The sequence below is a fragment of the Pantoea sp. SGAir0175 genome, from assembly GCF_043547855.1.
Genome location: NZ_CP028081.1, coordinates 2,749,952 through 2,863,793, shown reverse-complemented (window position 1 = coordinate 2,863,793; position 113,842 = coordinate 2,749,952). Strand labels below are relative to the sequence as shown.

Annotated in this window: 105 protein-coding genes and 1 riboswitch (2 of these 106 cut by a window edge); of the genes, 69 read left to right on the top strand and 36 right to left on the bottom strand. The window is 59.9% G+C overall.

What is annotated here, in order from left to right:
• The 4 genes from C1N56_RS13360 to modC all read left to right on the top strand — a co-directional run.
• Positions 1-95 carry the 3' portion of an AcrZ family multidrug efflux pump-associated protein gene (locus C1N56_RS13360; RefSeq protein ID WP_021508511.1) on the top strand. It extends 64 nt beyond the left edge of the window, so the window shows 95 of its 159 coding nt (coding positions 65-159); its start codon lies off the left edge, out of view; its stop codon occupies positions 93-95.
• A gap of 127 nt (positions 96-222) precedes the next feature.
• Positions 223-996 (top strand): molybdate ABC transporter substrate-binding protein, encoded by a 774-nt coding sequence (modA, locus tag C1N56_RS13355; RefSeq protein WP_150058429.1) that lies wholly within the window; start codon positions 223-225, stop codon positions 994-996.
• Positions 993-1,685, top strand: coding sequence for a molybdate ABC transporter permease subunit (modB, locus tag C1N56_RS13350; protein WP_021508509.1), 693 nt, complete (start codon positions 993-995; stop codon positions 1,683-1,685). The genes modA and modB overlap by 4 nt, the downstream gene beginning before the upstream one ends.
• Positions 1,685-2,743 (top strand): molybdenum ABC transporter ATP-binding protein ModC, encoded by a 1,059-nt coding sequence (modC, locus tag C1N56_RS13345; protein WP_021508508.1) that lies wholly within the window; start codon positions 1,685-1,687, stop codon positions 2,741-2,743. Before modB ends, modC begins: the two co-directional genes overlap by 1 nt.
• Positions 2,744-2,850: 107 nt before the next feature.
• Here modC and C1N56_RS13340 read toward each other — a convergent pair whose 3' ends face one another.
• On the bottom strand, positions 2,851-3,669 hold the full coding sequence (locus C1N56_RS13340; protein ID WP_088516308.1) for a pyridoxal phosphatase: 819 nt from the start codon (positions 3,667-3,669) through the stop codon (positions 2,851-2,853).
• 148 nt (positions 3,670-3,817) lie between these two features.
• On the opposite strand from C1N56_RS13340, the gene pgl reads away from it, so the two are divergent.
• A complete protein-coding gene (gene pgl, locus C1N56_RS13335) occupies positions 3,818-4,813 on the top strand; it encodes a 6-phosphogluconolactonase (protein ID WP_104187098.1) in 996 nt (331 codons plus the stop codon).
• A 78-nt stretch (positions 4,814-4,891) separates the two neighbouring features.
• Here the strand turns inward: pgl and C1N56_RS13330 are convergent, their stop codons facing one another.
• Positions 4,892-5,368 carry a kinase inhibitor gene (locus C1N56_RS13330; RefSeq protein WP_288444288.1) on the bottom strand — a complete coding sequence of 159 codons (477 nt, stop codon included), beginning with the start codon at positions 5,366-5,368 and terminating at the stop codon, positions 4,892-4,894.
• Positions 5,369-5,435: 67 nt separating this feature from the next.
• Positions 5,436-6,728 (bottom strand): adenosylmethionine--8-amino-7-oxononanoate transaminase, encoded by a 1,293-nt coding sequence (gene bioA / locus C1N56_RS13325; RefSeq protein ID WP_394516752.1) that lies wholly within the window; start codon positions 6,726-6,728, stop codon positions 5,436-5,438.
• 86 nt (positions 6,729-6,814) lie between these two features.
• Between bioA and bioB the strand changes: the two genes are divergently transcribed.
• Genes bioB through bioD form a run of 4 tightly spaced genes read left to right on the top strand, consistent with a single transcriptional unit; the run spans position 6,815 to position 10,402 of the window.
• Positions 6,815-7,846: a biotin synthase BioB gene (bioB, locus tag C1N56_RS13320; protein WP_058757850.1), complete on the top strand. Its 1,032-nt coding sequence runs from the start codon at positions 6,815-6,817 to the stop codon at positions 7,844-7,846.
• A complete protein-coding gene (gene bioF, locus C1N56_RS13315) occupies positions 7,847-8,998 on the top strand; it encodes an 8-amino-7-oxononanoate synthase (RefSeq protein ID WP_275025690.1) in 1,152 nt (383 codons plus the stop codon). It begins immediately after the preceding gene.
• Positions 8,979-9,734 carry a malonyl-ACP O-methyltransferase BioC gene (gene bioC, locus C1N56_RS13310; RefSeq protein ID WP_021508501.1) on the top strand — a complete coding sequence of 252 codons (756 nt, stop codon included), beginning with the start codon at positions 8,979-8,981 and terminating at the stop codon, positions 9,732-9,734. The genes bioF and bioC overlap by 20 nt, the downstream gene beginning before the upstream one ends.
• Positions 9,731-10,402 (top strand): dethiobiotin synthase, encoded by a 672-nt coding sequence (gene bioD, locus C1N56_RS13305; RefSeq protein WP_021508500.1) that lies wholly within the window; start codon positions 9,731-9,733, stop codon positions 10,400-10,402. Before bioC ends, bioD begins: the two co-directional genes overlap by 4 nt.
• A 42-nt stretch (positions 10,403-10,444) precedes the next feature.
• Here the strand turns inward: bioD and C1N56_RS13300 are convergent, their stop codons facing one another.
• A complete protein-coding gene (locus C1N56_RS13300; RefSeq protein ID WP_021508499.1) occupies positions 10,445-11,161 on the bottom strand; it encodes an ABC transporter ATP-binding protein in 717 nt (238 codons plus the stop codon).
• A gap of 918 nt (positions 11,162-12,079) precedes the next feature.
• Between C1N56_RS13300 and uvrB the strand changes: the two genes are divergently transcribed.
• Entirely contained in the window at positions 12,080-14,101 is a 2,022-nt protein-coding gene (gene uvrB, locus C1N56_RS13295) for an excinuclease ABC subunit UvrB (protein ID WP_021508497.1), read from the top strand.
• Between the two features lie 30 nt (positions 14,102-14,131).
• Here the strand turns inward: uvrB and yvcK are convergent, their stop codons facing one another.
• Positions 14,132-15,034: a gluconeogenesis factor YvcK family protein gene (gene yvcK / locus C1N56_RS13290; protein WP_348878662.1), complete on the bottom strand. Its 903-nt coding sequence runs from the start codon at positions 15,032-15,034 to the stop codon at positions 14,132-14,134.
• 194 nt (positions 15,035-15,228) lie between these two features.
• A riboswitch (molybdenum cofactor riboswitch) is annotated at positions 15,229-15,365 on the top strand.
• Here yvcK and moaA point away from each other — a divergent pair.
• From moaA to C1N56_RS13255, 7 genes are all read left to right on the top strand, one after another.
• Entirely contained in the window at positions 15,354-16,340 is a 987-nt protein-coding gene (moaA, locus tag C1N56_RS13285; protein ID WP_021508495.1) for a GTP 3',8-cyclase MoaA, read from the top strand. (Overlaps the previous riboswitch by 12 nt.)
• Before the next feature lie 17 nt (positions 16,341-16,357).
• The gene (gene moaB / locus C1N56_RS13280; protein WP_394516751.1) at positions 16,358-16,873 is read left to right on the top strand and encodes a molybdenum cofactor biosynthesis protein B; all 516 of its coding nucleotides are present in this window, start codon (positions 16,358-16,360) and stop codon (positions 16,871-16,873) included.
• A 2-nt stretch (positions 16,874-16,875) separates the two neighbouring features.
• The gene (gene moaC, locus C1N56_RS13275; protein ID WP_058757847.1) at positions 16,876-17,361 is read left to right on the top strand and encodes a cyclic pyranopterin monophosphate synthase MoaC; all 486 of its coding nucleotides are present in this window, start codon (positions 16,876-16,878) and stop codon (positions 17,359-17,361) included.
• The gene (gene moaD / locus C1N56_RS13270; protein ID WP_058757846.1) at positions 17,354-17,599 is read left to right on the top strand and encodes a molybdopterin synthase sulfur carrier subunit; all 246 of its coding nucleotides are present in this window, start codon (positions 17,354-17,356) and stop codon (positions 17,597-17,599) included. Before moaC ends, moaD begins: the two co-directional genes overlap by 8 nt.
• Positions 17,600-17,601: 2 nt before the next feature.
• Complete coding sequence (moaE, locus tag C1N56_RS13265) at positions 17,602-18,054, top strand: molybdopterin synthase catalytic subunit MoaE (RefSeq protein ID WP_021508491.1); 453 nt, start codon at positions 17,602-17,604, stop codon at positions 18,052-18,054.
• An 82-nt stretch (positions 18,055-18,136) separates the two neighbouring features.
• Positions 18,137-19,231, top strand: coding sequence for a DUF1615 domain-containing protein (locus C1N56_RS13260; RefSeq protein WP_104092716.1), 1,095 nt, complete (start codon positions 18,137-18,139; stop codon positions 19,229-19,231).
• Positions 19,232-19,288: 57 nt separating this feature from the next.
• Positions 19,289-19,996 carry a Bax inhibitor-1/YccA family protein gene (locus tag C1N56_RS13255; protein ID WP_021508489.1) on the top strand — a complete coding sequence of 236 codons (708 nt, stop codon included), beginning with the start codon at positions 19,289-19,291 and terminating at the stop codon, positions 19,994-19,996.
• Between the two features lie 136 nt (positions 19,997-20,132).
• On the opposite strand, the gene C1N56_RS13250 is transcribed toward C1N56_RS13255, so the two are convergent.
• The 3 genes from C1N56_RS13250 to C1N56_RS13240 are packed head-to-tail and all read right to left on the bottom strand — an operon-like array spanning position 20,133 to position 23,100.
• Complete coding sequence (locus C1N56_RS13250) at positions 20,133-21,098, bottom strand: lysylphosphatidylglycerol synthase domain-containing protein (protein WP_021508488.1); 966 nt, start codon at positions 21,096-21,098, stop codon at positions 20,133-20,135.
• On the bottom strand, positions 21,098-22,342 hold the full coding sequence (gene clsB / locus C1N56_RS13245) for a cardiolipin synthase ClsB (RefSeq protein ID WP_058757843.1): 1,245 nt from the start codon (positions 22,340-22,342) through the stop codon (positions 21,098-21,100). The genes C1N56_RS13250 and clsB overlap by 1 nt, the downstream gene beginning before the upstream one ends.
• Positions 22,339-23,100, bottom strand: coding sequence for an endonuclease/exonuclease/phosphatase family protein (locus C1N56_RS13240; protein ID WP_021508486.1), 762 nt, complete (start codon positions 23,098-23,100; stop codon positions 22,339-22,341). Before C1N56_RS13240 ends, clsB begins: the two co-directional genes overlap by 4 nt.
• Before the next feature lie 176 nt (positions 23,101-23,276).
• Here C1N56_RS13240 and C1N56_RS13235 point away from each other — a divergent pair, with 176 nt between their 5' ends.
• The 4 genes from C1N56_RS13235 to C1N56_RS13220 all read left to right on the top strand — a co-directional run bounded on the left by C1N56_RS13235 (position 23,277) and on the right by C1N56_RS13220 (position 27,656).
• On the top strand, positions 23,277-23,669 hold the full coding sequence (locus tag C1N56_RS13235) for a YbhQ family protein (RefSeq protein ID WP_021508485.1): 393 nt from the start codon (positions 23,277-23,279) through the stop codon (positions 23,667-23,669).
• 239 nt (positions 23,670-23,908) lie between these two features.
• Positions 23,909-25,315, top strand: a complete 1,407-nt coding sequence (rhlE, locus tag C1N56_RS13230; protein WP_021508484.1) for an ATP-dependent RNA helicase RhlE — start codon at positions 23,909-23,911, stop codon at positions 25,313-25,315.
• A 4-nt stretch (positions 25,316-25,319) separates the two neighbouring features.
• Positions 25,320-26,282, top strand: a complete 963-nt coding sequence (gene dusC, locus C1N56_RS13225; RefSeq protein WP_136547056.1) for a tRNA dihydrouridine(16) synthase DusC — start codon at positions 25,320-25,322, stop codon at positions 26,280-26,282.
• A gap of 174 nt (positions 26,283-26,456) precedes the next feature.
• Positions 26,457-27,656 (top strand): MFS transporter, encoded by a 1,200-nt coding sequence (locus tag C1N56_RS13220; protein ID WP_021508482.1) that lies wholly within the window; start codon positions 26,457-26,459, stop codon positions 27,654-27,656.
• Here the strand turns inward: C1N56_RS13220 and C1N56_RS13215 are convergent.
• The gene (locus C1N56_RS13215; RefSeq protein ID WP_394516750.1) at positions 27,640-29,247 is read right to left on the bottom strand and encodes an inorganic phosphate transporter; all 1,608 of its coding nucleotides are present in this window, start codon (positions 29,245-29,247) and stop codon (positions 27,640-27,642) included. The genes C1N56_RS13220 and C1N56_RS13215 overlap by 17 nt on opposite strands.
• 166 nt (positions 29,248-29,413) lie before the next feature.
• Between C1N56_RS13215 and C1N56_RS13210 the strand changes: the two genes are divergently transcribed.
• On the top strand, positions 29,414-30,439 hold the full coding sequence (locus C1N56_RS13210; protein WP_021508480.1) for a transporter: 1,026 nt from the start codon (positions 29,414-29,416) through the stop codon (positions 30,437-30,439).
• Positions 30,440-30,537: 98 nt separating this feature from the next.
• On the opposite strand, the gene C1N56_RS13205 is transcribed toward C1N56_RS13210, so the two are convergent.
• Both C1N56_RS13205 and C1N56_RS13200 read right to left on the bottom strand, forming a co-directional pair.
• The gene (locus tag C1N56_RS13205) at positions 30,538-31,650 is read right to left on the bottom strand and encodes a L,D-transpeptidase family protein (RefSeq protein WP_058775308.1); all 1,113 of its coding nucleotides are present in this window, start codon (positions 31,648-31,650) and stop codon (positions 30,538-30,540) included.
• A 199-nt stretch (positions 31,651-31,849) separates the two neighbouring features.
• The gene (locus tag C1N56_RS13200) at positions 31,850-33,664 is read right to left on the bottom strand and encodes a glycoside hydrolase family 15 protein (RefSeq protein ID WP_021508478.1); all 1,815 of its coding nucleotides are present in this window, start codon (positions 33,662-33,664) and stop codon (positions 31,850-31,852) included.
• Between the two features lie 118 nt (positions 33,665-33,782).
• On the opposite strand from C1N56_RS13200, the gene C1N56_RS13195 reads away from it, so the two are divergent.
• On the top strand, positions 33,783-34,562 hold the full coding sequence (locus tag C1N56_RS13195) for an SDR family oxidoreductase (protein WP_264248964.1): 780 nt from the start codon (positions 33,783-33,785) through the stop codon (positions 34,560-34,562).
• Here the strand turns inward: C1N56_RS13195 and C1N56_RS13190 are convergent.
• Positions 34,559-35,134, bottom strand: a complete 576-nt coding sequence (locus tag C1N56_RS13190; RefSeq protein ID WP_021508476.1) for a DedA family protein — start codon at positions 35,132-35,134, stop codon at positions 34,559-34,561. The two genes, C1N56_RS13195 and C1N56_RS13190, sit on opposite strands and share 4 nt — an antisense overlap.
• Positions 35,135-35,298: 164 nt before the next feature.
• Between C1N56_RS13190 and C1N56_RS13185 the strand changes: the two genes are divergently transcribed.
• The 3 genes from C1N56_RS13185 to C1N56_RS13175 all read left to right on the top strand — a co-directional run bounded on the left by C1N56_RS13185 (position 35,299) and on the right by C1N56_RS13175 (position 39,717).
• Positions 35,299-35,886: a Yip1 family protein gene (locus C1N56_RS13185; protein WP_021508475.1), complete on the top strand. Its 588-nt coding sequence runs from the start codon at positions 35,299-35,301 to the stop codon at positions 35,884-35,886.
• A 226-nt stretch (positions 35,887-36,112) separates the two neighbouring features.
• Positions 36,113-37,051: a D-alanyl-D-alanine endopeptidase gene (gene pbpG / locus C1N56_RS13180; RefSeq protein WP_211726282.1), complete on the top strand. Its 939-nt coding sequence runs from the start codon at positions 36,113-36,115 to the stop codon at positions 37,049-37,051.
• A gap of 224 nt (positions 37,052-37,275) precedes the next feature.
• Positions 37,276-39,717, top strand: a complete 2,442-nt coding sequence (locus C1N56_RS13175; protein WP_150361788.1) for a DUF3772 domain-containing protein — start codon at positions 37,276-37,278, stop codon at positions 39,715-39,717.
• 102 nt (positions 39,718-39,819) lie between these two features.
• Here C1N56_RS13175 and dld read toward each other — a convergent pair whose 3' ends face one another.
• Positions 39,820-41,529 (bottom strand): D-lactate dehydrogenase, encoded by a 1,710-nt coding sequence (dld, locus tag C1N56_RS13170; protein WP_058781288.1) that lies wholly within the window; start codon positions 41,527-41,529, stop codon positions 39,820-39,822.
• Between the two features lie 155 nt (positions 41,530-41,684).
• On the opposite strand from dld, the gene bglX reads away from it, so the two are divergent.
• On the top strand, positions 41,685-43,982 hold the full coding sequence (gene bglX, locus C1N56_RS13165) for a beta-glucosidase BglX (RefSeq protein WP_166719994.1): 2,298 nt from the start codon (positions 41,685-41,687) through the stop codon (positions 43,980-43,982).
• Between the two features lie 145 nt (positions 43,983-44,127).
• Complete coding sequence (locus tag C1N56_RS13160; protein WP_394516749.1) at positions 44,128-45,009, top strand: oxygenase MpaB family protein; 882 nt, start codon at positions 44,128-44,130, stop codon at positions 45,007-45,009.
• On the opposite strand, the gene C1N56_RS13155 is transcribed toward C1N56_RS13160, so the two are convergent.
• The gene (locus C1N56_RS13155) at positions 45,000-45,293 is read right to left on the bottom strand and encodes a hypothetical protein (protein ID WP_058757834.1); all 294 of its coding nucleotides are present in this window, start codon (positions 45,291-45,293) and stop codon (positions 45,000-45,002) included. The two genes, C1N56_RS13160 and C1N56_RS13155, sit on opposite strands and share 10 nt — an antisense overlap.
• A gap of 226 nt (positions 45,294-45,519) precedes the next feature.
• On the opposite strand from C1N56_RS13155, the gene C1N56_RS13150 reads away from it, so the two are divergent.
• Positions 45,520-46,629 (top strand): suppressor of fused domain protein, encoded by a 1,110-nt coding sequence (locus C1N56_RS13150; RefSeq protein ID WP_058769485.1) that lies wholly within the window; start codon positions 45,520-45,522, stop codon positions 46,627-46,629.
• Between the two features lie 51 nt (positions 46,630-46,680).
• On the opposite strand, the gene C1N56_RS13145 is transcribed toward C1N56_RS13150, so the two are convergent.
• A complete protein-coding gene (locus C1N56_RS13145; RefSeq protein WP_394516748.1) occupies positions 46,681-47,574 on the bottom strand; it encodes a LysR substrate-binding domain-containing protein in 894 nt (297 codons plus the stop codon).
• Positions 47,575-47,674: 100 nt separating this feature from the next.
• Here C1N56_RS13145 and C1N56_RS13140 point away from each other — a divergent pair, with 100 nt between their 5' ends.
• Positions 47,675-48,409: a sulfite exporter TauE/SafE family protein gene (locus C1N56_RS13140; protein WP_394516747.1), complete on the top strand. Its 735-nt coding sequence runs from the start codon at positions 47,675-47,677 to the stop codon at positions 48,407-48,409.
• 158 nt (positions 48,410-48,567) lie between these two features.
• Here C1N56_RS13140 and C1N56_RS13135 read toward each other — a convergent pair whose 3' ends face one another.
• On the bottom strand, positions 48,568-49,452 hold the full coding sequence (locus tag C1N56_RS13135) for a LysR family transcriptional regulator (protein ID WP_394516746.1): 885 nt from the start codon (positions 49,450-49,452) through the stop codon (positions 48,568-48,570).
• A 144-nt stretch (positions 49,453-49,596) separates the two neighbouring features.
• Here C1N56_RS13135 and C1N56_RS13130 point away from each other — a divergent pair, with 144 nt between their 5' ends.
• From C1N56_RS13130 to idi, 3 genes are all read left to right on the top strand, one after another.
• Positions 49,597-50,994, top strand: coding sequence for an amidohydrolase family protein (locus C1N56_RS13130; RefSeq protein ID WP_127833831.1), 1,398 nt, complete (start codon positions 49,597-49,599; stop codon positions 50,992-50,994).
• 358 nt (positions 50,995-51,352) lie between these two features.
• On the top strand, positions 51,353-53,248 hold the full coding sequence (locus tag C1N56_RS13125) for a methyl-accepting chemotaxis protein (protein WP_058769488.1): 1,896 nt from the start codon (positions 51,353-51,355) through the stop codon (positions 53,246-53,248).
• Between the two features lie 193 nt (positions 53,249-53,441).
• Entirely contained in the window at positions 53,442-53,975 is a 534-nt protein-coding gene (gene idi / locus C1N56_RS13120) for an isopentenyl-diphosphate Delta-isomerase (protein WP_058757829.1), read from the top strand.
• Between the two features lie 31 nt (positions 53,976-54,006).
• Here idi and C1N56_RS13115 read toward each other — a convergent pair whose 3' ends face one another.
• Positions 54,007-55,473: an MFS transporter gene (locus C1N56_RS13115; protein ID WP_021508460.1), complete on the bottom strand. Its 1,467-nt coding sequence runs from the start codon at positions 55,471-55,473 to the stop codon at positions 54,007-54,009.
• 217 nt (positions 55,474-55,690) lie between these two features.
• Between C1N56_RS13115 and C1N56_RS13110 the strand changes: the two genes are divergently transcribed.
• Genes C1N56_RS13110 through C1N56_RS13095 form a run of 4 tightly spaced genes read left to right on the top strand, consistent with a single transcriptional unit; the run spans position 55,691 to position 59,428 of the window.
• A complete protein-coding gene (locus C1N56_RS13110; RefSeq protein ID WP_058780854.1) occupies positions 55,691-56,599 on the top strand; it encodes a glycine betaine ABC transporter substrate-binding protein OsmF in 909 nt (302 codons plus the stop codon).
• Positions 56,600-56,602: 3 nt separating this feature from the next.
• A complete protein-coding gene (locus C1N56_RS13105) occupies positions 56,603-57,769 on the top strand; it encodes an ABC transporter permease (protein WP_182688961.1) in 1,167 nt (388 codons plus the stop codon).
• A complete protein-coding gene (locus C1N56_RS13100) occupies positions 57,762-58,697 on the top strand; it encodes an ABC transporter ATP-binding protein (RefSeq protein WP_021508457.1) in 936 nt (311 codons plus the stop codon). Before C1N56_RS13105 ends, C1N56_RS13100 begins: the two co-directional genes overlap by 8 nt.
• On the top strand, positions 58,697-59,428 hold the full coding sequence (locus tag C1N56_RS13095) for an ABC transporter permease (RefSeq protein WP_394516745.1): 732 nt from the start codon (positions 58,697-58,699) through the stop codon (positions 59,426-59,428). Before C1N56_RS13100 ends, C1N56_RS13095 begins: the two co-directional genes overlap by 1 nt.
• 167 nt (positions 59,429-59,595) lie before the next feature.
• Here C1N56_RS13095 and C1N56_RS13090 read toward each other — a convergent pair whose 3' ends face one another.
• On the bottom strand, positions 59,596-60,330 hold the full coding sequence (locus C1N56_RS13090) for a MerR family transcriptional regulator (protein ID WP_031279872.1): 735 nt from the start codon (positions 60,328-60,330) through the stop codon (positions 59,596-59,598).
• A 152-nt stretch (positions 60,331-60,482) separates the two neighbouring features.
• Between C1N56_RS13090 and C1N56_RS13085 the strand changes: the two genes are divergently transcribed.
• Positions 60,483-61,046, top strand: coding sequence for a helix-turn-helix domain-containing protein (locus C1N56_RS13085; RefSeq protein WP_058757823.1), 564 nt, complete (start codon positions 60,483-60,485; stop codon positions 61,044-61,046).
• A complete protein-coding gene (locus C1N56_RS13080) occupies positions 61,043-61,561 on the top strand; it encodes a GNAT family N-acetyltransferase (RefSeq protein WP_394516744.1) in 519 nt (172 codons plus the stop codon). The genes C1N56_RS13085 and C1N56_RS13080 overlap by 4 nt, the downstream gene beginning before the upstream one ends.
• Before the next feature lie 149 nt (positions 61,562-61,710).
• Here the strand turns inward: C1N56_RS13080 and C1N56_RS13075 are convergent, their stop codons facing one another.
• A complete protein-coding gene (locus C1N56_RS13075; RefSeq protein ID WP_021508451.1) occupies positions 61,711-62,682 on the bottom strand; it encodes a LysR family transcriptional regulator in 972 nt (323 codons plus the stop codon).
• Positions 62,683-62,838: 156 nt separating this feature from the next.
• Here C1N56_RS13075 and argH point away from each other — a divergent pair, with 156 nt between their 5' ends.
• The 7 genes from argH to C1N56_RS13040 are packed head-to-tail and all read left to right on the top strand — an operon-like array spanning position 62,839 to position 69,854.
• Positions 62,839-64,266 carry an argininosuccinate lyase gene (gene argH, locus C1N56_RS13070; protein WP_394516743.1) on the top strand — a complete coding sequence of 476 codons (1,428 nt, stop codon included), beginning with the start codon at positions 62,839-62,841 and terminating at the stop codon, positions 64,264-64,266.
• Positions 64,267-64,275: 9 nt separating this feature from the next.
• Positions 64,276-65,154, top strand: coding sequence for an amino acid ABC transporter permease (locus C1N56_RS13065; RefSeq protein ID WP_021508449.1), 879 nt, complete (start codon positions 64,276-64,278; stop codon positions 65,152-65,154).
• 13 nt (positions 65,155-65,167) lie between these two features.
• Complete coding sequence (locus tag C1N56_RS13060; RefSeq protein ID WP_021508448.1) at positions 65,168-65,932, top strand: amino acid ABC transporter ATP-binding protein; 765 nt, start codon at positions 65,168-65,170, stop codon at positions 65,930-65,932.
• Positions 65,933-65,950: 18 nt separating this feature from the next.
• The gene (locus C1N56_RS13055) at positions 65,951-66,772 is read left to right on the top strand and encodes an ABC transporter substrate-binding protein (RefSeq protein ID WP_021508447.1); all 822 of its coding nucleotides are present in this window, start codon (positions 65,951-65,953) and stop codon (positions 66,770-66,772) included.
• An 11-nt stretch (positions 66,773-66,783) separates the two neighbouring features.
• A complete protein-coding gene (locus tag C1N56_RS13050; protein ID WP_394516742.1) occupies positions 66,784-67,629 on the top strand; it encodes a polysaccharide deacetylase family protein in 846 nt (281 codons plus the stop codon).
• Complete coding sequence (locus C1N56_RS13045) at positions 67,622-68,509, top strand: polysaccharide deacetylase family protein (protein WP_132465439.1); 888 nt, start codon at positions 67,622-67,624, stop codon at positions 68,507-68,509. The genes C1N56_RS13050 and C1N56_RS13045 overlap by 8 nt, the downstream gene beginning before the upstream one ends.
• The gene (locus C1N56_RS13040; RefSeq protein ID WP_394516741.1) at positions 68,493-69,854 is read left to right on the top strand and encodes an MmgE/PrpD family protein; all 1,362 of its coding nucleotides are present in this window, start codon (positions 68,493-68,495) and stop codon (positions 69,852-69,854) included. The genes C1N56_RS13045 and C1N56_RS13040 overlap by 17 nt, the downstream gene beginning before the upstream one ends.
• A gap of 205 nt (positions 69,855-70,059) precedes the next feature.
• On the opposite strand, the gene C1N56_RS13035 is transcribed toward C1N56_RS13040, so the two are convergent.
• Positions 70,060-71,145 carry an iron-containing alcohol dehydrogenase family protein gene (locus C1N56_RS13035; RefSeq protein ID WP_394516740.1) on the bottom strand — a complete coding sequence of 362 codons (1,086 nt, stop codon included), beginning with the start codon at positions 71,143-71,145 and terminating at the stop codon, positions 70,060-70,062.
• A gap of 128 nt (positions 71,146-71,273) precedes the next feature.
• On the opposite strand from C1N56_RS13035, the gene C1N56_RS13030 reads away from it, so the two are divergent.
• The 3 genes from C1N56_RS13030 (at position 71,274) to ybiB (ending at position 75,401) form a co-directional block, all read left to right on the top strand.
• A complete protein-coding gene (locus C1N56_RS13030; protein ID WP_394516739.1) occupies positions 71,274-72,170 on the top strand; it encodes a LysR family transcriptional regulator in 897 nt (298 codons plus the stop codon).
• Between the two features lie 54 nt (positions 72,171-72,224).
• The gene (dinG, locus tag C1N56_RS13025) at positions 72,225-74,360 is read left to right on the top strand and encodes an ATP-dependent DNA helicase DinG (protein ID WP_021508441.1); all 2,136 of its coding nucleotides are present in this window, start codon (positions 72,225-72,227) and stop codon (positions 74,358-74,360) included.
• Positions 74,361-74,432: 72 nt separating this feature from the next.
• Positions 74,433-75,401: a DNA-binding protein YbiB gene (gene ybiB / locus C1N56_RS13020; RefSeq protein WP_021508440.1), complete on the top strand. Its 969-nt coding sequence runs from the start codon at positions 74,433-74,435 to the stop codon at positions 75,399-75,401.
• Positions 75,402-75,515: 114 nt separating this feature from the next.
• Here the strand turns inward: ybiB and C1N56_RS13015 are convergent, their stop codons facing one another.
• From C1N56_RS13015 to hutH (C1N56_RS13005), 3 genes are all read right to left on the bottom strand, one after another.
• Entirely contained in the window at positions 75,516-76,673 is a 1,158-nt protein-coding gene (locus C1N56_RS13015; RefSeq protein WP_132465426.1) for a M20 aminoacylase family protein, read from the bottom strand.
• 528 nt (positions 76,674-77,201) lie between these two features.
• A complete protein-coding gene (gene hutU, locus C1N56_RS13010) occupies positions 77,202-78,887 on the bottom strand; it encodes a urocanate hydratase (RefSeq protein WP_394517475.1) in 1,686 nt (561 codons plus the stop codon).
• Between the two features lie 10 nt (positions 78,888-78,897).
• Positions 78,898-80,451, bottom strand: coding sequence for a histidine ammonia-lyase (gene hutH, locus C1N56_RS13005; protein ID WP_394516738.1), 1,554 nt, complete (start codon positions 80,449-80,451; stop codon positions 78,898-78,900).
• Positions 80,452-80,770: 319 nt separating this feature from the next.
• Here hutH (C1N56_RS13005) and hutC point away from each other — a divergent pair, with 319 nt between their 5' ends.
• The gene (hutC, locus tag C1N56_RS13000; protein WP_021508436.1) at positions 80,771-81,526 is read left to right on the top strand and encodes a histidine utilization repressor; all 756 of its coding nucleotides are present in this window, start codon (positions 80,771-80,773) and stop codon (positions 81,524-81,526) included.
• On the opposite strand, the gene C1N56_RS12995 is transcribed toward hutC, so the two are convergent.
• Positions 81,510-82,049: a HutD/Ves family protein gene (locus C1N56_RS12995; protein WP_394516737.1), complete on the bottom strand. Its 540-nt coding sequence runs from the start codon at positions 82,047-82,049 to the stop codon at positions 81,510-81,512. The genes hutC and C1N56_RS12995 overlap by 17 nt on opposite strands.
• Complete coding sequence (locus tag C1N56_RS12990; protein WP_394516736.1) at positions 82,046-83,401, bottom strand: formimidoylglutamate deiminase; 1,356 nt, start codon at positions 83,399-83,401, stop codon at positions 82,046-82,048. The genes C1N56_RS12995 and C1N56_RS12990 overlap by 4 nt, the downstream gene beginning before the upstream one ends.
• Before the next feature lie 84 nt (positions 83,402-83,485).
• Here C1N56_RS12990 and hutI point away from each other — a divergent pair, with 84 nt between their 5' ends.
• The 7 genes from hutI (at position 83,486) to hutH (C1N56_RS12955) (ending at position 90,443) form a co-directional block, all read left to right on the top strand.
• Entirely contained in the window at positions 83,486-84,700 is a 1,215-nt protein-coding gene (hutI, locus tag C1N56_RS12985) for an imidazolonepropionase (protein WP_058769503.1), read from the top strand.
• Positions 84,697-85,488, top strand: coding sequence for an N-formylglutamate deformylase (gene hutG, locus C1N56_RS12980; RefSeq protein ID WP_059009038.1), 792 nt, complete (start codon positions 84,697-84,699; stop codon positions 85,486-85,488). Before hutI ends, hutG begins: the two co-directional genes overlap by 4 nt.
• A 348-nt stretch (positions 85,489-85,836) precedes the next feature.
• Positions 85,837-86,688, top strand: coding sequence for a transporter substrate-binding domain-containing protein (locus C1N56_RS12975; RefSeq protein ID WP_058769505.1), 852 nt, complete (start codon positions 85,837-85,839; stop codon positions 86,686-86,688).
• A 12-nt stretch (positions 86,689-86,700) separates the two neighbouring features.
• The gene (locus C1N56_RS12970; RefSeq protein ID WP_031279871.1) at positions 86,701-87,420 is read left to right on the top strand and encodes an ABC transporter permease; all 720 of its coding nucleotides are present in this window, start codon (positions 86,701-86,703) and stop codon (positions 87,418-87,420) included.
• A gap of 11 nt (positions 87,421-87,431) precedes the next feature.
• The gene (locus C1N56_RS12965) at positions 87,432-88,160 is read left to right on the top strand and encodes an ABC transporter permease (protein WP_058780838.1); all 729 of its coding nucleotides are present in this window, start codon (positions 87,432-87,434) and stop codon (positions 88,158-88,160) included.
• Position 88,161: 1 nt separating this feature from the next.
• Positions 88,162-88,962, top strand: a complete 801-nt coding sequence (locus C1N56_RS12960) for an ABC transporter ATP-binding protein (RefSeq protein ID WP_127833847.1) — start codon at positions 88,162-88,164, stop codon at positions 88,960-88,962.
• Positions 88,959-90,443, top strand: a complete 1,485-nt coding sequence (hutH, locus tag C1N56_RS12955) for an HAL/PAL/TAL family ammonia-lyase (protein WP_159378332.1) — start codon at positions 88,959-88,961, stop codon at positions 90,441-90,443. Before C1N56_RS12960 ends, hutH (C1N56_RS12955) begins: the two co-directional genes overlap by 4 nt.
• Positions 90,444-90,476: 33 nt before the next feature.
• Here the strand turns inward: hutH (C1N56_RS12955) and C1N56_RS12950 are convergent, their stop codons facing one another.
• Positions 90,477-91,106 carry a flavin reductase family protein gene (locus C1N56_RS12950; protein ID WP_021508426.1) on the bottom strand — a complete coding sequence of 210 codons (630 nt, stop codon included), beginning with the start codon at positions 91,104-91,106 and terminating at the stop codon, positions 90,477-90,479.
• A 179-nt stretch (positions 91,107-91,285) separates the two neighbouring features.
• On the opposite strand from C1N56_RS12950, the gene rlmF reads away from it, so the two are divergent.
• On the top strand, positions 91,286-92,212 hold the full coding sequence (gene rlmF / locus C1N56_RS12945; protein WP_127833848.1) for a 23S rRNA (adenine(1618)-N(6))-methyltransferase RlmF: 927 nt from the start codon (positions 91,286-91,288) through the stop codon (positions 92,210-92,212).
• A 66-nt stretch (positions 92,213-92,278) separates the two neighbouring features.
• Here the strand turns inward: rlmF and glnQ are convergent, their stop codons facing one another.
• From glnQ to rhtA, 5 genes are all read right to left on the bottom strand, one after another.
• A complete protein-coding gene (gene glnQ / locus C1N56_RS12940) occupies positions 92,279-93,001 on the bottom strand; it encodes a glutamine ABC transporter ATP-binding protein GlnQ (protein WP_021508424.1) in 723 nt (240 codons plus the stop codon).
• Positions 92,998-93,657, bottom strand: a complete 660-nt coding sequence (gene glnP, locus C1N56_RS12935; protein ID WP_021508423.1) for a glutamine ABC transporter permease GlnP — start codon at positions 93,655-93,657, stop codon at positions 92,998-93,000. Before glnP ends, glnQ begins: the two co-directional genes overlap by 4 nt.
• 86 nt (positions 93,658-93,743) lie before the next feature.
• Entirely contained in the window at positions 93,744-94,490 is a 747-nt protein-coding gene (gene glnH / locus C1N56_RS12930; RefSeq protein WP_021508422.1) for a glutamine ABC transporter substrate-binding protein GlnH, read from the bottom strand.
• Between the two features lie 311 nt (positions 94,491-94,801).
• Positions 94,802-95,305: a DNA starvation/stationary phase protection protein Dps gene (dps, locus tag C1N56_RS12925; protein ID WP_021508421.1), complete on the bottom strand. Its 504-nt coding sequence runs from the start codon at positions 95,303-95,305 to the stop codon at positions 94,802-94,804.
• Positions 95,306-95,600: 295 nt separating this feature from the next.
• Positions 95,601-96,509, bottom strand: a complete 909-nt coding sequence (rhtA, locus tag C1N56_RS12920) for a threonine/homoserine exporter RhtA (protein WP_166709838.1) — start codon at positions 96,507-96,509, stop codon at positions 95,601-95,603.
• A gap of 504 nt (positions 96,510-97,013) precedes the next feature.
• Between rhtA and ompX the strand changes: the two genes are divergently transcribed.
• Positions 97,014-97,526 carry an outer membrane protein OmpX gene (gene ompX, locus C1N56_RS12915; RefSeq protein WP_031279869.1) on the top strand — a complete coding sequence of 171 codons (513 nt, stop codon included), beginning with the start codon at positions 97,014-97,016 and terminating at the stop codon, positions 97,524-97,526.
• A gap of 146 nt (positions 97,527-97,672) precedes the next feature.
• Here the strand turns inward: ompX and C1N56_RS12910 are convergent, their stop codons facing one another.
• Positions 97,673-97,867, bottom strand: coding sequence for a hypothetical protein (locus C1N56_RS12910; protein WP_021508417.1), 195 nt, complete (start codon positions 97,865-97,867; stop codon positions 97,673-97,675).
• 264 nt (positions 97,868-98,131) lie between these two features.
• On the opposite strand from C1N56_RS12910, the gene mntR reads away from it, so the two are divergent.
• From mntR to C1N56_RS12870, 8 genes are all read left to right on the top strand, one after another.
• Entirely contained in the window at positions 98,132-98,590 is a 459-nt protein-coding gene (mntR, locus tag C1N56_RS12905; RefSeq protein ID WP_021508415.1) for a manganese-binding transcriptional regulator MntR, read from the top strand.
• 21 nt (positions 98,591-98,611) lie between these two features.
• Complete coding sequence (locus C1N56_RS12900; protein WP_394516735.1) at positions 98,612-99,721, top strand: SLC13 family permease; 1,110 nt, start codon at positions 98,612-98,614, stop codon at positions 99,719-99,721.
• A gap of 182 nt (positions 99,722-99,903) precedes the next feature.
• Positions 99,904-101,031: an HlyD family secretion protein gene (locus C1N56_RS12895; RefSeq protein ID WP_021508413.1), complete on the top strand. Its 1,128-nt coding sequence runs from the start codon at positions 99,904-99,906 to the stop codon at positions 101,029-101,031.
• On the top strand, positions 101,028-102,596 hold the full coding sequence (locus tag C1N56_RS12890) for a DHA2 family efflux MFS transporter permease subunit (RefSeq protein ID WP_058757803.1): 1,569 nt from the start codon (positions 101,028-101,030) through the stop codon (positions 102,594-102,596). Before C1N56_RS12895 ends, C1N56_RS12890 begins: the two co-directional genes overlap by 4 nt.
• A gap of 1 nt (position 102,597) precedes the next feature.
• Positions 102,598-104,127 (top strand): efflux transporter outer membrane subunit, encoded by a 1,530-nt coding sequence (locus tag C1N56_RS12885; protein ID WP_222951123.1) that lies wholly within the window; start codon positions 102,598-102,600, stop codon positions 104,125-104,127.
• Positions 104,128-104,370: 243 nt separating this feature from the next.
• Positions 104,371-105,849: a sugar porter family MFS transporter gene (locus C1N56_RS12880; RefSeq protein ID WP_394516734.1), complete on the top strand. Its 1,479-nt coding sequence runs from the start codon at positions 104,371-104,373 to the stop codon at positions 105,847-105,849.
• A gap of 429 nt (positions 105,850-106,278) precedes the next feature.
• Complete coding sequence (locus tag C1N56_RS12875; protein ID WP_021508409.1) at positions 106,279-106,680, top strand: H-NS family histone-like protein; 402 nt, start codon at positions 106,279-106,281, stop codon at positions 106,678-106,680.
• A gap of 258 nt (positions 106,681-106,938) precedes the next feature.
• Positions 106,939-108,531: an ABC-F family ATPase gene (locus tag C1N56_RS12870; RefSeq protein WP_031279866.1), complete on the top strand. Its 1,593-nt coding sequence runs from the start codon at positions 106,939-106,941 to the stop codon at positions 108,529-108,531.
• 100 nt (positions 108,532-108,631) lie between these two features.
• On the opposite strand, the gene moeB is transcribed toward C1N56_RS12870, so the two are convergent.
• From moeB to C1N56_RS12850, 4 genes are all read right to left on the bottom strand, one after another.
• On the bottom strand, positions 108,632-109,393 hold the full coding sequence (gene moeB, locus C1N56_RS12865) for a molybdopterin-synthase adenylyltransferase MoeB (protein ID WP_238561041.1): 762 nt from the start codon (positions 109,391-109,393) through the stop codon (positions 108,632-108,634).
• Entirely contained in the window at positions 109,393-110,628 is a 1,236-nt protein-coding gene (moeA, locus tag C1N56_RS12860) for a molybdopterin molybdotransferase MoeA (RefSeq protein ID WP_031279865.1), read from the bottom strand. Before moeA ends, moeB begins: the two co-directional genes overlap by 1 nt.
• A gap of 169 nt (positions 110,629-110,797) precedes the next feature.
• Positions 110,798-111,103 carry a contact-dependent growth inhibition system immunity protein gene (locus C1N56_RS12855; protein WP_021508405.1) on the bottom strand — a complete coding sequence of 102 codons (306 nt, stop codon included), beginning with the start codon at positions 111,101-111,103 and terminating at the stop codon, positions 110,798-110,800.
• The gene (locus tag C1N56_RS12850) at positions 111,103-111,936 is read right to left on the bottom strand and encodes an RNase A-like domain-containing protein (RefSeq protein WP_021508404.1); all 834 of its coding nucleotides are present in this window, start codon (positions 111,934-111,936) and stop codon (positions 111,103-111,105) included. The genes C1N56_RS12855 and C1N56_RS12850 overlap by 1 nt, the downstream gene beginning before the upstream one ends.
• 321 nt (positions 111,937-112,257) lie before the next feature.
• On the opposite strand from C1N56_RS12850, the gene C1N56_RS12845 reads away from it, so the two are divergent.
• Both C1N56_RS12845 and gsiA read left to right on the top strand, forming a co-directional pair.
• Positions 112,258-113,217: an isoaspartyl peptidase/L-asparaginase family protein gene (locus C1N56_RS12845; RefSeq protein ID WP_058769516.1), complete on the top strand. Its 960-nt coding sequence runs from the start codon at positions 112,258-112,260 to the stop codon at positions 113,215-113,217.
• A 9-nt stretch (positions 113,218-113,226) separates the two neighbouring features.
• Positions 113,227-113,842, top strand: partial view of a glutathione ABC transporter ATP-binding protein GsiA gene (gene gsiA, locus C1N56_RS12840; RefSeq protein ID WP_215480153.1) — the beginning only. The gene runs 1,241 nt beyond the window's last position; the window shows 616 of its 1,857 coding nt (coding positions 1-616); the start codon lies at positions 113,227-113,229; its stop codon lies beyond the right edge, outside the window.

The following is a 113,842-nucleotide window of genomic DNA, read 5'->3' as shown; positions in this document are numbered from 1 at the left end:
TGCTGGGTCTGATTTACGGCCTGGGTGAAGTCTTTAACGTCATCTCTAAATTTGGCCGCCGCGACGACCGTCCCGCCAATAGCTCACACCACTGATTTTTAACGCCCGCACGCTGCGGGCGTTTTGCCCTTAACTTCCCGCCGTTTTTGCCGATATAAAGCTCATGACAGCTTTCAGGCTCGCGTTGTATTATCAACTATATAACGTAACCTGGAGTTCTCTATGCAAAATACGCTTTATCACTGGGCGGCCGCGGCCGTGGTCACCGTGTCGCTGTCGGGTCAGGCGCTGGCGGCGGAGAAAATTACTGTGTTCGCTGCGGCCTCGCTGACCAATGCGATGCAGCAGATTGCCACGCAATATCAGCAAAAAAGCGGCGTTGAAGTGGTATCCTCATTCGCTTCCTCGTCGACGCTGGCGCGGCAAATCGAGCAGGGCGCCCCGGCGGATCTGTTTATCTCTGCCGATCAGCAGTGGATGGACGATGCGGTGGCGAAAAACAGCGTGATCGGCAGTACGCGTCACACGCTGCTGGGCAATGATCTGGTGCTGGTGGCGGCAAAAAGCGCTAACGCGCAGCCGGTGACCATCAATGCGCAGACCCAATGGCAGAACCTGCTTAAGGGCGAGCGCCTGGCGGTGGGCGATCCGGATCACGTGCCGGCAGGTATTTATGCCAAAGAAGCGCTGCAAAAGCTGGGCGCGTGGGACACGCTGGCTTCACGGCTCGCACCGGCTAACAACGTGCGTGCCGCGCTGGCGCTGGTGGAACGCCGCGAAACGCCGTATGGCATCGTGTACGGTTCCGACGCGGTAGCCAGTGATAAGGTGCAGGTGGTCGGACGCTTCCCCGAAGCGAGTCACAAACCCGTAGAGTACCCGATGGCGGTGGTCAGCGATCACCAGAACGCAGCGGTGCAGGCCTTCTATGACTATCTGCAGGGGCCGGATGCCGCTGCCGTGTTTAAACAGTATGGATTTACGCCGAAGAGATGATACTGAGCGATCCCGAATGGCAGGCCGTGTTCCTCAGCCTGAAAGTTTCCTGCGTGGCGGTGCTGTGCAGCCTGCCGTTTGGCATCCTGATGGCCTGGATTCTGGCGCGCTGTCGCTTTCCCGGCAAAACCCTGCTCGATAGCCTGATTCACCTGCCGCTGGTGCTGCCGCCGGTGGTGGTGGGCTATTTGCTGCTGCTGACGCTGGGACGGCGCGGTCTGATTGGCAGCTGGCTATATGACTGGTTCGGTATCACCTTCGCCTTCAGCTGGCGCGGTGCGGTGCTGGCCTCCGCGGTGATGGCGTTTCCGCTGATGGTGCGCGCCATTCGTCTGGCACTGGAAGCGGTAGACAGCCGGCTGGAGCAGGCGGCGCGGACCTTAGGCGCGGGCCGCTGGCGGGTGTTTTTCACCATCACGCTGCCGCTGACTTTTCCGGGCATCATCGTGGGCACCGTGCTGGCGTTTGCCCGCTCGCTCGGCGAGTTTGGTGCCACCATTACTTTTGTCTCCAACATTCCCGGCGAAACCCGCACCATCCCGTCAGCCATGTTTACCCTGATTGAAACGCCCGGCGCGGAAGGCACTGCGGCGCGGCTGTGCGCGGTGGCGATTGCGCTGGCGCTGCTGTCGCTGGTGGCCTCAGAGCTGCTGGCGCGCTGGGGCCGCAAGCGGCTGGGAGCGGCCTGATGCTGAAAATCAACATTGCGCAACAGCTCGGTGAGCATCAGCTCAACGTCGATGTGGAAATTCCGGCCAGCGGCATCACCGCGATCTTTGGCGTGTCCGGGGCAGGAAAAACCTCATTAATCAATGCTATCAGCGGCCTGACGCAGCCGCAGAGCGGCCAGATTGCGCTTAACGATCGTCTGTTGTTTGACCGCGACAGCGGCATCAATCTGCCGCCGGAAAAACGCCGCATCGGCTACGTGTTTCAGGATGCGCGCCTGTTTCCCCATTATCGCGTGCGCGGCAATCTGCAGTATGGCATGGCGCCCAAAATGAAAGCGCAGTTCGGGGCGCTGGTGACGCTGCTGGGACTGGACGCGCTGCTGGATCGCTATCCGGCCTCGCTGTCGGGTGGCGAAAAGCAGCGCGTGGCGATGGGCCGGGCGCTGCTGAGCGCGCCGGATATCCTGCTGATGGACGAACCGCTGGCGTCGCTCGATCTGCCACGCAAGCGCGAGCTGATGCCCTATTTGCAGAAGCTGGCGAAGCAGGTGGAGATTCCGCTGCTGTACGTGAGCCACAGCCTGGAGGAGATTGTCCAGCTGGCGAATCAGGTACTGGTGCTGGATAACGGTAACGTCAAAGCCTTCGGCGCGCTGGAAAAAGTGTGGGGCAGCAGCGCGATGCGGCCCTGGCTGCCGGCGGCCGAGCGCAGCAGCGTACTGCGCGTGCAGGTGCTGGAGCAGCATCCGGATTACCCGATGACCGCGCTGTCGCTTGGCGATCAGCACATCTGGGTCAGCCGGGTGAATCAGCCGGTGAAAAGCGTACTGCGCATCCGTATCGCCTCGGCGGACGTGTCGCTGGCGCTGCAGCCGCCGCAAAATACCTCGATCCGCAATATTTTACCGGCGCAGGTGGTGGAGCTGCTGGAGCTGGACGACCAGGTCGAAGTGAAGCTACGCATCGGCGTCAGCGAGCTGTGGGCGCGCATTTCACCGTGGGCGCGCGACGAGCTGAATATCCGGCCCGATCAGTGGCTGTATGCGCAGATCAAGAGCGTGTCGATTACCGCGTAACACAAACCGGACGACAGCGCGGTACGTCCGGTCTGCGGATCAGCGCGTTTTTTCGCGCTTTTTTCCGGTCAACCCTACAGATACCTTTTGCCGCGATCAGCCTGGCGTTACAGCACTTCCTGGTAGATCACCTGCGCAATGCCCGGCTCAAGGTTGGTGCCGATCACTTTGCGCGCGCGTGCTTTGATGGCGTCATCGGCATTGCCCATCGCCACGCCCAGCCCGGCCTGCTCCAGCATGCTGAGATCGTTGTAATTGTCGCCAAACGCCAGCACGTCCTGCATGCTCAGACCCTGGCTCGCCACCCACTGCGCCAGGCGTTTGCCTTTGCTGTTGCCGGCCTGAGCGATATCGACCTGATCGTGCCACGACCATTCACACGCCAGACCCAGCTCGCGTTCGGTGCGTTCGGCAAACTGCTGCAGCGCGCGGGTATCCGGATGCGACAGGGCAAATTTCCAGATCGACTGCGCGTCGTGCGCCGCCTGCGCCAGACTCGGCACCTGCACAAACAGCGGGCGCTGCGCTTCCGGCAGCGACTGCGCCCAGTTGAGGGTGCGCGTCACATGGCCGGTCGCTTCCTGGTACAGCATCGCATCATCGACATACAGCAGACCGTGAATATTCTCCTGATCGAGCATCTCAATCACCCGCGCCGCCTGACGTTTCTCCAGCGGATCGGCAGCCAGCACCCGTTGCGCCTGGTAATCGTACAGGTACGTGCCGTTACAGCAGATGGCGGGCGTTGTCAGCTGCAGCGCCTGATAAAACGGGTGAATCGCGCAGTGATGGCGACCGGTGACGATCAGCACCTGAACGCCAGCCTGTTGCGCGCGGGCTAAGGCTTCAAGGGATTCTGGCAGGATGGTTTTGTTTGGGGTCAGCAGGGTGCCGTCAAGGTCAAGGGCGATTACGCGGTAGCTCATTACACTTTCCGTCCGGAGTTAGCAAAGCGTTAAGTCTACACCCGCCAGCGGCCCTGAGACAAAAAGCAGGGCACAAATCAGCCCAGCGCGCGGCGGTGAAACGCGCTACAGTTACTGTTTTTCATCAGGCAGCGAATAAGGAAAACGCATGAAACAAGTCGTGTATACCGCCAGTCCCGAGAGCCAGCAGATCCACGCCTGGCAGATGCAGGAAGATGGCGCACTGACGTTATTGCAGGTCACGGATGTGGCCGGCCAGGTGCAGCCGATGGTGGTGAGCCCGAAGAAAGATTTTCTCTATGTCGGCGTGCGTCCGAATTTTCGCGTACTGGCGTACCGCATTGCGGCCGACGGTACGTTGAGCCTGGCCGGTGAAGCGCCGCTGCCGGGCAGCCCGACTCACATTTCTACCGACCGCCAGGGCAACTATCTGTTCTGCGGCTCCTATAACGATGCCTGCGTCAGCATCAGTCCGATTGGCAGCGACGGCCTGCCGCAGGCACCGCTGCAGGTGATTAACGGGCTGGAGGGCTGCCATTCGGCGAATATCGACCTCAGCAACCAGACGCTGTTTGTACCAGCGCTGAAACAGGATCGCATCTGCCTGTATCAGCTGCAGGCGGACGGCACGCTGGCACCGCGCACGCAGCCGCAGGTGACCACCGTAGAGGGCGCCGGCCCGCGTCATATGGCGTTCCACCCGAACGGCGCCTATGGCTATGTGGTTAACGAACTGGACAGCACCGTCGACATCTGGGCGCTGAACAATGTTAACGGCCAGGTCGAGCGCGTGCAGAGTCTTGATATCATGCCACCGGGCTTCAGCGATACGCGCTGGGCAGCGGATATCCATATCACCCCGGACGGTCGCTTCCTGTATGCCTGTGACCGCACCAGCAGCACGCTGACCGTGTTCAGTATCAGTGAGGACGGCTCGGTACTGACGATTGAAGGTTATCAGCCGACCGAAACTCAGCCGCGTGGCTTTAACATTGATGGCAGCGGTCAGTATCTGGTGGCGGCGGGGCAGAAATCGCATCACATTGAAGTCTATCGCATCGGCGATCGTGGCCTGCTGCAACCGCTGGCGCGTTACGCCGTGGGTCAGGGCCCGATGTGGGTAGTGATTCACGCGCTGGACTGAGGAACGCGCTTCGGTCATGCAGGGTCGCCATCCACGGCGACCTCTGCCAGGGTGCGCAGCGATGCGCACCTTATGCAATCAGGCGTATGTCACCGTGATCGATGCGCTGGCCAGCGCGTGGAAGTGCACGTTGAAGCCGACCATCGCGCCGCTGGCACCTTCGTCCACCTCAATTTTCTCCACGTCCAGCGCATGCACCGTAAAGATGTAGCGATGCGATTCGCCCTGCGGCGGCGCTGCGCCACCGTAACCGTTCTGGCCGAAATCGGTGCGTGTCTGAATGGCACCCTCCGGCAGCTCCGCCACGCCGGAACCGGCGCCCTGTGACAGCACGGTCACCTCAGCCGGAATATTGGCGACCACCCAGTGCCACCAGCCGGAGCCGGTCGGGGCATCCGGATCGTAGCAGGTCACCACAAAGCTTTTGGTGCCGGCCGGCACTTCATCCCATGCCAGGTGCGGCGACAGATTATCGCCTTGGTAACCCATGCCGTTAAACACGTGGCGCTCGGGCATTTTATCGCCATCGTTAAAATCCTGGCTTACTACGCGCATGATCTCTCCTTTCCTGTTGTGTACTGCTCTCCATGATGGTGGAAAATGGCGGCGAGTGCCAGCGGTGTCAGGGCTGAAAGTGGCCGTCCACCGCCAGTGCAGCGCTTAGCGCCGCCGTCAGCTGCGTCAGCTGTGTGGCAGAAATCAGATAAGGTGGCATCAGGTAAATCAGCTTACCGAACGGGCGAATCCATACGCCGCGTTCCACGAAGAACTGCTGCAGCGCCGCCATGTTCACCGGCTGATGGGTTTCAATCACGCCAATCGCCCCCAGCACGCGCGCATCCGCCACCATCGGATGGTCGCGCAGCGGCAGCAGTTCCGCACGCAGCTGCTGTTCAATCGCCGCTACCTGCGCCGGCCAGTGCCCTTCGTTGATCAGCTTCAGGCTTTCAACCGCCACCGCACAGGCCAGCGGATTGCCCATAAACGTCGGACCATGCATAAAGCAGCCCGCCGCGCTGCGGCTGATGGTATCGGCGACGTCGCGCGTGGTCAGGGTGGCGGAGAGCGTCAGGGTGCCGCCGGTCAGCGCCTTGCCGAGACACAAAATGTCCGGTGTGATGCCGGCGTGTTCGCAGGCAAACAGCTTGCCGCTGCGGCCGAAGCCGGTGGCGATCTCATCGGCGATCAGCAATAAACCGTAGCGATCGCACAGCGCTCGCACCTGTTGCAGATAGCGTGGATGGTAAAAGCGCATGCCGCCGGCACCCTGCACGATAGATTCGAGGATCACCGCGGCGATACTGCGATGGTGCTGCTCGATTAGCCGGGCGAAATCGGCAATATCGTTGTCATCCCAGTCATCGTCAAAGCCACACTGCGGCGCGCGGGCGAACAGATGCTCGGGCAGGTAGCCGCGCCACAGGCTGTGCATGGAGTTTTCCGGATCGCAGACCGACATGGCGGCAAACGTATCGCCGTGATAACCGCGCTGCAGCGTGAGGAATTTCTGCCGCGTTTCTCCGCGACCCAGCCAGTACTGCAGCGCCATTTTCATCGACACTTCGACGGCGATCGAGCCGGAATCGGCGAGGAACACGCACTCCAGCGCCTCGGGCGTCATGGCGATCAGCTGGCGGCTCAGCTCCACGGCTGGCGGATGGGTGATGCCGCCGAACATCACGTGTGACATCTGCGCCATCTGCTGCTGCAACGCCTGATTGAGGCGCGGATGGTTATAGCCGTGGATCGCTGCCCACCACGACGACATGCCGTCGACCAGCTCACGTCCATCGGCCAGCTGCAGCGTGCAGCCGTGCGCGGCCACCACCGGGTAGCACGGCAGCGGATCGCGCATTGAGGTGTAAGGATGCCAGATATGCTGGCGGTCAAAGCGGAGGTCGTCCTGTGTGAACATCTGTCTTGTAAACCATTTTTAAAAGATTTAGTTTACAAGTATAACCACGTTAATCGTCAGGATGAACCCCCTTTTTGGAGTAAGCAATGGCTAATCGCTGGACACTGGCTCAGGCTCAGGCGCTATTTGATAAACCTTTTCTCGAGCTGATGTTTGAAGCACAGCAGGTGCACCGCCAGCACTTCGACCCGCGTCAGGTGCAGGTCAGCACGCTGCTGTCGATCAAAACCGGCGCCTGTCCGGAAGACTGTAAATACTGTCCGCAGAGCGCGCGTTACAAAACCGGGCTGGAAACCGAGCGCCTGATGGAGGTGGAAGCGGTGCTGGAATCGGCGCGCAAGGCCAAAGCAGCCGGCTCCAGCCGCTTCTGCATGGGCGCGGCGTGGAAAAACCCGCACGAGCGCGACATGCCGTACCTTGAGCAGATGGTGCAGGGCGTGAAAGCCATGGGCATGGAAACCTGCATGACGCTGGGAACGCTTGACCACGATCAGGCGCAGCGGCTGGCCAGCGCCGGGCTCGATTTTTACAACCATAACCTCGACACCTCGCCGGAGTTTTACGGCAGCATCATCACCACCCGTACCTATCAGGAGCGTCTTGATACGCTGGATAAAGTGCGCAACGCCGGCATCAAAGTGTGCTCGGGCGGCATTGTCGGGCTGGGCGAAACGGTCAACGACCGCGCCGGTTTGCTGGTGCAGCTGGCCAACCTGCCCACGCCGCCGGAGAGCGTGCCGATTAACATGCTGGTGAAAGTCAAAGGCACGCCGCTGGCGGATAACGATGACGTCGAGCCGTTCGACTTTATCCGCACCATTGCCGTGGCGCGCATCATGATGCCAACCTCGCACGTGCGCCTGTCGGCCGGTCGCGAGCAGATGAGCGAACAGACCCAGGCGATGTGCTTCATGGCGGGTGCCAACTCGATTTTCTACGGCTGCAAGCTGCTGACCACGCCGAACCCGGAAGAGGACAAAGATCTGATCCTGTTCCGCAAGCTGGGCCTGAATCCGGAGCACACCGCCACGACGGCGGGCGATAACGAACAGCAGCATCAGCTCAGCGAGCAGTTGCTGCACGCCGACAGCGCGCAGTTCTATAACGCGGCCGTGTAAATGTGGTCTGAACGTATTGCGCAGGCGCTGACGGCGCAGCGTGCCGCCGACGGCTGGCGGCAGCGGCGGCGCATTGAGCACAACAGCGTGCGTGAAATTACCCTCGACGGGCAGCGCTATCGCCACTTCTCCAGCAATGATTACCTCGGCCTGAGCCAGCATCCGGCGGTGATGGCTGCCTGGCAGCAGGGCGTGCGCGAGGCGGGCGTCGGTGCCGGGGCTTCCGGCCACGTCACCGGCTACAGCCGCCACCATGCGCAGCTGGAACAGCAGCTGGCATCCTGGCTCGGCTACCCGCGCGCGCTGCTGTTTATCTCCGGCTTTGCCGCCAACCAGGCAGTAATCCATCTGCTGGCGCAAAAGTCGGATCGCATTATCGCTGACAAACTGGCGCACGCCTCGCTGCTGGATGCCGCCAGCCACAGTCCGGCAACGCTGCGCCGTTTTGCCCACAACCAGCCAGCCAGCCTGGCGAAGCTGCTGGCGACGCGCGCGGAAGGCGGCACGCTGGTGGTAACCGAGGGCGTATTCAGCATGGATGGCGACAGTGCGCCGCTGGCTGAACTTGCCGCCGAAACCCGGCGCGCGGGCGGCTGGCTGCTGGTGGACGATGCGCACGGCATTGGCGTCACCGGTGAGCAGGGGCGCGGCAGCTGCTGGCAGCAGCAGGTGAAACCGGAACTGCTGGTGGTGACTTTTGGTAAAGGCTTTGGCGTCAGCGGCGCCGCGCTGCTGTGTGATGACGCTACCGCAGATTACGTCGAGCAATTCTCGCGCCATTTAATCTATTCCACCGCCATGCCGCCGGCGCAGTGCTGTGCGCTGCTGGCGGCGCTGGCGCAGATCCAGCAGGGCGACGCGTTGCGCGCGCGGTTACAGCAAAATATTGCCCGCTTTCGCGCGGGCGCGGCGCAGTTGCCGTGGCAGCTGATGGCCTCTGACAGCGCCATTCAGCCGCTGATCGTCGGTGAAAACCACGCCGCGCTGGCGCTGGCGCAGCGGCTGGCGCAGGCCGGTTGCTGGGTGAGCGCGATCCGGCCACCGACGGTGCCGCCGGGTACCGCGCGGCTGCGCATTACGCTCACCGCGGCGCATCATCCCGAAGATATCGACGCGTTGCTGGAGGCACTGTATGACGCTGCAGGTGAATAAACAGGCGGTGGCGCAGGCGTTTGGCCGGGCGGCCGCGCACTACGAACAGCATGCTCAGCTGCAGCGCCAGAGCGGCGAGGCGCTGCTGGCGCTGGCGCCGGCCGGATTTGGCCCGCAGCTGCTGGATGCCGGCTGCGGCACCGGCTGGTTCAGCCGCTACTGGCGCGATCGCGGTCGCCAGGTCTGCGCGCTGGATCTGTCACCGGCGATGCTGCAGGCGGCACGCGAACAGCACTCGGCGCACGACTATTTACAGGGCGATATCGACCAGTTACCGCTGGCGGATAACAGCGTCGACGGCGTCTGGAGCAACCTGGCGGTGCAGTGGAGCAGCGATCTGCGCACCGCGCTGCTGCAGTTTCTGCGCGTGACGCGCCCGGGCGGCAGCGTGCTGTTCTCGACGCTGCTCGACGGCTCGCTGCAGGAGGTGCACCAGGCGTGGGCGCAGATCGATGGTCGGCGTCACGCCAATCGCTTCCTCAGCGGCGATGCCTTTGCCCTGGCGACCGCGGGCCTGCCGCTGCGCAGCCAGACGCAGATCGTCACGCTGCATTTCCCCAGCGCGCTCAGCGCCATGCGTTCGCTGAAAGGCATCGGCGCGACGCATCTGCACGATGGACGGCAGGCAGCATTGCTGACGCGCCCGCAGCTGGCGCAGCTGGAGCAGCACTGGCCGCAGGCTGCGCACGGCTATCGTCTCAGTTATCACCTGATGTATGGAGTTTTACAAAAATGACACGCTGGTTTATTACCGGAACTGACACCGAAGTGGGCAAAACAGTCGCCAGCGGCGCTCTGTTGCAGGCGGCCAGCGCTGCGGGATTACGCACTGCTGGCTACAAACCGGTGGCCTCCGGCTGCGAGATTACGCCCGACGGCGTGCGCAACAGCGACGCGCTGGCGCTGCAGCGCTACAGCAGCCTGGCGCTGAGCTATGAGCAGGTAAACCCGCTGGCGTTCATCGAACCGACGTCGCCGCATATCGTCAGCGCGGAAGAGGGCAGACCGATTGAATTTGCGCAGCTCTCCGCTGGCTTACGCGCGCTGGAACAGCAGGCTGAATGGGTGCTGGTGGAAGGCGCGGGCGGCTGGTTCACGCCGCTGTCCGCGACGCAAACTTATGCCGACTGGGTCGCCGCCGAGCAACTGCCGGTGATTCTGGTGGTCGGCGTGAAGCTCGGCTGCATCAACCACGCCATGCTGACGGCGGAAGCGGTGAAGGCGCGCGGGTTGCGCCTCGCCGGCTGGATTGCCAATGACATCCAGCCGCCGGGTAAGCGACATGCGGAATATCTGGCAACGCTGCAACAGCGCATTGCGGCCCCGTTCCTCGGTGAGATTCCGTGGCTGAGCAGCGCGGCGCAGCAGGCCGACTGTGGCCGTTACCTTACCCTGCCACAGTAAATGGCGCGGCGGCGCAGCACCCTGCGCCGCACGCTACCGACGCTAGGTGGCCGTTAACCACTTACTCACCGTTACATCATCCAGCTGCGCCACGCTGCCCTGCGCCACGTTGCGGCCGCGATGCAGCAGCAGAAAATAGTCCGCCACGCGGCGAATGAACGACACATGCTGTTCCAGCAGCAGAATCGTCAGGCCATAGTCGCGGTTCAGGCGGCGAATCAGATTCCCCATCTCCTCCTCCAGCCACGGCGACATGCCTTCGGTGGGTTCATCGAGGATCAATAGTTTCGGCTGCAGCACCAGCGCGCGCGCCAGGGCCAGCTGCTGCTGCTGATCCATCGGCAGTTCGCCACTGCGCTGATGACGCAGCGAGTAGAGCGCCGGAAACAGATCGAACACCATCTCGGGAATGGCGCGGCTGCGATCGTCCTGTGCCGCCATCAGCGCAATCAGCAGGTTATCTTCCACGCTCATCTGGGAAAAGATGTGGCGTCCCTGTGGTACGTAGCCGATGCCCATGCGCGCGCGTTGCTCAGCAGGCTGCAGCAGCAGGTTTTCCGGCGGCGCGCCGTCTTCCTGCCAGGTCATCGATCCACTATTAATGGGCAGGCGACCCATAATACAGTTCACCAGCGTGGTTTTGCCCATTCCCGGGCTGCCCAGCACGCCGGTGCAGGTGCCTGGCGGCAGATCGAGATCCACATCCCATAAAATATGGTTCTGACCGTAAAATTGATTCACCGAACGTAAACTCAGCATCTGACATTCTCCTTCCAGATTATTCGCCTGAATGCTCCCGCTCTGTGTCGTCTGGCATACAGTCATGCACAATGGCTATTGGGACACTGCTGTCGCCGGCGGCGCTTGTTCATCCTGCCGGCATGGACTCGTCACTCCACCGTTAATTCACTGCAATTCCCAGGCCAGATCCGCCAAAGCAGCCTCAATCGGGGTAAAAGGCAGCGAAACTCGCCATAATTGATGAGAAAAGCTTAACAATTGCCCACAGTAATAACTCGCCTGCACTTTGACGGTGCTGACTGCTTAACGTTTCTGGTGCATCTGTGCTGTCATAAGGCAGGGACTGAAGAAATAAGTGGCCTTAACGCTGGGCTTTTTCCCGTTACGGCACGATGGGGTACGCCAAAAGAATAGTTAAAGCCGCACGGGATGATGGAAAAATAATCGCAAAAAAAATTTTTTCGCACGGCAGGATAAGCGAGGGGAAAATTATACACAGCCGATGGACGTGGGGCTGGATTCAGTTATCCACTATTCCTGTGGATAACCTTGTGCATTAGCGACTGAAAACCGGGCGCAAGCGAGGAAATACGCGGGTTGCATACATAATGCTGCGAAACTGGGCTTTTGAGTCAAAGTCTTTTAAATCAGCAGGTTATTTAAAAGCAAGCCTGAGAATTGTCTGGCTTGTCATCAGACTGCAATTTAATGACGCTCTATTGACAATTGTTAAAAGCGTTGCTCGTCTGGGGATAACCTTGCGCAACAAACGCTTCCGGATTACCGCATAAATTACGCTGAAGCGAATCGCGGCATCTCCCCATCATCGTGCAGTATATCTGTAATTATATCCAGTATTTTTTTCTGGCAAAATCGCCATAGCAGAGTAGAATTACCAGCCTGCCCGCCGACTTCTTCAGCAGGAACCGTAATACCATGAGTAAAGCCTTTAAACTCAACTCCGCTTTCAAACCTTCAGGCGATCAGCCTGAGGCGATTCGTCGCCTTGAAGAAGGGCTGGAGGATGGACTGGCGCACCAGACGCTGCTGGGGGTTACCGGTTCAGGAAAAACTTTTACCATCGCCAACGTCATTGCCGATCTCAACCGGCCGACCATGGTAATGGCACCGAATAAAACGCTGGCGGCACAGCTGTATGGTGAGATGAAAGAGTTCTTCCCGGATAACGCGGTCGAATTCTTCGTCTCCTACTACGACTACTATCAGCCGGAAGCCTACGTGCCCAGTTCGGATACCTTCATCGAGAAAGATGCGGCGGTAAACGAGCACATCGAGCAGATGCGTCTCTCTGCCACCAAAGCGATGCTGGAGCGCCGCGACGTGATTGTGGTGGCGTCGGTTTCTGCTATCTACGGTCTGGGCGATCCCGATCTCTACCTGAAAATGATGCTGCATCTGACGCGCGGCATGATCATCGACCAGCGCAGCATCCTGCGCCGCCTCGCCGAACTGCAGTACACCCGCAACGATCAGGTTTTCCAGCGCGGCACCTTCCGCGTGCGCGGCGAAGTGATCGATATCTTCCCGGCGGAATCCGATGACATTGGTCTGCGCGTTGAACTGTTTGATGAAGAGGTTGAGCGCCTGTCGCTGTTCGACCCGCTGACCGGCCAGGTGATCTCGGTGATTCCGCGTTTCACCATCTACCCGAAGACGCACTACGTGACGCCGCGCGAGCGTATTCTGCAGGCGATGGAAGAGATCAAGGATGAGCTGGCGGTGCGGCGCAAAGTGCTGCTGGAGAACAACAAACTGCTGGAAGAGCAGCGCATCACCCAGCGTACCCAGTTCGACCTCGAAATGATGAACGAACTCGGCTACTGCTCGGGCATTGAAAACTATTCGCGCTATCTCTCCGGACGCGGACCGGGTGAGCCGCCGCCGACGCTGTTTGATTACCTGCCGGCGGATGGCCTGCTGGTGGTCGATGAATCCCACGTGACTATTCCGCAGATTGGCGGCATGTATCGCGGTGACCGCGCGCGTAAAGAGACGCTGGTGGAGTACGGTTTCCGCCTGCCGTCGGCGCTGGATAACCGTCCGCTGCGCTTTGAAGAGTTTGAAGCGCTGGCACCGCAGACCATTTACGTCTCGGCCACGCCTGGTAACTACGAGCTGGAGAAATCGGGCGGCGACGTCATCGATCAGGTGGTGCGGCCTACCGGTCTGCTCGATCCGATCCTTGAGGTGCGTCCGGTGGCGACCCAGGTCGACGATCTGCTGTCGGAGATCCGCAAGCGGGTCGAAATCAACGAGCGCGTGCTGGTCACCACGCTGACCAAGCGCATGGCCGAAGACCTCACCGAGTATCTTGAAGAGCACGGCGAGAAGGTGCGTTATCTGCACTCCGACATTGATACCGTTGAGCGTATGGAGATCATTCGCGATCTGCGTCTCGGGGAGTTTGACGTGCTGGTGGGGATCAACCTGCTGCGCGAAGGGCTGGATATGCCGGAAGTGTCGCTGGTGGCGATTCTGGACGCCGATAAAGAGGGCTTCCTGCGCTCCGAGCGCTCGCTGATTCAGACCATCGGACGCGCGGCGCGTAACGTCAACGGCAGAGCGATTCTCTACGCGGATAAGATCACGCCGTCGATGGCGCGGGCGATGGAAGAGACCGAGCGCCGCCGCGAGAAGCAGCAGCGCTATAACGAAGAGCGGGGCATTGTGCCGCAGGGCCTGAACAAGAAAATCACCGATATTCTTGAACTGGGCAAAAACGTGGTGAAAACGCGCGGCAAAGGCAAAACGGCTTCACGCACTGCCGCCGAGGCTGAGGCCAGCTATCTGGCGCTCACGCCCCAGGCCATGCAGAAGAAGATCCACGAGCTGGAAGGGCAGATGCAGCAGCACGCGCAGAACCTGGAGTTCGAAGAGGCCGCGCGGGTGCGCGACCAGCTGCACGAGCTGCGTGAACTGTTTATCGCCGCCTCTTAATGTGAAACCGGCGGTCGCGTTGCGCGCCGGCTAAACCGCCTGAATGGCATGTTCCAGCGCGCGGCGCAGCAGCTGGCGGTCGTGACGATAGCGGATATCGGCGGCTTCCAGCGGTTCGCGCACGATCAACCGCTCAATGACGCCGCGCGTGTCTGCTGACGGGCCGACCACCACGGCGTCAATCACCCGTTTGCCAATGGCTTTTTCCATCATCGCCAGCTTGTCGGCGACCGTCAGGCTGGCCGCCGCCGGACTCAGTTCGCGCCCGAGATTTCCGATGAACACCATGGTGGCGGGCGTCCGGCGCAGCGCGCGTGCCATCTCCTCCATCAGCAGAATCGGCATCAGGCTGGTGTAAAAGCTGCCGGGACCAATCAGGATCAAATCGGCCTCGGCGACGGCGTCCAGCGCTTCACGCGTCGGCACCACATTGGGGTGCAGCATCAGCTCTTCCGGCGCCTGCTTCATTTCGTCAATCGCCGTTTCGCCGTACACCATATTGCCTTCGCTATCCTGCGCGACCAGGTCCACCGGCTGCTCCGACATCGGAATCAGAAACGCATCCACCTTCAGCAGGTTGCGAATAATGTTGATGGCTTCCAGCGGACGCACGCTGAGATGATCGAGCGCTTTCAGGATCAGATTGCCCAGATTATGCCCGGCCAGTTCGCCGTTGCCGGTAAAGCGATACTCGAACATGGCAGAGGCCACGCTGGGTTCGGTGATCAGCTGATTAATGCAGTTGCGCATGTCGCCCCAGGCAATGCCGCCTTCTGAACGGCGTATGCGGCCGGTGGATCCGCCGTTGTCGGTGGTGGTGACGATGCCGGTCAGGCGTGAGCCCAGCGGCGCCAGCGCCGACATCACGCGGCCAAGGCCGTGGCCGCCGCCGAGTGCCACCACGCGATCCAAATCTGCCAGGGTACGATTCATGCTGCTCCTTAAAACGCCGCACGTGCGGTGCAGACGGCGTTCAACTGATGTGTATCAATATCTGTCGCGCATTTTACCGTATCCTGTCGCGAAAATGCGGTGAAATAACGTTATGTATCAATATATATAGCGATAAATGCCGATGGATGCGAGCGTCAAATCGCGCTACCATTTGCTTTAACCGTGTTGTCCACAATGACAACAGACTCCCAAGCCTTGCGTTCCTAAGTCGTGTGATATGGATGCCTGGCCGCAGCCGCGAGCTGCCAGGGTGCAGAAAGAAATGACTGCATCTCCCGTACTTTGGAAAGGTGTTCAGGTGCCACAATTTACAGATGCCTATGCGCGCAGCTTTTATTATCTGCGCCTGTCGGTCACGGATGTGTGTAACTTCCGTTGTACCTACTGCCTGCCCGACGGCTACCGGCCGAACGGCGTGCACAACAAAAGTTTTCTCTCGCTGGATGAGATTCGTCGCGTGACGCGTGCCTTTGCGGCGGCGGGCACCGAAAAAGTGCGCCTGACCGGCGGCGAACCCTCGATGCGGCGCGACTTCACCGATATCATTGCCGCCGTGCGCGACAACGCGGCAATCCGCCAGATCGCCATGACCACCAATGGCTACCGCATGGCGCGCGACGTCGGCGCCTGGCGTGCGGCAGGCCTCACCCATATCAATGTCAGCGTCGACAGCCTCGACGCACGGCAGTTTCACGCCATTACCGGGCAGAACAAGTTTCATGAAGTCATGGCGGGGATTGATGCGGCCTTTGATGCCGGTTTCAGCACCGTCAAAGTCAACAGCGTGCTGATGCGCGACGTCAACAGCCACAGTCTGGAGACCTTTCTGGCGTGGATCCGCACCCGACCGATTCAGCTGCGCTTTATCGAGCTGATGGAAACCGGCGAGGGCGGCGATCTGTTCCGCCGTCATCATGTGTCCGGCGAGGTGATCCGCGATCAGCTGATCATGCAGGGCTGGCAGCGCCAGCCGCGCGGCCGCAGCGATGGCCCGGCCCAGGTGTTCCGCCATCCGGATTATCAGGGTGAAGTTGGCCTGATCATGCCGTATGAAAAAGATTTCTGCGCCAGCTGTAATCGCCTGCGCGTATCGGCGATCGGTAACCTGCATCTGTGCCTGTTTGGCGACGGCGGCGTACCGCTGCGCGATCTGCTGGCCTCCGACGATCAGCAGGCCGAGCTGCAGGCGCGCATCGCTCACAGCCTCGGGCAGAAAAAGCAGACGCATTTCCTGCATCAGGGCAATACCGGCATCACGCAGAATCTCTCCTTCATTGGTGGCTAAACACAGGAGTTACGGCCATGGGTAAACCTTCCGGCGATTTTGTCGCCTTAAATGCGGCGGTGATGACCGTCTCTGAGAGCCGCGACGCCAGCAGTGACAGCTCCGGCGACTATCTGCGTGAGGCGCTGACTGAAGCCGGGCATCAGGTGGTCGATCACGCCATTGTTCCGGACAACCGTTATCGCATCCGCGCCACGGTGTCGCGCTGGATCGCCAGTGAAGATGTGCAGGTGGTGCTGATTAACGGCGGCACCGGCTTTAACAGTAAAAACAGTACGCCGGAAGCGCTGTTGCCGCTGCTGGATCGCGAAATTGACGGCTTTGGCGAACTGTTTCGCATGATCTCCTACGAGGAGATCGGCAGCGCGACGCTGCAATCACGCGCGGTGGCCGGTCTGGCCAACCAGACGCTGCTGTTTGCCGTGCCGGGCTCAACCGGTGCCTGCCGCAGCGCATGGGAGCGGATCATTGAAGCCCAGCTGGATGCGCGTACGCGTCCGTGTAATTTTGTCTCACATTTGAAGAAGTTATAAGCATGTCCTCGTTAACCCATATCAACGCGGCCGGCGAAGCCCACATGGTGGACGTCTCCGGCAAAACTGACACCGTGCGAGAAGCGCAGGCGGAAGCGCTGGTGCTGATGCAGCCGGCCACGCTGCAAATGATCCTCGACGGCAGCCATGACAAAGGCGATGTTTTCGCCACCGCACGTATTGCCGGCATCCAGGCGGCGAAGCGTACCTGGGAACTGATTCCGCTGTGCCATCCGCTGATGCTGAGCAAAGTCGAGGTGACGCTGGTGGCTGAGCCGGAGCACAGCCGCGTACGCATTACCTCGCGCTGTCGCCTGAGCGGCAAAACCGGCGTGGAAATGGAAGCGCTGACCGCCGCGTCGGTCGCGGCGCTGACCATCTACGACATGTGCAAAGCGGTGCAGAAAGATATCGTCATCGACCAGCTGCGGCTGCTGAGCAAAAGCGGTGGTAAATCCGGTGATTTCCAGGCGGTGCGCCATGATTAAGGTACTGTTTTTTGCCCAGGTGCGCGAACTGACCGGCACCGCCACGCTGGATCTGGCGGCAGAGTATGCTGACGTCGCCACGCTGCGCGCTGCGCTGGCGCAGAAAAGCGATCGCTGGGCGCTGGCGCTGGAGTCCGGCAAGCTGCTGGCGGCGGTGAATCAGACGCTGGTGCCGATGAACCATCCGCTGCGCGCCGGTGATGAAGTGGCGTTCTTCCCGCCGGTTACCGGAGGCTGAGCATGACAACCCGAATTCGCGTCGGCAGCGCGCCGTTTAACGTTGGCGACGAGTATGCGCTGCTGGCGGCGCATGACAGCGACGGCGCGGTCGTCACCTTCACCGGCAAAGTCCGCAACCACAATCTCGGCGACAGCGTGGCCGCGTTAACGCTGGAGCACTATCCGGGTATGACGGAAAAAGCGCTGGCAGAGATTGTGGCGGATGCGCGTCAGCGCTGGGCGCTGCAGCAGGTGACGGTGATTCATCGCGTAGGCGAACTGTTCCCCGGTGATGAGATCGTGTTCGTTGGCGTCAGCAGCGCCCATCGCGGCAGCGCCTTTGCCGCCAGTGAATTCATCATGGATTACCTGAAAACCCGCGCGCCGTTCTGGAAGCGCGAAGCCACCGCGCAGGGCGATCGCTGGGTCGATGCCCGCGACAGCGACCATCAGGCCGCTGAACGCTGGAACTAGCGCGCAAAATCCGCCCGCGCTGATAGCCGCCAGACCACGAAAACGGTAAGGTACGGTTTTTGCTGGCTTATCAGGGAGCAGGATGAACACCAACACGATATTACGCGGCGCAGCGCTGCTGGCTGCGCTGGTGCTGGCCGGATGCAGCACCAAAAAGGAGCCGCAGCTACCGGCCCGCCAGCCCGCTGACGTGAAAGCGCAAATTCAGCAATTGCTGCCCGCCCATGTGACGCAAAAATCGGCCTGGGCCGACGACATCTATACCGCGCTGCGCGTGCAGCACATCGACGCCAGCGCCAGCAATATTTGCGCGGTGATCGCCGTGACCGATCAGGAATCTAACTTCAGCGCCGATGCCACCGTGCCGGGTCTGCCAAAAATCGCCTGGGCTGAAATTGACCGCCGCGCCGCCAGCGTGCACGTGCCGGCGTTTCTGGTGCGCACCGCGTTACTGATCAAATCCTCCAACGGCGAGAGCTACGCGGCACGTCTCGATAAGGTGCACAGCGAGAAAGAGCTGAGCGCCATTTTCGATGACTTTATCGATATGGTGCCGATGGGGCAGAAGCTGTTCGGTAATCTCAACCCAATCCACACCGGCGGGCCGATGCAGGTCAGCATTGCCTTTGCCGAAGCGCATGCGCAGGGCTATCCATACCCGATTGACGGTTCGATCCGGCGCGAAGTGTTTAGCCGGCGCGGCGGTATCTACTTCGGCACGCTGCACCTGCTGGGTTATCCGGTGGATTACAGCCAGCCGCTGTATCGCTTTGCTGACTTCAACGCCGGCTGGTACGCCAGCCGCAACGCCGCGTTCCAGGCTGCGGTGGCGCGTGCCAGCGGCATCAAACTGGCGCTGGACGGCGACCTGATCCGCTACGGCAGCGAACAGGCGAGCGCCACCGAACTGGCGGTGCGCACGCTGGCGAAGCAGCTGGACATGAGCCCGCGGGAAATTCGCCGCGATCTGGAGAAGGGCGACAGCGAAAGCTTCAGCGACAGCACGCTGTGGAAACAGACCTTTATCCTCGCCGATAAGATGGCGGGAAAACGTCTGCCGCGCGAAGTGCTGCCGGGCATTAAGCTGGAGAGCCCGAAAATTACCCGTAATCTCACCACCGCGTGGTTTGCCCAGCGGGTTGACGGGCGATATCAGCAGTGTATGACGCGCCGTTGACGATCCGTGGTGTACACTTCACACTGACGTTATCAGTAACTTTTAAAGAGGTGCATCATGGATCGATATCCACGTAATGGTTCAATCGTGCAGCAGGCTTCGACCGGGCTGCAAACCTATATGGCGCAGGTGTATGGCTGGATGACCTGCGGCTTACTGCTGACGGCGTTTGTGTCGTGGTTTGCCGCGCGCACGCCTGCCGTCATGGAACTGGTGTTTGCCAATCGCATCACCTTCTTCGGCCTGATTATCGCGCAGCTGGCGCTGGTATTCGTGCTTTCCGGCATGGTGCAGCGCATGAGCGGCGCCGTGGCGACCGGGCTGTTTATGCTCTATTCCGCGCTGACCGGGCTGACAATGGCGAGTATTTTCCTTGTTTATACCTACTCGTCGATCGCCAGTACCTTCTTCGTTACCGCGGGCATGTTTGGTGCCATGAGCTTTTACGGCTACACCACCAAACGCGACCTGAGCCGCTTCGGCAGCCTGCTGTTTATGGCGCTGATCGGCATTCTGCTGGCGTCGCTGGTGAACTTCTGGCTGAAAAGCCCGGCGCTGATGTGGGCGATTACCTATATCGGCGTGGTGGTGTTTGTGGGCCTGACGGCTTATGACACACAGAAGCTGAAAGCCATCGGTGAGGGCATTGATGTTAACGATAAAGAGAATCTGCGCCGCTTCTCAATCATGGGCGCGCTGACGCTGTATCTCGACTTCATCAACCTGTTCCTGATGCTGCTGCGGATTTTCGGTAACCGTCGCTAAGAGTAACCAGCCATTAAGGCTGTGAAAATAATCGCGCCGCTACGGCCAGGTGAACGGTCTGTACTTATCAGCCCGTTTCACCTTGTCCGTAGCGGCGCAATGTATTACGCGTTCTCCAGCCTGCGCCTGGCACGCCTTATCGCGCCGCCATCTTGCGCTCATTCTTCTGCCGTAAATGCTTCGCGCGGCTCTCCAGCCACAGATACAGCACCAGTGCCAGCAGCAGCGGCAGAATAAAATAGAGCACGCGATAAGCCAGCAGCGCGGCGATAATCTCACCGTGCGAAGCATGCTGGCCGCTGAGCAGCGCGAGGAACACCGCTTCCAGCACGCCAATGCCCGCCGGAATATGAATAATCACCCCGGCAATACTGCTGATTAACAGCACCCCCAGCACGATGGGATAATCCACTTCACGCGCCAGCAGCAGCCAGATAATGGTGCCCATCACCATCCAGTTGGCGCAGGAAACGGCAAACTGAAACAGCGCCATGCGCAGCGAGGGCAGTTGCAGATGCTGGCCCTTCACCGTCCAGCGGCGCTTCTTCGCGAAAGCACAGGCCCACAGATAAACCGCCACCATCGCCAGCAGGACCGCACCAATCACCCGTAGCGTGCCTTCGCCGATGAACCAGCCGGGCGGAATCGGCACCATGCCGGCGACAAACACTACGCCGCCAAGCAAAATGTAGCCGAGCCAGTTGGTGGCAATACTCAGTGAAAAGATGCGCGTGATAGTGCCGCCGGGCAGGCCGAGGCGCGAATAGAGGCGATAGCGCATCGCCACACCGCCCACCCAGGTGCTCAGTGTCAGGTTAAAGGCGTAACAGATGAATGACACCAGCATCACCTGACGTTTCGCCAGCTTATGCCCGCAGTAGGCGCGGCCAATCAAATCGTACAGACCGTAGGTGAGGTAGCTCACCACCACTAACGCAGCGGCGCTCAGCACCACGTAGCGGTTATAGCCGACGATGACCTTGTACACGTCCTCCCAGTTCACCTTGCGTGCGTAAACCACCAGCAGCACGATCACCGCAATGAAGAACAGCCAGGTAAGGATTTTTTTCGCTAACTGCCAGCGCGGGTTCTTTTTGCTCATCAGGGTTTCGCTCCTTCGTTATCGGCTTCAACCCGGTCCTGGGTTTCCATTTCCGGCTGCACCGGCGGATCGACCTGAGACAAATGGGGCGTATGGGCAGGCAGCCAGCCGGCGATGGCCGGGAAATGGCGCAGGAAATGGAACACGATGACGCTCTTGGTCAGCTGCCACCAGGTGCGCGGCGGCAGCTTGTCTTCATCGACGCGCACGCAGTCCGCAGCCAGCAGCTGCTCAAGGTTATCGCGCAGCGTCTGGTTGAAGGCGTGGTCGTGAATGATCAGGTTGGCTTCGAGATTCAGCGACAGGCTGAGCGGGTCGAGGTTGCTGGAACCGACCGTTGACCACTGCTGATCCTGCACCGCCACTTTGCCATGCAGCGGGCGACGGCAGTATTCGTACACTTCAACGCCAGCATCCACCAGATAGTTGTACAGCAGCTCGGCGCCGACTTTGACAATCGGCATGTCCGGTTCACCCTGCACAATCAGCCGCACGCGCACACCGCGCTGGGCCGCGCTGCGCATTTCCCGCAACAGGCGATAGCCGGGGAAAAAGTAGGCGTTGGCGATAATCACATCCTGCTTCGCCTTGCGCAGCATATCGAGATAGTGCTGTTCGATGTCATCGCGGTGCTCATCGTTATCGCGGTAGACAAACAGCACCTGCGCATCACCGGGCAGGGCGTTCACCGCCAGGCGCTGGGAGCGCGCGCCCCACCAGCGGCGCGTTACCTGTTCGCTGCCGATCGCCTGCTGTACATAGCGTGCGATGTCCAGCACCACCGGTCCTTTCACCTCCACGGCGTAATCCTGCTTGGCTTCCGGCCCGTAATCGGTGTTGTGCTCGGCGGAGAAATTGATACCGCCGACAAACGCAATCTCCTCATCAATTACCACAATTTTGCGATGCAGACGGCGGAACACGTTGGTGCGCATGCCCATCACCAGCGGACGCGGATCGTAATAGATAAAGCGCACGCCTGCTTCGGTCAGGCTGTTGATGTACTGGGTGGAAAGATCCGGCGAGCCGTAGCCATCCACCATCACTTCCACCTTAACACCGCGCTGCGCGGCGGCCAGCAGATCGCGGTGCAGCGCCTTACCGACCTCATCTTCAAACAGGATAAACGTCTCCAGCAGCAGCGTACGCTGGGCGCGCTGAATCGCGCCGGAGACGCGCGGAAAGAATTGATCGCCATTTTCCAGCAGCCGCAGCTGGTTACCTTCGCGCCAGCTGAAATTCATAGAAAGATCTCCACGGCCAGCGGGGCATGATCGGACAGATGTGACCAGGGTTTCACCGGTAGCGCCCACGGCTGGCTCACCGACGCATTTCGGATATAGATGCGATCGAGACGCAGCAGCGGAAAGCGCGCCGGGAAGGTGCGCGCCGGGCGACCGTTTTTCATGCTAAACACCTCCTGCAGACCGGCTCCGCGCTGTAAGAATCGATTAGCGCGTACCTGCCAGTCATTAAAATCGCCGGCCACCACCAGGGGCGCATCCGGTGGCAGCGACTCAATCAGTTCACACATCATGCGCATCTGCGCCAGACGGTGCTTCTCTTTCAGGCCGAGGTGCACGCATAACGTGTGAATCGGTTCCGGCCGATCCGGCAGGCTAATCTGGCAATGCAACATGCCGCGTTTCTCACTGCCGGCGACAGAAATATCGCGGTTTTGGTATTCGGTGATCGGAAAGCGTGACAGTATCGCGTTGCCATGATGGCCCTCGGGATAGACCGCGTTGCGGCCGTAAGCGAAATCGTGCCACATGGTGTCGGCAAGGTATTCGTAGTGCGAATTTTCCGGCCAGTTTTCAATGTGTGCGGAGTGGATGGCGTGCGTGCCCATCACCTCCTGTAAAAAGACGATATCCGCCGAGGTCGCGCGCACTGCGTCGCGCAGTTCCGGCAGGATAAAGCGACGGTTAAAGCTGGTGAACCCCTTATGGGTATTGATCGTCAGGACTTTAAATGAAGATCCTTGCGTGTTTTGTGGCATACTGCGACGCGCTCCTTTTCATCATCAACAGAACAAAGTGTAGTCTTTGTCACAAATGGGTGGTGCTGGAGACAGAAAATTAGGGTGTTATCCGAAATTTGCTTTACATTGAGGAAATCCGTCTGGCTGCGGTCAGATACACTTGGGCGACCTGTTGGGTCTGCCAGGAGAAGAGAATGAAATGGTCTAATCGTGTTCAGATTGTTACCGGTCAAACCTGCCTGCATATTGCGACCCACCTGCTGGTGATCGCGGCACTGGTGTGGGGCTGGAAACATAAGGCACTGGTCGAAGTGAGCAGTACCCTGGTGGCAGCTTATGCGCTGGTGTTCATCACCATGCTGGCCCTGCAGCGTAGTGCCCGTTTGCGCCGCTTTGGTGACTCTCTGGAAGAAGTGACGACGACATACTACTTCGGCGCGGCGATGCTGACGCTGTTCCTGATTTCACGCTTCATCCACAACAATCTGCTGATTGGTTGTCTGGGCGTGGTAATGCTGGTGGGCCCGGCGCTGGTGTCGCTGCTGGCCAAAGAGCCACCGCAGCGCGTGCAGAAAAAACGCAGCTAAGCGGACGTGCCAGCAAGAAAAGAGGAGCCCACTGCGGCTCCTTTTTTATGCGCCACCGCGCAGCGGCCCATTACCCTCACGTTTTGCTGGTCGCGGTTCTTGCGGAAAGCTGCTACACTGCCGCTCTTACGCATGGTAGTTTGTGCCCTTTTCACACGCAGGCCTTGAGGCTGCGTCATATCCCCCCTGAAAACTACATCGCGCAGCGCGATCAGGGCGGTTCGGAGTAATACACCTGCATGTCTTTTGACTCTCTCGGCTTGAATGCCGATATTTTGCGTGCGGTAGCAGAACAGGGCTACCGTGAACCGACGCCAATCCAGCGTCAGGCGATTCCCGTGGTGCTGGCCGGTCGTGACCTGCTGGCGAGCGCCCAGACCGGCACGGGTAAAACCGCCGGTTTCACGCTGCCTCTGCTGCAGCGTCTGTCAGAAAAACCGGCAGCGGCGCGCGGTCGCCGTCCGGTACGTGCGCTGATCCTCACTCCAACCCGTGAACTGGCGGCGCAGGTTGGCGAAAACGTACGTGAATACAGCCAGTACCTCAACATGCGTTCGCTGGTGGTGTTCGGCGGCGTCAGCATTAATCCGCAGATGATGAAACTGCGCGGCGGCGTTGATGTACTGATCGCCACGCCGGGGCGTCTGCTCGATCTGGCGCACCAGAACGCGGTCGATCTGTCGCAGGTGGAAATCCTGGTGCTGGACGAAGCGGATCGTATGCTCGACATGGGCTTTATCCACGACATTCGCCGCGTGCTGGCAAAACTGCCGGCCAAACGGCAGAACCTGCTGTTCTCTGCCACCTTCTCGGACGAGATCAAAGCGCTGGCGGAAAAACTGCTCACCAACCCGGAACAGGTGGAAGTGGCACGCCGCAACACCGCTTCCGAGCAGGTGTCGCAGCAGGTGCATTTTGTCGATAAGAAGCGCAAACGGGAACTGCTGTCGCTGATGATTGGTCGCGACAACTGGCAGCAGGTGCTGGTGTTCACCCGCACCAAGCACGGTGCTAACCACCTCGCTGAGCAGCTCAACAAAGATGGCATCACTGCCGCCGCGATCCATGGCAATAAGAGCCAGGGCGCGCGTACCCGTGCGCTGGCCGACTTCAAAACCGGCGGCATTCGCGTGCTGGTGGCAACGGATATTGCCGCGCGCGGTCTGGATATCGAAGAGCTGCCGCACGTGGTCAACTACGAGCTGCCGAACGTGGCGGAAGATTACGTGCACCGCATCGGCCGTACCGGTCGTGCCGCGGCCACCGGTGCTGCGCTGTCGCTGGTGTGCGTGGACGAGCACAAGCTGCTGCGTGATATCGAGCGCCTGCTGAAGCGGGAAATTCCGCGCATTGCGCTGCCGGGCTTTGAGCCGGATCCGAGCATCAAGGCGGAGCCGATTCAGAATGGCCGTCAGCAGCAGCCGCGTGGACGTGGCCAGGGCCGCGCGCCGGGGCAGGGTGCTGACGCACCGCGCAGCCGCAGCGGCGGCAATGGTCAGCGTGCCAGCGCCGGTAACGGCGGCGCGCGTCCACAGGGCGAGGCGCGTGCACCGCGTCGTCCGGGCAACAACGGCCCGGCGGCAGGCAACGCGGGTAAACCGGCGCGTTCACGTCGTCCGGCAGCCAAGAGCAACGGGAACGCGTAACGGTATGCGGGTTTTACTGGCGCCCATGGAAGGCGTACTGGATTCGCTGGTACGTGAACTGCTCTCCGGCGTGAATGACTATGACCTGTGCGTCACCGAGTTTTTGCGCGTGGTCGATCAGCTGCTGCCGGTAAAATCCTTCTACCGTTTGTGTCCGGAACTGCACCATCACAGCCGGACGCCCTCCGGTACGCGCGTGCGCATGCAGCTGCTGGGCCAGTATCCTGAGTGGCTGGCAGAAAACGCCGCACGCGCGGTGGAGCTGGGTTCGTGGGGCGTTGACCTCAACTGCGGCTGCCCGTCGAAGCTGGTGAACGGCAGCGGCGGCGGTGCGACGCTGCTGAAAGATCCGGAGCTGATCTATCGCGGTGCCAGAGCAATGCGCGAGGCGGTGCCCGCTCATCTGCCGGTCACGGTGAAAGTGCGGCTCGGCTGGGACTCGGGCGCGCGGCGTTTCGAGATCGCCGATGCGGTGCAGCAGGCCGGTGCCAGCGAGCTGGTGGTGCATGGCCGGACCAAAGAGGACGGCTATCGCGCAGAGAGCATCAACTGGCAGGCGATTGGTGAGATTCGCCAGCGTCTGACGATCCCGGTGATCGCCAACGGCGAAATCTGGAACTGGCAGGATGCGCAGGATTGCCTGCACATTACCGGCTGCGACGCGGTCATGCTCGGGCGTGGCGCGCTCAATGTGCCTAACCTGGGGCGCGTGGTGAAATACAACGAAGCCCCGATGCCGTGGTCGCAGGTGGTTGAGCTGCTGCTGCGCTACACCCAGCTGGAGAAGCAGGGTGATACCGGCAACTATCACGTTGCGCGCATCAAGCAGTGGCTGGGCTATCTGCGCAAAGCCTACCATGAGGCCGACGGCCTGTTCAGCGAGATCCGCACGCTGCGTGTCTCCGCCGAGATTGCCAGCGCCATCGAACGCCATGCCGCACGCATGGCCCAGGTGTCCTGCATCTGAACCTGAGCGGTCGCACCTGAACCGCCAGGTCCGCCGCGTTAACGGGCAAGCCAGCGATCACCACGCGAGAGTGTGTGCTGCCGCCATGTTTTATAACAAAAAAAGCCGCGATCCTTAGTCTGCTAACCGGTATAGTGAACCTTCGCTTTCATCACGTTTCTGACGCCATCTTCCATGTCTGACGCCGCTGTACTGAGTAATGCTCAGTTAAATAAACGCATCCTCTCCGTCATCGTTTTCACCTTCTTTTGCTACCTGTCCGTCGGGTTGCCGCTGGCGGTGCTGCCGGGGTTTGTGCATAACCAGCTGGGCTTCAGCTCGTTTATCGCCGGGCTGATCATCAGTCTGCAATATTTCGCCACGTTGCTCAGTCGCCCGCACTCTGGCCGGCTGGCCGATCGCTACGGCCCGAAACGCGTGGTGATGATGGGGCTGGTGTGCTGCGGCATGAGCGGCGTGCTGTCGATCATTGCCGCGCTGTGCAGCGGTGCGCCGCTGCTGAGCCTGACGCTGCTGGCGCTGGGGCGGCTGTTTCTCGGCGTCGGGGAAAGTTTCAGCAGTACCGGCTCGACGCTGTGGGGCATGAACATTGTCGGCCCGCGGCAAACCGCGCGGGTCATTTCGTGGAACGGCGTGGCGACTTACTTTGCCATGGCGATTGGTGCGCCGCTGGGCGTGCTGCTGAACCAGATTTTTGGCATCAGCGGCTTTGCCGGTCTGGTCGCGCTGATGGGGGCGATCGGCTTCTGGATGGCCTCCGGCAAACCGGCGGTCAGCGTCAGCGCCGGCGTGCGCATTCCGTTTCATCGCGTGGTCAGCCGCGTCTGGCTGTTTGGCCTGGCGCTGGGATTTGGCACCATCGGCTTTGGCGTGATCTCCACCTTCATTACCCTTTATTTCGCCAGCCGCGACTGGAGCGGCGCGGCGTTCGCGCTGACACTGTTCAGCCTCGGCTTCGTGCTGGTGCGGCTGGCGTGCGGGCGCTATATCACGCGCTTCGGCGGGCTGCAGGTCTCGCTGATCTCCTTCGTGCTGGAGGGCGCCGGTCTGCTGCTGATCTGGCAGGCGGACAGCAGCTGGCTGGTGGATATTGGCGCCTTCCTCACCGGCGGCGGTTTCTCGCTGGTGTTCCCGGCGCTGGGCGTGGAAGCGGTGAAGCGGGTACAGCAGCAGGATCAGGGATCGGCGCTCGGCACCTATTCGGCGTTTCTCGATTTGGGGCTGGGGTTGACCGGACCCGTGGCGGGGCTGTTAATCGGCCACTGGGGCATGCAGTCGGTGTATCTGGCGGCAGCACTGATGGTGCTGGGCGCGTTCCTGATTACGCTGCGCCTGCACCAGCAGTCTTCAGAGCCTATCAGGCCAGATGAATAAACAGTGCATACAGCAGCCCTGACAGCAACACCGATACCGGCAGCGTCAGCACCCACGCCAGCGCCAGATTACGCAGGGTGGCGAGCTGCAGGCCGGATCGGTTGGCCGCCATGGTACCGGCCACTCCGGACGACAGCACATGGGTGGTCGACACCGGTAAACCAAAGGCATCGGCTGCGCCAATGGTGGCCATCGCCACCAGCTCCGCACTGGCACCCTGCGCATAGGTGAGATGGGTTTTGCCGATGCGCTCACCCACCGTAACCACAATCCGGCGCCAGCCGACCATAGTGCCGAGACCCAGCGCAATCGCCACCACCACTTTGACCCACATCGGGATAAAGCGCGTAGCCGCGTCCAGCTCGTGCTTCACCGCCGTCAGGTTGCGCGCCGTCTCTTCCGGCAGCGCGACGTTGGCCGATTGCAGATGCTTGATGGTTTCCGAAGCGAGATACATATCGTTGCGCGTGTTGGTGACCGCCTGCGCCGGGATATTTTCTACCGAACCGTACTGGCGAATCTGTTCGCCGATATCGCCGAGCATCATACCGAGCGCCGGCAGCACCTGCGGCCGGTTCTGGCTGGTGCGTACATATTCCGTCAGCACCTCACGCGCTGCCGGCATTGCGGCGGGCGGTGGCTGCAGCGTCAGCAACTGCTGTTCGGTCACCTGGGTTAACGCCGCCACGCGCGGAATTTGCTCCGGCGGCAGCGAGCGGTTGAGCGCATAGGCGATCGGCATGGTGCCAACCAGGATCAGCATAATCAGCCCCATGCCTTTCTGACCGTCGTTCGAGCCGTGGGCAAACGAAACGCCGGTACAGGTGAGGATCAGCAGGCCACGAATCCACGCTGGCGGCGGCTGATTGCCCTCCGGCGCCTGATACAGCTGGCGATTGCGTACCAATGCCTTCATGGCCAGCAGCAGCACGGCGGCGCAGATGAAGCCAATCACCGGCGACAGCAGCAGGGCGTAACCGACCTTGATGGCCTGATCCCAGTCGACGCCGCTGGTGCCGCTGCGGCCGTGCAGCAGCGCATTCGCCACGCCTACGCCGATAATCGAGCCGATCAGCGTGTGCGAAGAGGAAGAGGGCAGGCCGAAATACCAGGTGCCAAGGTTCCAGACAATCGCCGAGCACAGCAGCGCATACACCATGGCGAAACCGTGACCGCTGCCCGCCTGCAGAATCAGCTCCACCGGCAGCAGCGAAATAATGCCAAACGCCACCACGCCGCTGGAGAGCAGTACGCCAAGGAAATTACACAAGCCGGACCACACCACCGCCACGCCCGGCGACAGCGAGTGAGTGTAGATCACCGTGGCGACGGCGTTGGCGGTATCGTGGAAGCCGTTAACAAACTCGAAGCCGAGCGCAATCAGCAGCGCCACGCCGAGCAGCAGGAACGGCGTATAGCTGGTGACGACCGCGCCGGTCTCTTCCACGTCGTTGAACAGATTGATACCGGTGAACACCAGCCCGGCCACCAGCAGCAGCAGAAACAGCACGCGCGACGCGCGACCGCTGCGCGGGTGCAGATTGGGCCGTCCGCGGTCGGACGATGATGCAGGGAAACTGTTTTCAGCCATAACACACCCCCCGGGGTGAATTAACGATGCACGAATGGCACCCGTTAACTGCAGTGTGATACGGGTTTTGTATGACAGAATGATGATGCCAGCGCGCGCTGTCATCGTGCTGTAACAGGCCTGTCGCAGGCTGTGGATCTGACCGCTCAGGGATCTTCACGCCGCTATGCTCCAGCCTGTTCTGCCGCTTGCCTCGCTACCGGACTTCAACAACGAAGTTGCCGGACTGATTCACGGTTACCTGTTCAACCCGGATGCGCCGCCACAGCGGCTCAACGCCCGCGAGGCCGCGCAGCTGGCGCGGCACACCTTACCCGACGGCTGCTTTCTCTGGCTGCACATTAACCTGAATCATGCCCGCGCCGAGCGCTGGGTTCAGGACCACTTCAGCGTAGATGACGATTTTTTCGATGAGATTCATTCAGCCTCGCCGCGCACCCGGCTGGCACAGCAAAACGATGCGCTGCTGGCGGTGCTGAATGACGTCACCTTCAGTAAGGAGGAACGCAGCACGCAAAATGCGACGCTGTGGATCTGGTGCCGGCCGCAGGTGATGGTCAGCGCGCGCTATCGCCCGGTTGGCATGATTGAACGTATGCATCAGCAGATTGATCGGCTGTGCTTCAGCGCGCCGGATGCGATGCTGCTGTGGCTGCTCGGCGAACAGGAAGCGCAGCTGGAGCAGGTGGTGCGGCGCTCCAGCCAGGCGGTGGATGCGATAGAAGAGCGGCTGCTGAGCGCGGCGATCAAAGCCAACCGCAGCGAGCTGGGCCATCTGCGCCGCATGCTGCTGCGCGTCCAGCGGCTGCTGGCGCCGGAGCCGGCCGCGCTGTTTCGCCTGCTTAACCGGCCGCCAAACTGGCTCAACCGGGAACCGCTCAGTGAGCTGCGCATTTTCACCGAGGAGTTCAGCGTGGCGCTTAACGATCTTGCCAGCCTGATGGAGCGCATTCGCCTGCTGCAGGAGGAGATTGCTGCCCGCCTGATGGAGCAGAGCAACCGAACGCTATTTTTGCTCACCTCAATCACCGTGCTGGCGCTGCCCATCAATATCGTAGCCGGTTTTTTTGGCATGAACGTGGGCGGCATTCCGCTGGCGAACAATCCGCACGGCTTTCTGCTGTTAGTGCTGGTGGTGCTGGTGTTTACTCTGGTGGCGGGCTGGCTGGCGTTACGCCGACCGCACGATTGAGCGCGCAACTGCGCCGCGACACAACCGCACAATGATCCCGGCGATCGGGCAATAAAAAAGCCAGCCCTGCGGCTGGCTTGATCATCGACAGCAAACCCTTACAGGCTGTTGCCGTTGCTGGCAGGCTGTGCCGGCGCGGCCTGCTCAACCGGAGCGGCTTCAGCGGGCTGCTGCGCATCGGCCTGTGGCGCGACGGCGGTGGCACCCTGCGGCGTCATCGGTTCTTCTTTCGGCATCGCGTCAGAAGACTCCTGTACCATCACCGGCGCAGGCTGGGCTTCGCCCGGCTGACCGTTGATTTTGGTCGGCATACCGGTACGTGCCTGGATGGCGTTGTTCACGGCATCCTGGTTGGTGCTGGCATCGGCCACCACTTTGGTCACGGCGGACGTCAGGCTGATTGGCACCAGTTCACGTGAGTTGAACTGCTCTTCGGTGGTCGACAGCGGGTTGTGAACCTCGATGTAGCGCGAACCGTCTGGCTCAACGGTGGCTTTTACCGGCTGGTCAATGAACTGGACGCGCGTACCCACTGGCACGTTGTCGAACAGCCATTTGATGTCGTCCGCACGCAGACGCACGCAGCCGTGGCTCACGCGCAGGCCGATACCAAAGTTGGCGTTGGTGCCGTGAATCGCATACAGACGGCCAATGTACAGCGCGTACAGGCCCATCGGGTTATCCGGACCTGCCGGGAACACAGCCGGGATGCTCTCGCCGCGCGCCGCGTACTCTGCGTGCATCGCTTTGGTTGGCGTCCAGGTTGGGCCATTCTTCTTGCGCTCAACCGCGGTGGTCCAGTTAACCGGCGTATCTTTACCCAGCTCGCCGATACCGATCGGCAGCACCACGACAGTTTTGGTGCCTTTCGGGTAGTAATACAGACGCATCTCGGCGCTGTTGATCACGATGCCTTCACGCGGTGCGTCAGGCAGAATCAGCTGCTGTGGGATCACCATTTTAGTGCCTGCTTTCGGCAGGTAAACGTCCACGCCCGGATTGGCTTCCAGCATGTTGCTGAGGCCCATCTGGTACTGCGCCGCAAACGCTTCCAGCGGCAGTTTGCTGTCGTCTGGCACGGTGATTTCAATATTTTCGCCAATCAGGCGGCTATTCGCTGGAGGCAGCGGATAGACGACTGCAAAGGCCGACTGGCTGAACGCCGCCAGTACGAGGGCGAGTGAAGCGAACGCGCGAATGCTTTTTTTCATGTTTTTACAAGTCGTTATGGCCATTTTCATGGCTTGTCAGTGTGTCGAACCCATCAGGGTCAGAATAACCCGCTGCGCATTATATGTGCATAGGCGCAATGATGGGAATCAGGATTTTCGCTGGTTGAAGATACTTTACGCAAAACGCCACGTTTCACAGACTATTCTCTTTGCCACGCCGCCCAAAATGTGAATTTTCTTACGGTTGCCACAGCGTCACTTCGCCGCTCAGTTTACGGTTGAGGAAAAACGCGGCACTGATCAACGCCAGATGGGTCAGCGCCTGCGGCATGTTGCCCAGCGCGTTGCCGTGCGAGGTAAACTCCTCGGCGTACAATCCCAGCGGATTGGCGTAGCTCAGCAGCTTTTCAAACTCGAAATGCGCCTCGTGCACCCGCCCGGCGCGCGCCAGACACTCCACATACCAGAACGAACAGGCGGCAAACGCACCCTCGCCACCGGTCAGCGCATCGGCGGGCGTCTCACTGATGTTATAACGCCGCACTAAACCGTCGCTCACCAGATGGGTTTTAATGGCATCCAGCGTGGCGATCCACTCCGGATCGGTCGAGCTGACAAAGCGCACCAGCGGCATCAGCAGCATCGACGCATCCAGGTATTTACCGCCGCGCGTGGCGGTGAAGTGGCCGAGTTCATCGTTCCAGAAGTTCTGCCAGATGTCGTCGCGGATCTCGCTGCGCACCCGGTCCCAGCGATCGTATGGCATCGGCAGCGAACGCTTCATGCCCAGCCGCAGTGCGCGGTCCAGCGCCACCCAGCACATCAGGCGCGAATGCAGAAAGTGCTCCGGCTCGCCGCGCATCTCCCAGATACCGGCGTCCGGCTGGTTCCAGTTAACGCAGACGTAGTCAATCATGCTGGACACATGGCGCCAGCCGCGCTGCGAGATGGCTTCGCCGTATTTATTGGCAAGGTAGACCGCATCCATCAGCTCGCCATAAATATCCAGCTGCGTCTGACGCCAGGCATCATTGCCGATGCGCACCGGGCGCGAGTTGGCGTAACCGGAGAGGTTAAGCAGTTCGGTCTCGTGCAGCTCGGTGCCGCTGTCGAGGCGATACATCACCTGCAAATGCGGCGTATCGTCGTGGCTGTGCTCAACGCAGCGGCCGACCCAATGGGTGAAGTCACGCGCTTCCTCCACATAGCCGAGCCGCATCAGCGCGTACATGCTGAACGAGGCATCGCGGATCCACGAGGCGCGGTAATCCCAGTTACGCTCGCCGCCCAGCTCTTCCGGCAGGCCAAAGGTGGCGGCAGCCGCAATTGAGCCGTGCTGGTGTGAGGTGAGCAGCTTGAGCGCCAGCGCCGAGCGCGTCACCATCTCGCGCCAGCGGCCGCGATAAGAGCTGTGGCTGCTCCAGCGCCGCCAGTAATCCACGGTATCGCGAAAGCAGCGCTCGGTCGCGATATGCTGCACCTGCGGATCGTCATCGTTGCCAAACACAAATTCGGCGTGCTCACCGGCCTGCAGGGTAAACTGCGCCACCGCGCTGTCCGGTTCGCGCGTCATCACCACCGTGGCGCTCAGGCGCAGCGACGGCTGGCCTTCAGCGACAAAGGCGATGCCGCCGGGGCGCGTCTCCGTGCGCGTTTCCGCACGGGCATAGTCGTGACGCGGCGCGCAGCGCAGATCAAAGGTGGCGGTGCCGCGGATCATTTTTACCCGCCGCACCAGGCGCGGCACTTTGCTGCGCTCGTCGCAGATCGGCATGTAATCGGTAATTTCCGCCACGCCGGCCTCATCAAGCCAGCGGGTTTGCAGAATGTTGGTATCGGGCAGGTAGAGCTGCTGCTGGCGCGCGTTTTGCCACTGCGGTGCCAGCGAAAACAGGCCGGCTTCGTCGCTGTCGAGCAGGGCGGCAAACACGGAGGGGCTATCGAGTTCGGGCCAGCAGAGATAATCAATGGTGCCGTCGTTCGCGATCAGGGCACAGGTGCGTAAATCACCGATGACGCCGTGGTCGTCAATTCTGCGTTTAATCTTGCTCATCCTGCCTCCTGAACGCTATCCGATTGTTAACTATAGACGAAACGGCAGAATCGGCTGCGACGTGGCACAGAACGATAACTTCTATACTGTGAAGACACCCATCAGGCAGGAGAACGTTATGACACTGGGCAAACAGAAAGTCGCCGTAGTGACCGCTTCAGATTCGGGGATTGGACGCAGCTGCGCCGTAATGCTGGCTGAGGCCGGCTACACAGTCGGCATTACCTGGCGCTCGGATGAAGAGGGCGCGCAGGAGACCGCGCGGCTGGTGGAGAGTAAAGGCCAGCTGGCCCAGGTGCGGCAGCTCGATCTGTCCGATCCGCAGGCTGGCGGACAACAGCTGGCGCAGCTGATCAATTCGCTCGGTCGTATTGATGTGCTGGTGAACAATGCTGGCGTAATGAGCAAAGCGGATTTCCTCGATATGACTTTTGAGGACTGGCGCAAAGTCTTCACCGTTGACGTGGACGGCGCCTTTGTCTGCGGCCAGATTGCCGCACGGCATATGGTCGATCAGGGCGACGGCGGGCGCATCATTAACATCACCTCGGTGCATGAGCATACGCCGCTGCCGGATGCCGCCGCTTACACCGCAGCCAAACATGCGCTTGGCGGGCTGACCAAATCGATGGCGCTGAGCCTGCTGCCGCACCATATTCTGGTGAACGCCGTGGCGCCGGGCGCCATCGCCACGCCGATGAACGACATGAGCAACAGCGAGGCGCACAGCCGGCGCATGCCGGAAATCCCGATTGGCCGCCCTGGCGACACGCGCGAAATCGCCAGTCTGGTGGCGTGGCTGTGCTCGGAATGGGCCACCTACACCACCGGACAATCATTCGTGGTCGACGGCGGCTTTATGCTGGCCAACCCGCAGTTCAAGGGGTACCACAGTTAACCGGCGCGGCGGCGGTTCCAGCGGCGAATCACAAAGCGCAGCACGATGCCGAACACAATTGCCGCCGCCAGCCAGATGAAGTGCTTAAGGTGCTGATCAAGCTTGTGCAGCCACGGCGTAATAATTTCACCGGCGAAGTAGCCGAGGGTGACAAAAATCAGCGCCCACAGCGCGGCGCCAATGACATTAAGCACGAAAAAGCGCAGCGGCTTAAGACGGCTGGTGCCAATAATAATCGGTCCAATCAGGCGAAAGCCGTACATGAAGCGCACGCCAATCACAAACAGGCTGGGGTGCTTCTGAATCAGCCGGTTAGCTTTTTTAATGGTGTCCTGATGTTTGCGGAAGCGCCGCAGAATGCGTGTGCCATAGCGGCGGCCAAGCCAGAACAGCAGCTGATCGCCAATAATGCCGCCGCCCATCGCCGCCAGCACCACGCCGCTGAAATGCAGCAGGCCCTCGTGCGCCGCGACGCCGCCCAGCAGGGTAAAGGTTTCGCCTTCGGCAATGCAGCCAATCAGCAGCGCCAGGTAACCGTACTGGGTGATTAATCCATTGATATCGATGTGCAATTTTTCCTCCCTGGGTAAGCGATACAGCTAACAGTCTAGCTGGCTGCGGCTTTTTTTGTGCCGCTGGCCGCAAAAACAGCCGCGCCGATTATACTTGAACTGAAGCTGCCTGCATTGGACAGCCTGATCGCTGGGGCAGCCCGTCGCATCAGAGGAGTGATTGTATGAATCATGTCTGGGGTCTTCTGGCGCATCCCAATCAGGAGATGCGTGATATCAAGCAGGAAAACGAGAGCGTTTCGCACCACTACACCCATCACGTTCTGCTGATGGCGGCGATCCCGGTGATCTGCGCCTTTATTGGCACTACGCAGCTGGGCTGGAATCTGGGCGAAGGGCAGTTCGTGCAACTCAACATGCTGACCGGTATTGGTCTCGGCATTCTGTTTTACCTGATCATCTTAGGCGGTGTGGCGGTGATGGGCCGCGTCATTCACTGGATGGCGCGCGACTATCCGCAGCGTCCCAGCATACAGCGCTGTACCGTGTTTGCCGGCTATGTGGCAACGCCGCTGTTTATCAGCGGGCTGGTGGCGCTCTATCCGCTGGTGTGGCTGTGCGTACTGGCCGGTGCGTTAGCGCTGATGTATACCGGCTATCTGCTGTACGTCGGCATCCCGGTATTCCTCAACATTGACCGTGAAGAGAGCCTGCGCTTCTCCGGCTCGACGCTGGCGATTGGCGTGCTGGTGTTCGAGGTGCTGCTGGCGCTGACGGTGATTCTGTGGGGTTACGGGCCACGCTTGTTCTGACCGTGATAAAGGTCAGGTCGTCAGCCATGGCGACCTGACTGATCCCGCTGCGCCTGGCAGCGTTTGTCATGCCCGCCTTTTTTTTAACGCCCGGAAACAATCTCCCTAAGAAATTTCGCAGACGAGCGCGTATGATAGCGCAGCCAGCCCGCGTCGCATCAGGCCTGACGCCGGCGGCCTGTGTTTCGACACAGCGCAAACCTCCTCACCGGATTTTTTTGACACGATGTCTGTAAAAATGCGTATTTCTTTGCTGTCGCTGGCGCTGTTTGTCGCCGCGCCAGCTGCGATGACTCCGGCGCTCGCCGCCGCAGCAAAACTGGCCGATCTGGCGCCGATTGCCCAGCCGCAAATCGCCTCCGGCAGCGCGCTGATTGTCGATCTCGATAATAACAAAGTGCTGTTTTCCAGCCATCCGGATCGGGTGCGGCCTATCGCGTCGATCACCAAAGTGATGACTGCGATGGTGGTGCTGGATGCCCGGCTGCCGATGGACGAAATGCTGTCTGTGGATATCAGCCAGACGCCCGAAATGCGCGGCGTATTCTCGCGCGTGAAGCTCAACAGTGAAATCAGCCGCCGCAACATGCTGCTGCTGGCGCTGATGTCCTCGGAAAACCGCGCGGCGGCCAGCCTGGCGCATCACTATCCCGGCGGTTACGACGCCTTTATCCGCGCCATGAACGCCAAAGCGCGCGCGCTCGGCATGACGCACACCCACTACGTAGAGCCGACCGGTTTGTCGCTGCACAACGTCTCCAGTGCGGAAGATCTGGTGAAGCTGCTCAGGGCCACGCGCCAGTATCCGCTGATTGGCCAGTTGAGCACCACCAAAGAGGAGACGGCGGTGTTTAAACACCCCAGCTACGCGCTGCCGTTCCGCAACACTAACCATCTGGTGTACAAAAATGACTGGCGCATTCAGCTGACCAAAACCGGTTACACCGACGAGGCCGGTCACTGCCTGATAATGCGTACCATGATTAATAACCGCCCGGTGGCGCTGGTGGTGCTGGATGCGTTTGGCAAATATACCCACTTTGCCGATGCCAATCGCCTGCGCGACTGGCTGGAAACCGGCAAGGCGGCACCGGTGCCGGCGGCCGCGCTGGCGTACAAAAAGCAGAAAGCGTCGCAGCTTGCCAGCAGTGCGGACGTGGAGTAACGCAACCTGTTACTCAGCGTAGCGGCGCAAGGGAGTGCGCCGTGTGTCGTGGTGGCGCGTGGCTGACGGTCAACGGCGCTTAAATGAACAAAATTTCTTATCGTTAGCACCAATGTTTTACGCCACCATTCCTATAGTTTCCCTGACGGCAAAGTCCTACACTGGCGACCATTCACGGTCAACCTTGCGTTTATAGGCTGTTATTGCGCTGGAATCTCACTCATATGTTCAAGTTTCGTTCTCTGTTTACCCCGTTCCTGCTGCTACTGGTGTTATTCACGCCGGCGCTCAGCTATGCGGATGACAACGCCGCGCCCGCGCAGCAGGAAGAAGACGCGGCACCGAAGGTCAATCCGGCGGTTGAACTGCCGAAGATGCAGAAGATCCTCGACAAAATTAAGGGCCAGGTGTCTGGCGATACCAATGAAAACCAGCTCAACCAGCTCAATGAGATGGCGCTGGAGCTGTCAGGTAATGCGGAAACCCTCGGCCAGGCGCTGATTCCGCAGCGTCAGCAGCTGGATGCGCAGCTGGCGGTGCTCGGCCCGGCGCCGAAGGCGGACAGCGGCGTGAAAGAGACGCCGGAAGTGACGCGCAAACGCGCCGCGCTGGAGAATCAGAAGGGCAAGCTGGATGATCAGATCAAGCAGGCCGACGGCATCAAAAACGGGGCGCTGGTACTGTCCTCGCAGATCGTCAACCTGCGGCGCGATCAGCTGAAAAGCCAGCTGGCGCTCAACTCCGGCAGTATTTTAGGACCGCGCTTCTGGTCACCGCTGTTCAGCCGTCAGGACCTGGATGGCGAAAAAATTGGCGACTTTATCAGCGAGCTGCAGGATACCGCCGCGCTGTCGTGGGAGCCGGGCTGGCGCGTGGGCACGGTCGGCTGGCTGCTGGCGGCGCTGCTGGTGATGACGCTGGGCCGGCGTTACAGCGAAGAGTTTCTGGCGTGGGTCAGCATTCACAAACTGCCGGAAGGGCGGCTGCGGCGCAGCTTCCTCGCGGCGGCGATTGCGCTGACTACGCTGGCGGCCGTGGTGCTGACCTTTAACTTTCTCTCGCTGGCGTTTGTGCGCCGCGATGAAGTGTCCAGCGACGTGCAGGATTTCATCAGCCGTCTGGTGCAGCTCAGCGTTTACTGCGGACTGATCGCTGGTCTCGGCCGCGCATTTCTGTCAACGCGCCGCCCGAGCTGGCGTCTGCCGAGCATCTCCAGTGAAGTGGCGCTGGCGCTGAAGCCGTTCCCGCCGATTACCGCCGCGCTGGTGTTTATCTTCCAGACCGCCGAGTCGTTTAACTACACGGTCGGCACCAGCCTGAACACCACCATTTTTGCCAACGGTCTGACGGCGCTGCTGATTGGCAGCACCGGGCTGGCGATCAGCATGCGCACCAATCGCGTGCGTCGTCGCATGGCGCAGGCCGGCAATCCGCCGGAAGCGCGTCCCACAGTCGTCGGCCTGGTGCAGCTGGCGCTGACGGTCACCGCCGTGGCGATTCTGGTTTCGCTGATTGTCGGCTACGTCACGCTGGCGCGCTTCCTCAGCTATGAAGTGATCTGGTGCGGCATCCTGTTTGGCTCGTTCTACTTCCTCAGTCATCTGATCAACGACGGTTGTGAAAGCCTGTTCTCCACCAACAACGCGACCGGCAAGCGGTTGCAGACCTCACTGAATATTGACGAGCGCTATCTGCAGCAGGCGGCAACGCTGCTCAGCGCCGTGGGGAAAACCCTGCTGGTGGCGTTTGTCGCGCTGGCGCTGCTCAACGGCACGTTTGCCTCGTCCACGCCGATTGAGCTGATCCAGAAAGTCATTGAGTTCTGGGGTGGCAAAGGGCTGGAGTCGCTCAACATTGTGCCGGCGCACATGGTGAACGCCATTCTGTGTCTGGTGGTGGGTATCTACGTGCTGCGCTCGGTGCGGCGCTGGCTGGACAAAGAGTTCCTGCCGAAGACCACCATGGATATCGGCATGCGCGTGTCGCTGGTGACGCTGTTCAGCAATATCGGCTACGTGCTGATTATTTTGCTGACGCTGTCGATTATGGGGCTGCAGTGGAACAAGCTGGCGTGGATCGTCAGCGCCCTGTCGGTGGGTATCGGTTTCGGCTTACAGGAGATCGTGAAGAACTTTATCTCCGGTCTGATCCTGCTGACCGAACGTCCGGTGAAGGTCGGCGATCTGGTGAGCATCAGCGGCATCGAAGGGGATATTCGCCGTATTAACGTGCGTGCGACTGAGATTCAGCTGGGCGATAAATCCACGGTGATCGTGCCGAACTCGCAGCTGATTTCGCAGAACGTGCGTAACGCCACCATGGGCAACGCGCAGGGCGTGGTGACGATTCAGCTGACCTTCCCGCTGGATATCGATCCGGTGCAGGTGCGCGAACTGTTGCTGGACGTGTATCGCGAAAACGAGCGTATTCTCGAAACGCCGGAGCCGTCGGTTTCGTTTAAAGATTTGACGCCGGCGGGTATTGTGCTGAGCGTGACCGGCAACGTCGCCAGCCAGCGCCAGATTTCCGGTGCGAAAAGCGATCTGCTGTTTGATATCCTGACGCGCCTGCGCAAAGAGGGCATCGTGCTGTCGACGCCGCAGACCATGATTATCGAACGCCGCGCGCTGCCGGCGACGCAGAATGAAGGTGAAGCGTTGCCATAATGGCATGAGACCGTAGCGGCGCAATTCATTGCGCTAAGGTTTGCCTCTGATGCAGCAAACCCGCGCGATAAATCGCGCCGCTACGGGTCCGGCAGATCTGACTCAGGCTTTCACCGCCCAGCCTTTTTGCTTACTGGTTTTCCCGATGCCCGGGTTAAAGGTATTGGTCGGATCGAGCTGGCGGTAAAACGCCTGCAGCTGCGGTTTGGCCGCATACAGATGGCCAACGTTATGCTCTGCCGGATACTCCGCGCCGCGCGCCGCGAGGATCGCCAGCATCTTCTCCTTCAGCGCATGGGCATCTACGCCTTTCTTCACAATGTAATCCTGATGGAACACGTGGCAGAAGAAGTGGCCGTAGTAAAGGCGATGAATCAGATCGTTATCAAACTCCGGCGGCAGGCGCTCAAACCACTCCTGATCGTTGCGGCGCAGCGCAATGTCCAGTGCCAGAATATCCTCCACTTCGTCAGCGTGCACCGCGTGATAGCGCACGGCGGCACCGGCTGCGGCAAAACGATGCAAAAAGGCGTGCGCGCCCTCTTTGGCGTCGCAGGCAAAGAACTCACCGCCGCCTTCGCGGAAATACTCCTGCAGATACGCCTGCGCTTCGGCCACGCCGTCGCCGGACATCTTCAGCATCAGGTGGTGCTCGTATTTGTCACGATACTGCTTAAGGCGCTTCGGCAGGTGCGCCGGGAACCAGCGGCTGATGCGTTGCAGCAGGCGATCGGTCAGGTGCGGCTTAACGAAGCTCAGCTTGCTGAGCCAGGCATCCACCCGGCCTTTGAGGGTGAAAAACAGCGGCATTTTATCGGTGCCGAGTTTATCAATCATCACAAAGGTGTCTTTGCCGTAGACCTCGGCGATGTCGAAAATATCGCGGTGCATGTACTCACCGGCGACCGGTAAATGGGTAAACTCCGCCAGCATGTGGCGACGCAGCTCGCCGAGCGTCGCCGGGTCGTTGGTGCCAATGTAAAACACCTGCTGCTTCGGCTCGGTGGGGAAGGTGTCGAGCCGCACGGCAAACACCGCCAGTTTGCCGGCGCAGCCTGACGCCTCAAACAGGCGCCGCTGGTCGGCGTTGAAACGCGCCGGCGTATCGGCATGAATGTCCCGCACCCGCTCGGCGTATTCGTGGTCGGACGCGTGGCGCGCATCCCAGCGCACATCATCCGGCTGCCAGCGCTCGTCGTCCAGCCGGCCGAGAATCTCTTCCGGCGAATGACCGAGGTCAATGCCCAGATGGTTGACCAGCCGGAGCTTGCCGTCGGCGTCCACCTGCGCAAACAGCGCCATTTCGCTGTAGGCCGGGCCGCGTTTGATCAGCGAGCCGCCGGAGTTATTGCAGATGCCGCCCAGCACCGAGGCGCCGATGCACGAGGAGCCAATCACCGAGTGCGGCTCGCGCCCGAGCGGTTTAAGGGTTTTCTCCAGCTGATACAGCGTGCTGCCGGGAAAGGCGAGAATCTGCCTGCCGCCGTCGATCAGCTGCAGTTTGTCGAGACGCAGGGTACTGATGATCACCACCGGGCGATCGTAATCGTTGCCGTTGGGCGTTGAACCTTCGGTCAGGCCGGTATTGGCGGCCTGCATCAGCACGATGGCATCGGCCTGTACCAGCGCCTGCAGCACGCGCCATAGCTCCAGCAGCGAGCCGGGGAAAACCACCGCCAGCGCATCGCCCTCGCCGGAACGGAAACCCTTACGATAGCGCGCGGTCTGCTCCGCGTCGGTCAGCAGCTGCGATGCGCCGACCAGACGGCGCAGCTCGGACAGCAGGGCAGGGTGTGAGGTGTTGTTATTCATTAGCCTATCCTTGTCGTTAACGTGGCGTTTCTACTGTAGCACGCGTCGGCCACGGGGGCGCAGTGTGACAATGGCGGCTACCTGCTATCCTCATCTTGTGGCACACTGCCCCGGTTATTTCGATATTGCGCAGTTACTTAAGAGAACCCGACCTGATGAAATGGATTTACTCTGTTAGCCTCGCTGTTTCCCTTGCCGTGCAACCCGCGTTTGCGGACGACCTGTTCGGCCCCCATCCAATGACGGAACAGGCGCGCGACGCCTTTGTTAATCAGCTGCTGAGCAAAATGACGCTGGATGAAAAGATCGGGCAGATGCGCCTGATTAGCGTCGGTCCGGATACGCCAAAAGAGGCGATTCGCGACATGATTCAGCACGGCCAGGTCGGGGCGATTTTCAATACGGTAACGCGTCCGGATATCCGCGCCATGCAGGATCAGGTCATGCAGCTCAGCCGCCTGAAGGTGCCGCTGTTCTTTGCCTATGACGTGGTGCACGGCCAGCGCACTATTTTTCCGATTCCGCTCGGCCTCGCCGCCAGCTGGGATCTGCAAGCCGTTAGCGAAGTGGGACGCATCTCCGCCTATGAAGCGGCAGACGACGGCCTCAACATGACCTGGGCGCCGATGGTGGATGTCTCGCGTGAACCGCGCTGGGGCCGCGGCTCTGAAGGGTTTGGCGAGGATACCTATCTCACGTCGCAGATGGGCAGTGCGATGGTCAAAGCCATGCAGGGCAAGAGCGCCGCCGACCGCTACGCCATCATGACCAGCGTTAAGCACTTTGCAGCTTACGGCGCAGTAGAAGGCGGTCGCGATTACAACACCGTCGACATGAGTCCGCAGCGCCTGTTCCAGGATTATCTGCCGCCGTATAAAGCTTCGCTGGATGCCGGCAGCGGCGGCGTGATGGTGGCGCTCAACTCGCTGAACGGCACCCCGGCCACCGCCGACAGCTGGCTGCTGAAAGATATTCTGCGCAACGACTGGAAATTCAAAGGCATCACCATCAGCGATCACGGTGCCATCAAAGAGTTAATCAAACACGGCGTCGCCAGCGATCCGCAGGATGCCGTGCGCATTGCGCTGAAATCCGGCATCGACATGAGTATGAGCGACGAGTATTACAGCAAATACCTGCCGGGACTGGTGAAAAGCGGCGCGGTGAGCATGGCGGAAATCGACGATGCGGCCCGTCACGTGCTCAACGTTAAATATGACATGGGCCTGTTCAACGATCCGTACAGCCATCTCGGACCGAAAGGCAGCGATCCGCAGGACACCAATGCGGAAAGCCGCCTGCACCGGGCGGAAGCGCGCGATGTGGCGCGCCGCAGTATGGTGCTGCTGAAAAACTGGCATGAAACCCTGCCGCTGAAGAAAGAAGCGACCGTGGCGCTGGTGGGACCGCTGGCCGATAGCCAGCGCGATATCATGGGCAGCTGGTCGGCTGCGGGCGTGGCGAAGCAATCTGTCTCGCTGCTGCAGGGCATGCGCAGCGCCATGGCCGGCAAAGGCACCGTGCTGTATGCCAAAGGAGCCAATATTTCCGATAACAAAGGTATCCAGAACTTCCTCAACCTGTATGAGCAGGCGGTCAGTGTCGATGCCCGTTCGCCGCAGCAGCTGATTGACGAAGCGGTCGCGCAGGCGAAAAAAGCGGACGTGGTAGTGGCGGCAGTGGGCGAGGCGCAGGGCATGGCGCATGAAGCGTCGAGCCGCAGCGATCTGGTGATCCCGCCGAGCCAGCAGAAGCTGCTGGCGGCCCTGAAAGCCACCGGGAAACCGCTGGTGATTGTGCTGATGAATGGCCGTCCGCTGGCGCTGGTGAATGAGGACCGCATGGCGGATGCGATGCTGGAGACCTGGTTCAGCGGTACCGAGGGCGGTAACGCCATCGCCGATGTGCTGTTCGGTGATTACAACCCATCAGGCAAACTGCCGGTGTCATTCCCGCGCTCGGTCGGGCAGATTCCAATTTATTACAATCATTTGCCAACCGGCCGTCCGTACAATTTCGAGAAGCCGAACAAGTACACCTCGCACTACTACGACGCGGTCAACGGTCCGCTCTATCCGTTTGGTTACGGTTTGAGCTATACCCAGTTCAGCGTGTCACCGGTGAAGATGTCTGCACCGACCATGCCGCGTAACGGCATGGTCGAAGCCAGCGTGACGGTGACGAATACCGGCAAACGCGATGGTGCCACGGTGGTGCAGCTATACCTGAACGATCCGGTTGCCAGTATCAGCCGTCCGGTGCAGGAGCTGCGGGGCTTCCAGCGCATTATGCTGAAGGCCGGCGAGTCGCAGACTGTGCGCTTTAAGATTGATGTCGATGCGCTGAAGTTCTGGAATCAGAAGATGCAGCACGTCGCCGAGCCGGGCAAATTCAACGTGATGATCGGTCTGGATTCGGTGAGAACCCAGGATGCGCAGTTCGATTATTTGTGAGTCTCAGGGTCAGCATAAATGCTGACCCTACAGGTTATGCTGTCGTAGCATTCCGGGGGCGGCATTAACCTGTACATGTTATGCTGGCGTGACATTGTAGGGTCGGCATTCATGCCGACCAGCTTAACCAGCCTGACGCGTCAATATGATGAATCTCCGCCACCGCATCGAACAGCAGGTCTTTCGCCTTAACGGCCTGTCGCTCAACGAATTTGACATCTCTCAACCGCCGGGCGATCCCGGCCTGTTCGGCCCTGACCACATCATCTGGCAGGTGCACGGCGACTTTCCCGCGATGCTGTGCGGCGGCATCAGCGCGCTGATGCTACAGATGCTGCATCCGGCGGCGCTGGCGGGCGTGTGGGATCACTCCAGTTTCCGCCAGGATATGCTCGGCCGGCTGCGGCGCACCAGTCAGTTCATCGCGGTCACCACCTTCGGCAACACCGCCGATGCGCATACCCTGATTGAGCGGGTTAAACGCATCCATCTGCGCGTCACCGGCATCGATAACACCGGCAAACCTTATGCCGCCAGCGATCCGCATCTGCTCACCTGGGTGCACGTTGCAGAAACCAGCCGCTTCCTGGCCGCGCATCTGCGCTACAAAAATCCGCAGCTCAGCCTCGCCGATCGCGATCGTTATTACGCCGAAGCGGCGCGGGTAGCGGAAGCGCTTGGTGCGCAGCAGGTGCCGAAAAGCGTAGAGGCGGTTGAGGCCTATTTACAGGCGATGCGGGCAGAGCTGGTTTACGATGCGCGCACTCACGAAGTGATGCAGCTGCTGCTTAATGCGCCAGCACCCAGCTGGCAGGCGAAACCGGCGATGCGCGTCATGCTGCGGGCTGGCTGTGGTCTGCTGCCCGACTGGGCGCAACAGCTGATGCAACAGCCGATCGGGCCAGTGGCGCAATGGCGGATTGATAAGCAGATCGCGTTGATTGCCGCCCTGTTGCGCTGGTCAATCAAGCGTGGCGCCTGGGCGCGTGCCATGCAGCGCATGGGGCGCGATCCGCGTTACAGGTGAAATTCATCCTGCTTGCTGGTGTAGCTACGCGGCGTGCGCGCCTCGCGTTTCAGCAGGAGCTGGCGCTGCTGATAGTGATGCAGCAGCATGCCCAGGCCAACGCCCAGTAGCGCCAGCGGCACCAGCGTGTAGTAGATATCCAGCGGCAGCAGCACCAGCAGCGCGATGGCACCGACTATCAGCGTCAGGGCTGCCATCACCCACGTATAGCGGACAAACAGCCACAGCAGCAGGGCGAGAATCACGATTTCGCGCAGATTGAGATCGAGGGTTTGCAGCACCATGACGACAGCTCCGCAACAGAAGAGTGCGCTGACAATAGCATGCGAAGCGGTAAAAGAATCGCAAAAAAATCTGAAGCTTCGCCGCCGCTGCCCCTGCCATTCTTAAGCCGGGCTGAACGATGGCCTGGCGCACTTTGAGAGTTTTACCCTTGTGTCACATGGCGCGAGTGCCGATCCTGCTCTATTCTCGGGGAAAATGGATCCCTCCAGGCATTGTCGAGGCGTTATGACACACCAACCTCTGATTGCTGAGGTGCCGAATCAGCAACACACTTTAACCGCCATCGTCGAACAGGATGCGCGTACCGCCTATTTTTATATCTGGCCGAACGACCTGTTCCGCAGTCAGTACGCCGTGCGCGGCTGCTGGTTGCGCAATCTGCTGCCGGCACCGGCGCAGGAAGATCGCGAAGCGATGGAGCAGGGTATTGCGCCGCTGCTCAGCGCCAGCTATTGCCGCACGCTGGAAGCGGAGCCGATGCTCGATCCGGCCGGCCTGCAGATTCTGTGGGAGCCCAGCGACGACGGTGCCGCGCTGTGGTATTACGGCCAGCTGCTGGCGGTGATCCCCGGCTGGAGCCTGTATCAGGACAAGCAGGTCAGCTTCTCGGCGGGCTGCATCAAAGAGAACCGTCTCACCGCGCCGCTCGGCTCAGCCTCCACCAACGATTACTACGCGCGCGCCGAACAGCAGCGTCATTTCTGGCGTGACTGGCACGATGGCCAGCAGTGGGATCGCGTGCAGAGCGAGCTGCTGCAACGTTACCAGGCGCAGTTTGGTGAGTCGGTAAAATATTACGCCATCGATCAGGGCAACTGGCCGCCGATGGCGATTTCGCAGCACTGGCATAACGGCGTGTGGTATTTCTTCACGCTCGGCATGAGTATCCGGCCGATGCCGCAGGTGGATTACCTGTTTGACGAGCTGGCACCGCAGTACCGGCGTGTAGAGCTGGCGATGGCGGTGGATGGTGAAGTGATGACCGAGGCCAACGCGGTACAGATGGCCAGCGCGCTGGCGGAGTTTGCTCATCTGCCGTGGGCGCGGCTGACGTGGATTGGCGAAGGGCACACGCTGGCGTCGGAAGTTGCGCCGGTCGGCTTTGAAAGCTTCCTGCTGGCCAACGGGCTGGCGGGCGAAAGTGCACAGCTGCGGCTGCCGAAGCGCGACGGCGATCGGCCAAATCTGCTGTGGGCGACGCCGATCACCGAAGCCGAGCGGCTGTTTGCCCAGGCGGACGATCGCGGCGGCCAGCAGCTGCTGCAGCGTTTGCTGGCGCAGGGCAGCGATCATGTGTTCCGTCCGCGCCAGGAAGTGGTGGAGTCCGCACCGTAGTGCCTGCCGAAAAAGCCCCGACATACCCCTCTGGCAGCGACCAGGCGGGTATTAAGCGGATGCTTCCCCTTCCAGCCATGCGACGAAGCGGTTTAGCGAGGATGATTTGTCCACGTCAGGCGCAATTAACGCCACGTAGCGGCTCCCCTTCGCCTCAACAGCTAACGGGGTGACAAGCCGGTTGCCCTGCAGATCATGTCCCAGCATTTGTATTCCACCGATACCCACACCGACGCCATCAATAATCGCCTGCAGACTAATATAATTGTGTTCGAATCGCTGAAAACGTTCCGGACGCACCTCCCCGACGCCAGCCTGCTTCATCCACCGTTCCCACTCGCCTGACCGCGTACTGGATAACACGACAACGTGGGTCGCCAGGTCTGCAGGGGTGTTCAGCGCTTTTGTGGCTAACAGTTTCGGCGCGGCAATCAGGGTGAGCTTTTCCTCAAATAACGCTTTCTTCTCAAAGTAACGCCATTCAGGTTTGTTCAGCGCATCCCGGCGAATCAATACGTCAAAGCCAGATAGCCCTTTCACCTCCGAACTGTTTGAGGTGGATACCGAGATTTCAATGTCAGGATATTGGCGGTGGAATGCCGGCAGGCGCGGGATCAACCAGTGCATCGCAAAGGTGGTTTGCGCATTGACGCGTATCGTGCGGGTGTTGGGTGTTTTGCCAAAGCGCACCGCAGCATCGCTGATGATGTCAAAAGCGGTGCTGATCTCTGCGGCAAAAGCCCGGGCATGTTCCGCCGCCACGCTGCGCTGTCCCTGACGTTCAAATAACGGTTGTCCCAGCCACGCTTCAAGCAATTTGATCTGGCGGCTAACGGCACCGTGAGTCATCCCTAATTCCTCAGCCGCGTCACTCAGGCTGTTGGCGTGCGCGGCCGTTTCGAACAGCCGCAATGCATTCAACGGTGGCAGGTTACGTTTTTTCATCTGTGACTTTTAGTATCAGGAGTTGGCAATATTTATCGATATTATGATCGAATTGCCCTCATTAAGATGCGTGCTTTGCCGTTGAAAATGAGGAAAGTCAGTGGGTGATTATCTCTTTGTGACGCTGATCGCGATCCTCTCCGGGGCGCTGAGTGGCATCATCGGCACCGGTTCTTCGTTACTGCTGCTACCGCTGATGGTCAGCAATTTCGGCCCCAGAGTGGCGATGCCGGTCATGGCTATCGCCGCAATCCTGGGAAATCTCTCGCGCATCGCGATCTGGTGGCGTGAAATCGACTGGCGCGCCACTCTGGCCTATAGCCTGCCTGGCGTGCCAGCTGCGTCGTTAGGCGCACATGTGCTGCTCTCTTTACCTGCCTGGCTCATTGATGGCGCGCTGGGTCTGTTTTTCTGGGTGATGATTTTGGTCAGACGCAGCCTGAAAAACAGTCACTGGACGCTCTCGATAAAGCAGTTAGGGCTTTGTGGTGGTGTGGTGGGTTTTCTGACAGGACTGGTTCTCACCACCGGACCGGTGAGCGTGCTGATTTTTACCGCCTATGGATTAAGCCGTGGCGCGTTTATTGGCACGGAAGCATCGAGCGCCTTGCTGTTATATTTCAGCAAGGTCAGTACGTTCGCCTTCCAGCAGGCGCTCTCAATGCAGGTTGTGCTCACCGGTGTGTTAGTGGGCAGTGGCATTATGCTGGGCACCCTGAGCACGAAGGTGATAGTCCAGAGACTGTCAGTCACACAATTTGCCGTGCTGATAGACGTCATTCTGTTTATTTCCGGCGCAGGATTAATCGTTAATGCCTGGTCAGGAGCACCATGAAATTAATCTTTATCACCCTTGAAATAATTTAAGCGTAGCGGGTCAGCCCAATCTGCATCTCAACGTTGCGTCATCGCTCAACTAAGCAATAGATACTGTTCGCACCATGCTGTGGTGCGTCAGTAATGCAAGGCCGAAATGTGCGTGAGACAGACCTGTCAGATGATTTCCTCTATCCAATCTGCAAATGCGCGTACGGCAGGGGAAAGGAAGCGCTGATGGGGATAAAGCAGGCTGACCGGCACTGAGGGTGGCTGCCAGTCGTTAAGTACTTCAACCAGCGTTCCTTTCTGCAGGTGCTCAGAAACAATATTTCCGGCAAGCTGGGCCAGCCCAAAACCTTCAAGACACATTCTAATGTAGAGTCCTGTTTCGTTTACAGCACCCTGGCCGCTGACAGCCACGGAAAGCGGCTCTGAATTCTGCACGAAACACAATTCGCCATTACGCCGGGACTGGTCTGAAAAATAGTGGACTGCCCGATGCCGGGATAAATCTTCAGGTGACTGCGGTATGCCATATTCGCTGAGATATTTCGGTGAAGCACATGTCACCCAGCGAAACCGGCCCAGTGGACGTGCAACTAGCGTGGAATTTAGCAATTCTCCTGTTCTTATTACACAATCCACGCCTTCCTGAACGAGATCTATCTGACGATCGCTCACCCCAATCATCAGATAAATATCCGGATAACGGCGGTAAAAATCTTTCAGATTTGACATGACAATGAAATGGGCAATGCCACCTGGCATATCCACACGTAGCCGCCCCTGCGGCCGTTTACTGGAATCCGTCAGACTGGATTCCGTATGCTCGATTAACGACAGTATTTCGCGGCACTGCGCAAGATACTGGAGACCCTCAGCAGTGAGATTTACCCGCCTTGTCGTACGGTTAAACAGCCGTACCTGCAGGTATTTTTCAAGACCCTTAATCGAACTGGTGACCGTTGAGGGCGGCAGGGACAATGTCTCGGCAGCACGAACAAAACTTCCGGCTTCAGCCACCCTTATAAAGATTTGCATTGCCTGAAGTCGATCCATTCACCTGCTCCCACACCTCTGATTTCTGCCCCTATTAAATATCATTGTTCGCAAATTTTGAATTATGAAAGCGCGTTTAGCATCTTTTTCAATGTAATTGTGTGACCTATCGTCTTCCTGTCAACACGAAACGAGGCGATTTAAATGAGCGATTACAGAAGAGATATTGTTAATAACCAGACCGTAAACCCGCCGATGACGCTCATCAGTGGCGCCACTATACTGAGCATGGATGATAACGTCGGTAATCTTGAACGCGGTGATATTCTTGTCACCGGCTCAACCATCAGTGCCGTAGGTCAAAATCTGGATGCTCATGGGGCACGTGTAATTGATGCTACGAACATGATTGCCATGCCGGGGATGGTCGATTCGCACCGTCACTCATGGGAGGGGCAGCTGCGCCGCATCAATCCAAATGCCACCTGTCTGGACGACTACAGCAACGCCACGCACTTCTCGTTTGCCAGGTACTATCGGCCAGCCGATATGTATATCGGTAACCTCCTGACCGCACTGAGTGCTATCGACGCCGGCATCACAACAATCATTGATAATTCCCACAACAGCCGTACTGCTGCACATTCTGACGCTGCCGTAGAGGCTCTGCTTGATGCCGGCATACGTGCCATCCACGCTTCAGGTGCGCCGGTAGCAGGCGAATGGAATAGAGCGCACTGGCCGGGTAACTGGCAGCGTCTGCAGAAAAAATATTTCGAAAATAATCCTGAAAGCCTCGTTTCTTTGGGTGTCATGGCTCAACTGGAGCCTGATCTATGGGCTGAAGCACGCCGGCTGGGACTGCCCATCGTCACTGAATTTTTCGGTGCTGAGATGGCTTCTGAACTTGAGTCATTGCATAAGCAGGGCCTGCTGGGTCCGGACAATATATTCAATCACTGCACGGCACTGCCAGATCAGGGATGGGAAATTCTGCGCGAAGCCGGTGTCCGTGTGAATGTCTGCCCGCGCTCAGATTCGCATTATGGTATTGAGAACGGAATGTTTGCCATTGAGGCCGCACGGCGTCATGGCATCCATCCTGGCCTTAGCGTGGACAACGAAACGTCATACAGCACCGACATGTTTATGGAAATGCGCGTGGCGTTTTATCTGCAGCGTGTAATGGGCATGCATAAGCAGCATTGCTGTGATTCAGAGCATTCGCTGACAACGCTTCCGGCAGAGCAGCTTCTTAAATCTGCAACCATTGATGGTGCTGCCTGTGCGGGAATGCAGGATAAGGTGGGCAGCCTGACTCCTGGTAAACAGGCCGACCTGCTGCTGATTAATGCTACAGATCTCAACCTTTATCCTGATGGAAATGCTTTTGGTACGGTGGTGCATGCAACCGAACGCAGTAACATCGACACTGTTTTGATCGGCGGACGCATCGTCAAACAGAACGGTAAAATTTCGGGTGTTGACAGCGAGCGCCTCCGCGCAGCCATTGATGAATCGCGTGCGCACCTGTTTGCCGCTGCGGGTTATGAGCCAGATATTTTTGCGGAAAACTTTATGCCGCTGGTGCAGGCAAACTAACAGAGACGAACAGCACGAGCTTAGTTTATTACGTAATAGCTTTGCTACAGGTCTGCTATTACCCTGCAGACTACGCTGAACATTTAGCTTGTAAAAAGGCCTGGCGGCGACCCGCTCACCGCCGGTTTTTTCTTCACGACCAGGGCCTTCAGCCTCAGTATTTACGTGCTGACTGTCACCGAAGTTAACACCAGAGCGGTCAGAAAGGAGGCAGGGTAAGGCCAGTGACAATAAGCGCTCTTATGATCACACTATTCAATCAGTTAACCATTTTGTGATCTGGCGCACCTCAAGTTCCTCTGTAACAAGCCGTTAACCTCGATCAGGCAACTCGCCACACCAGGGTAAGGGCACACCGATGTTAAAAACCACACAATCCCGTTTTACCGCGACTTTAGTCGCATTCTTCGTTGTTCTTATGCTGGTCACCGTCCTGGTGATCAACCAGTTCATCGCGCCACAGCTTAGCCAGAACGAAAGCCGGCTGGTGCGCTATGAGGTGGATGGTCTCGCCGGGCGTATCGTCGAGCAGATGAACCGCGTGCAGGCGCAGCAGCGTGCCATTACCGAAGCGGCGGGCGTGATGGACAGCGCCGCCATTGATACGCTGCTGCCGGCGCTGGTTAACCAGTATCAGGACAGCAACGTGTTCGGCGGCGGTATCTGGCCGTTACCTAACCGGCGCGATCCGGCGAAAGAGAAAGACAGCTCGTTCTTTGCGCGTAACGCCAGCAACCAGCTGCAGGTCAACACCTACTGGAACTCCGATGCTGCCGACAAATACTGGGAGCAGCCGTGGTACAAAGATGGCATGGCCGCAGAAAAAGGCCAGTGCGCGTGGGCGAAGGCTTATCAGGATGCCGCCAGCCCGCAGCCGCGCACCAACTGCGCCATGGCGATTTACCGTAACGGCACTGTCTGGGGCGTCTCAACCATTGACGTCACGCTCGGCTTTTTCAACCAGCTGGCGCAGCAGATGGGTGAGGCGATTCATGGCCGCGTACTGATTGTCGAAGCGGACGGCAAAGTGGTCGGCAATGCCGCGCTGCTGGAGGGTACGCCGAAGCTGGAAAATCTGGCTGATACCCAGCTGCCAATGGCGGCGGCGCTGAAAGGGCTGCTGGCACAGGCCGGTTCTCAGCCGTCGCAAACCACCTTCAGCGGAGAAGATGGTGAGCACACGCTGTTCCTGCAGGCCATTCCCGGCAGCCCGTGGTATCTGGCCAGCGACGTACCGTCCGCGCTGCTGGATGCGCAGACGCACAGCATGCTGACCCGTCTCGGCCTGGTCCAGATCCCGCTGGCGATTCTGCTGCTGCTGGTGCTGCTTGGCTTTGTCCGCGCGATGATGAAACGCCTGAATCTGCTGCATCAAAACATCGAAGCGCTGTCGACTGGTGGTGCGGATCTGACGCAGCGTCTGCCGGCCAGCAATAGCCCGGAATTCAATGCTGTGGCGCAAAGCTTTAACCAGTTCATCGCCCATTTGCAGGGGCTGATGCGCCAGGTGGGCGACAGCGCACTGGCGATTACCGCGGCTTCACGCGAAATTGCCAGCGGCAACGCCGATCTCTCGGCGCGGACGGAATCGCAGGCGAGTTCCATTGTGCAAACCGCCGCGTCGATGGAAGAGCTGACCGGCACGGTGCGCCAGAACGCCGACAACGCCACGCACGCCAACCAACTGGCAGATGGCGCGTCCCAGGTGGCGGCGCGCGGCAGTGAAGTGGTGCGTCAGGTGGTCAGCACCATGGGCGAAATCCATCACTCCTCGCGTAAGGTGGTGGATATCATCAGCGTCATCGACAGCATCGCCTTCCAGACCAACATTCTGGCGCTCAACGCGGCGGTAGAAGCGGCGCGCGCCGGTGAACAGGGTCGCGGGTTTGCCGTGGTGGCTTCGGAGGTACGCAATCTGGCGCAGCGTTCCGCCAACTCGGCGCGCGAAATCAAGAAGCTGATTGAAGAGTCGGTGGCCAATATCGACACCGGCAGCCAGCTGGTGGAGCAGGCCGGACAAACCATGGACGAGCTGATGCAGGGCGTCAGCAGCGTCACAACGCTGATGAGCGAAATCATGTCCGCCAGCCGCGAGCAGAGCATGGGGATCGAACAGGTGAACGTGGCGATTACCCAGCTTGACGGCAGCACCCAGCAGAACGCGGCGCTGGTGGAGCAGGTCTCGGCAGCGGCGCGCGCCATGGAAGAGCAAAGCGTGCAGCTTGAGCAGGTGGTGCACGGCTTCAAACTGTAATTCATCCCGTCAGAAAGCACAGCGGCGCGTTTTTTGCGCCGCTGTCACGCTTTTTCCTGCCTTATTCTCCAGAATTATCCGCTGGCTGCTAAGCTTACTGCTTATCGCGCCAGCGCACGGAATGTGCGCGATTTTCTCCGCTGCCGCTTCCGCTATTGTGTACAATAGTGGGGATTTTTCCGAAGGAGTTGTCATGCCCGCCATTGAAGTTATCCTCGTTGACCACCTCGATCGTCCCACCGGCAAGATGGAAAAGCTGGAAGTGCATGAGAAAGGATTGCTGCATCGTGCGGTAACGGTTTACGTGTTCAATTCGCGCCATGAACTGTTGCTGCAGCGCCGGGCGCAAAGCAAGTATCACTGCGGCGGTTTGTGGAGCAATACCTGCTGCAGCCATCCTTACCCGCAGGAGCCGACGCGCGATGCGGCTGAGCGCCGCCTGCGTGAAGAGATGGGACTGGATCTGGCGTTAACGCCGGTGTTTGAACTGAGCTATAACCTGCCGCTCAGCAACGGTCTGATCGAACACGAGTACGGTCACGTGTTTTTCGCCATCAGTGACGAAGTGCCGGTGCTCAACCTTGATGAGGCTGACGACTGGTGTTACCGCTCAGTCGAACAGATTCAGCAGGAGATGCGCGACAATCCGGCAAAATTCACGCCGTGGTTCCTGCACACTTTTCCACGCATCCCCAACACGCTGGGCGATTTCCGCCTCACCGCCTGAGCCAACGCCTCATCGCTGAGGCGTTATCCGCTTACTGAAAATCTTCCGCATCGACGTCATAGCCTGACGGTTCCCAGCGAATCGCCAGCAGCGCCAGTAATCCGGCCAGCGGTGCGAGCAGGATCACCCAGAACACGCCGGTGCCGAACGCCGCCACCAGCAGCGGAAACACAAACAGGGATACCGTCGAACTGGCGCGCATCAGCGTCTGGTTAAAGCCGACGCCCACGCCACGCAGCGAAGCCGGATAGCTCAGTGAGGCAAAGGTCATGGTGTGCGAACCCGGACCAAACCCCTGACCGAACAGGAACAGCGCCAGCATGGCAATCGCCAGGGCCGCTTCCTCGCCGCCGGCCGGGCGACCAATCAGCGCCAGGCCCAGCAGCGCCGCACACTGGCAGGCGTAACCGGCCACCGACATCTTCCATGCGCCCAGCCGCGGCACCAGCCGTACCGCCAGCAGCCCCCCGACAAAGGCAAACAGCAGGTTAAGCGCCAGCGAGACCAGAATGGTGGTCAGCATCGACTGCGCGAGGAAGCTGGAGATGATCACCGGCAGGCCAAAGGCCACGGCGTTATAGGCGAACGACGAGGCAATCGAGGTTATCGTTGCCAGCAGCGTACGGCGGCGGTAAACGCCCTGCAGCAGCGCGCCGTAGTTGCGCCAGCTGGCTTTACGTACTGGCTGTGCGGCAGTGAGCTCGGCATCCTGCGCGACCTCCGCGTTAATGTTATATGACCGTCGCAGGATTGCCGCTGCGCCCTGCAGGTTGCCCTGATTTGCCGCCCAGATCGGTGATTCACTCATGTAACGACTGCGGATGGCGATGATCAACAGCGCCGGTACCGCGCCAAAGCCGAGGATCAATCGCCACAGCCAGTCAGTATGGCTCTCTGGCAGCACCGCGTACAGCAGCAGCACCAGCAGATAGGAGATGCTGATCGCCGCGTACCAGGTGGGACACCACATCGCGACGCTGGCGGCCTTATTGCCCTGACCGCGCAGTCGGGAAAACTCTGCCAGAAACGCCATCGCCACCGGCAGATCGATGCCGACGCCGAGCCCCATCACAAAGCGCGCCGCCGCCAGCACGTACTCGTTCGGCGCAAAGGCACAGGCCAGTGCCGCCACCACGAAAAAGAACATATCGGCCATAAAGACCCGATAGCGACCAATTTTATCGGTGAGATAGCCACCGATCAGCGCGCCAACGATCGCGCCAAAGGTGATAGCCGACGCCACCATGCCGGTGCCGGCGGGCGTCAGATTGAATTCGCGCGTGACATCTTTAATACCGAAGGCCAGCGCACCGAGATCGTAGGCATCGAGAAAAACCCCGCCCAGCGCAATGGCGATGACGATGCGTGCATTGCTGCGCGAGGCGTTACTGTTATTGACCAGCCGCGTCACGTCGGCCGCGCTGCGAATCCACTGCGTCTCGCCCTGCGGCGTATTCCCTGCCAGCGCCACGTGCGCCGAAGAGGTTAAGTCAGACATGATGTTGTGTGATTTATTGTAAAGAGTGGGGCTATGAGCATAAGCCGCGCCACGGATGTGAAAAATTCTATTTGGTTATAAGGGCAACCAAAGCGTTCTATAAAACCGGCAACGGATAGCAGAAAAAGAACGAATTGCGCCGCTTGACCGCACCCATCCCGTTTCGCCAGGCTACGCTTGATAATCACTGAAAGAAAATAATGCTGAGGAAAGCGCCATGATTAAGCAGGGTTTATTGGGGATGATCGCATTCGCGATGAGTGTCGGGGCCGTGCAGGCAGCGGACCCGGTCAAGGTAGGTTCCAAGATCGATACTGAAGGTTCGCTGCTCGGCAACATCATTCTGCAGGTGCTGAACCAGCATGGGGTAAAAACCGTGAATAAAATCCAGCTCGGTACCACGCAGGTGGTGCGCGGCGCAATCACCGCCGGTGAGCTGGATATCTATCCGGAATATACCGGCAACGGGGCGTTCTTCTTCAATGATGAGAAGGACGCGGCGTGGAAAAACGCGCAGCAGGGCTATGAGAAGGTGAAAAAGCTCGATGCAGAGAAAAATCATCTGGTGTGGCTGACGCCAGCACCGGCTAACAACACCTGGACCATTGCGGTGCGCGGCGATGTCGCGCAGCAGAATAACCTGCAATCCCTCGACGATCTCAGCGCTTACCTGAAAAAAGGCGGCACCTTTAAGCTGGCGGCGTCGGCGGAGTTCATCGAGCGCAGCGATGCGCTGCCAGCGTTTGAGAAAGCCTACAACTTCAAGCTGGGCCAGTCACAGCTGCTGTCGCTGGCTGGCGGGGACACCGCTGTTACCATCAAAGCGGCCGCCCAGCAAACGTCCGGCGTCAATGCGGCGATGGCTTACGGTACCGACGGCCCGGTCGCGGCGCTCGGCCTGCAAACCCTGAGCGACCCGAAGGGCGTACAGCCGATTTACGCGCCCGCGCCGGTGATCCGCGCCAGCGTGCTGCAACAGTACCCGCAGATTGCCGACTGGCTGCAGCCGGTGTTCAGCAAGCTGGATGAGAAAACCCTGCAGCAGCTCAACGCGCAAATCGCCGTTGACGGTCAGGACGCCAGCCAGGTGGCGCAGCAGTGGCTGCAGCAGAATAAGTTGCTGTAAGCGGTGCTGTCACGGATAAACCGACCGCGCCAGCAGCCGGTGCTGCTGGTGCTGACGCTGCTGATTACGCTGGCGCTGGGAGCGCTACCGCTGCTGAGCTACGCGGCTAACCGGCTGGTCTCCGGACAGCCGCTGATGCTTTGGCAGGTAACGGCGGGCTGGCTGCTGCTGCTGCCGCTGTTATGGCTATGGCTGGGATTGTGGTGGCCGCCAGGTCGCGGCGCGGCGCTGGCGCAGCTGCTGGGCGCGGAGCTACTGTTCGCCCTGCTGATTGGCATCGGCGGCCACGCCGCCAGTGAGCTGGCCCGCAGCGGCAGCCCGCTGGCGCGCACCGCGCTGGGCAGCGGCCTCTGGTGTGCGGCAGGATTAGCGCTGCTGCTGGCCGCCGAAGCGATTCGCCAGCTTAGCCAGCAGACGCCGCTGCGTATTCTGCTTAATCTGCAACTATGGCTGCCGCCGCTGATACTGCTGCTGAGTGGTCAGCTGGACGCGCTGTCGCTGCTGAAAGAGTACAGCAATCGCACCGCCGTCTTTAACGCCGCGTTCAGCCAGCATCTGCTGCTGCTGGGCGGCACGCTGCTGCCCACCTTGCTGATTGGTCTGCCGCTGGGACTTGCCATCGCGCGTCGTGCCCGCTGGCAACATGCCGCCTTCAGCGTGCTGAATCTGATCCAGACCGTGCCGTCTGTGGCGTTGTTTGGCCTGCTGATTGCACCGCTGGCCGGGCTGGCGGCGCATTTTCCGCTGCTGGCGCGCCTCGGTATCAGCGGGATTGGCGTCGCGCCGGCGCTGATTGCGCTGGTGCTGTATGCACTGCTGCCGCTGGTGCGCAGCGTGGTCGCGGGGCTGCAGCAGGTGCCGCAGGAGGTGCGTGAAACCGCGCGCGGCATGGGCATGAGTGGCTGGCAGCAGTTCTGGCACGCCGAGCTGCCGCTGGCGCTGCCGGTGTGGCTCTCCGGACTGCGCGTGGTGGTGGTGCAAACCGTCGGGCTGGCGGTAGTCGCCGCACTGATTGGGGCCGGCGGCTTCGGCGCCATTGTGTTTCAGGGACTGCTGAGCAGCGCGCTGGATCTGGTGCTGCTGGGCGTGATTCCGGTGGTGGCGCTGGCGGTGATATTCGATGCGCTGCTGCGATTGCTGTCGGCGCTGCTGGAGAGAGGACATGATTGAATTTCATCAGGTAAGCAAAGCGTTCGCCGGTAAAGAGGCGATTCGCAACCTGTCGCTGAAGATTGAGAAGGGCAGTTTTACCGTGCTGATCGGCACATCCGGCTCGGGTAAATCCACCACGCTGAAGATGATTAACCGGCTGGTTGAGCATGACAGCGGCGAAATCCGTTTTGCCGGTGAGCCGATCGAGCAGATGGATGCGCGCGCGCTGCGGCGGCGCATTGGCTATGCCATTCAGTCCATCGGCCTGTTTCCACACTGGAATGTGGCCAAAAATATCGCCACCGTGCCGTCGCTGCTCGGCTGGCCGCGGGAAAAAATTGCCGCACGGGTTGAGGAGCTGCTGGCGCTGCTCAATCTCGACAGTCAGCTGGCGTCGCGCTATCCGCACCAGCTCTCCGGCGGTCAGCAGCAGCGTGTTGGCGTGGCGCGCGCGCTGGCGGCCGACCCGGAACTGCTGCTGATGGATGAACCGTTCGGCGCGCTCGATCCGGTCAACCGGCAGGCGCTGCAGCAGGAGATGCTGCGCATTCAGCAGCTGTCGGGGCGCACTGTGGTGCTGGTGACGCACGATATCGACGAAGCGTTAACTCTCGCCGATCAGCTGGTGTTGATGGACGGCGGAGAGATTGTGCAGCAGGGACGGCCGATTGACCTGCTGACGCAGCCTGCCAGTGATTTCGCGCGCCAGTTCTTTGGCCGCAGCGAGCTGGGCGTGCGTCTGCTGGCGCTGGGGCGGGCCGGCAGTGCGGCACGACGCGGTGAGTGGCTGGAGGCGGAACCGATCGCCGCCGGGCTGACGCTGCGCGAGGCGCTGTCGCAGTTTATTGCGCGGCGCACCGACAAATTACCGGTTGTCGATCAACATCAGCAGCCGCTGGGCGTGCTGCACTTTAGCGATTTGCTGCGACAGCAGGAGGCGGGCTGATGCGAGTGCTGCGCGATCCGCTCTACTGGCTGCTGGGGATATTTCTGCTGTTGCTGTGGGGGTTACCGCACAGTGCGCCGCTGTTTGCGCACTGGTTTCCACAGCTGGAGCGTCCGCTGTACCAGCAGGAGAGTTTCTGGCAGCTGGCGCTGGCCCATCTGCTGCTGGTGATCAGCGGCAGCGCGCTGGCAATAGTGGTGGGCGTTGGCTGTGCGGTCTTCGCTACCCGTCACGGCGGCAGGGCGTTCCGCCCGCTGCTGGAGACGCTGGCGGCTGCCGGCCAGACCTTTCCACCGGTGGTGGTGCTGGCGATTGCCGTGCCGGTCATGGGCTTTGGCGCTGCGCCGGCGGTGATGGCGCTGTTTCTGTATGGGCTGTTGCCGATTCTGCAAGGCACGCTGGCGGGACTGGACAGCGTTCCGGCCAGCAGCCGTGAGATCGCCGTCGGTCTGGGAATGGGACCGTGGCGGCGTCTGTGGCAGATAGAGCTGGCGCTGGCGGCACCGATGATTATGGCGGGCGTGCGCACCTCAGTGATGATCAACATCGGCACCGCGACCATCGCCTCAACCGTCGGGGCGGAAAGTCTGGGTTCGCCGGTGATTATCGGTCTGAGCGGCTTCAATACCGCTTATGTGATTCAGGGCGCGCTGCTGGTGGCGCTGCTGGCGCTGATCTGCGACCGGCTGCTGGAGCGGTTGCAGCACGCACTCAGTGGGTATGCAGAATAAGGCTGTAGCCAACCAGCATCATGCCGCCCATGCCGCCAATCGCCATGATGGCAAACAGGGTGCCAATGAGAATTTTATTCCAGTTCATAGGTAAACCTGAGAAAAGTCATGAAGTGCGGCATGATAACGCGCACATGCGGTAAGGCAAAGGCCGCATGTGCGATTTTTCAGGTCGGTTCGTGGACGTGAATCGAGAAGCCCTGAGCCTGCCAGTGTTCGAACTGCTCCAGCTGGCGGCGCGTCGGCTTTTTACCGGTCCAGATAAACAGATGCTGGCCGGGAAACAGCTCCGGACGCGGCATATCCAGCGGTTCCGCCAGCACATCAATGCGCCAGCCCTGCTGCGCTAAGCGCCAGGCTTCCAGCCAGATGCGGGTGCGATCTTCTACGCCCCAGCCAATCATTAAGGCATCTTTGCCGGCTTTTTTACGCGCGCCTGCCAGACAGAACGCGACATAATCAATCAGTGCGCCGTCCAGCAGACTGCACATGGTGCGGGCGGTATTTTGATCCAGCCCGAGACGCTGGCGTACCGGTACAAAAACGTGGTCAATCAGCGCATCGACCGGGTGTTCACGGCCAATGGTGGCGATTTTGGTGCGCAGTTTGGATGCGCGCACGTGGCGCAGCACGCTCATCAGCTCTTCCTGCAGCGCCGTCCAGCCGTCATGCACGTTGAAGGTCTCTCCTTCAAGCAGGGCTTTGACTTTGCCAACAGGCACACCGCTCTCTATCCAGCGTTTGATCTCTTCGATCCGCTGAACATCTTCATCATCAAATTGTCGATGACCACCCTCAGTGCGCTGCGGCTTTAACAATCCATAACGACGCTGCCAGGCGCGCAGGGTTACCGGGTTAATTCCACAGCGCTCGGCAACATCACCGATACTGTATAAGGCCATGGCATCCTCTAAAATTCTGACCTGCATAACAACACCTTAACCGCCAGAGTGAGCTTGTACAATGATTATTTTATTGTACAACTTGACCCACTGCACGATTTCGGGCTTTATCTCTTATGTGAGATTTATTTCCCGAAAATGAGAGGTTGAAGATGTCTGCTCTAAATACGGAAGATCGGCTTGCGGCACGTCTGGCGGAATTACGCCTGCAGCGCGGCTGGTCGCTGGATGAACTGGCTCTGGCAACCGGCATTAGCCGGGCATCATTGTCGCGCATTGAGCGCGCCGAGACCAGCCCTACCGCCGCTTTGCTTAATCGCTTGTGCGTGGCCTACGGTTTAACCATGTCGCGACTGCTCAGCGAAGTAGAAGAAGAAGCGGCGCTGCTGCTGAAAGCGGAGCAGCAGCCGGTCTGGCAGGATACGCTCAGCGGCTTCCAGCGGCGCAACGTCTCGCCGCCGGCCAGTCAGTTTAAAGCGGAGCTGGTGGAGGGCGTGCTGCGTCCGGGCGCGCGCATTGATTATGATGCGCCGCCGGTACAGGGGCTGGAACAGCACATCTGGCTGCAGTCGGGCGAGCTGACCCTCACCATGGAGACGCAGAGCTGGACGCTACAGGCCGGCGATTGCCTGCGCTTCCACCTCAGCGGACGTTCCTCTTTTCAGGCGCATGCCGAAGGCGGCGCGCGCTACATTCTGGTGGTGTGCAAACCATGATTGAAATCGACTCTCTCAGCGCTACCCAGGCGCAGCCGCTGCTGGCGTCATTGTGTGAAGTGCTGCACGGCTGCGTGGCAGACGGTGCCAGCGTCGGCTTCATTGACGCGAACGATCGCGCAGTGATGGCGCGTTTCTGGCAGGACAAAATTTACAGCCTGGCGAGCGGCGATAACCAGCTGCTGGTGGCCTGGCAAGCGGGCGAGATAGTGGCCACGGTGATGCTGGGCTTCAGCAGTATGCCCAACGGCCGCCATCGCGCGGAGATCAGCAAGCTACTGGTGCATCCGCGTGCGCGACGTCAGGGCATTGCGCGCCGTCTGATGTTACGTGCCGAACAGCTGGCGCAGCAGCAGGGGAAAACGCTGCTGGTGCTGGATACGCGCAGCGGCGATGTTGCCAGCGCGCTCTATCTTTCGCTCGGCTGGCAGGTGGCGGGTTCGATTCCGTACTATGCCGAATCCACAGCCGGCGAGCTGGATGCTACCACGGTGATGTATAAGCGGCTGACATAAGCGTTCTGGTTGCTGTTACCGGACGCCGCGTTTCGTTTCCCTTGTCCACATGCTGCCTCTCCCTCTCCCGGTGGGAGAGGGCCGGGGTGAGGGCATCAGCGTACACTTTCCCGTCCCGTACCAGCAGAAACCCGGTCGCACGCACCAAATCAGTGCGCCGCCGCCGCATCGCTCAACCCCAGCGCCTGCATAAACAGCCGGATGATCGGATTTATTTTCCGGCCTTTCTTCATCACCAGACAAAATGCGGTTTCGCGCCGCAGCGTGTCATCGCCCAGCTCACACAGTTGTCCGCGGGCAATAAACGGAGCGGCATAATGTTCCGGTAAATACCCAATAAAGTGACCGGTTAAAATCAGCATGGCCACCGATTCCACCTGCACCGCCTGCACACCGCTCTCCTGCACCGGAATCAGGCGGCGTTCATCGCGTGGAGTAACATATAAATGATTAATAATTTTCTGCTGACGTAATACATCCACCGAAATATTTTTATCGCAAGATCCGCAATAGAGAGGATGTGACGCAGCGCAATATAATTTTGCGTATTCTTTATAAAGTTCGAAGTAATCAAACTCATTTTTCATTTCATACACGGGCGCAATGCCGCAATGAAAACGCCCTTCGCTTATGCCGCGTTCAATATCATCCAGCTGTGCGGTCTGCAGACGAATCTGCACCTTTGGCGCTTTCTGGTGCAGCTGTTGCACCGCACTGGTGACCGGCGAGTGCGGATCGCTAATGGTGTTATCCACCACGCAAATCGCGATGTCGCCCAGCAGCTCGTTGCGACTATTGTGCAGCCGCTCGCGAAACAGGTTGAGCGATACGAACAGCTCCAGCGTGGCCTGATAAACATTGATGCCGTACTGCGTCAGCTCAAAACCTTCACGGCCGCGGCTGCACAGCGTCATGCCCAGCCGAATCTCCAGGTCAGAAACCTGTTTACTGATCGCCGCCAGGCCAATATTTAATTCGTGACTGGCGGCGGTTAATCCTCCGGCTTCCACCACGCATTTAAATACCCGCAGCAATTTTAAGTCGATATTACTCAGCGCCAGAACCGCATTATCGCCGCGATTATTCGCATTGTTTCCAGACTGGGAAACTTTACTTTCCATTTTTGCTATTCAACTCCGGAATAATTGCGGTGAAAGTACAGTGAATCTGAAATACCACCTATTTGCCAGCGTGGCAATAAAATAAGTTTTTATTATCGCTGCCGGCTGAATCCAAACTTTTTCATATTGCTGCGGCTGATTTGTGAGGGAAATAGCATGTCTGAGAATGCCGAACTGTTATGGGGTGCACGTTTTAAAGCGGCTCCGGCAGCCAGTTTAACCGCGCTGTCGCGTAGCCCGGATTATTACTTTGCGCTGGCGCCGTACGACCTCGCCGGTTGCCGCGCCCATGCGCGCGAGCTGGCGCGTGCCGGGCTATTGAGTGCTGACGAGCTGGATACCATGCTGGCGGCGATTGACGCGCTGGACGCCGATTATCGCGCTGGCCAGCTGCAGCCGATTGCCGCCGATGAAGACGTGCATACTTTCATCGAACGCGCGCTGACAGAACGCCTCGGCGCGCTGGGCGGCAAGCTGCGTGCCGGCCGTTCACGCAACGATCAGACCGTCAACGATCTGCGTCTCTACCTGCGGGATAACGGCCGCAAGCTGGTGAGCGCGCTGTTGCAGCTGCAGCAGGCGCTGGTGACGCAGGCCGCACAACACACCGACAGCGTCGCGCCCGGCTTCACCCATCTGCAACAGGCGCAGCCGATTGTGTTTGGCCATCAACTGCTGGCGCATGCCCAATCCTTCGCGCGTGACATTGAGCGTATGCAGGACTGGGATCGCCGCAGCGCGCGCTGTCCGCTGGGCGCGGCGGCGATGGCCGGTTCGGCGATTGCGCGTCAGCCACAGCTGGCCGCCGCCGATCTCGCTTATCTGGCACCGTGCGAAAACTCGATCGATGCAGTCGCCAGCCGCGACTACGCCGCGGAATTCCTGTTCGTCACCAGCATGATCGGCATCAACCTGTCCCGGCTGTGTGAAGAGGTGTGCCTGTGGGCGTCACGGCAGTTCCGCTGGGTGGAGCTGCACGACAGTTATGCCACCGGCAGTTCGATCATGCCGCAGAAGAAAAATCCGGACATTGCCGAGCTGACGCGCGGCCGCAGCGGCCGGCTGGTCGGTAACCTGATGGCGCTGCTGACCACCATGAAAGCCATGCCGCTCTCTTACAACCGCGATCTCAGTGACGACAAACGTAACGTGATTGATGCGGTCGACACGCTGCTGATGGTGCTGCCTGCCATGGCCGGCATGATGGCGACGCTGAAATTCAATACTGAGGTGATGCGCGAGCAGGCGCCGGATGGCTTTACGCTGGCGACCGAAGTGGCCGACTGGCTGGCAATGCACGGCGTGCCGTTCCGCGAGGCGCACGAGATTACCGGCCAGCTGGTGCAGCTGTGTGAACGCGAAAACTGCGGCCTGGCCGATCTCAGCGATGCGCAGCTGCACGGCGTCGATACACGTCTCACGCCCGAGGTGCGTCAGGCATTAACGCTGGAAGCGGCGCTGGCAGCCCGCAGCGGCTACGGCGGCACCGCGCCGGCACGGGTGCGCGAGCAGCTGGCCCGTCTGCAAACCCTGATGCAGGACCAGCAGCGCTGGGCCGATGATTACGCCGGACCGCGCGCCTGAGGAGAGCCTATGTCACACACCACACCGGTTGAACCGTCGGTCAACAATGGCCGCGTCCAGCCCCATTACGATCTCGATCGCTATCAGGTGGTGCCGCGCCGCTATTATGGCCGCATCACCGCATCGGCAGTGATCCTCGTGCTGCTGGCGCTGCTGGTTAACGCCTTTGCGCACGGCAATATTGAGTGGTCATTCGTCGGCCAGTTCTTTACCGCGCAGGCAATCCTTAACGGCGTGGTTAACACGCTGATTATGTCGGTGCTGGCGATGGCGCTGGGCATCCTGTTTGGCGTCATCACCGCCATCATGTACATGTCGCCCAATCCGGTGCTGCACTATATCGCGGTGGGCTATGCGTGGATCTTTCGCGGCACGCCGCTGATTCTGCAACTGCTGCTGTGGTTCAACCTGGCGCTGGTGTTTCCCACCATCAGCATTCCCGGTCTGTTCAGCGTGCAAACCGTCACGGTGATGACGCCGTTTCTCGCCGCGCTGCTCGGCCTGAGCATCAATCAGGGCGCGTACACCTCAGAAGTGGTGCGCGCCGGGCTGTTATCGGTAGATACCGGACAGTATGAAGCCGCCAAAGCCATCGGCATGCCGCGTTTGCAGGCGCTGCAGCGCATCATTCTGCCGCAGGCGATGCGGGTGATTCTGCCGCCGGTCGGCAATGAGTTCATCAGCATGATCAAAACCACCAGTCTGGCCAGCATGATTCAGTACTCCGAGCTGCTGTACAACGCGCAAACCATCTACTTCGCCAACGCGCGCGTGATGGAGCTGCTGTTTGTAGCGGGTATCTGGTACCTGATTATCGTGACGCTGCTGTCGTTCGGGCAGAGCCAGCTGGAACGCTACTTCTCACGCGGCCATCGTCGTCGCCAGTAACCGGGAGTGAGAGATGAGAAACATCGTGCGCGCCGTCAAGGTGAACAAATATTTCGATCAGTTCCACGCGCTGAAGGACGTCAGCCTGGAAGTGAACTACGGCGAGGTGATGTGCATTCTCGGCCCGTCGGGTTCCGGTAAGAGCACCTTTCTGCGCTGTATCAACCAGCTGGAGAAAGTGGATCAGGGCGGCATCTGGGTCGACAACGAACTGGCGGGCTATCGCATTGCCGGCAACAAGCTGCATCCGCTGAGTGACAAACAGATTGCGCGCCAGCGGCTGCAGACCGGCATGGTATTTCAGCGCTTCAACCTGTTTCCGCACAAGACCGCGCTGGAGAACATCATCGAGGGACCGTGTCGCGTGCTGCTGCGTCCGAAACGCGAGGCCAGCGAAGAGGCGATGGCGCTGCTGGATCGCGTCGGACTGGCGCACAAAGCGCACGACTATCCGCAGTCACTCTCCGGCGGTCAGCAGCAGCGCGTGGCGATTGCCCGCGCGCTGGCGATGAAACCCAAACTGATGCTGTTTGATGAACCGACCTCGGCGCTCGATCCGGAGATGGTCGGTGAAGTGCTGGCGGTAATGCGCCAGCTGGCAAAAGAAGGCACCACCATGCTGGTGGTGACCCACGAAATGGGCTTTGCGCGTGAGGTCGCCAACCAGGTGGTGTTTATGGATGAGGGACGCATTATTGAGCAGGGCGCACCGGAAGAGATTCTGCTGAACCCGCAAAACCCACGGATGAAAAACTTTATCAACGCGATTCTTCTTTAACGTGACCGGGGTGAATAGATGAAAAAATTGTTATTGAGTGCCATCAGTGCCGCGCTGCTGCTGCAATCCTCTGCCTGGGCGGAGATTGCCGTACCGGCCAGTATCAAAGAGAAGGGGCTGACCGTCGCCATCATGCCGAACTATCCGCCGATGGATTTTAAAGATCCGGCCACCAATCAGCTGAGCGGCGTCGATTATGAGCTGGGCCAGGCAATTGGCGAGAAGCTCGGCGTGAAGGTTAACTGGCAGGAGATCGCGTTTGAACAGATGGTCAACGCGGTGGTGACCAAACGCGTCGATCTGGTGATGTCCGGCATGACCGACACCAAAGAGCGGCAGAAGGTGGTTAACTTTATCGACTACTTCAAAACCGGTCCGCAGTTTTACACCCTGGCGGCGCGCAGCGACATCAACAGCGCCACCGATCTGTGCGGCAAAAAAGTAGGCACCAGCCGCCGCACCACCTTCCCGCAGGAGATTGCTACCTGGTCAAAAGCGCACTGCGAAGCGGCCGGTAAACCCGCGATTATCGTGGTGGGCGCGGAAGGCACCGCCGATGCGCGCACGCAGCTGCGTCAGCGTCGTCTGGATGGCGCGGTACAGGGCAGCGAAACCCTGCCGTACATCATGAACCTGGAAAAAGGCACCTTTAAGCCGCTGGATAAAGCCTTCTCCTTCCAGTACACCGGCATGGCGCTGGGTAAAGATGCCGGTGAGCTGACCACGGCGATTCAGGCCGCCATCAATGCCATGATTGCCGATGGCAGCTACCAGAAAATCCTCAGTAAATGGGGCCTGAGCGACAACGGCATTGCCGAAGCCACGGTGAATCAGGGCTAAGGAGCGGGCGTATGCAACAACCGGGCGCAGTGCGCTGGCCGCAGGGCAAGCGTGGCTGTATGGCGCTGGCGTTTGATCTTGATGGTCCCACTGGCGATGCCATGCTTAATGGCAGCCTGTGGTCAACACCAGAGTATTTCACCTTTGGCGCCTACGGGCCGTTTCGCGCGCTCGGTCGGCTGCTGGATCTGCTGCGCGCCTTCCAACTGCCGGCCACGTTTTTTGTACCGGCGTGGGTGGTGGAGCAGTGGCCGCGGCAGTGCCAGGCGATTATCGAACAGGGCCACGAAGTGGCCTATCACGGTTATCGCCACGAATCGTTCTGGGCGATTACGCCAGATGAACAGCGCGCCGTGATGGCGCGCTCTGCCGCCATCTTTCAGCAACATCTTGGTATCCGCGCCTGCGGTTTTCGTACTCCTTCCGGCGACTGGCACGCCGAAACGCCGCAGATTCTGCGGGAAGCAGGGGTGATTTACTCCAGCAGCATGCGTGGTGACGATCGGCCGTACAGCATTGCCGTCGCCGGGCATACGCCGCTGGTGGAGATTCCCGGCAAATGGGAGATGGATGATTACGCCTCGCTGGCCTACACGCGCCAGCCGGATTTTCCACAGGGCGGCGACCGCATTGCCAGCTATGCGCACACCCGTGACAACTGGCAGCGCGAATTTGACGGCGCGATGGCGGAAGGACTGTGCCTGACCACGCTGTTCCACCCGAAAATTTCCGTGCAGCCCGGCCGTTTGCTGTTGCTGGAGCAGCTGTTTGCCCACATGACGGCGCGCGACGATGTGTGGTTTGCGCGCTGTGATGCGGTGGCCGCGTGGTATTTGCAGGAGCAGCAACATGACTGAACATTCACGCTGGCCGTCGGGCAAACAATCGGCGGCCATCATTACCATCGACTATCACGATATTCACGGCATCCTGACGCAGGCGCCTGCGGTTGCCGGGCGCGATAAAACCCTGTCGGTGTGGCGCTATGGCACGCTGCGCGGCGTTGATCGCCTGCTGGATCTGCTGGCGGAGAAACAGCTGCTGGCCAGCTGGTGCTTACCGGCCATCGTCGCCGAAGAGCAGCCGCAGGTGCTGCAGCGTATTGTCGCCGCCGGCCATGAGATCGCCTGCAGCGGTGAGCGACACGAAGACTTCTCGGCGCTGACGCTGGCGCAGCAGATTGCCAGCGTAACGCGCGGCTGCGAGCGGCTGGCGCAGCTGACCGGCCAGCCGATTGCCGGGTTTCGCACGCCGGCTGGCCAGTGGAAACCGGGCCTTGCTGCGGCGCTGGCAACGCACGGCATCCGCTGGTCCTCCAGCTGGCGCGGTGATGACTTACCCTATTTTCACCCCGGCACCCGGCTGGTGGAGCTGCCCATGCACTACACGCTGGAGGATGCGCCCTATTTTGCCTTCAACCTCAGCCCGGCGATTCCGCCCGGACAGTCGCGCATCGCGCCCTATGGCGAAACGCTGGCTAACCTGACGCAGGATTTCCACGGTTTTCACCGTTTCGGCCTGTGCTACCTGTTGCGGCTGCACCCGGAAATTATCGGCACCGCCGGGCGCATTGGCCTGCTGCGTCAGCTGCTGGAGACGCTGCAGCAGCATGACGTGTGGATCGCTACTGCCGGCCAGGTGGCCGCGCACTGGCAGACGCAGCCGGATAACGATGCCGATCATCCGGCAGAGGTGTTTGCCCGGGTCAGCGGAGGCGAACATGGACACCACGCTTGATCGGCTGGCGGATTTCATCGCGGCCACCCGCTTTGCCCAACTGCCGGAACCGCTGGTAGCGCAGGCGAAGCGCCATCTGCTGGATACGCTCGGCGCGGCGCTGGCGGGCTGTGACAGCCCGATCTGGCGCGAATGCCGGGCGCTGGTGGCCGAAGAGGGCGGCAGCGCCGTGGCGCAGCTGTGGGGCTGTGCGCAGCAAGCTTCCCCGCGCCAGGCGGCGTGGCTTAACGGCGTGGCAGCGCACATGTATGAGCTGGACGACACCGGCGGCTGCGATCACTCCGGTGCCGTGGTGTTACCGGCGCTGCTGGCGGCACTGCCGCTGGCGACGCAGCCGGTCGACGGCCGGGAGTTTCTCACCGCGATGGTCGTGGGTTATGACATCGGCCGTCGCGTGCTGGAAGCCTGCGGGGGGTATGCGGCGCACAACGGTGCGGGCTGGCACTCGACTGCTAGCTGTGGCGTTTTTGGCGCGGCTGCCGCCGTCAGTTGTTTGCTGCGGCTGCCGGCCGCGCAGTGTGCCTCGGCGCTGGGCATCGCTGCCAGCTTCAGTGGTGGCCTGTGGGGCTTTATTCATGATGGCTCGCACACCAAAAAGCTGCACGCGGCGCGCGCGGCGGAAGGGGGCGTACAGGCGGCGCTGCTGGCACAACGCGGCATCAGCGGACCGGCTGCGGTATTTGAGGCGCGCTGGGGCGGCTTTCTGCAAACGCTGGCCGGTGAAACGCAACAGCCCGCCGCGCTCACGGCCCAACTGGGCGAGGTGTGGAAACTGGCGCGCTGTTCCATCAAGCCGTACGCCGCCTGTCGCGGCACGCATGCGGCGATCGATGCGCTGGATCAGCTGCTGCGGCAGCATGCTGTGGCAAACGGGGATATTGCGCGCATTGTGGTTGGGCTCAATCCGTTCCTGCTGGAGATGTGCGGCACGCGTGAGCTCACCAGCCTCGCCGCCGCGCAAATGAGCCTGCCGTATGCGCTGACGGCGCGTGCGCTGTTCGGCTCTGCGGAGCTGGCGAGTTATGACGACAGCCGTCGCCTGAGTGCGGAAGCTGCCGCGCTGATGGCGCGTATTGAGCTGGAGATTGACCACCAGCAGGGGCGCGATGATGAGCCGTGGGTCCGGCTGGAAACGGTGCAGGGCATGCAGTGGCAGCAGCACGTCGCGGTGCCGTCCGGATCGCCGGCGAATCCGCTGAGCGACGCGGCGCTGCACGCCAAATACCGCAGCCTCGCCGCGCGCGTTTTGCCGGCGGCACAGGTGCAGCAGCTGGAAACGCTGTGTCTGACGCTGGATAGCGTGGCGGATGTGCGGCAAGTCGCGGCGTTGCTGGCGACCCGGTAAAAGTGGGGCGCCAGCCATGATGTAATGCCGATCGGTCAGGCCAGCGCGACCTGATGATGACGGTGCGCATAAATGCGCACCCTACAAAAGCGCGCGCTGGCCCGTAGGGTCGCCGTTTACGGTGACCTGGGGTTTGCCGTTTACGGTGACCTTGGATTTGCCGTTTACGGTGACCTGGGATTTACCACATCCATTGCGACCGCAATCAAACCCGTTCCGCCAGCCCTTCAATCCGCGCCATCGCCGCCCGCAACCGCGCTTCGTTGACCGGTTCGGCCATGTTCGCCATATCCGGCGCGTGGATAGATTCGCGTATAATCAACGCCAGCTCGCTCTCCTCCAGCGCGGCAATCTCGGCCAGCGTCAACGGTACGCCGCAGTCGCGCGCCAGGCGCATCTCATCCACCAGCTCTTCGTCGCTGCGATCCTCCAGCGCCAGCAGGCACAAATTGCCGTAACCCACCAGCAGGCCGTGACCAAACTCGCGCGTTTTGTCGCAGAAGGTAAAGCCTTCGTAAATGGCATGCGCAGCGGCGGCGTGGGCGCCATTGCTCATCAGCGAGGTCAGACCGGCCCAGGTAAAAATCGCGTCCAGCACCTGATCGAGCGAAGTGCCGCTCTCACCGCGCAGCACCGCTGCGTAAGCCGCCGGACCGTGCTCCGCGATCACCTCATAGCAGATCTGGCTGTGCGCCAGCGATGATAGCGCATTGCCGGTGCGCGCCGGATGGCGCGTGCTTACCGCGCGGAACTCATACCATTTAGCCAGCGTATCGCCGAGGCCCGCGGCCAGCCAGCGGGCAGGGGCGGCTGCCAGCAACTCACTGTCGATGATCACCGCCGCCGGCGCCTGTGGCAGCGGGAAAATATCAAAGAAGTTGCCGTTATCGTCGTAGCGAATGGTCAGCGGGGTCACCGCAGCGCAGGTGGCGGCAATTGTCGGGACGGTTATCACCGGCAGCCCGAGCTGCGCGCCCACCGCTTTAACCGTGTCCAGCGCCTTGCCGCCGCCCGCACCGATCAGCACTTCTGCCTGTTGTTCAACCGCTAACGCCGCCAGCCGTTCGATATGGTTAAGCGAGGTTTCGCCACCAAACCACACCGGTGCCAGCAGTGTGACCCCAGCGGCGTCGAGTTGCGTCTTCACCTGCGTCGCCACCGCCTGCATCGCGCGCTGGCCGCCAATCAGCAGTGCGCGCTGGCCCAGCCCGGCGCAGATGGCCCCCAGCTGGTTAATCACACCCGCACCACGCAGCACGCGCGCCGGGAACAGCAAATTTTGTTGCGACATAGCGAAAGCTCTCTTTTTCAGGGAATGGCTGCATCATCGCCAAAGCGGCTTGCAGAAAAAATCCCTGTCAGCCGATAATCACTTCAGCGATTCGTTAACTATTGTCAGCAATCCCTGAAGGAAGTGCGGTGCCAACCTTACCCAATCTGAAACTGCTGCAGGTGTTCGCCAGCGTGGTGGAAAACCAGGGCTATTCGCGTGCGCAGCAGGCGCTGAACATGACCACGCCGGCCATCAGCGCCTACATGAGTGAACTGGAAAGCCAGCTGGGCTTTATTCTGTGCCAGCGCGGGCGCGCGGGCTTTGCGCTGACCAGCAAAGGTGAACAGTTCTATGCCTATACCCGGGAAATGCTGGCGACCCTGAGCGGCTGGCAGTCGCAGGTGGAGACGCTGAAAAGCGCGCAGGGCGGCACGTTTGCGCTCGGCGTGGTCGACGCCACCGTCACCGACAGCACGCTGAATCTGCCGGCGGTTATCGCCCGTTTTAACCAGCGCTTTCCGGCGGTGTTTCTCACCCTCAGCGTGTGCGAGCCCAACGAACTGCAGCAGCAGGTGCTGGAAGATCGGCTCGACCTGGCCATCGGGCACTTTCCGCTGCGCGCCAGCAATCTGGTGACGCTGCCGCTGTACGAGGAGCAGCAGTGGCTATACTGCAGTCCGCAGCATGCGCTGGCGCAGGGCGATGCGGATGTGCGTCGCGTGCAGCAGACCGGTATGGTAACGCGGCGCTACTGGAACCAGCAGGAGCTGAACAAGCGCGGTTTCCGCCATAGCACCGCGTCGGTGGAGAGCATTGAAGCGCAGCTGACGCTAATTCTCTCCGGGCGCTATATCGGCTTTTTGCCCGAGCATTACGCGCGCAGCCGCGAGCAGCAGGGCCAGCTGCTGCGCCTGCTGCCACACCATTTTCACTTTCGCGCGCCGTTTTCGTTCGCCTTCCGGCGCGGCCGCGCGCGCGAGCCGCTGATCCGTGCGATGCGCGAAATTCTGAATCCAGCGCGAAAAACTGAGCGCGAAAGCTGACGCTGCGGCAATACTGTGTAAAAATACAGGCCGGTTTAACCAACAGTATTCACTATGGCCCTGACAGCAGCGATAAAAAGCCAGATTGCGCAATGGTATAAGGCGCTGCAGCAGCAGGTTCCTGACTTTATCCCGCGCGCGCCGCAGCGCCAGATGATCGCCGAAGTGGCGAAGAGTCTGGCCGGTGACGAGGGTCGCCATCTGGCCATTGAGGCGCCCACCGGCGTCGGCAAAACCCTGTCTTACCTGATTCCCGGCATTGCGGTCAGCCGCGCCGAAGAGAAACGTTTAGTCATCAGCACCGCCAACGTGGCGCTGCAGGATCAGATCTTCAGCAAAGATCTGCCGCTATTAAAGAAAATCATTCCTGACCTCACCTTCACCGCGGCTTTTGGTCGCGGACGCTATGTCTGTCCGCGCAACCTGACCGCGCTGGCAGCCACGGACGATCAGCAGGGCGATCTGCTGCTGTATCTCGACGAACAGGCGGTGACCGGTTCGAAAGAGGAGCAGAAATTCTGCGCGCGGCTGGAGAAAGACCTCAGCAGCTATAAGTGGGATGGCCTGCGCGATCACAGCGACGTGGCGATTGAAGACAGCCTGTGGCAGCGCCTCTCCACTGATAAAGCGAACTGCCTGGCACACCACTGCCGCTGGTACCGCGAATGCCCGTTCTTTGTGGCGCGACGCGAAATCGAGCAGGCCGATGTGGTGGTGGCGAACCATGCGCTGGTGATGGCGGCGATGGAGAATGAGTCAGTGCTGCCGCCGGCCAAACACCTGATGCTGGTGCTGGATGAAGGGCACCATCTGCCGGAAGTGGCGCGGGATGCGCTGGAGATGAGCGCGGAGATTACGCCGGGCTGGAGCAGCCTGCAGCTCGATCTGTTTGTGCGGCTGGTGGAGACCATCATGGCGCAGTTCCGGCCGAAATCCCCGCCGCCGCTGAGCAATCCCGAGCGCCTGAAAGGACACTGTGATGAGATGCGCGAACAGCTGCAGACGCTGTGCAACGCGCTCAATCCTCTGCTGCCGCGCGACAATCAGCCTGGCGAGTTTCGCTTTGTGCTCGGTGAGCTGCCGCCAGAACTGCTGACCCTGTGCGCGCGGCTGTTTAAGCTGAGTGATGCGCTGCGTGGCCTGAGCGAAGGGCTGCTCAACGAGCTGGGCGAACAGACCGGCAAGGCCGATATCATGCGGCTGCACAAAGCCATCCTGCAGCTCAATCGCCACTTCGGCTGGTTTGAATCCATCAGCAAACTGTGGCGGCTGGCGGCGATGGAAAAAGCGTCCAACGCGCCGGTGTCGAAATGGGTGACGCGTGAAATTCGTGACGGCCAGGCGCATCTGCTGTTTCACTGCGCCGGGATTCGCGTCAGCGACCAGCTGGAAAAGCTGCTGTGGCGCAAAATCCCGCACGTGGTGGTGACCTCGGCTACGCTGCGTTCGCTTAACAGCTTTAATCGCCTGCAGGAGATGTCCGGCCTGAACCAAAAGGCCGGCGACCGCTTTGTGGCACTCGACTCGCCGTTTAATCATGTCGATCAGGGCAAGCTGATCATCCCGCAAATGCGCTATGAGCCGCTGCTGGCCAATGAAGCGGAGCACATCGCTGAGATGGCGCGCTTCTTCCGCCAGCAAATGCAGGCGCAGCAGCATAAAGGCGTGCTGGTGCTGTTTGCCAGCGGACGGGCGATGCAGCAGTTTGTCAGCCTGGTGCCGGAGCTGCGTCTGTCGATGCTGGTTCAGGGCGATCAGCCGCGTTCACGGCTGGTGGAGCTTCACCGGCAACGGGTGACCGCCGGACAAAGCAGCATTCTGGTTGGCCTGCAATCTTTTGCCGAAGGGCTCGATTTGAAAGGCGATCTGTTGTCGCAGGTGCACATCCATAAAATTGCTTTTCCGCCGGTGGACAGTCCGGTAATTTTGACCGAAGGGGAGTGGCTGAAGAGCCTCAAACGCTACCCGTTTGAAGTACAAAGTTTACCCAGCGCATCGTTTACGCTGATCCAGCAGGTCGGGCGTCTGATCCGCAGCCATCAGTGTTTTGGTGAAATCGTCATTTACGATCGCCGGCTGCTGAGCAAAACCTACGGCAGCCGCCTGCTGGCCGCGCTGCCGGTGTTTCCGATTGAACAACCGCCGGTGCCGGAAGCGGACAAACCGGCGAAGCGCAGCAAGAAATCCTGAGTATGCGGCAACAGCCGGATGCACGATTGTTGGCCGCCGGGTGACGGCGCGCCCTGGAAGCGGGAAAGTGTGATGGAACTGAATAAGATCATTAAAGAGATTGGCCGCGGCAAGAATCACGCACGCGATATCGACTTTGACACTGCCGTGGCGCTTTACAGCGCGATGCTGGCGGACGAGGTGCCGGATCTCGAACTGGGTGGCGTGCTGATTGCGCTGCGCATCAAAGGCGAAGGGGAAGCAGAGATGCGCGGCTTCTACCACGCGATGCAACAGCGCATGATGCGGCTGCAGGCCCCGGCACAGCGTCCGATGCCCATCGTCATCCCCAGCTATAACGGCGCGCGTCGCCAGGGCAACCTGACGCCGCTGCTGGCGCTGCTGCTGGTGAAGCTGGGTTTTCCGGTGTTGCTGCACGGCGTCAGCGACGACCCAACCCGCGTAACCAGCGAAGCGGTGCTGGCGGCGCTGGATATTGCGCCAGTGACCAGCGCGCAACAGGCGCAGGCGAAACTCGACGCTGGCGAGCTGGCGTTCATCACCATCGATAATTTATGTGCGCCAATGGCTAAACAGCTGGCGCTGCGCTGGCGCATGGGCGTGCGCAACAGCGCGCACACGCTGGCCAAGCTGGCGACGCCGTTTGCCGAACGCGCCGCGCTGCGGCTGGCGAGCGTGTCGCATCCGGAATATGTGCCGCGCGTGGGTAAATTCTTCCAGGATATCGATGCACCGGCCATTCTGCTGAACGGCACAGAAGGTGAAGTCTATGCCAATCCGCAGCGCTGCCCGGCGATTAATTATATTCGCGGTGCCGGCGCAGAAGCGGAAGTGTGGGTCGAGCGGCAGCCAGAGGTCGCGCTGGCGTTAGCAGAGAGCAAAGGCGCCCAGGATACCGCAGCGTGGATCCGTCAGGTGCTGGCCGGTGAACGCGCGGTGCCGCAGGCGCTGCGCCTGCAGCTGGCGTGCTGTCTGGTGGCGACCGGCGAAGCCGCAACGATGGCCGATGCCGAAACGCGGTTACAGCAGGCGGGAATTTAACCGGGCTGCCCGGCCGGCCATGCACGAAAAACCTGGGCGGTGACGGCTGTCACCGCAGCGGTTGCGCAGGGGGTGCACGCCTGCGCAGCTGAAATGGCTTGCTGAGCAGCGCCATCAGCGTTTAATCAGTACGCTCTCCACCAGCTGCTGCCAGAACGTAATACCAATCGGCAGCAGCGCATCGTTAAAATCATAGTTGGCATTGTGTAGCGGGGCTGAAGGCGTGGCACCGTCAGCGCCGAGCCAGAAATAGGCGCCGGGACAGGCTTCCAGCATGCAGGCGAAATCTTCAGACGCCATCGACGGGTTAACCTGACAGTGCACCTGCTGTTCACCCAGCAGCTGGCACGCCACGTCACGCACCTGCTCCGCCGGGGCGACATGGTTGGCGGTAACCGGATAGCCGGGATACCAGTGAATCTCGCCGCTGACGCCAAACGGGCGCGGCAGCGTGGTGACAAAATCTTCAATCAGACCGCGCACGCGATTGCGCACGTCGGTCTGTAGACATCGCACCGTACCGCGCAGCGTGATCTGCTCCGGAATGACGTTGATAGCTTCGCCACCGTGAATCTGGGTGACACTGACCACCGCCGACGCCAGCGGTGACAGGCGGCGCGACGGGATGGTTTGCAGCGCCAGAATCAGCTCGGCGGCGACCACCATCGGGTCGGCACCGCTTTCCGGCATCGCCGCGTGGCAGCTTTTGCCGTGCAGCGTAATCTCAAACGAATCCAGCGATGCCATCATCGCGCCCGGATTTACCGCCAGCGATCCCACCGGCAATCCCGGCCAGTTGTGCATCGCGTACACGGCATCCATCGGGAAGCGCTGAAACAGACCTTCTTCCACCATTTTGCGCGCACCACCGAGATTCTCTTCGGCTGGCTGAAACAGGAAATGTACCGTACCTTTGAAATTGCGCGTGGCGGCCAGCTGACAGGCTGCGGCCAGCAGTATCGCGGTGTGGCCATCGTGACCACAGGCGTGCATCACGCCAGGCCGGCTCGATTTCCACTGCGGCTCGCCTTTTTCGGTGATCGGCAGGGCATCCATATCGGCGCGCAGCCCGATGACCGGACCGGGACCATTTTCCAGCGTGCCGATCACGCCGGTGCCGGCGAGACCGCGAAACACCTGCAGTCCGGCATCGGTCAGCACCTGAGCTACCAGTTCGCTGGTCTGCTGCTCCTGGTAACCCAGTTCAGGGTGTTGATGTAACTGACGACGCCAGGTGAGGGCGTTTTCCAGCAGGACAGCAGGCAGGCTCATAAGGTAAGGCTCCATCAGCAGCGTCAGCTGCGCAATCTCCGACGCGGGAAGTTAAGTGTCCACTGTAGTGGTAAGCGTGGGGGGCGTCTATCGTGGAAAGGAATAATTTGGCTATAGGCTATAGCGGATTGGCATAAGCGGATGGGGGCAAGGTCGGCACAAATGCCGACCCTACAGGGCGCGATAGGATACCGCCGTGCTGGTGCTGCACGCGGTCGGCATGAATGCCGACCCTACAGAGCGCGATAGGATACCGCCATGCTGGTGCTGCACGCGGTCGGCATGAATGCCGACCCTACAGGGCGTGATGGGATACCGCGGTGCTGGTGGTGCATGTGGTCGGCATGAATGCCGACCCTACAGGGCGCGATGGGATGCTGCCGTGCTGGCGCTGCACGCGGTCGGCATAAATGCCGACCTTATACAGTGCAACCTTTGGGAACAGTGTTAAGTCTTAACAGACCCACATTGCGGCACTGCCCAGCCGGGGTAACCTACCGTAGGGTGCGCATTGATGCGCACCTGGAACTACTTCAGCATCGGCAAATTGAGACCATGCTGCTCTGCGCAGGTCTGCGCCAGCTCGTAGCCCGCATCGGCATGACGCATCACGCCGGTGGCCGGGTCGTTCCACAGCACGCGACCAAGGCGCGCATCCGCTTCAGCCGTACCGTCACAGACGATCACCACCCCGGAATGCTGCGAGAAGCCCATTCCGACGCCGCCGCCGTGGTGCAGGCTCACCCAGGTGGCCCCGCCGGCGGTGTTCAGCAGCGCGTTCAGCAGCGGCCAGTCCGACACTGCATCCGAGCCATCCTTCATCGCCTCGGTTTCACGGTTAGGTGACGCCACCGAGCCGCAGTCGAGGTGGTCACGACCGATCACGATCGGCGCTTTCAGCTCGCCGTTGCGCACCATCTCATTGAATGCCAGCGCGGCTTTATGCCGCTCGCCCAGCCCCAGCCAGCAAATACGCGCCGGCAGGCCCTGGAAGGCGATGCGCTCCTGCGCCATATCCAGCCAGCGGTGCAGGTTTTTGTGATCCGGGAACAGCTCTTTCAGTTTGGCGTCGGTTTTATAGATATCTTCTGCATCGCCCGAGAGCGCCACCCAGCGGAACGGGCCTTTGCCCTCGCAGAACAGCGGACGGATATACGCCGGCACGAAGCCCGGGAAGTCAAAGGCATTTTTCACCCCTTCATCCAGCGCCACCTGACGAATATTGTTGCCGTAATCCACGGTCGGCACACCCATGTGGTGGAAGTCGAGCATCGCCTGCACGTGCTGCGCCATGGAAGCGCGTGCCGCTTTCTCTACCGCTTTCGGATTGCTGACGCGCTCGGCTTCCCAGCGTGCCACGTCCCAGCCCACCGGCAGATAGCCGTTGATCGGGTCGTGCGCGGAGGTCTGATCGGTCACGATGTCAGGCTTCATGCCGCCCGCTTTCGCGCGCTGCACCAGTTCCGGGACCAGCTCGGCCGCGTTGCCCAACAGGCCCACGGAGATCGCCTGGCCGGCTTCGGTGGCGTCTTTGATCAGCACCAGCGCCTCATCCAGGCTGTAGGCTTTATGGTCGAGGTAGCGGGTGCGCAGACGGAAATCGATGCGCGACTCCTGGCACTCAATCGCCAGCACGCAGGCACCGGCCAGCACGCCCGCCAGCGGCTGCGCGCCGCCCATGCCGCCCAGACCGGCGGTGAGGATCCAGCGGCCCGTCAGGTCACTGTTGTAGTGCTGGCGACCGGCTTCAGCGAAGGTTTCAAAGGTACCCTGCACGATGCCCTGCGCGCCGATATAGATCCATGAACCAGCGGTCATCTGGCCATACATCATCAGCCCGGCCTTATCCAGTTCGTGGAAGTGATCCCATGTCGCCCAGTGTGGCACCAGGTTGGAGTTGGCCAGCAGTACGCGCGGCGCATCGGCATGGGTGCGGAACACACCGACCGGCTTGCCGGACTGAATCAGCAGCGTCTCTTCCGGCTGCAGCGCGCGCAGCGAGCGCAGAATCTGCTCAAAGCACGCCCAGTTGCGCGCGGCTTTGCCGATTCCGCCATACACCACCAGATCCTCCGGGCGTTCGGCCACGTCAGGATCGAGGTTGTTCTGAATCATGCGGTATGCCGCTTCAATCAGCCAGTTGGCGCAGTGCAGTTCATTACCGCGCGGCGCACGGATTTCACGGGCAACAGCCTGAGTCAAAGTTTCGCTCATCATCGGTTCCTTAATTAGCAGTAGAACGCTGGCTTGGCAGCAGCGCAGTAAGGGTTTCAGGCCAGACATAACTGCTGGCCCACAGGCGCATGGCATCAATGTCCGGCGCCAGTAAACGGTCCTGATCGAGGAAGGCGACCTGCGCACGAATGCGGCTCATCTCCTGTTCGATCGCGGCAGAGCTTTGCAGCGGGCGGTGGAAGTCGATGCCCTGCGCCGCTGCCATCGCTTCAATGCCGACCACGGCAGCAGTGTTGAAGCACATCTCGCCCAGGCGGCGTGCCGCGTAGGTGGCCATCGATACGTGATCTTCCTGATTGGCTGAGGTCGGCAGGCTGTCGATGCTGCCCGGGTGCGCCAGCGACTTGTTCTCCGAGGCCAGCGCGGCAGCGGTAACCTGCGCAATCATGAAGCCCGAGTTCACACCGCCGTCGCGCACCAGGAAGGGCGGCAGGCCGGAGAGACCGGTGTCGAGCAGCAGCGCCAGGCGGCGTTCGGAGATAGCACCGACTTCAGCAATCGCCAGCGCGATGATGTCGGCGGCAAAGGCCACCGGCTCGGCGTGGAAGTTACCGCCGGAGATCACGTCGCCGCTGTCGCTGAAGACCAGCGGGTTGTCAGAAGCGGCGTTGGCTTCAATCTGCAGCACGCGCGCGGCGTGGCTGAGGTTATCGAGACAGGCGCCCATCACCTGCGGTACGCAGCGGATCGAGTAGGGATCCTGCACGCGTCCGCAGTTGCTGTGCGAACTGAGAATTTCGCTGCCTTCGAGCAGCGTCGCCACTGCAGCGGCGACGGCAATCTGCCCGTGCTGGCCGCGCGCCTGATGGATGCGTGCATCAAACGGTTTAACCGAGCCTTTAATTGCTTCCAGCGACAGCGCGCCAGCCATCAGCCCGGCGGCAAACAGATTTTCGGCTTCAAACAGCCCACGCAGCGCCAGCGCGGTAGAGACCTGGGTGCCGTTGAGTAACGCCAGACCCTCTTTTGGCCCCAGCACAATCGGCTGCAGGCCGACGCGGGCCAGGCCTTCGCTGGCGGGCACCAGCTGGCCGTCAATGCGTACCTGGCCTTCACCGAGCAGCATCAGGGAGAGATGCGCCAGCGGCGCCAGATCGCCGGACGCGCCAACCGATCCCTTCGCCGGGATGCACGGCATCACGCCAGCGTTGAACAGCGCCAGCAGCGCGTCAATCAGTTCCATGCGGATGCCCGAGTGGCCGCGTGCCAGGCTGATGATTTTGCTGGCGACTACCAGGCGGGTGACGTTGTCCGGCAGCAGATCGCCGAGGCCGACGCTGTGTGACAGCACCAGATTACGCTGCAGTTCCGCCAGGCGTTCGGCGGGGATCTGCGTTTGCGCCAGCTTGCCGAAGCCGGTGTTGATGCCGTACACCACCTTGCCCGAGGCGACAATGGCCTCGACGGTTTCACGTGCGCGGTCAATATCCGCCCGCGCTTCCTCTGCCAGCTGCAGGGTCACCTTATCCTGATAAATGCGGCGTAAGGTGGCGAGGTCCACTTCACCGGGAACGAGGCGAATTGCCTGAACCGAACCTGACATAGTCTACTCCTGTCTATACAAGTGATCTGCCACGTTGTGGCGGAGCGCAAGTTGCGATGGCATCCGCCAGAGGCGCTATAAGTGTTGTGAGTGAAGCATAAGTGTCTAATCTTGTCTATACAAGTAGCAAGCGCTGTGCCAGATTAATCGTATTCTGTGAAACGTGCCGCAATGCGGGCGCGGCAACCTCCAGCCTGCTACGCTGCACCAAAAGCGGGCGGCAGCTGCACCACGCGGGCAGGCTTTGCACTATTGGATGTATATACATTTAGGCGGCGAGACAGTAAACTTCACATATCATTTGGAAAAGGAACAGGAAATGGCGGAGCAAACGGCAATCGCACAGCTGGCGGCAGCGATGGGGGATGAACCCGCGCCCATTTACCAGCGCGTTAAGCAGGCAATCGTCAGCCAGATCCGCGAAGGTCACTGGAAAGCCAATCAGCGGGTGCCGTCGGAGAGCGAGCTGGTCAATGAACTGGGCGTCAGCCGCATGACTATCAACCGCGCGCTGCGCGAACTCACCAGTGAAGGATTTCTGGTGCGCATGCAGGGCGTCGGGACCTTTGTCGCGGAGATGAAGGGCTACACCGCAATGCTGGAAGTGCATAACATCGCCGATGAAATTGCCCAGCGCGGCCATACGCACAGCTGCAAAATTCTCTCGATAGGTCAGATGAAGGCCGATCCGGAACAGGCGGCGGTGCTGGGACTCTCCACCGGCCAGACGCTATATCATTCGCTGATCGTGCATTACGAAAATGAGCTGCCGGTGCAGCTGGAAGATCGTCTGGTCAATCCGCTGGTCGCGCCTGACTACCTCAGCCAGGATTACCACAGCCTGACGCCGTACACCTATCTGATGCGCGTCGCCCCGCTGACCGCCGGTGAGCATATCGTTGAAGCGGTACTGCCGGATTTGCGCCAGCGTAAGCATCTGGCGCTGGACGAGCACGAGCCGTGCCTGCTTATCCGCCGCCAGACGTGGAGCGACAACAAAATTGTCACCTATGCGCGCCTGCTCTATCCAGGCTCACGCTACAAATTGCTGGGCCGCTTCAGGGGACACGGCTAAGCGCGATAAACAGCAGGCTGGCCTCTGTCGTTTGCGGCACCAGCTGCTGCTGCTCCTGCAGCCACCACATTCCCTGCTGCGCCTGCAGCGTCTCGCCCGCACTGCTGCGCCATGTACCGGCCAGCACATACGCCACGCCATGCAGGCTGCTGACCGTCTGCTGCTCCACGCTTACCGCCGCGCGCCAGCTGTCGCGCCGCGTCATGATATTGAAGTCCTGACAGCTGCCGCTAACCTGCGCCTCTATCGCCCATTCGCCGGGAAAGGCCCACGGCTGATGGGGCAGCAACGGCTGTTCGGCCTGTTCACAGCGCAGCAGCACGCTATCACCCTGAAGCAGGGTAATTACCCGATCGACGCCGGGGAAGGGCGAGAACGGCCCGTCGGCGTCGATGGTGGCGATGCTGGCGCGCCACTGGAACTCTGCTGCGCCCGGCGGATAGCTGATAATTTCGCGCGTTTCCCCACCGCCGTTGCGCCAGCGGCTGACCGGCAGCTGCGCGTAGTCAAAGCGCGCGATCATTGCAGTGCCCGCATTGCCCGGGCGAAGCCAGCGGCGGCCGCTTCTTCCGCCGCGTGGTGGCCTTGCTGAATCACCGGCTGTCCGGCAACAAACACGTCTCGAATTTGCTGGCTGCTGCCGGCAAACAGCCAGCGATTGATCAGCGCGGCGGAGCTGACGCTGGCCAGCAGCGCATCCTCCTCCAGCACCAGCCAGTCGGCGCGTTTGCCCACCGCCAGCTCACCGCTGGCAATGCCACAGGCCTGCGCGCCGCCCTGCGCCGCCTGCTGCCACAGCAGATCGCCGACCGAGGGTTGATCGGTTAGCGTGATGCGGTTGCGGCGACGATCGCGCAGCCGCTGGCCATACTCCAGCCAGCGCAGCTCCTCCAGCGCACTGAGCGAAACGTGGCTGTCAGAGCCAATGCCCCAGCGCCCGCCGCGCCCGATGTACTCTACCGCCGGGAAGATGCCATCGCCGAGATTGGCTTCGGTGGTGGGACACAGCCCGGCAATCGCGCCGCTGTCTGCCATGCGCGCCATCTCCTGCTGATCGAGATGGGTGGCGTGAATCAGGCACCAGCGCGCATCAACGGCAAAGCGGTTATACAGCCACGCCACCGGCCGTTCGCCGCTCCATGCCAGACTGTCATTAACCTCTTTTTCCTGCTCGGCAACGTGAATGTGCACCGGCAGATGCGTAGCGCTGGCGGCCAGCACCTCATGCATCTGGGCTTCGCTTACCGCCCGCAGCGAGTGGAAACACAGGCCGTGGTTGATCAGCGGCTGCTGCGCGCTCCACTGCGCGACGCGCTGCTGCTGTTGCAGATAGGCATCGGTGTGCTGAATGAAGCGTCGCTGACCGTCGCTGGCCGGCTGCGCACCGAAGCCGCTGTAGCTGTACAGCACCGGCAGCAGCGTCTGGCCGATACCGGCAGTGCGTGCCGCCTGCATCAGCTGGTGCAGCATCGCATCGTCGGCATAGGGCTGGCCGTGCGGATCGTGATGCAGATAGTGAAATTCCGCCACCTGGCTGTAGCCGCCCTTGAGCATATCAATGTAGAGATGGGTGGCGATGGCACCGACCTGCTCAGGCGACAGGCGCTGCACCATGCGGTACATCAGATCGCGCCACGTCCAGAAGCTGTCCTGCGGATCGCCTGCCACTTCCGCCAGCCCGGCCATGGCGCGCTGGAAGGCATGGGAATGCAGGTTGGCCATCGCCGGAATCACCGGTCCGGCCAGGCGCACGGCGTCACCGGGCGAACTGTCGGCGGTAAGGGCGCGAATAAATCCCTGATCGTCGGTTGCGATCAGCACGTTTTCCTGCCAGCCGTCGGCCAGCCGTGCGCGTGGGGCAAAATAAACTGCCATGGTTGATCCTCAATGGCGGAAAGTTGTATATACATATACATACTTTGAGGCGCAGTGTAAATCGCCAGACAAAAGGGGAGTGGGATGGCAAGTAAACAGATCGACAGCCTGTGGCTGGGGGCCGATGTGGTCACCATGCGTGACGGTCGCTATAACCTGATTGAGGATGGCGCCGTGGCGGTGGATAACGGCGAGCTGGTGTGGGTCGGCCCGCGCAGCGCGTTACCGGACTTTGCCCCGCGCCGGCAGCAGCAGTTTGACGGCGGCATCATTACGCCCGGTCTGGTGGATTGCCACACGCATCTGGTGTTTGGCGGCGATCGCAGCCAGGAGTTCGAACAGCGGCTCAACGGCGTGAGCTACGCGGAGATCGCCGCGCAGGGCGGCGGCATCCTGTCGACGGTGCGCGCCACGCGCGCGGCCAGCCAGCAGCAGCTGGTGGATTCGGCGCGCTGGCGGCTCGATCGCCTGCTGGCCGAAGGCGTTACCACGGTGGAGATCAAATCCGGCTACGGGCTGGACGAGGAGAGCGAGCTCACTCTGCTGCGCGCTATCCGCGAGCTGGCGCAGTCGGTGCCTGCCGATGTGCAGGCCACCTGCCTGGCGGCGCACGGCTTCCCGCCAGAGTTCAGGGATAACCCGCAGGGCTGGATTGATATCATCTGCCAGCGCCTGCTGCCGCGGGTGAAAGCGGAAGGGCTGGCGGATGCGGTCGACGCGTTTTGCGAACACCTGGCGCTGTCACCGCAGCAGGTGAGCGCGGTATTTGATGCCGCCAAAGCGCTCGGCCTGCCGGTGAAGCTGCACGCTGAACAGCTGTCGGCACTCGGCGGTGCCGCACTGGCGGCGCGCTATGGTGCGCTCTCAGCCGATCACCTCGAATACGCCACGGAGGACGATGCCCGCGCGATGGCGGAGCATGGCACGGTGGCGGTACTGCTGCCCGGAGCGTTCTATCTGCTGCGCGAGACGCAGCGTCCGCCGGTCGAACTGTTCCGCCAGCACGGCGTGCCAATGGCGCTGGCCAGCGATGCCAATCCGGGCACGTCACCGGCGCTGTCGCTGCGGCTGATGCTGAACATGGGCTGTACGCTGTTTGGCCTGACGCCGGAAGAAGCGCTGGCCGGCGTCACGCTGTGGGGCGCGAAGGCGCTTGGCCTGCAGGCCACGCACGGCTCGCTGGAGCCAGGCAAAGTAGCCAATTTTGTCCACTGGCCGCTGGCTCGGCCGGCTGAGCTGGTTTACTGGCTGGGCGGCGAACTGCCGTGCCAGGTTATCTATCGTGGAGAAGCGCAATGACCCCTTTTCATTTCACCGCCGGTAAGCTGCCGCTGCTGGTCAGTATTCCGCATGCCGGTACCCAACTGACGCCGGAGGTTGACGCCGGGCTGAGCGAGGCCGCGCGCGGCCTGCCGGATACCGACTGGCATATTCCGCTGCTGTACGACTTTGTGCGCGACCTCGGTGCCAGCGTACTGATCGGGCACTACTCGCGCTTCGTGATCGATCTCAACCGTCCGCCGGACAACCAGCCGCTGTACAGCACGGCCACCACCGGGCTCTATCCTGAAACGCTGTTTGATGGCACGCCGACCTTCAAACCCGGCATGACGCCGGACAGCGCGGCGCGTCAGCGCTATCTGGAGACTATCTGGCAGCCCTATCATCAGCAGATTCAGCAGGAGCTGGCGCGGCTGAAAGCCGAACATGGCTATGCGCTGCTGTTTGATGCGCACTCCATCGCTTCGGTGATTCCGCGCCTGTTCGACGGCCAGCTGCCGGACCTGAACATCGGCACCAACGATGGCGCCAGCTGTTCGGCGGCCAGCATCGCGGCGATTGAGCAGGTGTGCGCCGCGCAAAGCGACTACAGCTGGGTGGTGAACGGACGCTTTAAAGGCGGCTACATCACGCGCGCTTACGGCCAGCCAGCGCAGGGCGTGCAGGCGGTGCAGCTGGAGCTGGCGCAGCTGAATTACATGGATGAGGCGCCGCCGTTTGCCTGGCAGCAGAATCGCGCCACGCGGTTGCAGCACGTGCTGAAGCCGCTGCTGCAGGCGTTTCTGCAGGCGGGGAAAGCCGTTTAATTGATGCGGGTCGCCATCACGGTGACCCCGTTTCTCATTTGGCGGATGTACATCCGCTGCCTCACTCCCCAATGCTGTGCAACCCCTGCCCTGAAAGGGTGCGCGACGCGTTCCGCCTGACGCCGATCCCCTCCGTTTACCGTCTTTGCCGATCTGGCACAGCCCTTGCTAGCTTGTATGTACAAGTAAAGACCGCGCGGCAATGATGACTATTTATTCTGGCTGGCTCACAAAAAGCTTATGCCGACAATGATCTGCCGCAAGCTAACTTGTATATACATGAAATGTCATTTGCGCTGTATCAGCCAACAGAGACAGCCAGATTTGTTAACCACCAGGAGAAGACGTATGACACACCGTGCCCCGTTTCGCCGTTTTTGCCTTACCACGCTGTTTGCCAGCCTGATGCTGGCCGGCGTGGCTGCCGAGGCTAAAGAGTGGAAATCCATCACCATCGCCACTGAAGGCAGCTATGAGCCGTGGAACCTGACGCTGCCGGGCGGCAAGCTGGGCGGCTTCGAACCTGAACTGATGGAAGATCTGTGCAAGCGCATGAGCATTCAGTGCAAGCTGGTGGTGCAGAACTGGGACGGGATGATTGCCGGACTGAACGCCGGGAAATATGACGTCATCATGGATGCGATTGTGATTACGCCGGACCGGAAAAAAGTGGTCAACTTCACCACGCCGTACGCGTCAACGCCGGCGACCTTCATCACCAGCAAAGATAACCCGCTGCTGCCGGCCGATAAGAACATCATCAAACTGCACGACGACGAGGCGGCCATCAATGCGGCCATCGCCCCGCTGAAGGCGGCGCTCAAGGGCAAAACCATCGGCATTGCCTCCGGCACCGTGTATACGCCGTTTATCGATAAATACTTCAAAGACGTGGCCGACGTGCGCGAATACACCGCTTCGGCGGATGCGATTCTCGATCTGCAGGCGGGCCGCATTGATGCGGTGTTTGATGACGTGACCTTCGCGCAGTCGATGCTGGCGCGTAAAGAGAACAGCAACCTGACGTTCAGCGGCCCGCAGCTGGGCGGTCCGATCTGGGGGGAAGGCGAAGCGATGGGCGTGCGCATGGCTGATAACGACCTGAAGGCCAAACTCGATGCCGCCATTCACGCTGCGCTGGCGGACGGCACGGTGAAAAAGCTGAGCGAGAAGTGGTTTAAAACTGACGTAACGCCGTAAGTGAGGTGAAAGATGATGAGCCTGCTGAGTTTTGGTGCAGATGGCTGGGGTCGCCTGATTCTGAGCGCCGCCGGTACCACGCTGCTGCTGTCGCTGGCGGCGCTGATGATTGGCGCCGTGGTCGGTTCCGGCGTGGCGGCGGCGAAACTCTCGCACCAGCGCTGGCTGCGCTGGCTGGGTGAAAGCTATTCGGTGGTGTTTCGCGGCATCCCGGAGCTGCTGGTGATCTACCTGTTCTACTTCGGTGGATCGGGGTTGATCACGCTGGTCGGCCAGCTGTTTGGTGCTGACGGCTTTATTGAAGCACCGCCGTTCCTGATTGGCGCGCTGGCTATCGGGCTCATCTCCGGATCCTATCAGGGTGAAGTGTATCGCGCTGCGCGCCTGGCGCTGGCGAAGGGCGAAGTCGAAGCGGCGGTAGCCATCGGGATGCCGCGCTGGCGTATCGCCCAGCGCATCCTCGTCCCGCAGATTGTGCGCTACGCGCTGCCGGGGATGTCCAACGTCTGGCAGATGAGTCTGAAAGATTCGGCGCTGGTGTCAGTGACCGGCATCGTCGAGCTGATGCGCGCCAGCCAGGTGGCGGCCGGGTCAACGCGCGATTACTTCACCTTTTACCTGATTGGCGGTGGCTGCTATCTGCTGCTGACACTGCTGTCGAACCATGCGTTTCGCCGCGCGGAATCGCGCCTCGGCCGCGCATGGCAAAGTCGCACTGCGGCACAGCACTAAGGAGCAGCAGCATGATCGACTTCGCTTTTCTTGCCGACACTTTTCTTAAGCTGAGCGCGGCGCTGCCGGTGACGCTCGGGCTGTTTATCAGCGCCTTTGTCTGCGGCGGGCTGCTGGCGCTGGGCATTCTGGCGCTGCGCATGAGCCACTGGCGGCTGCTGAGCGGTTTTGCGCGCGGCTATATTCTGGTGTTTCGCGGCTCGCCGCTGCTGATTCAGCTGTTTCTCATCTACTACGGGCTCGGCCAGTTTGGCGTGATTCGCCACAGCTTCGTCTGGCCGTTTCTGCGCGAGCCGTTTATCTGCGCGGTGCTGGCGCTGTCGCTGTGTACCGCCGCTTACACCGCTGAGATCCTGCGCGGTGCGCTGCTGGCGGTGCCGGCAGGTCAGGTCGAAGCCGGTCTGGCCTGCGGCATGTCACGCTGGCTGCTGCTGCGCCGCATCATCGCGCCGATCATGCTGCGCTATGCGCTGCCGGCGTACTCCACCGAGGCGATTCTGCTGGTGAAATCCACCGCGCTCGCCAGCCTGGTCACGGTATGGGATGTCACTGGCGTAGCGCAGCAGATCATCCAGCGTACCTATCGCACCATGGAGGTGTTTGTCTGCGCTGCGGCGATCTACCTGATTCTTAACTTTATTATCGTCCAGCTGTACGCGCTGTTAGAGCGCCGTCTGACCCCGGTGCACCGCGCTGAAAAAAAGCCGCTGCCTGCCGTTAAACCGCTTGCCGGAGACTAATATGCATTCCACTTCACCAGTCACCTTGTCCGCCACTGATATCCATAAATCCTTTGGCGCTATGGAGGTGCTCAAAGGCATCTCGCTGCAGGCGCATCAGGGCGATGTTATTTCAATTCTTGGTGCCAGCGGCTCGGGCAAAAGTACCTTGCTGCGCTGCATCAATCTGCTGGAAACGCCGGATGCCGGCGTGGTGAGCGTCGGCGGCGAAACCATTGAAATGAAGCGCCACGCGCGCGGCCATCAGCTGGCGGCGAATCCTAAGCAGATTGAACGCCTGCGATCGCGGCTGGGCATGGTGTTTCAAAGCTTCAATCTGTGGTCGCACATGACGGTGCTGCAGAACGTGATTGAAGGTCCGCACTATGTGCTGAAGCGCGATAAAAAGAGTTGTATCGCCCAGGCAGAACAGTTGCTGGATCGCGTCGGGCTGCTTAACCGCAGGGATTTTTATCCGGCGCAGCTCTCCGGCGGCCAGCAGCAGCGCGTGGCGATTGCCCGTGCGCTGGCGATGGATCCGGAGGTGATGCTGTTTGATGAGCCAACCTCGGCGCTCGACCCGGAACTGGTCGGCGAGGTGCTCAAGGTGATGCGTAGCCTGGCGGAAGAGGGGCGCACCATGCTGGTGGTGACGCACGAGATGGGCTTTGCGCGCAACGTCTCTAATCGCGTGGTGTTTATGCATCAGGGCAACATCGATTGCGAGGGCACGCCGGAAGCGATGTTTGGCGCCAGCGGTTCATCGCGCTTTAAGCAGTTTATCTCCAGCCATCAGAGCCATCACGCGGAGCAGCCAGTATGACCGTCGTCTGGGGCGATGCGCCGCTGACCTGGCAGGCGCTGGTACAGGTAGCGCGACATAACGCCGAACTGACGCTGAGCGCCGCTGCCTGGCAGCGCATTGCGCGCGGTCGCGAGATCGTCGAACAGATCGTTGCCAGCGGCCAGATTGCCTATGGCATCAACACCGGGCTGGGGGCGCTGTGTAACATCACGCTGCCGGAAGACCAGCTCAGCCAGCTGTCACGCAATACGTTGCTGAGCCACGCCTGCGGCGTCGGTCCGCTGCTGACGCGCGAGCAGACGCGCGCCATTCTGTGTGCGGCCATCGCCAACTACAGCCACGGCAAATCCGGCGTTTCGGTGGCGCTGGTGCAGCATCTGCTGGCGCTGCTCAATCAGCAGATCACGCCGCAGGTGCCGTCGCAGGGTTCAGTCGGTTATCTCACCCACATGGCGCATATCGGGCTGGCGCTGATTGGCGTGGGCGACGTTGAGTACCAGCAACAGGTGATGCCGGCGGAGCAGGCGCTGCGGCTGGCCGGTTTACAGCCGTATCGTCCCGGTGCCAAAGAGGGCCTGAGCCTGGTCAACGGTACGCCGTGCATGACCGGGCTGAGCTGTCTGGCGCTGGACGATGCGGCGCGGCTGCTGGATTGCGCGGATGTCACCGGCGCGATGAGCTTTGAAGCGCTGCGCGGTCAGCTGGCGGCGTTTGATGCCGAGGTGATTGCGCTGAAAGCCAGCCCCGGCATGCAGCACAGCGGCCAGCGTCTGCGTGCGCTGCTGAGCGACAGCCCGCTGCTGGCGGCGAGCTGCGGCATACGCACCCAGGATGCGCTCAGCCTGCGTTCGATGCCGCAGGTGCACGGCGCCAGCCGCGACCAGTTCGCCCACGCAGCGCGTCAGGTTGAGATCGAACTGAATGCCTGCACCGATAATCCGCTGGTACTGGGCACGCCGGATAACTGGCGCGTGGTGTCGCAGGCCAATCCGCACGGCGAATCGGTTGCCATGGCGGCCGATCTGCTGGCGATTGCCATGGCGGAGATCGGCAGTATTGCCGAGCGCCGGCTGGATCGGCTGGTCAATCCGCTGGTCAGCGGGCTGCCGCCGTTTCTGGTGGCGCAGCCGGGCGTCAACTCCGGCATGATGATCGCGCAATACGTGGCGGCTTCCCTGTGCGCGGAGAATCGTCAGCTGGCGCAGCCGGCGGTGCTGGACAATTACGTCACCTCGGGACTGCAGGAGGATCACCTCAGCCTCGGTACCGGCGCGGCGCTCAAGCTGCTCAGGCTGCTGAATAACCTCTGGCAGGTGCTGGCGATTGAGTACCTGCTGGCGGCGCAGGCGCTGGATTTTCACGGTGAGGCGCAGCTGGCCAGCGGCACGGGCCGGGCGCTACGCGCGCTGCGTGCTGAGGTTGCCACCTGGCAGGAGGATCGCTGGCTGGCACCGGAGATAGCCCGGACGGTGAAGGTATTACAGACGCTGGCCTGCTAGCGGCGCGAGGGGGCGCGCCGCCAGTGGCCTGATTTAACCGCGGCGCGCGTCCGGGCGCACCAGATCAAAACGCTGATCTTCGCTGATGGCGTAATAGGCGGAAGGTCCGCCAGCGCGCAGAATCGGCTGCGCTTTGGCGGTCTGATAGATGCCGTTCTCAAGCAGCGCTTCATCGATGTGAATCGCCACCGCTTCGCCCAGTACCAGCCAGCTCTCCAGCTCGCCTCCCTGTGCATCCTGCAGGCGAATCAGCTGCGTCAGGCGACACTCAAAGTTGACCGGGCTCTCCGCTACCATGCTGACGTTAACGTGGGAAGCGGCCAGCGGCGTCAGGCCGGCGAGGGCAAACTCGTCGTGATCGGGCGGTACTGAGGCGGAGCTCTCATTCATGGCTTCTGCCAGCGGACGCGTCGCCAGGTTCCAGACGAACTCGCCGGTTTCACTGATATTCTGCACGCTGTCTTTCCAGCCGCTGCTGGCAAAACCAATGATTGGCGGATGGTAGTTAAAACAGTTAAAGAAACTATAGGGCGCCAGATTGCGCTGGCCGCTGGCGCTTTGCGAGCTGACCCAGCCAATCGGGCGCGGGCCGACGATGGCGTTGAGCGGATCGTGAGGCAGACCGTGTCCACTGCGCGGCTGATAAGTGTAACGTTGACGCATTTGCGCTCCTGATTCGTCCTGGATACTGCGTGTTCCGGCGGCGCTGGCGGCTGGACGCAGTATTGCGGATGCAGTTTTAGGGAGAATAGATTTAAATTCGTTGCACTAAATTTTCCTGGCGGATTGTGCGCTGCCGTCATCCAGCGTATCTTACGCGCGCATTAATGTCCGGAGAATCTATGAACAAGCCTGCCGCTACCGCGCTCTTTCATCCGCGTAACCGCCATCAGGGCCGTTATGATTTTGCTGCCCTGACTGCCGCGCATCCGCCGCTGGCGGACAAAGTGCGCCCCAACGGTTACGGTGAGCTGTCGGTTGATTTCGCCGATCCGCACGCGGTGCTGCTGCTGAACCAGGCGCTGCTGAAACTGTTTTATAACCTGAACTGGCAGCTGCCGGAAGGCTATCTGACGCCGCCGGTACCAGGCCGCGCTGACTATATCCATGCGCTGGCGGATCTGCTGGCCAGCGATAACGGTGGCGTGCTGCCGCGCGATCTCGACGTGATGGATATTGGCTGCGGTGCCAACTGCATCTATCCGCTGATCGGTCACGCGGAGTATGGCTGGCGCTTTACCGGCACCGACATCAGCGCGGACGCCGTTAACGCCGCCAGTCAGATTGTGGCCAGCAATCCCGGCCTGCAGCGCGCCATTCGCCTGCGCCGTCAGAAGCAGGAGAGTGCGATTTTTGCTGGCGTGGTGCACAAGAACGAACGCTATCACGCGGTACTGTGTAATCCGCCGTTCCACGCCTCGGCGGCCGATGCGGCGGCCGGCAGCCAGCGTAAAGTGCGCAATCTCGGCCTGAGCAGGCAGGCGCCGCTTAATTTCGGCGGTCAGCATAACGAGCTGTGGTGCGACGGCGGTGAGCGCGCGTTTATCGGCCGGATGATCGATGAAAGCGTCGCGTTAGGCGATCGCATCGTCTGGTTTACCTCGCTGGTGTCGCGCAAAGAGCATCTGCCCGAGCTGCGCGATCGGCTGAAGGCGCACGACGCTTATCAGGTACGCATCGTCGACATGGCGCAGGGCCAGAAGCAGAGCCGCTTTATCGCCTGGACATTTTTACCGCCCGCCACGCGCGCGCAGCGGCTGGCACGCTAAGCGCTGCTCAGGTAAAAAAAAAGCCGCTACGGGGATCCGCAGCGGCTTTGTTGTTTTTACGCCGTATTAAGAAACGTGCTGCAGGAACTCACGCAGACGGTCGCTCGGCGGGTTAGTGATCAGATCGTCCGGATTGCCATCTTCCGCGATGGTACCTTTGTCGATAAAGATCAGGCGCGACGCCACTTTCTGTGCGAAGCCCACTTCATGGGTCACGATCACCATGGTCATGCCTTCTTCCGCCAGATCCTGCATCACTTTCAGCACTTCGTGACGCAGCTCGGGATCGAGTGCCGAGGTAGGCTCATCGAATAGCATCATCTTCGGCTTCACCGCCAGCGCACGGGCAATCGCCACGCGCTGCTGCTGGCCGCCGGACAGCTCAGAAGGGAAGTGGTGCGCGCGCTCGGCGAGGCCGACCTTGCCCAGCAGCTCACGCGCCAGTTTGTGTGCGGCGTCTTTCTTCGCCCCGCGCACGCGGATCGGTCCAAAGGCTACGTTGTCCAGCGCGCTCATCTGCGGGAACAGATGGAACTGCTGGAACACCATACCGGCTTCCTGACGGATCAGGCGTTCATCCACTTTCGGATCGTTAACTTTCATGCCATCGACAATCAGTTCGCCGCTGCTGATCTCTTCCAGCTTGTTGATGCAGCGCAGCAGGGTCGATTTACCGGAGCCGGACGGCCCGATGATTACCACCACTTCACCCTGATTAATTTTCAGGTTGATGTCGTGCAGTACCTGAGTCTGGCCGAAGTTTTTCGAGACGTTTTTAAATTCAATCACAGGATTTTCACCCTTTTCTCAATACGGCGCAGCACAAAGCTCAACACCAGCGTAATAACCAGGTAAATGATGGCAACGGCACTCCAGATCTCCAGCGCGCGGAAGTTACCGGCGATGATCTCCTGGCCCTGACGGGTCAGTTCCGCCACGCCAATCACGATGAACAGCGAGGTGTCTTTGATGCTGACGATCCACTGGTTACCCAGCGGCGGCAGCATGCGGCGCAGCGCCAGCGGCATGATCACGTATCGCAGCGTTTCGCGGCGCGACAGGCCAAGCGCCAGGCCGGCTTCACGGAAACCTTTGTTGATCGACAGCACCGCACCGCGGGTAATCTCCGCAATATAAGCACCGGAGTTGATCATGATGGTCACGACGGCGGCGGTGAACGGGTCGATGCGCAGGTCCGGGAAGGCCATCGGCAGGGCGAAGTAGATGAACATCACCTGCACCACGATCGGCGTGCCGCGAATCAGTTCAATGAACACTAACGCGATGTTGTTGGTGATCCAGCCGCCATAGGCGCGGGCGAAACCGGCTACGAGGCCGATAACCAGGCCGCCAATCAGGCCGAGGATCGAGATAAGCAGGGTCATTTTGGCGCCTTCGATCAGGATCGGTAAGGCGGGCCAGATGACGCTCCAGTCAAACTCCATGGTGTGACTCCAGAATCTGTTGCAGTGGAAATGTAAAAAGCAGGGAGAACAAAGCTCCCTGCTGATAAAAAGGCGTCAGGCCTGAATTATTTAGGTTCGCTGCCGAACCATTTTTTATAGATAGTGTTGTAGGTACCGTTGTCGTGCAGGGTTTTCAGCGCGCCATTCACTTTCTCACGCAGGTCGTCGCTGCCTTTCGGGAAAGCGATGCCATACTGTTGCGCTTCGATGGAGTCACCGACGGCTTTGAAACGGCCTTTGCCAGCGGTGTGGATGAAGTACAGGATGTTTGGCGTGTCGTGCAGCACGGCGTCAGCACGGTTAGTACCTAACTCCATGTACGCGTTATCGATGTTCGGGAACTGGCGCAGGTCTTTAGTTTTGATATGCGCTTTGGCGTAATCCACCGAACCGGTGCCGCTTTTCACTGCGACCACTTTACCGTTCAGATCGTCGATGCCTTTGATGTCATTTTCGTTGTTACGCACCATTACCAGCAGGCCGCTTTTGTAGTAGCCGTCAGAGAATTCGATGGCTTTTTTACGTTCTTCGGTAATGGTGATGCCGGCCAGCGCCAGGTCAACGTTTTTGGTTTGCAGCGCCGGAATGATGCCGCTGAAATCCATCGGCTTCAGGGTGTAATCCAGCTTCAGCTGTTTAGCGATAGCGTCCCACAGGTCGATATCAAAGCCGACGTATTTGTCGCCCTGTTTAAATTCAAACGGAACGAAGGCGGTGTCGGTAGCGACCACCAGTTTTTTGTCTGCTGCAGTGGAGGAAAGCGAGAAGGCCAGCGCCAGCGCGGCCACGGAGACTTTAATCAACGACTTCATCATTTTTTTCCTTATTACCCGTCAGGCCTGGTGGCCTGATGTACGGCTCATCATATGAAAAAATTATGCCAACTTTTCTCAAACGCGGAAATCAACAGATTGCCGGGGCAGGCTGACACGATTCTGCACGCCGGGAAAAGTTTGCACCAGAATGAATCACCAAAATGGTGCATTGTGCTGTGGTGGTGCAGGCACAGTGTGCATCAGAGTGATAATAAGGGAAAGAAAGGATTAAGGAATTGTTAACGGCGTCAAAAAAGCCGTGTGGATGACAGGCATAAAAAAGGCGGGATAACCCGCCTGATTGAGCATTACTCGATGTTGGATTCGATGAACCACAGGAACTTATCAAGGTCACGCGATGCGGCAGTAAAGATATCCGCCGTGTCTTCGTCTTTCACTTCGCTGATGGCTTTGCGTGTATCGTTAGCCACCACAGCATAACGGTCGGCCAGCGCTTTCAGGTGATCCTGTACGCTGTGAATGTTCAGCGGGTAGCTTTTCAGCGGTGACTTGTCGTTAACCACCTGCGTGGTGCCCAGCGCCACGCCGCCCAGCTGCACCACACGTTCTGCGATGGTATCCTGGTGGTCGGTAATCGCGGTGCGGAAGCCGTCCAGCATTTCATGTACACCGATAAAGTTTGCGCCGCGCATATTCCAGTGCGCCTGCTTGGTGATCAGCGACAGGTCAATAAATTCCACGACCAGACGGTTGAGCACCTCGATGGTAGCTTTCTTCTCGCTATCAGCCACGTCATTGCGGGTATAAATCAGATCGGAAGATTTTGTTTTAACCAGTTTTGCGGTACTCATCATTAATGTCCTCTTATTGATGGTTGTCCTAATCAAGCACGGGAATAAGTATAGCAGCAGTTTTTCACTCTGCAGGATTGATTAAATCAATGACAGGAATAGTTAAAGCCGAAGGTGGGTTAAGAAATAAGGTTAATAGATTTAACGTCATGTAAATAAAGGAATTATCTGGTTTGTTAAATATTTACTCATCATGTTGCAAAATAATAATAACCGATCGTTCACATAGCAAAGAAATGATAATGAGAATGTTTCTATATTCAGCCGGTTAAATAACCGGCTGAACCCGCACTGTTTATTGCGGCGCGTTGATATCGACTTCGTTTATATGTGCCGCTTTCTGTTTCATGGTCAGCGTCGAGCCGGCCGACGCGGCAATGATCGCCAGCAGCGCCAGCCACTGCTGCAGCGTCAGCAGTTCGCCGAGGAACAGCATGCCGGAGAGTGCGGCCATCGCCGGTTCCAGACTCATCAGCGTGCCGAAAATGCGCGCCGGCAGACGCGTTAACGCCATCATCTCCAGCGAGTAAGGAATGGCGCTGGAGAGCAGGGCGATAAGCAGCGCCAGCGGCAGGATTTCCCATTGCCAGATGCCGGGCGCGGCGAAGGTCAGACCGAGCGGCACAAAAATCACTGACGCAATCAGCGACCCCATCGCCACCGTGGCCGGGCCGTGTTCAGCACCTGCCCGCTGGCCCGCCAGAATATAGACTGCCCAGCAGGCACCCGCGCCCACCGCCAGCAGTGCGCCTGCCGGATCGATATGGCTGAGGCCGTGACCAATCGGCAGCAGGAACCACAGGCCGGTGACCGCCAGCAGCACCCAGAGAAAATCCAGCGGACGGCGCGCGCCGGCCAGCGCCAGCGTCAGCGGACCGAGAAACTCCAGCCCTACCGCGACGCCCAGCGGCACGGTACGAATCGAGAGATAGAACAGATAATTCATGCAGCCCAGCGCCAGTCCATACATCAGCAGCGGCTTGCGCTGCGCGGCGCTAAAGCGCAGACGCCAGGGTTTGAAAATTGCGCACAGGATAAGCGTGCCCAGTCCCAGACGCAGCGCGGTAATGCCAGGCGCACCGACGGTGGGAAACAGCGATTTCGCCAGCGACGCGCCGCCCTGCAGCGACAGCATGGCGATCAGTAATACGGCAACCGGCAGCACTACCGGCGCCAGTTTGGGGTGGGAAAGAGGTGCAGACATCCTGTGATCAATTCCTGTGATGATGAATAACCAGGCAACGGGCAGCCAGTGTAAAGCAATCGGCGGGAAATAAGGAGGCGGCTAAGGCAATGATGCGGGGTTTCTGTCACCGCTTTATCATCGGGCGCGGTCGCCTCGCATTATCCTGGCGTCAGTGACGACTCATTCACACCGCTTTTCGGGCGAAATTCCCAGCGAATAAAGCGCGACGGCGGAAAAAATGCGCCAGCGACTGGCTGAAAAATCACCGTTTTTAGGGCCATTTCCGTAAAGAAATGTCAGGTTAGTTTAGGAATTTACTTAAACCGATAATTTTCTGTGCGCAGGATTATTGCAGAAAGATGATGCTTTTTATAAGAAAAATGAATGACATACGAAAGTTCATTAACTTTCTGTTACACCAAACAATCTGTTAGACAACAAAATGCGGGCAGAGTTTCTTGCTAAGTTTTGTTATATTTTTAGCGTTGTCAGGAGAGAAGTATATTCACATTTGAGGTGGTTATGAAAAAAATTGCATGTCTTTCAGCACTGGCTTGTGTACTGGCAGTTTCCGCTGGTTCCGCCATGGCGCAGAGCACCGTTTCTGCCGGCTACGCGCAGAGCGACTATCAGGGCGTTGCTAACAAAGCTAACGGCTTCAACCTGAAATACCGCTACGAAGACGGTTCTAACCCACTGGGTTGGATCGGTTCTTTCACCTACACCGAAAAAGATCGCACTGAAGATGGCGTGTACAACAAAGGTCAGTACTACGGCATCACCGGTGGTCCGGCTTACCGTCTGAACGACTGGGCCAGCATCTACGGCGTAGTAGGTATCGGCTACGGCAAATACCAGCAGAACCAGACTGCCGGTCAGTCTAAAACCGACAGCAGCGACGTAGGCTTCTCTTACGGCGCAGGTATGCAGTTCAACCCAATCCAGAACGTTGCTCTGGACGTGGGCTACGAGCAGAGCCGCATCCGTAACGTCGACGTGGGCACCTGGATTGCTGGCGTAGGTTACAGCTTCTAAGTTTTTGCTTAGACCAGAGTTGCACAGAAACGGCCCTTTACGGGCCGTTTTTTTATGCCTGAAAACGCTGCCGTGAAGGGCGTTTTTCGCAGGCAAAATAAAACCCGCTGCAGGCAGCGGGTCAGACTGTGAAGCACTGAGGAAACTCAGCCGCGCCAGATCAGATTCGGGCAGGGCTGCGCGGCGATTTTTTTGCCGGTCAGTTTCTCAAGCAGCATCAGGCGCAGGGCAAAAGGCGAGCGGCTAAACAGACACAACAGCGACTTCAGCTCAAAAGCCGGTTTGCTTTGTACGGTCTGGAAGCATTTGCCGCAGTCGAGGCAGCTTTTCATCGTGCTCATCTTTACCTCCTGGAAAACGGGTAACTCAACAGTAAGCACAGCCCTGCAATAAACAGCAGGAAAAGGAGCAGCAACAGCCAGGGTTCGTTCATCGTTGCCTCCTTTGTAGGCTATTCGCTTACAACATGTACAAAGATAGCACTGGCTATACTCTTTAGCCAACACTATTCAGGAAAAATTTGTGCTTATTTGTGCCTGGTTTACAATGAGCGCAGCCAGCCCGCACCGCAGGTAAAGTGCGGCAGATAATAAAGAGGAAGCTGAATGAGTCGTCGTGCGAAAAGCGCCACCCACATGCCCCAGGGGCCGCTGAAAGATATTGAGGAGCATGTCGAAGGATTTCGCCAGGTACGCGAAGCGCATCGCCGTGAGCTGATTGATGATTACGTTGAGTTAATCTCTGATTTAATTCGTGAATTTGGCGAGGCGCGCCAGGTTGACATGGCGGCACGCCTGGGCGTCTCGCAGCCGACCGTGGCCAAAATGCTGAAGCGTCTCAGTACCACCGGTCTGGTTGAGCAGGTGCCGTATCGCGGCGTGTTCCTCACCCCGGAAGGCGAGAAGCTGGCTGAAGCCAGCCGCGTGCGCCATCATATCGTTGAAACCTTTCTGCTGGCGCTGGGCGTCAGTCCGGAAACCGCCCGCCGGGATTCCGAAGGGCTCGAGCATCACGTCAGTGATGAAACCCTCGCCGTGTTCCAGAAATTTTACGAGAATCGCTAACCTACAAGGCCTTCTGCCATCATGCCCATCGTGCTTCGTTCCTTAATGCGTGACCGCGTTTTGCATTTACTGTTGCTGTTGGGCGTGATTTTGTTGCCGCTGGCGGATTACCGCTGGCCGCAGCTGCCCGCCGCCGTTGACTGGCACACCATCATGACGCTCACCGGTTTGCTGATGCTGACAAAAGGGCTGGAAAACAGCGGCTATTTTGATGTGCTCGGTGCGCGGCTGGTGCAGCGCTTCCAGCACGAACGTACGCTGGCGCTGTTTATGGTGTGTGCGGCGGCGCTGCTCTCGACCTTCCTGACCAATGATGTAGCGCTGTTTATCCTGGTGCCGCTCACGCTGACGCTGCGCAAGTTCTCGCGCCTGCCTATCTCCAGACTGATCATCTTTGAAGCGCTGGCGGTCAATGCCGGCTCGTTGCTGACGCCGGTCGGCAACCCGCAAAATATCCTGCTGTGGAGCCACGGCACGCTCAGCGTGGCCGGTTTTATCGGTCAGATGGCGCCGCTGGCGGCGATGCTGATGCTGACGCTGGTGGTGCTGACGTGGTTTAGCTTCCCGGCGCGCAGCATTGAGAAGCATGATGCACCAGGCAACCAGCAGTGGCAGAAACCGCTGTTTATCGTCAGCGTGCTGCTGTACGTGGTGTTTATCGTCGCGCTGGAGCTGAAACTCACCGGCTGGGCGCTGCTGCTGGTGGCGGGCTGTTTTCTGCTGATGGCGCGTCAGGTGCTGGCGACCATCGACTGGAGCCTACTGCTGGTGTTCGTGGCGATGTTCATTGATGTCTTTTTACTGATGCATCTGCCGATTCTGCAGCCGCATTTTGCCGCCATCGGTCAGCTGGGCGAGGGGGGTATCTATCTGCTGGCGATTGGCCTGTCACAGGTGATCAGCAACGTGCCGGCCACTATTCTGCTGTTACAAAAAGTCCCGCCTTCCGAAGTGCTGGCCTGGGCGGTGAATATCGGCGGCTTTGGCCTGCTGCCGGGATCGCTGGCCAACCTGATTGCGCTGCGCATGGCACAGGACGCCAAAGTTTGGTGGCGTTTCCATCTGTTTTCCCTGCCGATGCTTGCCTGGTCGATGCTGTGCGGCTGGCTGTTGTTACAGCTGCTGCGTTAACCCTGACCAACCTGTCCGCCTTTGCAAGACGCGCTGATTTATCAGCGCGTTAAGTGATGTGGCAGAAAATGCGTCGGATGTTAGCTTATGTAAAGTTACACTGGCATTTGTCAATTTCCCATCTAAGGTTAAGTTGACCGTTTCGCCCGGGGATCGGGATTACCAGCCAGTGATGACAAATTATGAGTGAAAACCACAATCCGCCATCCGCCGATGAGCAAAAAGACAACAACACGTCAGATTCCAGTCAGGATAACGAGCAATCACCCCGTAAACGCCCCGGCAAAAAGCCGCTGATCATTCTGGCGATTGTGGTGGTGATTATGCTGCTGGTGGGATTCTGGTTCTGGTTTAGCACGCGCAATATTGAAACCACCGACGATGCGTTCACCGAAGGCGATGCCGTGACCATCGCGCCCAAAGCGTCGGGCTACGTGGTGCAGTTGCTGGTAAAAGATAACCAGCGGGTGAAGAAAGGCGATCTGCTGGTGCTGATCGACCCGCGTGATAACGCCGCACAGCGCGATCAGGCCAAAGCACAGCTCGGTCTGGCGCAGGCGCAGCTGCATCAGGCGCAGGCGCAGCTGGCGCTGGCGCGGGTGCAATATCCGGCGCAGCGCGATCAGGCGCTGGCCGACCAGGCGCGGGCGCAGGCCAATTTGCTCAATGCGCAGGCGGATTACCGTCGTCAGCGCGGTGTTGACCCGCGCGCAACCTCGCAGCGCAATATCGATACCGCCGCTGCGCAGTTACGCTCGGCTGAAGCGCAACTGCAAAGCGCCAAAGCGCAGGTCGAAGTGGCCTCGCAGGTGCAGTTGCAGATTCGCCAGCAGGAAACCAATGTCGAAGCGCGGCAGCAGCAGGTCGAGCAAGCCCGGGCTCAGCTCAACACTGCCGAGCTTAACCTCTCTTACACCGAAGTACGGGCGCCGTATGACGGTTTCGTCACCAAACGCAACGTGCAGCCCGGTACGCTGGTACAGGCCGGCAGCGCGCTGTTTTCGCTGGTATCGCCGGATATCTGGATCACCGCCAACTTCAAAGAGTCGCAGCTGGCGCGCATGAATCCGGGCGATAAAGTGGAGATTGGCGTTGATGCCTGGCCGGACATGAAGCTGGAAGGGCACGTCGACAGCGTACAGATGGGCTCCGGCTCGCGCTTCTCTACCTTCCCGGCCGAGAACGCCACCGGTAACTACGTGAAGATTGTGCAACGCGTGCCGGTGAAAATTGTGATTGATAAAGGACTCGACCCGAATCATCCATTACCGCTTGGCCTGTCGGTTGAACCGAAGGTGACGGTGGAATGAGTGCGAGCGAAAGCTGGCGTCCGGCCAGCAATCCCTGGCTGGTTGCCATCACGGTAACGCTGGCGGTGTTCATGGAAATTCTGGACACCACCATCGTTAACGTCGCGCTGCCGCACATCGCCGGGTCGCTGTCATCCAGCTACGATGAATCCACCTGGGTACTAACCTCCTATCTGGTCGCCAACGGCATTGTGCTGCCGATCTCGGCCTTTTTCAGCCGCCTGTTTGGGCGCAAGCAGTTCTTCCTGATCTGCATCGTGATGTTTACCATCTGCTCCTTCCTGTGCGGCATTGCCACCGAGCTGTGGCAAATCATTCTTTTCCGCGTATTGCAGGGCTTCTTCGGCGGCGGGCTGCAACCGGTGCAGCAGTCGGTGCTGCTGGATTACTTCAAGCCGGAAGATCGCGGCAAGGCTTTTGGCCTGTCATCGATTGCCATTATTGTTGCGCCAGTAATTGGCCCGACGCTCGGTGGCTGGATCACCGACAACTACAGCTGGCGCTGGGTGTTCTTTATCAATATTCCGGTGGGGATTCTCACGGTGCTGGCGATCTATCAGCTGCTGGAAGATCCGCCGTGGGAGCGCAAGTGGGCGAAGGGCCGGCTGAAAATCGACTATATCGGTATCAGCCTGATTACCCTGGGTCTCGGCTGTTTGCAGGTGTTCCTTGATCGCGGTGAAGATGAAGACTGGTTCGCTTCACACTTCATTCGCCTGTTTGCCATGCTGGCGGCCGTCGGCATCGTCGGTGCGGTTTACTGGCTGCTGTATGCACGCAAGCCGGTGGTGGATATCACGGTGATGAAGGATCGCAACTTCTGGGTGGCCGGTCTGCTGATGGCGGGCATGGCGATGATTCTTTATGGCAGCTCGGTGGTGTTACCGCAGCTGGCGCAGCAGGATCTCGGTTATACCGCCACCTGGTCCGGGCTGGTGCTGTCGCCCGGCGCGGTCCTGATCGTGCTCACCATCCCGCTGGTGCTGAAGCTGATGCCGATTGTGCAAACGCGCTACATCATCGCCTTTGGCTTTACCTGTCTGGCGCTGGCCTTCTTCTATTCCAGCACCCTGACGCCCAACGTGGATTTCACCACGCTGGTGCTGATGCGCAGCGCGCAGTCGATTGGCCTCGGCTTCCTGTTTGTGCCGCTCACCACCATTGCCTTTATCACCGTGCCGCAGCGCCTGAATGCGGATGCCTCCGCGCTGTTCACCATGTTCCGTAACGTGGCCGGTTCGATCGGCATCTCGCTGGCCACGGCCGGCATCACTGAACGTGAACAGGTGCGATCGGCCCACATGGTGCACAACATGTCGCCGCTCAATGAGCAGTTCAACCTCACGCTGCAGCACTGGGCGCAGGCGATTCGTGACTTTACCAGTGCGGTGGGCGATCCGCTGACGCTGGCCAGCGGTCAGCTCTATCAGGAGATGATTGCCCAGGCGCGTATTCTGGCTTACATCGACGTGTTCATGGGCCTGAGTATTGTCGCCGTGCTATTGATTCCTTTTTGTTGGTTGCTTTCGCCGATCAAGAGCGAAGGCAGTGCAGGAGCACATTAACATGATCACCTCTTCGCGCGTTACGCCGTCGCTGACGCTGCTGGCGCTGTCCATGCTGCTGGCGGGTTGTGCCGTCGGGCCCGATTATCAGCCGCCGCAGGCGCACACGCCCGGTAGCTACCGTGATTTGCCCTCTCAGGAAGCTTCAAAACCGCTGGCGTCCGCGACCAATCCTTCGTGGTGGAAAAGCTTTAACGACCCGCAGCTCGATAGCCTGATTGAGCGCGCCATCGCTGGCAACCTGACGCTGCAACAGTCGGTGCTGCGCATCGCCGGTGCGCGCGAACAGCTGGCGCAGGCACGTGGCGGGCTGTTCCCGTCGCTTAACGGTTCCGCCAAAGTGACGCGTCAGCAGCTCGGCCTGAAAGGCATGCTGAAATCCAACGGGGTGTACGATCAGGTGGATGATGACGTGGCGGATCAGCTCAACGGTCTGACCCATTCGGTCACGCTGTATCAGGGCAGCTTTGACGCCAGCTGGGAACTGGATTTATGGGGCAAAGTACGACGCCAGATGGAGATGGCGGACGCGCAGCAGCAGGCGGCGATTGAGCAGCGTAACGATGCGCTGGTGTCGCTGGAAGCCGAGGTCGCGCGCGCGTATCTGCAGCTGCGCGGCGCTCAGGCGGTGCTGGCGACGCTGCAACAGCAGATTAACGTGGCGCAGCAAACCTGGGAGCTGACGCAGAGCCAGCAGCGTAACGGTCTGGCGCCGCTCACCGACGTTGAGAATGCCCGTGCGCAGCTGGCCTCCCTTAACGCGCAGCTGCCGCAGTATCAGGCCCAGGAACGTCAGGCGATGAACGGGCTGGCAGTGCTGCTGGGCAAAATGCCGGGCGCGCTGGATAACGAACTGATGAGCAGCAAAGCGCTGCCGGCGTTGCCGAAGCTGGTGGCGGTGGGCATTCCATCGACGCTGGCGCGTCGTCGTCCGGACATCCGCCAGGCTGAAGCGAATCTGCATGCACAGACCGCCAATATCGGCGTATCGGTCGCGAACCTGTTCCCCAGCCTGTCGCTCACCGGGCAGCTGGGGGTGCGCAACACCGATGCCAGCTACCTTGACGACTGGAGCAGCCACTTCTTCAGCGTCGGCCCGGCGCTGTCGATCCCGATTTTTCAGGGCGGACGTCTGGTTTCCAGTGTGAAACTGGCGCGCGCGCAGCAGGCGAGCGCGGCGCTCGATTATCGCCAGACGGTATTGACGGCGCTGCAGGATGTGGAAAATGCGCTGGTCAGCTACCGCGCCGATCAGCAACAGGTTACCGCGCTGGATGAGACCACTGGCGCACTGCAGCGCGCCTTTGACCTCGCCAGTGACAGTTACAAACAGGGCATCTCCACCTTCCTTGAGGTGCTGGATGCCCAGCGCCAGCTGGCGCAGTCGCAGGCGCAATCCACCCAGGCGCGCATGCAAAGCGCACTGGACCTGGTAGCGCTGTATAAAGCGCTGGGCGGCGGCTGGGAGCCGTATCAGCAGGTGACGCTGCCGGACTATGACGTCTTTGGTCCGGCCACCGCAGTCAATTAATCTGCCATCGCTGACTGCATTCACGGCGTGCGGTCAGCGCCTTCCTTGAAATAAATATTCTCCCTTCTGTTTGTTGTGCAAAATTTGCACTGACTTCTCTGCGCCCTGAATCAGGTCGTGTGATCATTATCTCAATTAAAGGCAAAGGTAATGACCCGTGGCGCAAAATTTAAATTTCATATTTATTTATTGTGGTGGAAATAATCTATTTTAAGGCTTCTTATCTCAGGAAAGGAGTTGGTTATGTCCCGCGAAACCTGGATGACGCCCAATCCGGCATCAGGGCCAAACAGCAGCACGCGCACCGAGCCTTTTGTGAAAGTCATTGCGCTGATTGCCACCCTCGGTGGTTTGCTGTTTGGCTACGACACCGGCGTGATCTCCGGCGTACTGTTATTTATGGGCGACGATCTGCATCTCACCCCATTTACCACCGGGCTGGTGACCAGCAGTCTGCTGTTCGGCGCGGCGTTTGGCGCCCTGGCTTCCGGTCACTTTGCCGCTGCGGTCGGGCGGAGAAAAATTATTCTGGTACTGGCGATTATTTTTGCACTCGGCGCGCTGGGTACCGCACTGGCACCTGATGTCAGCTGGATGATTTTCTTCCGCCTGGTCCTTGGCGTGGCCGTGGGCGGTGCGTCCGCCACCGTACCGGTGTATATCGCCGAAATGGCACCGGCCAACAAACGGGGTCAGCTGGTGACCATGCAGGAGCTGATGATCGTTTCCGGCCAGATGCTGGCCTATATGTCGAACGCCGGCTTCAACGCGGCCTGGGGGGGCGACACGACCTGGCGCTGGATGCTGGCGGTCGCCACGCTGCCGGCGGTGCTGCTGTGGTTCGGGATGATGTTTATGCCGGACACGCCGCGCTGGTATGCCATGAAAGGCCGTCTCGCTGAGGCGCGCAAGGTTCTGGAACGCACCCGCGCGCGCGAAGACGTTGAGTGGGAGATGATGGAGATCGAAGAGACGCTGTCGGACGAGCAACAGCAGCGTCCGCGTCTGCGGGAACTGTGCCAGCCGTGGCTGATCAAACTGTTCCTGATCGGTATCGGTATTGCCGCCATCCAGCAGCTGACCGGCGTAAATACCATCATGTACTACGCGCCGACCATGCTGAAAGCGGTGGGGATGAGCAATGACGCTGCGCTGTTTGCCACCATTGCCAATGGCGCGGTATCGGTATTAATGACCTTTGTGGGGATCTGGCTGCTGGGGCGCATCGGTCGCCGCACCATGACGATGATAGGTCAGTTTGGTTGTACCGCCTGTCTGGTGTTTATTGGCACCGTCAGTTACCTGATGCCGGAAACAGTTAACGGTCAGCCGGATATCTTGCGCAGTTATATGGTGCTGCTGGGTATGCTGATGTTTCTGAGTTTCCAGCAGGGCGCGTTATCGCCGGTCACCTGGCTGCTGCTGTCAGAAATTTTCCCCACACGGTTACGCGGTATTTTTATGGGCGGCGCGGTATTTGCGTTGTGGATCGCCAATTTTCTTATTTCTCTGCTGTTCCCGGTTCTGCTGGCGTCGGTTGGCTTATCCGGCGCGTTCTTTATTTTCGCGCTGATTGGCATAGGCGGCGCGATTTTTGTTATTCGCTGGGTACCGGAAACACGCCATCGTTCGCTGGAGCAGATTGAACATTATTTGCACGACCGGCTGTCTGATGCGCCGGCGCCCCAGCTATTGCGACCGGCAGTGAAGAAAAGCGGATAACCACAGACATACGATTTTTGCATGATGGCCGGTTAACAACCGGCCTTTTTTTATTTATTTAATGGCAAAATGAGATATTGCTCGCATCTGTGACGCCAATGCCATCCGCGTTAAAAAGGGATTTTACTTACACTATTAATGTTTTTTTACCTTTATGCTGACTACTGCCTCAGCGCACAATAAGCGCTAAACGCTTGTTTCCTACGCGTGAATAAGCAATGAAATCGATTCCAGTTCCAGCCGATGGTACTGAACCGCTGATGTTAATTCACCGTTAATTCACGCCGCACATTGGGTTTAAACGCGCCTGCCAGGAATATGCTAATCCATTCGGATTAATCCGGTCTGCAAAATTAATTTATTTTTTTATTTGAATTGGGTAATCTTGCCACTACAGTTTATTTAACCCCCTTAAGCAAGGACATTGTGATGAGTGACGCATTTAAAGTTCTGAACAACATTCGCACATTACGTGCACAGGCTCGTGAACTGCCACTGAGCGATCTGGAAGAAATTCTGGAAAAATTAACCGTCGTGGTGACTGAGCGCCGCGACGAAGTTGAAGCGGAAGAAGCGCAGAACCGCGAAAAAGAAGAGAAGCTGTCTAAATACCGTGAAATGCTGCTGGCAGACGGTATCGACCCGAACGAATTACTGGGTGCACTGGAAACCGGTAAAAAACGCGCCAAGCGTGCGCCGCGTCCGGCGAAATATTCTTACACCGACGAAAACGGTGAAGAGAAATCATGGACCGGTCAGGGCCGTACCCCAGCTGCGATTAAAAAAGCGCTGGATGCAGGTAAAAGCCTCGACAGCTTCCTGATCAAATAATCTGCACAATCCTTGTAAGCGGGAGCCGGAGGCGTCAGCGTCTCCGGCTTTTTTATTGGCCTCGCTCCGGGCACGGGCGGCGGTTCACTTCCCGCGCCGTGGATAACCTGTCCGGCACGGTCGCAATTATTTTACCTCTGGCAACAAGGTGTTCTCCGCCTTGCCTCTGCGTATCCGGGTGCAGAGGTGGCTCATCCAGGCCGCTTCTGGCATAATGCCCGCTGTTTTTTCCTCCACTGCGTAACAAAGGTCAATGCCGTGTTAGTTTCCAGCAATATCACTATGCAGTTCGGCAGTAAGCCACTGTTTGAGAATATCTCCGTTAAATTTGGCGGCGGTAATCGTTACGGTTTAATCGGTGCGAACGGCAGCGGTAAATCGACCTTCATGAAAATACTGGGCGGCGACCTGGTTCCGACTAACGGAAATGTTTCCCTCGACCCTAATGAGCGCATCGGTAAGCTTCGCCAGGATCAGTTTGCTTTCGAGCAATATAGCGTGCTGGATACCGTGATTATGGGTCACCAGGAATTGTGGGCGGTGAAGCAGGAGCGCGATCGCATATATGCATTGCCGGAAATGAGCGAAGAGGAAGGCTATAAAGTCGCCGACCTTGAGGTCGCCTACGGTGAAATGGACGGTTACAGTGCCGAATCACGCGCCGGAGAATTATTACTCGGCGTGGGCATTCCGGTGGAGCAGCATTACGGTCCGATGAGTGAAATTGCCCCTGGCTGGAAATTGCGTGTGCTGCTGGCGCAGGCATTATTTGCTAACCCGGATATTTTGTTACTCGACGAACCGACCAACAACCTGGATATTGACACCATTCGCTGGCTGGAGCAGGTGCTGAACGAACGTGACAGTACCATGATCATCATTTCGCATGACCGTCACTTCCTGAATATGGTGTGTACGCATATGGCGGATCTGGATTACGGTGAGCTGCGCGTTTATCCCGGCAATTATGACGAATATATGACGGCGGCGACCCAGGCGCGCGAGCGTTTATTAGCGGATAACGCCAAGAAGAAAGCGCAAATTGCCGATCTGCAATCCTTCGTTAGCCGCTTTAGCGCTAACGCCTCAAAATCGCGTCAGGCCACTTCGCGCGCGAAGCAGATTGATAAAATCAAACTGGATGAGGTAAAAGCCTCCAGCCGTCAGAACCCGTATATTCGTTTCGAGCAGGATAAAAAGCTGTTCCGTAATGCGCTGGAAGTGGAAGCGCTGACCAAAGGATTTGATAACGGCCCGCTGTTTAAAAATCTTAACCTGCTGCTGGAAGTGGGTGAGAAACTGGCCATCCTCGGCGCTAACGGTATTGGTAAATCCACGCTGCTGAAAACGCTGGTCGGCGAACTGCAGCCGGATAGCGGCACGGTGAAATGGTCGGAGAATGCGCGCATTGGTTACTACGCGCAGGATCACGCCGAAGATTTTGCTGACGACCTGAGCGTGTTCGACTGGATGAGCCAGTGGAAGCAGGAAGGCGACGACGAGCAGGCGGTGCGCAGTATTCTTGGTCGTCTGCTGTTCAGCCACGACGACATCAAGAAGCCAGCGAAAGTGCTGTCCGGTGGTGAGAAGGGCCGCATGCTGTTTGGCAAGCTGATGATGCAGAAGCCAAACATCCTGGTGATGGACGAACCGACTAACCACCTGGATATGGAGTCGATCGAATCACTGAACATGGCGCTGGAGATGTACGAAGGCACGCTGATTTTCGTCTCGCACGACCGTGAGTTCGTCAGCTCGCTGGCGACGCGCGTCATCGAGATGAAAGGCGATCGCATCGTTGACTTCACCGGCAACTACGAAGATTACCTGCGCAGCCAGGGCATCGTCTAACGGCGTAGCCGTTTAGCAGCCGCCATCATCAGCGGCGCAACTTATCGCCTGATAAATTGCGCCGCTCAGCAATACCTGACGCTTATGTCACGCCCTGACGTTATTCCTCACGCCTGCCACACACTTCACACTGCGCATCCTGCGCCACTTTCAGGCTGCGAAACTCGGCGCTCATCGCATCGTACATCAGCAGTCGCGCGCTGGCCGGCTGGCCAAAGGCGCTCAGCACCTTCAGCGTTTCCATCGCCTGCATCGCACCTACCACGCCGACCAGCGGAGCCATCACGCCGGCTTCGACACAGCTCAGCGTCTGCTCGCCGAACAGACGGCTGATGCAGCGGTAGCAGGGCTCGCCGGGCTGCCAGGTGAATACGCTGAGCTGGCCTTCCATGCGGATGGCGGCGCCGGAGATCAGCGGCACCCGATGCTGAAAACATCCGCGGTTCACCTGTTCGCGCGTGGTGACATTGTCGCTGCAGTCCAGCACCGCATCGTGACGCGCAATCAGTTCGCCGAGCGCGGCTTCATCCAGCTGCGCATCGATCGCCTCCAGCGTGCAGTGTGGATTGAGCGCCGCCAGTTGCTGACGGGCCGAGGCGACTTTTGCCATGCCGATGCGCTCATCGCTGTGCAGAATCTGGCGCTGCAGATTACTCAGGCTGACACGATCGAAATCCAGCAGCGTCAGATGACCGACGCCGGCGGCGGCAAGATAGGGCGCGGCAGCACAGCCCAGTCCGCCCAGGCCAACGATAAGCACCCGTGAGGCTTTCAGCCGTTCCTGGCCGTCGAAATCGAAGCCGCGCAGCACAATCTGCCGGTTGTAGCGCAGCATCTCTTCATCGCTCAGCTCTGTGTGCATTAGCCCTCCAGCAGGCTGTTGAAGGCCTCGACATCAACCCATTCGCCCGGCTCAACGTCACCGCGATCGCGCTCCAGCACAATAAAGCAGTCGGCCAGCGCAAAGGAACTGAACACGTGCGAGCCCTGCGCACCGGTGCTGCGCACTTCCAGTACAGCATCATCGCCGCGACTGAGGATGCCGCGCTGAAAATCGAGCCGGCCCGGCGCTTTCTTCAGACGCTGCGTTGCGCGCGCGCGCTGGCGCAGCGGCATGATGCGCGTGGTCTGGCCGGTCAGCGTGGCCAGCAGCGGCTGCACCAGCTGATAGAAGGTTACGGCCGCCGACACCGGATTGCCCGGCAACCCGCAGAACCAGCTGTTGGCCAGACGGCCAAAGGCAAACGGCTTGCCGGGCTTGATTGCCAGCTTCCAGAAGGTAATCGCGCCCAGCTCTTCGAGCATCGCTTTGGTGAAATCCGCCTCGCCCACTGACACGCCGCCGGTGCTGATCACCACATCGGCCTGGCGATCGGCTTCGCTGAAGGCCTGGCGCAGCTTCGCGGGATCATCAGCGATCACGCCAAGGTCGATCACCTCGCAGCCAAGTTTGCGCAGCATCAGCGCCACGGTGAAGCGGTTGGTGTCATAAATCTGGCCCTCAGCCAGCGGCTGGCCCACCGCCTGCAGTTCGTCACCGGTGGAGAAAATGGCCACGCGCAGCTTACGCAGCACGCTGACCTCCGCAATACCCAGCGACGCCAGCAGCGGCAGCTCTGCCGCACCGAGCCGCACGCCGGCATCCAGTACCTGCTTACCGGCCTGAATATCCTCCCCGATGCGGCGAATATTTTGCCCGGCACGCACTGGCGCGGTGATAACAATGCCGCCGTCACGCGGTTCGGTTTGCTCCTGCATCACCACGGCGTCGCAGCCGGCCGGGACTGGTGCGCCGGTCATGATGCGAATCACGCTGCCGGCTGGCCACTCGCCATTAAACGGGGCGCCGGCAAACGCTTTGCCCGCTACCGGCAGCACGCGGTCAGCGGACAGGTCGCTCAGGCGCAGCGCGTAGCCGTCCATCGCGGAGTTATCGAACGGCGGCACGTCCAGCGGCGAAATCACCGGCTTCGCGGTAATGCGCCCGGCGGCATCGGCCAGCGCGACACTCAGGCAATCGCTAATCGGTTGCAACTGCTGCAGCATTTTCTGCTGCGCGTCTTCAAGTGAAATCAGTCCGGCGGTAAAAGGTTCCATGTCCATCTCTGTCGGGTTAAAGGCGAATGCTGCCTATTATGGTGGCTGTTGTCGGCTGAGTCACATGCGAGATCAAAGGGAATGGAAATTAGTGCGCGGTGACGAATCCGCCGGCGAACATGCTTTGTTCAGACTGAAAGTGAGTATCATGTTAACAACCGTGCTGACGTTATGATGTGAGTGCGGCAGATACTTTCTTATGCACCAGTGACAGAAACGCGCCCGCAGTAGTATCCCAGTTGGCCGGAACAAACTCTCTTTTATAGCGGTCACGGAAATCAGATTCGACATCATCGCACTCTGCCAGAAACAGCTCGATGTCTGCCAGCATGGCGTGCAGGTTTCCTTTATGCGCTTCTCTGATATACGCCTCGATTTTGGGCTCGATCTCATCACCCGGTTCAAACAGGTCATAATCCTGCCCAAACCAGATGCCAATAAAATTATCCAGTTCACTGATACTGATACGGTCCATCATAACTCCGGGAAAGCGGTAATGATAAAGTAAGGTTTGCCGTTGTAGGGCTTAAAATCCAGTATGACGCGAACGGCGTAGCAGGTCTCAACCTCTTCACGCCCTTTACTCACGACTATACCAACCGGATGTGAAAAACGCCGACTCAGGCGCATACGGGCTTGCAAGCCTGGAGGGATATTTTTCACCCACATCTGAATTTGATGCTTATTATCTGCCAGCACCTTACTGATCAGTGCTTCCGCCTCGCTCAGAGACTTAAAGCTACTGGCTTCATCGAGACGAGGCCGGTTACGAAGCCTCTCCCGCAGCTCATCCGGCGTTTTGCCGATATGTCGCTCAATCGTGTGCCCACCGGGTGCTCGCCCTGAGAGCGACTCATGCTCGGCGATTTTGACCCGCCCGGCACGCACCGCGATGACGCGCTCTGCTCCGGCTGCAAAGGCAAATGCCATCGGAATGGCGATATCTACCGTCAGGCCGACATTCATGGCGGTCTGACGGTCAGCGCCGAGCGATTCTGCGAGTGCCACGGCCGAATTAAACGTGTCGGTAGCGACCTGTCTGCCAGTCCATACCTGGCGCAGGCTGGCCTGAAGCGTGTCGAGACTGTGAGTGCCGACAAAGACGCAGCCAGCTTTGGTCAGCATGGTGGGCTCAGGCACGACGCACAGTGCGCCAGCACCAAAAAGCTCAATCACTCCGCCAGCGAGCCCGAGCCCTCCGAAAATGCGGTTGCTGGTCGTTTCACCCTCGCTGACGCTGCGATCTGAAAGGACGGCTGCCAGCTGCACCGGGGAGAGTGCAATCCTTAGCCCTTTTTCATCTTCCACTGAATATTCCTTTTCATGAATGGGCCTTTAACTTACCCGATTTTTAACCGGCACTGAAGCCACACAAAAAGTAAGGGCGAAGAGGTTGTTCACTGCCTTGCCGGTGCCAGACGTAAGCGCGCCAGCCATAATATTAAAGCTGGTGCGTTCTCTCCCTTAATTCACAAAAAAGCATAATCCACATTAAAAGGTTATGACCGCTGATACACTTTCTGCTTTACAAGCAGGGAGGGGCTTTCTATAGTCGAAAATTGCCAAAAAAAGATGAAAACCATTCTAAATCAGTGTTTTTGGCTCTGATTCCTTGACAGGGTAACGGTTATGGCTAAAGCAGTTATCGCAATTCACGGCGGCGCCGGCGCGATTACGCGTGCGGCAATGAGCGCCGAAAAAGAGCAGCACTATCGTCAGCAACTGGCCGCGATTGTCAGCGCCGGCCAGCAGATTCTGGCCAGCGGCGGTAGCGCGCTGGATGCCGTGACCGAAGCGGTGCGGCTGCTGGAAGAGTGCCCGCTGTTCAATGCCGGCAGAGGGGCCGTGTTCACCCATCAGGGCACCCATGAACTGGATGCCAGCCTGATGGATGGCCGTACGCTGGATATCGGCGCCGTCGCTGGCGTCAGCCGTATCCGCAATCCGATTCTTGCCGCGCGTAAAGTGCTGGAAGCCAGTCCGCACGTGCTCTTTATTGGCAGCGGGGCGGAAGCCTTTGCCGCGCAACAGGGGCTGACGCCGGTCGAGCCTGATTTCTTCTCGACGCCAGAACGCTGGGAGCAGCTGCAGCGCGCGCTGGGCAGCGAACAAATGCTGCTGGATCATGATGGCGCGGCGCAGGGGAGCGATCCGCTGGACCCGGATCGCAAATTTGGCACCGTGGGCGCGGTGGCGCTCGATTTGCAGGGGAATCTGGCGGCCGCCACCTCCACCGGCGGCATGACCAACAAGCAGGCGGGCCGCGTCGGCGATTCACCGCTGGCGGGCGCCGGCTGCTATGCCAACAACGCCACCGTGGCAGTCTCCTGTACCGGTACCGGCGAAGTGTTTATTCGTACGCTGGCGGCTTACGATGTCTCAGCGCAGATGGAATATGGCGGTCGTTCGCTGCAACAGGCCACCGCCAGCGTGATTCATGACAAAGTGCAGGAGCTGGAGGGTAGCGGCGGGCTGATAGCCGTTGATGCCCACGGCAACGTGGCGCTGCCGTTTAATAGCGAAGGCATGTATCGCGGATTCGCTTATGTGGGCGGCGAGGTTGAGGTGGCGATTTACCGCGACAGCTAAGGAGCAGGCATGACGGATCTACAGCAGCAGTTTGCGCCGCAGCAGGTGCTGGCGGTACGCGATCTCTGTGTGCGCTTTGAGCATGAAGGGCGCGTGACGGACGCCGTGCGGCAGCTTTCGCTCGATCTGCACCGCGGAGAAACGCTGGCGCTGGTGGGCGAATCGGGCTCGGGCAAATCGGTGACGTCGCTGGCGCTGATGCGTCTGATTGCACAGGCCGGCGGCGCGGTCAGCGGTGAAATCCTGCTGCGACGGCGCAACGGCGAGGTGCTGGATGTGATGCGGGCGTCCGCCAGCCAGATGCGCCGGGTGCGCGGTGCGGACATGGCGATGATCTTTCAGGAGCCGATGACGTCGCTCAACCCGGTATTCACCGTCGGTGAACAGATCGCCGAATCTATTCGTTTGCATCAGGGGAAAAGTAACCAGCAGGCGCAGGCCGAAGCGCGACGCATGCTGGACCTGGTGCGCATTCCGGAAGCGCACAATGTGCTGTCGCGCTATCCGCATCAGCTCTCTGGCGGTATGCGCCAGCGCGTGATGATCGCCATGGCGCTGTCGTGCAAGCCGGCGCTGCTGATTGCCGATGAGCCGACCACCGCGCTGGACGTCACCATCCAGGCGC

Bases quoted from the DNA above. Each gene is read 5' to 3' on its own strand.
- modA (WP_150058429.1), top strand. From the start codon at position 223: ATGCAAAATACGCTTTATCACTGGGCGGCCGCGGCCGTGGTCACCGTG.
- modB (WP_021508509.1), top strand. From the start codon at position 993: ATGATACTGAGCGATCCCGAATGGCAGGCCGTGTTCCTCAGCCTGAAA.
- modC (WP_021508508.1), top strand. From the start codon at position 1,685: ATGCTGAAAATCAACATTGCGCAACAGCTCGGTGAGCATCAGCTCAAC.
- C1N56_RS13340 (WP_088516308.1), bottom strand. From the start codon at position 3,669: ATGAGCTACCGCGTAATCGCCCTTGACCTTGACGGCACCCTGCTGACC.
- pgl (WP_104187098.1), top strand. From the start codon at position 3,818: ATGAAACAAGTCGTGTATACCGCCAGTCCCGAGAGCCAGCAGATCCAC.
- C1N56_RS13330 (WP_288444288.1), bottom strand. From the start codon at position 5,368: ATGCGCGTAGTAAGCCAGGATTTTAACGATGGCGATAAAATGCCCGAG.
- bioA (WP_394516752.1), bottom strand. From the start codon at position 6,728: ATGTTCACACAGGACGACCTCCGCTTTGACCGCCAGCATATCTGGCAT.
- bioB (WP_058757850.1), top strand. From the start codon at position 6,815: ATGGCTAATCGCTGGACACTGGCTCAGGCTCAGGCGCTATTTGATAAA.
- bioF (WP_275025690.1), top strand. From the start codon at position 7,847: ATGTGGTCTGAACGTATTGCGCAGGCGCTGACGGCGCAGCGTGCCGCC.
- bioC (WP_021508501.1), top strand. From the start codon at position 8,979: ATGACGCTGCAGGTGAATAAACAGGCGGTGGCGCAGGCGTTTGGCCGG.
- bioD (WP_021508500.1), top strand. From the start codon at position 9,731: ATGACACGCTGGTTTATTACCGGAACTGACACCGAAGTGGGCAAAACA.
- C1N56_RS13300 (WP_021508499.1), bottom strand. From the start codon at position 11,161: ATGCTGAGTTTACGTTCGGTGAATCAATTTTACGGTCAGAACCATATT.
- uvrB (WP_021508497.1), top strand. From the start codon at position 12,080: ATGAGTAAAGCCTTTAAACTCAACTCCGCTTTCAAACCTTCAGGCGAT.
- yvcK (WP_348878662.1), bottom strand. From the start codon at position 15,034: ATGAATCGTACCCTGGCAGATTTGGATCGCGTGGTGGCACTCGGCGGC.
- moaB (WP_394516751.1), top strand. From the start codon at position 16,358: ATGGGTAAACCTTCCGGCGATTTTGTCGCCTTAAATGCGGCGGTGATG.
- moaC (WP_058757847.1), top strand. From the start codon at position 16,876: ATGTCCTCGTTAACCCATATCAACGCGGCCGGCGAAGCCCACATGGTG.
- moaD (WP_058757846.1), top strand. From the start codon at position 17,354: ATGATTAAGGTACTGTTTTTTGCCCAGGTGCGCGAACTGACCGGCACC.
- moaE (WP_021508491.1), top strand. From the start codon at position 17,602: ATGACAACCCGAATTCGCGTCGGCAGCGCGCCGTTTAACGTTGGCGAC.
- C1N56_RS13260 (WP_104092716.1), top strand. From the start codon at position 18,137: ATGAACACCAACACGATATTACGCGGCGCAGCGCTGCTGGCTGCGCTG.
- C1N56_RS13255 (WP_021508489.1), top strand. From the start codon at position 19,289: ATGGATCGATATCCACGTAATGGTTCAATCGTGCAGCAGGCTTCGACC.
- C1N56_RS13250 (WP_021508488.1), bottom strand. From the start codon at position 21,098: ATGAGCAAAAAGAACCCGCGCTGGCAGTTAGCGAAAAAAATCCTTACC.
- clsB (WP_058757843.1), bottom strand. From the start codon at position 22,342: ATGAATTTCAGCTGGCGCGAAGGTAACCAGCTGCGGCTGCTGGAAAAT.
- C1N56_RS13240 (WP_021508486.1), bottom strand. From the start codon at position 23,100: ATGCCACAAAACACGCAAGGATCTTCATTTAAAGTCCTGACGATCAAT.
- C1N56_RS13235 (WP_021508485.1), top strand. From the start codon at position 23,277: ATGAAATGGTCTAATCGTGTTCAGATTGTTACCGGTCAAACCTGCCTG.
- rhlE (WP_021508484.1), top strand. From the start codon at position 23,909: ATGTCTTTTGACTCTCTCGGCTTGAATGCCGATATTTTGCGTGCGGTA.
- dusC (WP_136547056.1), top strand. From the start codon at position 25,320: ATGCGGGTTTTACTGGCGCCCATGGAAGGCGTACTGGATTCGCTGGTA.
- C1N56_RS13220 (WP_021508482.1), top strand. From the start codon at position 26,457: ATGTCTGACGCCGCTGTACTGAGTAATGCTCAGTTAAATAAACGCATC.
- C1N56_RS13215 (WP_394516750.1), bottom strand. From the start codon at position 29,247: ATGGCTGAAAACAGTTTCCCTGCATCATCGTCCGACCGCGGACGGCCC.
- C1N56_RS13210 (WP_021508480.1), top strand. From the start codon at position 29,414: ATGCTCCAGCCTGTTCTGCCGCTTGCCTCGCTACCGGACTTCAACAAC.
- C1N56_RS13205 (WP_058775308.1), bottom strand. From the start codon at position 31,650: ATGAAAAAAAGCATTCGCGCGTTCGCTTCACTCGCCCTCGTACTGGCG.
- C1N56_RS13200 (WP_021508478.1), bottom strand. From the start codon at position 33,664: ATGAGCAAGATTAAACGCAGAATTGACGACCACGGCGTCATCGGTGAT.
- C1N56_RS13195 (WP_264248964.1), top strand. From the start codon at position 33,783: ATGACACTGGGCAAACAGAAAGTCGCCGTAGTGACCGCTTCAGATTCG.
- C1N56_RS13185 (WP_021508475.1), top strand. From the start codon at position 35,299: ATGAATCATGTCTGGGGTCTTCTGGCGCATCCCAATCAGGAGATGCGT.
- pbpG (WP_211726282.1), top strand. From the start codon at position 36,113: ATGTCTGTAAAAATGCGTATTTCTTTGCTGTCGCTGGCGCTGTTTGTC.
- C1N56_RS13175 (WP_150361788.1), top strand. From the start codon at position 37,276: ATGTTCAAGTTTCGTTCTCTGTTTACCCCGTTCCTGCTGCTACTGGTG.
- dld (WP_058781288.1), bottom strand. From the start codon at position 41,529: ATGAATAACAACACCTCACACCCTGCCCTGCTGTCCGAGCTGCGCCGT.
- bglX (WP_166719994.1), top strand. From the start codon at position 41,685: ATGAAATGGATTTACTCTGTTAGCCTCGCTGTTTCCCTTGCCGTGCAA.
- C1N56_RS13160 (WP_394516749.1), top strand. From the start codon at position 44,128: ATGATGAATCTCCGCCACCGCATCGAACAGCAGGTCTTTCGCCTTAAC.
- C1N56_RS13155 (WP_058757834.1), bottom strand. From the start codon at position 45,293: ATGGTGCTGCAAACCCTCGATCTCAATCTGCGCGAAATCGTGATTCTC.
- C1N56_RS13150 (WP_058769485.1), top strand. From the start codon at position 45,520: ATGACACACCAACCTCTGATTGCTGAGGTGCCGAATCAGCAACACACT.
- C1N56_RS13145 (WP_394516748.1), bottom strand. From the start codon at position 47,574: ATGAAAAAACGTAACCTGCCACCGTTGAATGCATTGCGGCTGTTCGAA.
- C1N56_RS13135 (WP_394516746.1), bottom strand. From the start codon at position 49,452: ATGGATCGACTTCAGGCAATGCAAATCTTTATAAGGGTGGCTGAAGCC.
- C1N56_RS13130 (WP_127833831.1), top strand. From the start codon at position 49,597: ATGAGCGATTACAGAAGAGATATTGTTAATAACCAGACCGTAAACCCG.
- C1N56_RS13125 (WP_058769488.1), top strand. From the start codon at position 51,353: ATGTTAAAAACCACACAATCCCGTTTTACCGCGACTTTAGTCGCATTC.
- idi (WP_058757829.1), top strand. From the start codon at position 53,442: ATGCCCGCCATTGAAGTTATCCTCGTTGACCACCTCGATCGTCCCACC.
- C1N56_RS13115 (WP_021508460.1), bottom strand. From the start codon at position 55,473: ATGTCTGACTTAACCTCTTCGGCGCACGTGGCGCTGGCAGGGAATACG.
- C1N56_RS13110 (WP_058780854.1), top strand. From the start codon at position 55,691: ATGATTAAGCAGGGTTTATTGGGGATGATCGCATTCGCGATGAGTGTC.
- C1N56_RS13100 (WP_021508457.1), top strand. From the start codon at position 57,762: ATGATTGAATTTCATCAGGTAAGCAAAGCGTTCGCCGGTAAAGAGGCG.
- C1N56_RS13095 (WP_394516745.1), top strand. From the start codon at position 58,697: ATGCGAGTGCTGCGCGATCCGCTCTACTGGCTGCTGGGGATATTTCTG.
- C1N56_RS13090 (WP_031279872.1), bottom strand. From the start codon at position 60,330: ATGGCCTTATACAGTATCGGTGATGTTGCCGAGCGCTGTGGAATTAAC.
- C1N56_RS13085 (WP_058757823.1), top strand. From the start codon at position 60,483: ATGTCTGCTCTAAATACGGAAGATCGGCTTGCGGCACGTCTGGCGGAA.
- C1N56_RS13080 (WP_394516744.1), top strand. From the start codon at position 61,043: ATGATTGAAATCGACTCTCTCAGCGCTACCCAGGCGCAGCCGCTGCTG.
- C1N56_RS13075 (WP_021508451.1), bottom strand. From the start codon at position 62,682: ATGGAAAGTAAAGTTTCCCAGTCTGGAAACAATGCGAATAATCGCGGC.
- argH (WP_394516743.1), top strand. From the start codon at position 62,839: ATGTCTGAGAATGCCGAACTGTTATGGGGTGCACGTTTTAAAGCGGCT.
- C1N56_RS13065 (WP_021508449.1), top strand. From the start codon at position 64,276: ATGTCACACACCACACCGGTTGAACCGTCGGTCAACAATGGCCGCGTC.
- C1N56_RS13060 (WP_021508448.1), top strand. From the start codon at position 65,168: ATGAGAAACATCGTGCGCGCCGTCAAGGTGAACAAATATTTCGATCAG.
- C1N56_RS13055 (WP_021508447.1), top strand. From the start codon at position 65,951: ATGAAAAAATTGTTATTGAGTGCCATCAGTGCCGCGCTGCTGCTGCAA.
- C1N56_RS13050 (WP_394516742.1), top strand. From the start codon at position 66,784: ATGCAACAACCGGGCGCAGTGCGCTGGCCGCAGGGCAAGCGTGGCTGT.
- C1N56_RS13045 (WP_132465439.1), top strand. From the start codon at position 67,622: ATGACTGAACATTCACGCTGGCCGTCGGGCAAACAATCGGCGGCCATC.
- C1N56_RS13040 (WP_394516741.1), top strand. From the start codon at position 68,493: ATGGACACCACGCTTGATCGGCTGGCGGATTTCATCGCGGCCACCCGC.
- C1N56_RS13035 (WP_394516740.1), bottom strand. From the start codon at position 71,145: ATGTCGCAACAAAATTTGCTGTTCCCGGCGCGCGTGCTGCGTGGTGCG.
- dinG (WP_021508441.1), top strand. From the start codon at position 72,225: ATGGCCCTGACAGCAGCGATAAAAAGCCAGATTGCGCAATGGTATAAG.
- ybiB (WP_021508440.1), top strand. From the start codon at position 74,433: ATGGAACTGAATAAGATCATTAAAGAGATTGGCCGCGGCAAGAATCAC.
- C1N56_RS13015 (WP_132465426.1), bottom strand. From the start codon at position 76,673: ATGAGCCTGCCTGCTGTCCTGCTGGAAAACGCCCTCACCTGGCGTCGT.
- hutU (WP_394517475.1), bottom strand. From the start codon at position 78,887: ATGAGCGAAACTTTGACTCAGGCTGTTGCCCGTGAAATCCGTGCGCCG.
- hutH (WP_394516738.1), bottom strand. From the start codon at position 80,451: ATGTCAGGTTCGGTTCAGGCAATTCGCCTCGTTCCCGGTGAAGTGGAC.
- hutC (WP_021508436.1), top strand. From the start codon at position 80,771: ATGGCGGAGCAAACGGCAATCGCACAGCTGGCGGCAGCGATGGGGGAT.
- C1N56_RS12995 (WP_394516737.1), bottom strand. From the start codon at position 82,049: ATGATCGCGCGCTTTGACTACGCGCAGCTGCCGGTCAGCCGCTGGCGC.
- C1N56_RS12990 (WP_394516736.1), bottom strand. From the start codon at position 83,401: ATGGCAGTTTATTTTGCCCCACGCGCACGGCTGGCCGACGGCTGGCAG.
- hutI (WP_058769503.1), top strand. From the start codon at position 83,486: ATGGCAAGTAAACAGATCGACAGCCTGTGGCTGGGGGCCGATGTGGTC.
- hutG (WP_059009038.1), top strand. From the start codon at position 84,697: ATGACCCCTTTTCATTTCACCGCCGGTAAGCTGCCGCTGCTGGTCAGT.
- C1N56_RS12975 (WP_058769505.1), top strand. From the start codon at position 85,837: ATGACACACCGTGCCCCGTTTCGCCGTTTTTGCCTTACCACGCTGTTT.
- C1N56_RS12970 (WP_031279871.1), top strand. From the start codon at position 86,701: ATGATGAGCCTGCTGAGTTTTGGTGCAGATGGCTGGGGTCGCCTGATT.
- C1N56_RS12965 (WP_058780838.1), top strand. From the start codon at position 87,432: ATGATCGACTTCGCTTTTCTTGCCGACACTTTTCTTAAGCTGAGCGCG.
- C1N56_RS12960 (WP_127833847.1), top strand. From the start codon at position 88,162: ATGCATTCCACTTCACCAGTCACCTTGTCCGCCACTGATATCCATAAA.
- hutH (WP_159378332.1), top strand. From the start codon at position 88,959: ATGACCGTCGTCTGGGGCGATGCGCCGCTGACCTGGCAGGCGCTGGTA.
- C1N56_RS12950 (WP_021508426.1), bottom strand. From the start codon at position 91,106: ATGCGTCAACGTTACACTTATCAGCCGCGCAGTGGACACGGTCTGCCT.
- rlmF (WP_127833848.1), top strand. From the start codon at position 91,286: ATGAACAAGCCTGCCGCTACCGCGCTCTTTCATCCGCGTAACCGCCAT.
- glnP (WP_021508423.1), bottom strand. From the start codon at position 93,657: ATGGAGTTTGACTGGAGCGTCATCTGGCCCGCCTTACCGATCCTGATC.
- glnH (WP_021508422.1), bottom strand. From the start codon at position 94,490: ATGAAGTCGTTGATTAAAGTCTCCGTGGCCGCGCTGGCGCTGGCCTTC.
- dps (WP_021508421.1), bottom strand. From the start codon at position 95,305: ATGAGTACCGCAAAACTGGTTAAAACAAAATCTTCCGATCTGATTTAT.
- rhtA (WP_166709838.1), bottom strand. From the start codon at position 96,509: ATGTCTGCACCTCTTTCCCACCCCAAACTGGCGCCGGTAGTGCTGCCG.
- ompX (WP_031279869.1), top strand. From the start codon at position 97,014: ATGAAAAAAATTGCATGTCTTTCAGCACTGGCTTGTGTACTGGCAGTT.
- C1N56_RS12910 (WP_021508417.1), bottom strand. From the start codon at position 97,867: ATGAGCACGATGAAAAGCTGCCTCGACTGCGGCAAATGCTTCCAGACC.
- mntR (WP_021508415.1), top strand. From the start codon at position 98,132: ATGAGTCGTCGTGCGAAAAGCGCCACCCACATGCCCCAGGGGCCGCTG.
- C1N56_RS12900 (WP_394516735.1), top strand. From the start codon at position 98,612: ATGCCCATCGTGCTTCGTTCCTTAATGCGTGACCGCGTTTTGCATTTA.
- C1N56_RS12895 (WP_021508413.1), top strand. From the start codon at position 99,904: ATGAGTGAAAACCACAATCCGCCATCCGCCGATGAGCAAAAAGACAAC.
- C1N56_RS12890 (WP_058757803.1), top strand. From the start codon at position 101,028: ATGAGTGCGAGCGAAAGCTGGCGTCCGGCCAGCAATCCCTGGCTGGTT.
- C1N56_RS12885 (WP_222951123.1), top strand. From the start codon at position 102,598: ATGATCACCTCTTCGCGCGTTACGCCGTCGCTGACGCTGCTGGCGCTG.
- C1N56_RS12880 (WP_394516734.1), top strand. From the start codon at position 104,371: ATGTCCCGCGAAACCTGGATGACGCCCAATCCGGCATCAGGGCCAAAC.
- C1N56_RS12875 (WP_021508409.1), top strand. From the start codon at position 106,279: ATGAGTGACGCATTTAAAGTTCTGAACAACATTCGCACATTACGTGCA.
- moeB (WP_238561041.1), bottom strand. From the start codon at position 109,393: ATGCACACAGAGCTGAGCGATGAAGAGATGCTGCGCTACAACCGGCAG.
- moeA (WP_031279865.1), bottom strand. From the start codon at position 110,628: ATGGAACCTTTTACCGCCGGACTGATTTCACTTGAAGACGCGCAGCAG.
- C1N56_RS12855 (WP_021508405.1), bottom strand. From the start codon at position 111,103: ATGGACCGTATCAGTATCAGTGAACTGGATAATTTTATTGGCATCTGG.
- C1N56_RS12845 (WP_058769516.1), top strand. From the start codon at position 112,258: ATGGCTAAAGCAGTTATCGCAATTCACGGCGGCGCCGGCGCGATTACG.